The following is a 115,343-nucleotide window of genomic DNA, read 5'->3' on the forward strand; positions in this document are numbered from 1 at the left end:
ATCGATTTTATATAAAATTTGGATCATTTAAATTTATAAATTAACAAAGCCGTTTTTTAAAACATGTCATTATCCCTAACTACATTTAACTTGATGAAATGACTCGCCTTATTCTAAATGGAGCATTGTGTTCAAAGCGTTATTCCCGCACCATGCTTTAGGTTATTAAATACATTTTCCTCATATTTTTTTTGCATTCATTCATTTGAATCGTTCATATCATCCATATGAATTTATGTGCACTAACGGACCAATATTTTTTTATTTTTAAGGCACCCAGATAAAAATCATTATTATCAGCTATATAAATTCAAAAAATTATCATTTCGTCACTGTAATACCTGATAAGTAAGGAGAATGATTGATGTGCACTGAAGGCAGCAGAAGAAATTGTAAATATATTTACAATCAGTTGAACAAAATGCTACGGAATTGATATTTATTTAATGCGCTGTTTTCAAAAAAAACAACGCATTGGGGACGAGTTTGAAAAGATCAGACAGGAAGAGACATAAGCTGCTGTTCTTCCTGCGAGGCTCAGGCACTCTTGGCTAACGCAACGCCTTGTAACGCCTGATCACCGGCGTACAGACGACCGTTAAGGCCGCCAACGTAGAAACGGTCGCCGCGCTGAGGCGCGTTATTACCTTGGGTATCAGAAAGCACCACGGCCAGCGGTTCATCGTGCCAGCCTTCGGCTTGTACAATGAGCTGCCAGAAATGGCCACGCGGGCTGACTTCCAGTACTTTTACCGGCAACGGGCAGCGTGGTGTGCTGTGTGGCGTGATTTCCATTTCCCACGGACGCAGGAACAAATCCACCGCGCCCTGATGCAGTGGCGGGTTCTCCAGTGGCCAGTGATGCGCGCCGACATACAGCTGTGAGCCGCGAATTTCACCGCCGATTTTATTCACTTCACCCATGAATTCGAGCACGAAACGGGTTGCCGGTTCACGCCAGATTTCTTCCGGCGCACCCACCTGTTCAATATTGCCCTGACTCATGACGACCACGCGATCGGCGACCTCCATCGCTTCTTCCTGATCGTGGGTCACGAACACACTGGTGAATTTCAGTTCTTCATGCAACTGACGCAGCCAGCGGCGCAGCTCTTTACGCACCTGCGCATCCAGCGCACCGAAAGGCTCATCGAGCAGCAGAATCTGTGGTTCAACTGCCAGCGCACGGGCCAGCGCCACACGTTGTTTCTGACCGCCAGAAAGCTGTGCCGGATAACGATTTGCCAGATGGGCTAACTGCACCATATCCAGCAATTTGGTGACTTTCTGTTTAATCGCTTCGGCGTTCGGACGTTCGCGGCGCGGCAACACCGTCAGACCAAAAGCGATGTTGTCGAACACCGTCATATGACGGAACAGCGCGTAATGCTGGAATACAAAACCGACCTGACGATCGCGGGCATGCAGCCGCGTCACGTCTTTACCATGAAAACTCAGATGACCGGCACTCTGGTTTTCCAGCCCGGCGATAATGCGCAGCAGTGTGGTTTTACCCGAACCGGAAGGCCCGAGCAGCGCCACCATCTCTCCGGAAGCAATATCGAGCGAGATATCATTGAGCACTTTCGTGCGACCAAAATATTTGTTGATACCGTTAATTTCAATGCTCATGACTTTCCTCCCGCTCAAGACGGTCGTTGTGGCGTTTCAGACGCCATTGCAGGCCGCTTTTCAGAAACAGTGTGACAATCGCCATCAGGGTCAGCAGCGCGGCGGCAGTAAACGCGCCAGCGGTGTTGTAGTCCTGATGCAGTAATTCAACTTGTAATGGCAGCGTGTAAGTTTCGCCGCGGATAGAACCGGAAACGACGGATACTGCGCCGAATTCGCCAATCGCACGGGCGTTGGTCAGCACCACGCCATACAGCAACGCCCAGCGGATGTTCGGTAACGTCACGCGGCGGAACATCTGCCAGCCGGATGCACCGAGTAATACCGCGGCTTCATCTTCGTGACTGCCCTGGCTTAACATCACCGGCACCAGCTCACGGATAACAAACGGACAGGTGACAAATACTGTCACTATCACCATGCCCGGCCAGGCGAACATAAACTGAATATTATGCGCATCCAGCCAGCCGCCAATCGGGCCGTTGGTGCCGTAAAACAACAGATACAGCAGGCCTGCCACCACCGGTGACACGGCGAACGGAATATCAATCAGCGTCAGCAACACCTGGCGGCCAGGGAAATTAAAGCGCGCCACCAGCCAGGCCAACAGCGTGCCGAAAATCAGGTTTACCGGCACAGTAATCAGCGCCATCAGCACCGTCAGCCAGATGGAGTGCAACATGTCGGGATCCGACAAATTCTTCCACACCGCCACAATACCGTCGGAAAAGGCCAGCACAAAAATACTGATCATCGGGATAACCAGCAGCAGCACACAAATCAGTACACCCGTGCCGATAAGCGACCATTTCACCCAGTCAATAAGCTGGCGTTTTTCGCCTGCAAAAGCCGGAATATCAGACATTACTGGCCTCCCAGACGACGGCCATAACGGCTTTGTAAGGTGTTAATCGCGAACAGCAGCAGCAGCGAGGCGGCGAGAATAACCGATGCAATGGCGCTGGCCGCCGGATAGTCAAACTCCTGCAAGCGGATGAAAATCATCAGTGAGGTGACTTCGGTTTTCCAGGCAATGTTACCGGCGATGAAAATCACCGCACCGAATTCCCCCAGGCTGCGGGTGAAGGACAACGCCGTTCCCGCCAGCAGTGAAGGCATCACTTCCGGCAACACCACGCGGCGAAAACTCTGCCAGCGCGAAGCCCCCAGTGTTTCTGCCGCTTCCTCGTATTCCGGACCTAATTCTTCCAGCACCGGCTGCACAGTACGCACCACAAACGGGATACTGGTGAAGGCCATTGCCACTGCAATACCCAGCCAGGTGTAGGCGACTTTAATATCAAAATGCGCCAGCCACTGACCGTAAAAACCGGTGGTCGAAAACAGACCGGCCAGCGTCAGACCCGCGACCGCCGTCGGTAAAGCAAACGGCAAATCCATCAGCCCGTCGATCAGGCTTTTCCCCGGAAATTCATAACGGGTCAGGATCCACGCCATCAACATGCCGAAGAAGCAGTTGAAAAGACTCGCCACGCCCGCCGCCAGCAGCGTGACTTTGTACGCCGCGACAACCTGACCGTTGGTGATCACGTCCCAGTATTGCGCCAGCGTCATTTGCGACAACTGCATCACCAGCGCACTCAGCGGCAGAAGCAGCACGAGGCACACGAACAGCAAACTGCTGCCGAGGCTCAGGGTGAATCCGGGTAATACGCGTTTGCTCGACAACAACATTACTTGTGACCTTGCTCTAACAGTTTGTCCAGCTCACCGCCGGTACTGAAATGGGTTTCCATCACTTGTGGCCAGCCGCCAAACTGCTCTTCAACTTTGAACAATTTAGTCTCAGGGAACTGCCCCTTCGCCGCCGCCATCGCCGTTTTGTCATACACGCGGTAGTTAAAACTGGAGATGATTTTCTGCGCCTGCGGGCTCCACAAATAATTCAGGTAATCTTTTGCGGCTTTCTCAGTGCCATTTTTCTCGACGTTTTTGTCCACCCAGGCCACCGGGAACTCAGCCAGAATGTCCACCTTCGGCACAATCACTTCGTATTGATCGTCACCGTACTGTTTGCGGATGTTGTTTACTTCAGATTCGAAGCTAATCAGCACATCACCCAGTCCGCGTTCCACAAACGTGGTCGTCGCGCCACGGCCGCCTGTATCAAACACCTGGACGTTCTTCAGAAAGCTCGCCATTTTTTCACGGGTCTGCGTCTGGTTTTTATTGTCTTCCAGATTGAACGCGCCCCAGGCACCGAGATAGGTATAACGGCCATTGCCGGAGGTTTTCGGATTCGGGAACACCAGGCTCACGCCCGGACGCGCTAAATCGTCCCAGCTGTGAATATTCTTTGGATTGCCCTTGCGCACCAGAAACGCCATGGTGGAATAAAACGGCGAACTGTTGTTAGGCAGACGACTTTGCCAGTTGGCCGGGATCAGATTGCCGCGGTCATGCAAAATCTGCACATCGGTCACCTGATTATAAGTGACCACATCGGCTTTCAGACCCTGCAAAATCGCCAGCGCCTGCTTGGAAGATCCGGCATGCGACTGTTTGATATCGAGTTTGTCGCCGTTGTTTTGATCAGCCCATTGTTTCTGGAATGGCGGATTCAGTGCAGCAAAAAGTTCACGGGACACATCATAAGAGCTGTTAAGCAGTTCAGTCGCCGAAGCCGCTCCGCTGGCCAGCAACAATGCCGCCACGGAACCTTTCAGCACGCTGCCAGTAAATCCGAGTGTTTTCATGCTTAGCCTTAGGTGAGTGAACCGATATGCGACGCTGATAAATGCCGCTCAATATTACACAGTGTATTTATAACTGAGGCTAAGGCTGTAACGGTTTTATATACCATTTGGTGATTTTCAAGCATGAAAAGCTATAAGGCATTAACAACTGAAGGGGGAATGGCGGAAGGGAGAGATGCAGCGCGTCCGCGAAGGAACGCGCTTAGGAAATTTAGAGGGCTAAAAGGCGGGTCAGCGAGGGGGCGAAATAATAGCTGCCGGTCACCGGACGGGTGAAGCGCAGCATGGCGTCACGTTTGCCATCGAGATCGCCAAACATGCTCAGCAGTTGTTTCTCAATGTTCCACAAACGGGCGCAATAGCTGATGAAATACAAACCGTGCTCGCCGCTGGCTGTGCCATAAGGCAGGCTTTGGCGCAAAATTTTCAGGCCCTTGCCGTCTTCTTTCAGATCCACGCGACTGACGTGAGACGTGTCCGGACGGGTTTCTGGATCCAGCTCTTCATCGGTATCTTTAGTGCGTCCGATGACTTCTTCCTGCTGTTGCACGGAGAAACGGTCCCATTGCACCAGATTATGTTTCCAGCGCTGAACCATCACGTAACTGCCGCCGGCATCGACACTGCCTTCAGGAATAATCGCCACCTGAGCACGTGCTTCTGCTTTCGGGTTTTCAGTACCGTCGACAAAACCGCTCAGATCACGTTCTTCGACTGCGCGGAAACCATGCGTTTCTTCTTCAACCACAATCGAACTGCCGAACGCTTTCAGAGCCGCCTGTGCCAGCGCAAAATTCACGTCATGGCGCAGGGACTGAATATGCAGCAACATATCGCGCTGCGTCGCAGGTGCCAGACCTTTGCCCAGCGGTTCGAAAGATTTCAGTTCATCCGCGCCCTGATTGCCGGATAAATCACGCCACACATCGTTGCCAAAGGCCACGACCGCACCAAGATGTTCGGTGGGAAATTTTTTCTGCATGTCTTCCAGTACGGCCACAAATGCACGGCAGCCCTGCCGGAGCGCATCCAGGTCACCCTGAGCTTTCGCTTCAATGTAAATCGCGAAACGGCAATGTTCGGGCAAAATGCCGCTCTGAACCTGAGTCATCTTCTCATCCTCGTTAATTTGACCGGCGCCATCATACCGGATGTCAATAAAAATGCCTTGCGCGAAGGCAAGGCATTGAGGATTTTGTAAGCGGCGAAACGGCGTTTATTGAGCAGCTGAAGCCTGAACCGGATTAGCCCGCCAGATGATTTTACTGACCTTCCAGTCTTTCAGTGCATCGTCAGAAGGCATCAGCGATTCCGGGCCATGCCAGATCCCGCTGAAGACATACGTCACGTGAGCACTTTGCGGCGCTTTACATTCAACGTTCTGCGCATCATCACCCTCGCCTTTCACGCACACGTCAAAAGCTTTGCTGTAAAGACTGCTGAATGGCGTGCCGATTTTGACGCCCCATTCGCTTTCTACTTTAGGATCCACCACGTCAACGCGCTGGACGTTGCCCTTCGGCTCACCGCTGATGGACATTTTCACGTCTTTGCCATCCATCGCCTGGAAGAAGCTCAGCATTTTGCCGTCGCTCATCGACATGCCGCTGCGCAGCGTATAATCGCCGTCCAGTGCATCTTTAATGGCGTCTTCAGTCAGCGGCGTACTGGCCGTGATGCCGCCGACGCCTTTATCACTGACCGTGACACTGCTGCCAAACCAGTTAAGCGGATTCATGCTCGACCAGGACACGCTCGGCCACGACATGTGTGACATCGACGAACAGCCGGTCAGGATCAGTGGCAGCACCAGCAACAGAGGGCGAACCCGCAAGCGAACAGTCATTCCGTACTCCTTTTCTGCCCGTTCCCGTTGGCCGGCGCGGCCTGGCGGACAAACCGACAGTGAATTAATCATCAAAACATTATTGTTTAGCGCCAGTTCGAGTGCTTCTCCGGCAAAAAAGTTCAGCCCCCGGGGGAATAAGCTTCAGGCCAGACGGTGTGAGGCATCAAAACAGGCGCGCAGCCGGCGGCTTAGCAACCAGTAGGCCAGCGCGACAGCATCCAGTAAGGCCAGCACGATATCCACCCCGGAAATCATCTCAGTACTTTGCCATAGTCCCAATCCCTGCAAAGCAAAAGTGATAAACATCCCGGCAAGTAGCAACCAGTACCCGGCCTGCCAGATGCGCGGCCAGACATGACGACGACCACTGAGCAGAAACACCAGCGCGGGCGGCAGCCCCAGCAACATCCCGGACCAGAAACTTTGCTGATCGGGATAAAACAACGTCAGCAAATCACTCCCCTGCTGGCGGGAGGCACCCGCCATCACAAACAACAGCCAGGTTCGTGCCTGCAAAATTAAAATCGTCCAGAACCACAGCGGCAACCGCAACATGCCGTGGTCGTTATAGTCATCCGGGTTCATAAAAAGAACAACGTTCCTGCAAATAAGGTGAAATGTAACAAGCCCCAAGGACATACCCAAAATAATTCGAATTGCAGCCAACGCATCTGCAATTTGAAGTATGCCGGGTATGCGCTTAAGAAACTGTTAAGAACAGTCTGGTTTAATGGTCTCCAGCACGGCAAGACATCCTGAACGATGTCATAGTTGCCGGTACCCTGGAAACGTAAAATTAAGGACAACCTATTATGATGAAGAAGATCACTCTGGCAACCCTCATTGCACTTTGTTCAGCGACAGCATTTGCCCAGCAGACTGGCGGCTTTAATGGCCCGTCAGCGCAGGAAACGCAAACCCAGCCCGCAGCACAGGGCGGTTTCACCGGAACCACCGCGCTGAGCACGGTGAAAGACGCGCAAACCATGAAAGACGATCAATGGATCATGTTGGAAGGTTATCTGGATCAACGTATCGACCACGATAAATACATTTTCCGCGATAACACCGGCACCCTGAACGTGGAAATTGACGGTAAACGCTGGCAGGGACAGAACGTCTCACCAAAAGACAAAATCCGCATTGAAGGTAAAGTCGATAAAGACTGGAACTCTGTGGAAGTGGACGTGAAGAGCGTCAAAATCATCAAGTAACCGATGATAAAAAAGCCCCGCCGGTGATAAACCAGACGGGGCTTTTTTGTTCGTTAAAGCGAGGGATCAGTACTCCTGATCTTCGATCAGACGCTTACCCAGCAACAGGGTATCCGATATTTCATAGCCCAGCTTTTCGTACATGCTGACAACCGCGTCGTTTTCCGCACGCACCATTAAATTCATTTTCGGACAGCCGCGGGCAATCAGTTTTTTCTCCAGACGGTTCACCAGCGCGTTTGCGATGCCGCGTCCGCGATAATCCGGATGTACCCCGAGATAATTAGCCGAGCCGCGATGACCGTCGTAGCCGCCCATCAGGGTGCCCACAACTTCGCCACCCACTTCGGCCACCAGAAAAAACTCAGGGCTGTGATTAGTTTTACGTTCAATATCCAGCTCAGGATCGTTCCACGGACGCAGCAGATCGCAGCGCTCCCATAAGGTCAGTACTTCTTCGAAATCTTCTTGACGGTATACGCGAATTTCCATCACTGTTCGCCGCTGTTAATAGGGGTTTAATTAATTATCGCGTGATCTGTTTGATACGCAACATCAAAATCGCAGATTGTCTGCTTTATGAATGAATTTAAACCGCAAATCCAGTGCCGGAAGAAGAGACTCCCGCCTTTTTAACGGATATTTATTCGTCTCTAACTTCATCCGCGACACAATATTCATAAAAAGTAATAGTTCTCAGATCGAAACTATAAAAAAGATACTCTATAACATAGAGCATTCTGCCTTTTTTCTGACGGTAACGGACTGATGTTAAACCCCCTGAACAAATTTCTGCATTTCCAGCCGCTTCCTGCTGCTGCCACTCGCCGCCAGTTACTGCTTTCCGGACTCGGTTTAGCAATCGCCGCCTTTGGTTCGCGCTCTGCCAGTGCGGCCCAGCAGGAACACATCACGAAATCGGCCCCGGCCCCAAAACCACCGGGCGCGAAGAAACTGGTGATGATCGACCCCGGCCACGGCGGCATTGATTCCGGCGCTGTCGGTCATGAGGGTTCGGAAGAAAAACACGTGGTGCTGGAAATCGCCAACTACGTGCGGGAGTTTTTAGGTGAGCAAAGCCATATTGAAGTCAAACTGACCCGCGATTCCGACCATTTTATTCCGCTCTATCAGCGAGTTGAACTGGCACACCAGCATCAGGCTGACCTGTTCGTCTCCATTCACGCTGATGGTTACACCAGCCCGACCGCCTCCGGCGCTTCGGTTTTTGCACTCTCCAACCGCGGTGCCAGCAGCGCGATGGCGCGTTATATGTCGAAAAAAGAAAACGATGCCGATCTGGTCGCAGGGGCGAAATACGCCAAAGAAGACAACAATTACCTGCAACAGGTACTGTTTGATCTGGTGCAGACCGACACCATAAAAAACAGCCTGACGCTGGGACATCACGTGCTCGACAGGATCCGCCCTATTCACCATCTGCACAGCCAGCAAACTGAACAGGCAGCATTTGCCGTTCTGAAATCACCGTCAATCCCGTCGATTCTGGTGGAAACCTCATTTATCACTAATCATCAGGAAGAACAGCTGCTCAGCACCACGGCGTTCCGTCGTGAAATTGCGCAGGCAATCTCGCAGGGAATTGTGAACTTTTTCAGTTATTTCGACGCCAATGAGCGCAAGCCCCGATAACCTCTTCCCGGCACCAAAAGCAGCCGCCTTTGGTGACCCGCAGGATTTTGGGTATATAATAACGTCCATTTTTCTATCGTTCAGCGCCCGCAAGGCGCTGAATGTCTTTTCAGTCAACGTCTGCGAGTTAGCCTGTGAGCCAATCCATTCCCGACATCCAGCAAGTCAAAACTTTCCTGCTCAAGCTTCAGGACCACATTTGCCAGCAACTGGCCGCTGCCGATGGCAAAGGTCACTTCGCTGAAGATAAATGGGTTCGTGAAGAAGGCGGTGGCGGTCAGAGCCGGGTGATGACCCACGGCGCAGTGTTCGAACAGGCGGGCGTGAATTTCTCACATGTTTCCGGCGCCACCCTTCCGGCTTCCGCCACGGCACATCGCCCTGAACTGGCCGGACGCAGTTTTCAGGCCATGGGCGTCTCGCTGGTCATTCATCCTCTGAATCCTTACATCCCGACCAGCCACGCCAATGTGCGTTTCTTCATTGCCGAAAAACCCGGTGAAGCGCCGGTATGGTGGTTTGGCGGGGGCTTTGACCTCACGCCCTATTACGGTTTTGAAGAAGATGCCCGCCACTGGCATCTGACAGCGCAACAGCTTTGCCAGCCGTTTGGCGAAGATGTTTATCCGAAATACAAAAAATGGTGCGACGATTATTTCTTTATTAAGCACCGCCACGAAGCACGCGGGATCGGCGGTTTGTTCTTTGATGACCTGAACTCCCCGGACTTCGATACCTGTTTCAGCTTTATGCAGGCCGTCGGCAACGGCTTCACCGACGCCTATCTGCCTGTTGTGGAAAAACGTAAAGCCCTGCCCTGGGGCGAGCGCGAGCGCCAGTTCCAGCTTTACCGCCGTGGCCGCTATGTGGAATTCAATCTGGTGTGGGATCGCGGAACGCTGTTTGGTCTGCAAACCGGCGGGCGTACAGAATCTATTTTGATGTCGATGCCACCGCTGGTGCGCTGGGAATATGGCTACGAGCCGGAGGCTGGAAGCCCGGAAGCCGCGCTGTACAGTGATTTCCTGCCGGTTCGCGACTGGCTGGCTGAAAACGGCTTATCTGAAAACGGAGAGGCAAACTGATGCAAATCTGGGTTGATGCCGACGCCTGTCCGAATGTGATCAAGGAAGTGCTGTTCCGCGCCGCTGAGCGCACCGGCATGATGGTGACACTGGTGGCTAACCAAATCATCCGCACACCGCCGTCGAAATTCCTGCGTACTTTGCGCGTGGAAGCGGGTTTTGACGTCGCGGATAACGAAATCGTAAAACGCACCGAGCCAGGCGATCTGGTGATCACCGCTGATATTCCTCTCGCGGCGGAAGTGATTGAAAAAGGCGGTGTAGCGCTCAACCCTCGCGGCGAGCGTTACACTACTGAAACCATCAAAGAGCGCCTGAATATGCGTGATTTTATGGACACCATGCGCGCCAGCGGCGTGCAGACCGGCGGACCGCCTGTGCTTAATCAGCGTGACCGCCAGCAATTTGCCAACGAACTGGATAAATGGTTACAGCAGACTAAACGCTAAATCCAGTCAGACGGCCAAAACCGAAGTACCACTACATTAATTAAAGGAATAAGAAATGGTCAAAAAGATCATCCTTGATTGCGATCCGGGGCACGACGATGCTATCGCGATGTTACTGGCTCACGGTAACCCCGAAATCGAACTGCTGGCCGTCACCACAGTGGTCGGTAATCAGACACTGGAAAAAGTCACCCGCAACGCGCTGGCAGTCGCACGCGTGATTAATCTCACCGGCGTGCCGTTTGCCGCAGGGGCAACGCGTCCACTGGTACGTCAGATAGAAGTCGCTGACGAAATCCACGGTGAATCCGGCCTCGACGGCCCGGTGCTTCCGGAAGCCGCCATCTCGCTGGAGCCGGTTCACGCCATCGATCTGATCATTGATTTGATCATGTCTCACCCGCCAAAAACCATCACTCTGGTGCCCACCGGCGGGCTGACCAATATTGCGATGGCGGTACGTAAAGAGCCGCGCATTGCCGATCGCGTAAAAGAAGTGGTGCTGATGGGCGGCGGTTATCATGTCGGTAACTGGAGCGCGGTCGCTGAATTTAATATCAAAATTGACCCGGAAGCGGCCCATATCGTCTTCAACGAAAAATGGCCTCTGACCATGGTCGGGCTGGATCTCACCCATCAGGCACTTGCCACGCCGGAAGTCGCCGCGCGCATTGCTGCGGTCGGTACTCAGCCCGCCAAGTTTGTCGGCGAACTGCTCGATTTCTTCGGCCTGAGCTACAAAGATCGTCAGGGCTTTGATTCTCCTCCGGTTCATGACCCGTGCGCCGTGGCCTACGTCATTGACCCGAACGTCATGACGGTTAAAAAAGTGCCGGTGGATATTGAGCTGACCGGCACGCTGACACTGGGTATGACGGTCGCCGATTTCCGCGCCCCGCCGCCACCGGATTGCCATACGCAGGTCGCGGTAAAGCTCGATCATCAGCGTTTCTGGGATCTGATTGTCGATGCGCTGGAGCGCATCGGCGAAGTGAAATACTGAGCCCGCCATTTAAAAAATGGCGCCCGCAGCGGGCGCCCTTTCTGGTTTAACGGGGCAGCTTTAAAGAAGCAGATTTAAAGAGGCTCGGTTTGCGCCTCCACTACGGCTAATGCCACCATATTCACAATCCTGCGCACTGAGGCTATCGGCGTCAGAATATGCACCGGCTTCGATACCCCCATCAGCACCGGCCCGACAGTTACGCCTTCGGAGCACGATACGCGCAGCAGGTTGTAACTGATACGCGCCGATTCCATATTTGGCATAATCAGGATATTGGCAGAACCTTTCAGTGGGCTGTCCGGCATGATGTCCTGACGGATGCTTTCCATCAGCGCGGCATCGCCATGCATCTCACCGTCAATTTCCAGCTCAGGATCAAGCTCATTGACCAGCTCCAGCGTACGCCGCATTTTAAGCGCTGCCGGACTGTCTGAAGTGCCAAAACTCGAATGCGACAGCAGCGCAACTTTCGGCTCAATACCAAAACGACGCACCGTTTCTGCCGCCATCAGCGTGATTTCTGCCAGCTGCTCCGGCGTCGGGTCGTCATTGACGTAAGTGTCTGCAATAAACGTGTTCCCGCTTGGCAACAGCAACGCATTCATGGCACCGGCAACGTGGGCTCCTTCACGAAACCCAAACACCTTCTCCACAATATCGTAATGCTCATGATAGGTGCCGACCGTACCGCAAATCATTGCATCCGCTTCACCGCGCAGCAGCATGATGGCGGAAATCAGCGTCGGATTGCCGATCACCGCCCGCCGCGCCTGCTCCTGTGATACACCGCGCCGCTTCATCAACTCATAATATTCGCGCCAGTATTCATTAAAACGCGGATCAGATTCGTTATTCACCACTTCAAAATCCCGGCCAGCCTCCAGCTGCAATCCGAGTTTTTTGATGCGCATGGCGATAACGCTTGGACGCCCGACCAAAATAGGTTTGGCCAGTCCCAGGGAAATCAGCTCCTGAGTAGCCTGTAATACCCGCTCTTCTTCCCCTTCGGCCATCACTACCCGCCGGGGGTCTGTCTTCGCCTGAGAGAAGACAGGCTTCATAAACAGATTGGTTTTGTAGACAAATTCGGCCAGCTTCTCGACGTAAGCGTCAAAATCTTTAATCGGCCGCGTCGCCACGCCGGAATCCATGGCTGCTTTCGCCACGGCGGGGGCAATTTTCACAATCAGACGCGGGTCAAAAGGTTTAGGAATGATGTATTCCGGGCCGAAAGACAGCTCTTCTTCCCCGTAGGCGGATGCCACTACGTCACTTTGTTCGGCCATCGCCAGATCGGCAATCGCATGAACGCAGGCCAGCTTCATCTCTTCATTGATGGTGGTCGCGCCCACATCCAGCGCGCCACGGAATATGAACGGGAAACACAGCACATTATTGACCTGATTGGGATAATCCGAGCGACCGGTACAGATTATGGCATCAGGGCGAACCTCTTTTGCCAGCGGCGGCAAAATTTCCGGTTCGGGATTGGCGAGCGCCAGGATCAGCGGATTCTTCGCCATGGTTTTCACCATTTCCTGCGTCAGAACACCGGGGCCGGAACAGCCGAGGAAAATGTCCGCATCCGGAATGGCATCGCCCAGCGAGCGCTGTCCGTTATCGTCAATGGCATAGGCCGCTTTGGTTTCGGCCATATTCTCTTCACGGCCTTTATAAATGACACCTTTGGAATCACAGGCCGTAATGTTGTGGCGTTTAAGTCCGAGCGCGACCAGCAGATTCAGACAGGCAATGGCGGATGCTCCCGCACCGGACACCACCAGCCGCACATCCGAAATATTTTTACCGACCACGCGTAAACCGTTCAGCACCGCCGCGGTACAGATAATCGCGGTGCCGTGCTGATCGTCATGAAAGACCGGGATCTTCATGCGTTCACGCAGTTTTTTCTCGATGTAAAAACACTCCGGCGCTTTGATGTCCTCGAGGTTGATGCCACCGAATGTCGGCTCCAGCGCGGCGATCACGTCGATCAGTTTATCCGGATCGTTTTCATCGACTTCGATATCAAACACGTCAATTCCGGCGAATTTTTTAAACAGTACACCCTTCCCTTCCATCACGGGTTTACCAGCCAGTGCGCCGATGTTGCCCAGCCCGAGAACCGCGGTTCCGTTGGAAATCACCGCCACCAGATTGCCCCGCGCGGTGTATTTGTAAGCCGCCTGCGGATCTTTGGCAATTTCCAGACAAGGGGCGGCAACGCCGGGTGAATAGGCCAGCGCCAGATCACGTTGTGTGGCGAGGGGTTTGGTGGGCGAGACCTGTATTTTTCCGGGCACCGGAAACTCATGAAAATCGAGCGCACTTTGCTTGAGTTGTTCGTCCATCGTAGGGTCCTTTTCTTGTTTCTTATTTTTTTCAGAGACAGCGGGGTACGGGTAAACATCACTATCAGGTTTCCCGCTGACCAGTATAGATAATCCTGCCACGACAAAGGGTGAATAACGAACAAAAAACGACCGTTACATTGTTTGCTTTTCATTCATGGAAGACGTCTCGTAAAAATCAACTAAGCTTAAAGTTTGTCCTTGCGCTTTTCTCGCCAGACGCCCAGTTTGAGCAGCAACAAAGACTGCCATTGTTGAGACCCATTGCAGTAATCAGAAAAAGCGCATTCAGTTTGTTAACAGAATGATGCAGGGTAGGAGCCCTACGAACCCGAGTCAGACGACCTTATTGCTGTATCGTTTTTTCTCGCTAAGGAGCTAAGAGATGAACCAGTTAGACGCACTAAAAAAAATCACCACCGTCGTTGCCGACAGCGGTGACATTGAATCTATCCGTCATTTCGAGCCTCAGGATGCGACCACCAATCCCTCACTGATCCTCAAAGCAGCCGACCTGCCGCAGTACCAAAACCTGATTAAAGACGCGCTGGACTATGCCCGTAAACAAGGCGGCAGCAAAGAGACTCAGGTGGTGAATGCCACGGATAAACTGGCCGTCAATATCGGGGTGGAAATCCTGAAAAGCGTGCCGGGACGCATCTCGACAGAAGTCGATGCCCGCCTGTCATTCAACAGTGAATTATGTATCGAAAAAGCCCGTAAGCTGATTGGCCTGTATCAGGATCAGGGGATCGATAAATCCCGCATCCTGATCAAACTGGCGTCAACGTGGGAAGGGATTAAAGCCGCAGAGAAACTGGAAAAAGAAGGGATCAACTGCAACCTGACCCTGCTGTTCTCGTTCGCTCAGGCACGCGCTTGTGCAGAAGCCGGTGTTTATCTGATCTCTCCTTTCGTCGGCCGCATCTATGACTGGTACAAAGCCAAAGAGCCGAACGTGACTTATGACGTGGAAAAAGATCCGGGTGTGAAATCTGTCCGTGATATCTACGACTATTACAAATCCCACGATTACCCGACGGTCATCATGGGTGCCAGTTTCCGTAAAGTGGAACAAATTCTGGCGCTGGCAGGCTGCGACCGCCTGACAATTTCTCCAAACCTGCTGGAAGAACTGAAAGCCAGCAATGAGCCTGTTGAACGTAAATTGCAGCCTTCGGGCAAGGGTGAGAAAAAACCAGCAGCTCTGACGCAGGCTGAATTCCTCTGGGAACACCATCAGGACGCCATGGCCGTCGATAAACTGGCTGAGGGTATCCGCGCATTCGCCGTCGATCAGAAGAAACTCGAAGATATGCTTTCGGCAGAACTTTAGTTTCACTGGAGAACAGTTTCAACACTTAATCCTGACTGGGTCAGGTTGCAGAAAGGCGGCAACTCCGCACCTCTGTCACCTGGCTCATAAAAGTAATTAATCCGGAGAAAACTATGCCTTCTCGTAGAGAACTAGCGAATGCTATCCGTGCACTAAGCATGGACGCCGTCCAGAAAGCGAATTCCGGACACCCCGGCGCCCCGATGGGGATGGCCGATATCGCCGAAGTCCTGTGGCGCGATTACATGAATCACAACCCGGCGAACCCGAAATGGGCCGATCGCGACCGCTTCCTGATGTCCAACGGCCACGGTTCGATGCTGCAATACAGCCTGCTGCACCTGACCGGTTATGACCTGCCCATGACCGAACTGGAAAACTTCCGTCAGTTGCACTCCAAAACACCGGGGCATCCTGAATACGGCTATACGCCGGGTGTTGAAACCACCACCGGCCCGCTGGGTCAGGGGATGGCCAACGCTGTCGGCTTTGCTATTGCCGAGCGCACACTTGGTGCGCAATTTAACCGCGACAACCACGAAATCGTGAACCACCACACCTACGTTTTCCTGGGTGACGGTTGCATGATGGAAGGGATTTCCCACGAAGCCTGCTCGCTGGCCGGTACCCTGAAACTCGGCAAACTGACCGCGTTTTATGATGACAACGGCATCTCCATTGACGGCCACGTCGAAGGCTGGTTTACCGATGACACTGCCAAACGCTTTGAAGCTTACGGCTGGCATGTCATTCGCGGAATCGACGGACAAAGCTCCGACGCCGTCAAAGCGGCCATTGAAGAATCTCATAAAGTCACCGACCGCCCTTCCCTGCTGATGTGCAAAACGGTGATTGGTTTTGGTTCGCCACATAAAGCCGGAACCCACGAAGCACACGGTGCCGCACTGGGTGCCGATGAAGTCGCCGCCACCCGTAAGGCGCTGGGCTGGAACTACCCGGCCTTTGAAATCCCGCAGGATATCTATGCGGCGTGGGACGCCAAAGAAGTGGGCAAAGCCAAAGAAAAAGCCTGGAACGATAAATTTGCGGCTTACGCCAACGCCTATCCTGAACTGGCTGCCGAGTTTGACCGCCGCGTGAATGGCAAACTGCCTGCTGACTGGGAAACCCAATCACAGGCATTCATTGAAGGATTGCAGGCCAAACCTGCGAATATCGCCAGCCGTAAAGCCTCACAAAATACCCTGGAAGAGTTTGGCAAAATTTTGCCTGAATTCCTCGGCGGTTCTGCGGATCTTGCGCCAAGCAACCTGACGATGTGGTCTGGCTCAAAATCGCTGATAGATGACGTCGCGGGTAACTACATCCACTACGGCGTTCGTGAATTCGGCATGACGGCTATCTCCAACGGTCTTGCGCTGCACGGCGGTTTCCTGCCTTATTCTGCGACGTTCCTGATGTTCGTCGAATATGCCCGTAACGCTGTGCGTCTGGCGGCATTGATGAAAATCCGCAACGTCTTCGTCTATACCCACGATTCTATCGGTCTGGGGGAAGATGGTCCGACGCACCAGCCGGTTGAGCAAATGGCCAGTCTGCGTGTGACGCCAAACATGAGCCTGTGGCGTCCGGCTGATCAGGTGGAATCTGCTGTAGCCTGGAAATATGCCATCGAGCGTAACGACGGGCCGGTTGCGCTTATCTTCTCGCGCCAGAATCTGACCCAGCAACCGCGTACAGCGGAACAGCTGGCGAATGTGGCGCGCGGTGGGTATGTGTTAAAAGATTCTGAAGGCACACCGGAAGTGATTCTGATTGCCACCGGGTCTGAAGTCGGCATTACGGTAGAAGCCGCGGACAAACTGGCCGCAGCGGGTACCAAAGTGCGGGTAGTTTCACTGCCTTCGACTGACGTGTTCGACAAGCAGGACGAGGCTTACCGCGAATCTGTTCTGCCGAAAGCCGTGACCGCACGCGTGGCGGTGGAAGCCGGTATCGCTGATTACTGGTACAAATATGTTGGCCTGAACGGTGCGATTGTCGGCATGACCACCTTTGGGGAATCTGCGCCCGCTGAACAACTGTTCAAAGAGTTCGGTTTTACGGTTGATAATGTCGTCGCGAAAGCGCAGGCGCTGTTGAAGTAAATGAAATGAAATTAAGGTGTGGTCTGTAAAAACCCCTTCCGCCCCCCCTTCGCAGGGGAGGCGGAAGTACGCGAACAGTGGGGTTTTACAGCAAACACGTGAACAAAATCCTGCTTTGTGCCACCAAGAAAACCCCGGTTTTCATCTTGCTCAATCAGCCTCTCTCCGGTAAAGTCCCGTCCCTTCTTTGGCATGGGGAACAATGATGTTTATTGGATTTGACTACGGTACAGCGAATTGCTCAGTTGCAGTGATGCGCGATAATAACGCCCATCTTCTGGCGTTAGAAAATAACGATCCTTATTTACCCTCCATGCTTTGTGCGCCGACACGTGAAGCGGTCAGCGAATGGCTGAGCCGTCACGGACAGGTTCCGGCAGGCAGTGATGAAAATCTGGCACTGCTGCGCCGCAGCATCAGTTTTAACCGTGAAGAAGATATTCCGGTTAATGCCAACAGCGTGCATTTTGGTTTGCAGGCGCTTTCGACCTATATGGAAGATCCGGAAGAGGTGTATTTTGTCCGCTCTCCGAAATCCTTCCTGGGTGCAAACGGCCTGAAACCTCAACAGATTGCCCTGTTTGAGGATTTGGTCTGCGCCATGATGTACCACATCAAGCGTCAGGCTGAATCCGTCTTGCAGGAAAATATTGAACAGACCGTTATCGGCCGCCCGATTAACTTCCAGGGCATGGGCGGTGAGGAAGCGAATGCTCAGGCGCAGGGTATTTTACAACGTGCCGCAGAACGCGCCGGTTTCCGTGATATCGCTTTCCAGTTTGAGCCGGTTGCCGCAGGTCTGGATTTCGAAGCGACCCTGACGGAAGAGAAAACCGTGCTGGTTGTCGATATCGGCGGCGGAACCACTGACTGCTCGGTGTTACTGATGGGCCCGCAATGGCGCGATAAAGCAGAGCGTCAGAACAGCCTGCTTGGTCACAGCGGCTGCCGCGTTGGCGGGAACGATCTGGACATCATGACTGCGTTCAAACAGCTCACGCCGCAGTTTGGGATGGGCAGCGAAACGCAAAAAGGTATCGCTATTCCGGCACTCCCTTACTGGAATGCTGTAGCGACTAACGATGTTCCGGCGCAGCTGGATTTCTACAGCGTGGCTAATGGCCGAATGTTGCGTGATTTGATCCGCGACGCCGCGCAACCGGATCTGATCAAACGTCTGTTGAAAGTCCAGCAACAGCGTCTGAGCTACCGTCTGGTACGCGCCGCAGAAGAAAGCAAAATTGCACTTTCTGAACGTGAAAGCGTGACAGCTGCCATGGACTTCATTGAATCCGGTCTGGCAGAAACTATCAGCCAGCAGCAACTGAGCGACGCGATTTCTCAGCCGCTGGAACGCATTCAGGAACAGGTCAGCCTGGCGCTGGCCAGCAGCGAAATAAAACCTGACGTGATTTACCTGACCGGCGGCAGTGCGCGTTCGCCGTTGCTGCGTGCCGCATTACAGGCGCAGTTACCGGGTATTCCGCTGGTCGGGGGCAACGATTTTGGCTCCGTGACTGCCGGTCTGGCTCGCTGGGCACAAACGCTGTTCCGTTAAGATTTAAAGAGGCAGATAAACAAAAACCGCTTGAATATAAGCGGTTTTTTTATACCTCAGCTCAGGTCATTACCAGGCGCTGGCGTCGTTTAATGTCCTGATATCCGCCTCATCCAGTTTGAGTGTTGCGGCCTGCGCCAGTTCATTCAGCTGTTGCAAAGAGGTCGCGCTGACAATCGGTGAGGTAATGCCCGGACGGGCAATCTGCCAGGCCAGTGCCACTTGCCCCGGTTGTGCGCCATGCTTCTCTGCCACCTGATCCAGCCCCGCCAGCACTTTCAGACCACGCTCATTCAGGCAACGAGCGATCACGCTTTCACCGCGTTTACTTTTACCGGCATCAGCTTTGGTGCGGTATTTCCCGGTCAGGAATCCCGCCGCCAGCCCGTAGAAGTTAATTACGCCCAAGCCGTTGTCCGTCACCACTTTTTCCAGCGCTTCTTCATACACTTTGCGGTCGTACAAATTGTACTGCGGTTGCAGCGTTTCATAACGCGCCAGCCCGTTTTCCTGACTGACTTTCAGCGCTTGCGCCAGACGCGGCGCACTGTAGTTGGATGCCCCGATGGCACGCACTTTCCCTTCTTTGATCAACGCATCGAATGCTGCCATGGTCTCGGCCAGCGGCGTATCGGCGTCATCATCATGCGACTGATATAAATCGATATAATCCGTTTGCAGGCGTTTCAGTGAGGCTTCTACCGCTTCTTTAATATAGCGTGGCGATAAACCCACTTTGCCTTCACCCATCGGTTTGCCAACTTTGGTCGCCAGTATAATCTGGTCACGCTTACCGGTTTTCTTCAGCCAGTTGCCGATAATGGTTTCCGATTCGCCCCCTTTGTTGCCTTCAACCCAGCTCGAATACACATCTGCCGTGTCGATAAAATTCAGTTTATGATCCATTAAGGCATCAAGCAGGTTAAAGGAAGCTGCCTGATCGACCGTCCAGCCGAACACATTGCCGCCAAACGTCAGCAACGGCACCTGAATACCTGAACGACCCAGTTCTCTTTTGCTCATTATTCTCTCCCTTTCTTAAGGTCAGATTTAACTTACTTTGCATGCGAACGATTGGTGATCAAAGGTCAACCATAGCATTTTGATATAAAATGTCAGGCTGAAAGCTATTCTTTATTGTCAGAAGAATTGTCAAAAAATGGGAAAGACTCTCCTTATTTCCTCCATTTTCTGCTGAAACATTCTGGCTACACTGTGAGCCTGGTCTGAAGGTAGATCTCCGTCCTGAAATGCCGCGACAATGATTGTGCTGATGCGATAAACCATGAAATCTGAAAACACTGATACCTTACCACCTTCTGCTCCCCTGCCGCCTTCGGTGCGCTGGCAGCTGTGGATTGTCGCCTTTGGCTTTTTTATGCAGGCTCTCGACACCACCATCGTGAATACTGCGCTGCCTTCGATGGCCCGCAGTCTGGGTGAGAATCCGCTGCACATGCATTCTGTCGTCGTCGCCTATGTGCTGACGGTCGCTGTGATGCTGCCTGCCAGCGGCTGGCTGGCGGATAAAGTCGGTGTGAAATGGGTATTCTTTTCGGCCATTGTGCTGTTTACGCTTGGCTCTTTGCTGTGCGCGCAATCGGAAAGCCTGCGGGAACTGGTGTTGTCACGTATTGTTCAGGGGATCGGCGGAGCCATGATGGTGCCCGTCGGGCGGCTGACGGTGCTGAAAATCGTCCCGCGCAGTGAGTACATGGCGGCGATGACGATGGTCACTTTACCCGGTCAGGTCGGCCCGCTTCTGGGGCCTGCTCTGGGCGGTTTTCTGGTGCAATACGCCAGCTGGCACTGGATCTTCCTGATCAATCTGCCGGTCGGTCTGGCCGGATGTATCGCCACCTTAATGATTATGCCCAATTACAAAATGCAGACGCGGCGCTTTGATATCAGCGGGTTTGTGATGCTGGCCGTGTGCATGGCGACGCTGACTTTGGCGCTGGAAGGCAGCCGCAGTATGGGGCTGAGCGTGCTGGAAATTATCCTGCTGGTGGTGGTCGGCGGCGGCGCACTGGGCATTTACTGGATGCACGCGCGCGGCAATCTTTCAGCGCTGTTTTCCCTGCGCCTGTTCCATACCCCGACCTTTAAAATTGGTCTGATCGGCAGCCTGTTAGGACGTATCGGCAGCGGCATGTTGCCGTTTATGACGCCGGTGTTTCTGCAACTCGGCATGGGCTTTACGCCTTTCCACGCCGGACTGATGATGATCCCGATGGTGCTCGGCAGTATGGGGATGAAACGCGTGGTCGTCCGCCTGGTCAATCAGCTTGGCTACCGGAAAGCACTGGTCAGCGCCACGTTGCTGCTGGCACTGATCACCCTTATCTTCCCGCTGGTGGCGATTTACGGCGCAGTGTGGATGATCCCGATTGTGCTGTTCTTCCAGGGCATGGTGAACTCCCTGCGTTTTTCTTCCATGAATACGCTGACGCTGAAAGATTTACCGCCGCGCCTTGCCAGCAGCGGCAACAGTTTACTGTCGATGATCATGCAGTTGTCGATGAGTCTGGGCGTCAGTGTCGCCGGTTTACTGATTGGTTTGTTCGCCCATCAGCAAGCCATTACACCCGACAGCGCCACCCTGCACACCGCCTTCTTGTATTGCTATATGTCGATGGCCCTGGTGATCGCCCTGCCAGCTTGGGTATTCTCGAAAGTACCGCCTGATACGCAGAAAAATGCCATTATCGACCGTCGTCGTGCTGCGGCCGGCTCCCCTGACCCGATGAGAAAATCATGAAACCTGGTATTACCGCCAAGTTGTTTATGGCCATTTTTTGTACCTGCGCACTGGTGCTGATCACCATGAACTGGGGCGTGCGGATGAGCTTCGAGCGGGGCTTTATCGATTACATTCGCCAGAGTAACGAGCAGCGCGTCCAGTTGCTGGCTGACACGTTGCAGGATCAATATAAACAGCACGGTAACTGGGAGTTTCTGGAAACCAATGACCGGCTGATTTATCAGATAATGCGCTCGTTTGAGCAAAACAGCAGCCCGAGAATGCCGCCGCAGGGCTGGCGGACAAAGTTTTGGATCCTCGACAGTCACGACCGGCGGATCGGAGGTTACGATCAGCCGGTTCCACCTGATTTACAAGGCCCGCGCCGCATAATGACCGTTGACGGCGTGGTGATTGGTTCGGTGATTTCCACCCCTGCCGAGCGCCTCACCCGCGATGCGGACATCAATTTTGAGCGCCAGCAAAGCCGCACCAGCTGGATGATTGTCGCCTTCACCGCCCTGCTGGCCGCCGCCGTTACCTGGGTATTGTCGCGGGAAATGCTCGCGCCGGTCAAGCGGCTGGTGAACGGTACGCATCTTCTGGCGTCGGGGGATTTCAGCACCCGGGTGAAGGTCGACAGTGAAGATGAACTGGGCAAACTGGCGCAGGACTTCAACCAGCTGGCGATGACGCTGGAAAAAAATGAGCAGATGCGCCGGGCATTTATGGCGGATATTTCACATGAGTTGCGCACTCCGCTGGCGGTGCTGCGCGGCGAGCTGGAAGCCATGCAGGATGGCGTGCGTAAAATGAGCGTCAGCTCGCTGGAATCACTGCAATCTGAAGTCTCGATTCTGACCAAGCTGGTGGACGATTTGCATCAGCTTTCACTGTCCGATGCCGGTGCGCTGGCGTACAGAAAGGTGGACACCGACGTCGTGCATCTGGTGCAACTGGCGGAAGCCGGTTCGCGCGATCGTTTCCATGCCAAGCAGTTAACCCTGACCAGCCATCTGCCGGAAAGCGCGGAAGTATTTGGTGATCCGCAGCGTCTGTCGCAGTTGTTCAACAATCTGCTGGAAAACAGTCTGCGCTATACTGACCCGAATGGCGGGTTGGAGATCCTGGGCGAAATACGGGACAAATCGCTGTACCTGATGTTCCAGGACAGCGCACCGGGCATCAGCGATGAACAGCTTAGCCGTATTTTTGAACGTTTTTACCGCACCGAAGGCTCGCGCAACCGCGCCAGCGGCGGGTCGGGGTTAGGTCTGGCTATTTGCCAGAATATTGTCGAAGCCCATGGCGGGCAGATCAGCGCCAGCCACTCTCCGGCGGGTGGCGTTCGTATTACGATCGTCCTGCCGCTCTCTGTTACATCAGGCCCGAGAAACTGAATGAACGACTCTGTATTGTCCGGCCCGGCGCCGTTAAAAATTCTGATTGTGGAAGACGAGCCTAAACTTGCTCAGCTGTTAATCGACTATCTCGAAGCGGCGGGCTATGCCACGCAATGGCTGGCAGACGGACACGACGTTATCGCGCAGGTTAAAAGCCAGCCGCCGGCGCTGATTTTGTTAGACCTGATGCTGCCGGGCAGCAGCGGGTTGTCCATTTGCCGGGATATCCGCCAGTTTTCCGATGTGCCTGTCATGATGGTGACGGCAAAAACGGAAGAAATTGACCGCCTGCTCGGGCTGGAAATCGGTGCCGATGATTACATCTGCAAACCTTACAGCCCCCGTGAAGTCGTGGCCCGCGTGAAGGTTATTTTGCGCCGCTGCGTACGTCAGGACGACAATGCGCCCAGAGAGAACGGTCTGCATATTGATGAAGCGCGCTTTCAGGCTACGTTCCAGGGACATGAGCTGGAGCTGACACCGGCAGAATTCCGCCTGCTGAAAACCCTGTCAGTGAAACCAGGCTATGTGTTTACCCGCGAAGTACTGCTCAATAATCTCTATGATGACTACCGTGTTGTCACCGACCGCACCATCGACAGCCACATCAAAAATCTGCGCCGCAAACTCGAATCCCTGGACGGTGAAAAAGCCTTTATCCGCGCCGTCTATGGCGTGGGCTATCGCTGGGAAGCGGAACCCTGTCATTTGGCATAACGCCTGGCTGGCCGGCCATTCAGTTTTGTAAAGTTTCTGAAAGTCTGTCGGCCAGTTCACATTTCATGTCTTAAATCTTTCCTGCCGTCGCGAAACAGTTTCCATTAACTACACTTATCTCTGGAAAATAACCCCTCTGATGGAGATTACCTTTATGGCTAATGGTCACTATGATCTGAAAAAAGCGAAGAATGGACAGTTTCACTTTAACCTGAAGGCCGGGAACGGAGAGATTATTCTCACCAGTGAAATGTATGCCAGTAAAGCGTCGGCTGAAAACGGGATTTCATCGGTTCAGACCAACTCACCCGATGAAGCACAATACGAAGTCAAACCCTCGAAAGATGGCCAGTTTTACTTTGTGCTGAAAGCGAAAAATCATCAGGTGATTGGCGTCAGCGAAATGTACACCACAGAAAGTGCATCGAAAAAAGGTGTTCAGTCGGTGGTGAAAAACGGCGCAAGCACTGATATCCGCGATTTGACGCAGTAGTTCTCAATAATTTCTGTTTTTAGCTATTCAGGAGCGGAGAAGGAAATTGATCTGGCTCCTGAATAGTCTAATTAGCGCTGTAATACCCACACGAAATGGCTGCTTTTGATCAACTCAGACGTTACAATTCTGACCTTTCGTCGCCCCGCATCCGGGACGGCCCTGACTTGTGATCAGACTGAGATTGACTATGTTTACCCCCGATTCTTTTGTTCCGGAACTGCTTTCCCCCGCCGGCTCCCTGAAAAACATGCGTTACGCTTTCGCGTATGGTGCTGACGCGGTTTATGCCGGTCAGCCGCGTTACAGCCTGCGTGTACGTAATAACGAATTTAACCACCAGAATCTGGAGATCGGCATTAACGAAGCCCATGCTCTGGGGAAAAAATTCTATGTGGTGGTAAACATCGCACCGCATAACGCCAAGCTGAAAACGTTCATCCGTGACCTTCAGCCGGTTATCGACATGGGGCCCGATGCCCTGATCATGTCCGATCCGGGTCTAATCATGATGGTGCGCGAAGCGTTCCCGAAGATGGATATTCATCTTTCGGTGCAGGCTAACGCCGTGAACTGGGCGACGGTAAAATTCTGGAAACAAATGGGGCTGACGCGTGTGATTTTATCGCGCGAGTTGTCACTGGAAGAGATCGCCGAGATCCGCGCGCAGGTGCCGGACATGGAAATCGAAATCTTCGTTCACGGTGCGCTGTGTATGGCCTATTCCGGTCGCTGCCTGCTTTCCGGCTACATCAATAAACGTGACCCGAATCAGGGAACCTGTACCAATGCCTGTCGCTGGGAATATAAAGTGCAGGAAGGCAAAGAAGACGCCATCGGTAATATCGTGCATCAGTACGAACCGATCCCGGTTCAGCAGGTGGAAGCCGCAGAACCCACATTAGGTATCGGTCAGCCGACAGATAAAGTGTTTATGCTCGAAGAAGCCATGCGCCCCGGCGAATACATGAGTGCTTTTGAGGATGAACACGGCACTTATATTATGAATTCCAAAGACCTGCGCGCCATTCAGCATGTGGAAACTCTGACAAAAATGGGCGTGCATTCACTGAAAATCGAAGGGCGTACGAAATCCTTCTATTATTGCGCGCGTACCGCACAGGTTTATCGCCGGGCCATCGACGATGCCGTCGCCGGCAAGCCTTTCGACCCGACGCTGCTTTCCACCCTTGAAGGTCTGGCACATCGCGGATATACCGAAGGTTTCCTGCGTCGCCATACTCATGACGCACAACAGAACTACGAATATGGTTTCTCCGTCAGTGACCGTCAGCAATTTGTCGGCGAGTTCACGGGAAACCGGATGGATGGCTGGGCTGAAATCGATGTGAAGAATAAATTCAGCGTCGGTGACAGTGTGGAAATGATGACGCCGCAAGGTAACGTCCAGTTCAAACTGGAAGCGCTGCGCAATAAGAAAGGCCAGCCAACTGACGTCGCGCCGGGTAACGGCCACATGGTGTATGTTGCATTGCCGGAAGACGTGAATCTGGAATTCGCCATTCTGTTGCGCAATCTGGAAGAAACGGATACCCGTAATCCGCATTCGAAATAAGGTTTTGGTCGAAAACAAGAATTCGATCACATCTATTTCTGACCGGGCTCGCTAATATGCATTCGCAATTTACTTCGAATGCAAAATAAAGCACCGGACTATACCAGGAACCACCTCCTTGGCCAGCTCAATCTCCCTTGAGCTGGCTTTTCTTTTGTATTCATCTCACTCTTCATTTAACTAAAAATTCTCTTATTCAACTTAAAACTTTCGATTACTCTCATTAATAACGTGGCGTTCTGTTTTTTTAATAAATACGTTTCTGAAAAACAAACGTGCTTTTTAATAATGTCATTGCAATTATTTAACTCCAAAGTCAAATTTTCGCTGATTAATCCGATAGCCAAATACCGCCCCTATCATCTATTGTGGGCAGACGTAGATAAAAGGAGCGTACATGACCACAGCAATGCTGATTTTAAATGGAAAAGGCGCAGGCAATGAAGAGCTGCGGATAGCCATCGGTGCGCTACGTAAAGAGGGTGAAAATCTCTATGTGCGCGTCACCTGGGAGTACGGAGACGCCGCACGGTATGTGGAAGAAGCCATCGAACTGGGCTGTGAAACCGTGATTGCCGGGGGGGGAGACGGCACCATCAATGAAGTGGCGGGTGCGCTGGCACAATACGCAGGCCAGCAGCGTCCCGTGCTCGGCATCGTGCCGCTGGGCACCGCCAATGATTTCGCCACAGCCTGCAATATTCCCCTGCAACCGGAACAGGCGTTACAACTGGCAGTGAAAGGCCGTGCGGTGGATATCGATCTGGCCAACGTGAATAACCAGCATTTCTTTATCAACATGGCAACCGGCGGTTTCGGCACGCGTATCACCACCGAAACGCCGGAAAAACTCAAGGCCGCACTCGGTGGTGTGTCCTATTTCATCCACGGGCTTTTGCGCCTGGATACATTGAAAGCTGACCGCTGTGAAATTACCGGCCCGGATTTTCGCTGGGAAGGCGACGCGCTGGTCATCGGAATCGGCAATGGCCGTCAGGCCGGTGGTGGGCAACAAATTTGTCCGGATGCGCTGATTAACGACGGGTTGCTGCAATTGCGGCTACTGACGTCAGAGGAGTTGCTGCCCTCATTCCTGCGCAGTTTGCTCAATAACGAAGAGAACAAAAACATTATTTCCGCCAGCCTGCCCTGGCTGGAAATCACCGCGCCGCACGATATGACGTTCAATCTCGACGGCGAACCGCTGACCGGAAAACAGTTCAGAATTGAAGTTCTTCCTTCTGCTATTCAGTGCCGATTGCCTCCTCACTGCGAACTTTTAGGCTAACCCCCTCCTCTGCTGTTCATTCTCTGTACTGTGATCTGACTTACAGTACAGAGCAAACCTACCCTTATTTTTGTGATCTTCTCCGCTAAAACTTCATTCACATACTTGTATGGTAGTTGCGCATTACCTAATTTTACTTTGCCGATGTCGCTGAATAATTCCTTTATGAATTTTGGCGGGCACAAACGACACATTTCTTTTGACGACTCTTATTAATCCGGTGACGGAATGCAGGGGTAGTATGATTAATCATCATAAAGAAAGACCGATATCGGTGAAAAATATGCTCGCCTACGGCGGAGGAGATTTCTTCGGCGGCGGATGTTTTGCGGTATTAGGTCTGTGGATTATGTTTTTCTATACCACCTATGCCGGATTAAGCCCTGCAGAGGCCGGTGCCGTTATTGCCACCGCGCGTTTGCTGGACGCTTTTTTTGATCCGCTGATGGGATATGTCACGGATAATTTTTACCGCAATCCTCTCGGTAAGAAATATGGCCGTCGCGGTTTCTTCTTCTTATTTGGTGCTCCGCTGATTATGGTGACCTACATTATTATGTGGGTCAGCGGCATGGGATTCTGGTACTACCTGTTTACGTATATTTTATTTTATGCCGCTTATACGCTGGCCATTGTGCCCTATGAAACGCTCGCAGCGGAAATGACATCCAGCTTTAAAATGCGCACTAAACTGACCGGCGTCAGAATGTTTTTCTCAACCGGTGCCGCGATATTAGCTGCCTGGTTACCGGGACGGATCATTGCTTATCTCGGTGATGATTCCTCATCCTCTTTCCTGATTATGGGCGTGATTTTCGGCGTTCTGTTTGCCGTGGTGATCCTGATGCTTTACTTCTACACCTGGGAACGACCAATTCCGGTGGATGAGGCGGCGCCGAAGTTATCTTTTCGCCGCGATATGAAGCATCTGTTCAGGTCACTGGTCTCGACCATGAAAGTGCGCACTTTCCGCCAGCATGTCGGGATGTATCTGGGCGGTTATGTCGCGCTCGACGTCCTGGGCGCAGTGCTGGCTTATTATATTATTTTTGTTCTCGGCCAGAATGCCGTGACGGCTTCTAATGCCATGACATTAATGACGCTGGTGCAGTTCGTCTGCGTGGCGCTGTTTATTTTCCTGTGCATGAAATTAGGCAATGGCGCGTCATATCGCATTGCACAATTATTTATGCTGGCCAGTGTCGGGTTATTTTTATCCATACACCTGCTGCAATTACCGTTAAATATGTCGCTTATTTATCTGTCGGTTATTCTCATGGGCGTGGGACGTTCCGGTACCAGCTATGTTTGCTGGAATATTTACAGTTTTATTCCTGATGTGGATGAAATGCTGACAGGTAAACGACGCGAAGGAATTTTTGCCGGTGTCATGACCTTCGTGCGCAAAGCCGTTCAGGCGGTCGCATTATTTGGCGTCGGATTATTATTGCAACACTACGGATTCACCCCGAAAAGCAGTTCACAACCCGCCGAAGCGGTATATGGGATAACCTTGGTCTTTGGCGCGGGTTCGGTTGTTTTCCTGCTGGTGGGCTTATACAGCTCCATGAAATTCCGCCTCACCCGCCATAATCATGCCCTGCTGGTAAATGAAATCGAACGCCTGAAAGCCGGTGGCAGCAAATATGACGTCACGCCGGAAACGCGCCTCGTCACCGAGCAGCTTACCGGCTGGCCTTATGAAAAATTATGGGGCGATAACAATATTCTTAGTCAGACCGAAGATAATCTTCCTCTGAATTCCACCGAACTTTCAACCGGAGCCGACCATGCAAAGAATTGAATTCAGCCTGATGCAACAGACCATCCAGCGCGCCCTGCAAAAAGCGGGACTTGATGAAGGCGACGCGCGAACTTGCGCGCGCATCCATACTGAATCGAGCTGCGACGGTATTGCATCACATGGCCTGAACCGGGTGGCGCGTTTTGTCGATTATGTTCATAAGGGCTGGATAGATATTCACGCTAAACCGGAGCTGGAAAAATCTCTCGGCGCTATCGCCATCTACAACGGCCACCGTGGAATTGGCATCACCAATGCTCTGTTTGCCGTCGAAAAAGCGGCAGAGATGGCGAAGGAATACGGTGTGGGGATTGTGGCGCTGAAAAACAGCAGTCACTGGATGCGCGGCGGCAGTTATGGCTGGCACGCGGCACAACAGGGCATGGCGGCGATTTGCTGGACCAATACGGAATCCTGCATGCCCGCCTGGGGCGGAAAAAACACCCGCATCGGCAATAACCCGTTTGTGATGGCGGTGCCAAGACACAAAGGTCCGATCGTGCTGGACATGGCGATGTCGCAGTATTCCTACGGCAAATTACAGGTTACGCGGCTGAAAAACGAAAAACTGCCGTTCCCCGGTGGCTACGATAGAGACGGCAATCTCACGGACGATCCGGGCCCGATCGAAACCTCCATGCGCATTTTACCCACCGGCTACTGGAAAGGTTCCGGACTGGCGATTGTGCTCGACGCCATGGCTGCACTGTTATCCGCTGGTTCACCCACCAATGAGATCGACAAAATTGGCGAAGGCAGCTGCACCGGCGCCAGCCAGATTTTTATGGTATTTGATCCATCGCAGCTGGGCGGTGCCGAATTCACCGAACGCATGGCTGACAGCGTCGCGGACTATGTGAATCAGTCCGAACCTGCCGAAAACAGCCGCGACGTCCGTTATCCGGGGCAAACCGCTGCTGCCAACCGCGAGCAAAACCGCCGGCTCGGCATCCCGGTGGATGAAACGGTGTGGGATGAAGTGATGCGGCTCGCAGAATAAACCTCCCCCCCTCCTCAAAGCCCGCCTGTCACTGACAGGCGTTTTCGTTTTCCCCCCGGAAAATTCCTGCAGACAAAGTGTGATCCTTCCCAGCAAAAAACGATTTACATACTTGTATGGTAGTTCGCATATGGCGTATTTATAACCAAAGAAAATGCATCCTACTTTTACTGCAAAAGGTCGTAACCGATGAAAATCGTGAATGCTGAAGTCTTTGTCACCTGCCCGGGGCGCAACTTTGTTACGTTGAAAATCACCACTGACAGCGGGCTGACCGGCATCGGGGATGCCACGCTGAATGGCCGCGAATTACCGGTCGCCTCCTACCTCAAAGATCACGTTTGCCCGCAGCTGATTGGCCGCGACGCGCATCAGATTGAAGACATCTGGCAGTTCTTCTATAAGGGCGCTTACTGGCGTCGCGGGCCGGTCACTATGTCGGCCATTTCTGCCGTCGATATGGCGCTGTGGGACATCAAGGCTAAAGCCGCTAATATGCCGCTGTACCAGCTGCTTGGCGGCGCATCTCGCACCGGCGTGATGGTTTACTGCCACACAACCGGCCATTCTATTGATGAAGTGCTCGACGATTACGCCAAACACAAAGAGCTCGGGTTCAAGGCTATCCGCGCGCAATGCGGCGTGCCGGGCATGAAAACAACGTACGGCATGGCGAAAGGAAAAGGCCTGGCCTACGAACCGGCAACGAAAGGTAACTGGCCGGAAGAGCAATTGTGGTCGACCGAAAAATATCTCGACTTCACGCCAAAACTCTTCGAAGCCGTGCGTAATAAATTCGGTTTCGATGAACATCTTCTGCATGACATGCACCACCGCCTGACGCCAATTGAAGCGGCGCGTTTTGGCAAAAGCATCGAAGAATATCGTCTGTTCTGGATGGAAGATCCGACACCGGCTGAGAATCAGGAAAGCTTCCGTTTGATCCGCCAGCACACGGTGACGCCAATTGCGGTCGGCGAAGTGTTCAACAGCATCTGGGATTGCAAACAGCTGATCGAAGAACAGCTGATCGACTATATCCGCACCACGATCACTCACGCGGGCGGGATCACTGGCATGCGTCGTATTGCCGATTTTGCTTCGCTGTATCAGGTGCGTACCGGCTCGCACGGGCCTTCTGACCTTTCCCCCATCTGCATGGCGGCCGCCCTGCACTTTGACCTGTGGGTGCCAAACTTCGGCGTGCAGGAATACATGGGGTATTCCGAGCAGATGCTGGAAGTCTTCCCGCATAACTGGACGTTCGATAACGGCTACATGCATCCGGGCGAGAAACCTGGGCTGGGTATCGAGTTCGACGAGAAACTGGCAGCAAAATATCCGTATGAACCGGCCTATCTGCCGGTAGCCCGTCTGGAAGATGGTACTTTGTGGAACTGGTGAGGGAACAAACATGAACAGCGTCGTTATACAAGAACCCGGAAAATTAGTCATCGAGCAACGTGCTTTGCCGGTACCTGCCGCCGGCGAAGTACGAGTTCGGGTCAGTCACGCCGGTATCTGCGGGTCCGATGTGCATATCTATCACGGCCACAATCCCTTCGCGAAATACCCGCGGGTGATTGGCCATGAATTTTTCGGCCACATTGACAGCGTGGGTGAAGGCGTAGAAGCATCACGCATCGGCGAACGTGTCGTGGTCGATCCGGTGGTCAGCTGCGGGCATTGTTATCCCTGCTCCATTGGCCGCCCGAACGTGTGTGCCCAATTGCAGGTGATCGGCGTCCACCGTGATGGCGGGTTCAGTGATTACGCCTGCGCACCGGCGAAAAACGCCTACGTGGTCCCTGCCGCCATTCCGGACAAACTCGCCAGTATGGTCGAGCCGTTTACTATCGCCGCCAATATCACTGCCTTTTTGAAACCCGTCCCGCAGGACACTGCGCTTATCTACGGTGCGGGCCCGATGGGGCTCACCGTGATTCAGGTGCTGAAAGGCGTGTATGGTGTGCAGAAAGTGATTGTCGCCGACCGCATCGACGAACGGTTACAGATGGCGCTGGCCAGCGGCGCAGACTGGATAATCAACAACAGCGAGCGCAGTGTGGCTGATGAACTGGCCGCCGAAGGGGTATCCCCGACGCTTATTGTGGATGCCGCCTGCCATCCGGCCATTCTGCAGGAAGCCATTCTGCTGGCCTCACCGGCGGCGCGCATCGGCATGATGGGCTTTTCCGGTGAGCCAAGTTCAGTGACACAGCAAAGTATTACCAGCAAAGAAATTTCACTGTTTTCATCGCGACTGAACAGCCACCGGTTCCCGCAGGTGATTGAATGGATGGAGCAAGGAAAAATCGCGCCCGAAAAACTGGTGACGCACTGGATGCCTGCCAGTGAAGTTGAAGCCGCCCTGACGCTGTTTGAGAAAGATCAGCGTTCCTGCTGCAAGGTTTTACTGACGTTTTGATATTTGGCTATTTTTGAAAAAATAACGGGAGGATTTTAAATATCCTCCCGTCAGCAGTACCTCATATTCTACCTACAAAAACGCAACACTATTAAAACGACACCTACAAGTGGAGCACCTATGTTCAAGAACTTACGCTGGATTATCGTATTCCTGCTGTTCCTGGTTTACATGATCAATTACCTCGACCGCGTGGCGCTGTCGATTACTGTTCCGATGATAGAAAAAGAACTGACCATTAACCCCGAACAATTCGGCATGATATTTGGCAGTTTCTTCTTCGGTTACGCGATATTTAACTTTATCGGCGGACTGGCAGTGGATAAATTCGGTCCGACGCTGGTAATGGGATTAGCCGTCGGATTATGGTCGGTATTTTGCGGCATGACCGCTATCGCGACCGGCTTTTATTCCATGTTAATCCTGCGGGTATTATTCGGTATGGCCGAAGGACCGATTTGCGCCTCGGCAAATAAGATGATTAACGGGTGGTTCCCGAAGAAACAGGCGGCTACCGCGATGGGCTTGCTCAGCGCCGGTTCGCCTCTCGGCGGCGCTGTCGCAGGACCAATTGTCGGGTATCTGGCGATTTCCTTTGGCTGGCGGCCTGCCTTTATGGTGATCGCTTGCATCGGGATTATCTGGATGGCGGTGTGGTTCTTCACCGTCGCCGATAATCCGCTGAAAAGCAAACGTGTTTCACCGGAAGAGTTACGTTTAGTTGATCAGATGAAAAATGAAAATATCAGCGAAGAAGAAGATCTGGCGCAGGCCGCGCACGGTCTGGGCTATTATTTACGTCAGCCGATTATCCTGGTCACAGCCTTTGCCTTCTTCTGTTATAACTATATTTTATTCTTCTTCCTCAGCTGGTTCCCGGCTTATCTGGTGCAGGCGCATGGCCTGAATATTAAAGAAATGAGCCTGACAACCGTTATTCCGTGGATTGTCGGCTTTGTCGGACTGGCACTCGGTGGGTATATTTCCGATAAAATTTTCAATATCACCGGTCGCTTATTACTGTCGCGTAAAATTATATTAGTGGTCAGCCTGTTCGCCGCAGCAATTTGTGTCGCGCTTGCAGGGATCGTGACCAGCGTCGTTCCGGCGGTCATTCTTATGTCGGTGTCTATTTTCTTCCTGTACACCACCGGTGCTATTTACTGGGCAATTATTCAGGACGTGGTACATAAATCACGCGTCGGCGGTACCAGCGGGTTTATCCATCTGGTCGGCAGTGTGTCGGGCATTATTGGTCCGGTCGTGACCGGTTTCATCGTACAAAATACCGGTCGCTTCGACAGCGCCTTTATTCTGGCTGGCGGCGTTGCTGCGCTGGGCGCAATTCTGGTGTTCTTCGTGATTAAACCGCCCAAACACACGCCAGCCACAACCCTGTCTCACAACTGATATTCTGAATACAACGAAAAAATCCGGCTCTCACGCCGGATTTTTATTCAGAATCAGCAGGTTTAGATCTGATCCACCCACACCCGCATTTCACCTTCCCCGCGGTTTGCCCAGGTAAAGTAAGGCACAAACGTCATGGTTTGCGGTGTCATTTCCTCTGGCGGCGGATTGAAACTGTACAACGGTTTCTGACCGGCCTGAACCGATAACCGGCGCTCGCCTTGCGTCTGCAACAAGGTTTTACCGACAAACAATCCGCTGCCCGAAATCAGGCGAAATTGTGCATCCTGCGGCAGCCGCACATTATGCAGTTCACTGCCGTTGTCGGCCTGTTCAAGGCAATACACCAGCGGGCCGCGCTGTATCGCCACCTTTCCTGCAACGTGTCGCAACAGGGCATTACCCTTCACTCGCGTCACCGGCATCGGTAATGTCATTTCAATGCGATCGCCTTTCTGCCAGTCGTGCGTCAGACGTAAATATCCGTTGCGCGTCAGAGCGGACAATTCCAGCGGTTTACCATTAAACGTCACCTGCGGGCTGGCGCACCAGTCGGGTAAACGTAATCCCAGCGTGGCTTCCAGCGGTGCATCGGTATCGACTTCAATCAGCACATGTTCCGTCCACGGATAGCCGCCGGACTGTTTCAGCCGCAACGGTTTTCCGCTGACCATCGCCTGCACATCACTGCCGATATACAGGTTGATGTCCACGCCGTCAGGGCGCTGGGTATAGATGTAATGTCCCAGCGAAGCCAGCAGTCGCGCGATATTCGGCGGGCAGCAGGCACAGCCGAACCAGCGCTGACGCACCGGTTTTACGTGGTCATAAATATGATTGAACGGAATACTTTTCGGATGCACTTCCAGCGGATTCACGTAAAAGAAATGTTTACCGTCGAGCGCCATCCCGGCCAGCACGGTGTTATAAAGCGCCCGCTCCATGACATCGGCATAGCGACTGTCAGAGTCCATCTGCAACATGCGGTTGGCAAACATCATCAGCCCGATTGAGGCACAGGTTTCCGTATACGCCGTGTCATTTGGCAGATCGTAATCCGAAGAAAACGCTTCACCGCTGCTTTGTGAGCCGATTGAACCGGTAATGTACATCTGCCGCTGGGTCATGTTTTCCCACAACCGCTGGCAAACTTCGCGTTTTTCCTGATCCTGACTCAACCGTGCCAGATGAGCGACACCGGCATACAGATACACAAAGCGCACCGCATGGCCGATGGCCGTCGTTTGTAGTGCAACCGGCATATGCGCCTGACTGTAGGCTTTATCTTTGACCATCCACGCCGGACCGTAAGTATTCCAGTGCGATGTTTTACCCCGTTTTTCATATTCAATATCGTAGAAATGCGGCTCTGCGCCGCGTGGCTCAACAAAATAACGGGTCAGCTCGAGGTAACGGGTTTCACCGGTGGCTTCGTATAAACGCATCAGCGCCAGTTCAATTTCCGGATGACCGGGATAGCCGTGCAGCTGTTGATCTCCCGGTCCGAAGACATCCGCGATGTGATCGGCAAGCTTACAGACGATTTCCAGCAAACGCGTTTTCCCGGTTGCCTGAGCATAAGCCACACCGGCTTCGATAAGATGTCCTGCACAGTAAAGCTCGTGACATTCAGCCAGATTCGCCCATCGCTGTTGCGGCTCTTTCACGGTGAAATAGGTGTTCAGATAGCCGTCGGGTTGCTGCACCGCGCCCACCAGTTCGATCACCTTATCCGCCGTTTCCTCTAACGCAGGATCCGGCGTTTTTGCCAGCAAATATCCGACAGCTTCCAGCCACTTCGCCACATCGCTGTCCTGAAAGACCATACCGTAAAACTCCCCCTCACTTTGCCCGGCGGCGATACGGAAATTCTCAATAGCATGACTCGGTTCTGCATCTGCGACCTCATCATTCAGGGCTTTCCACTGATAAGGCACAACGACTTCTTTAACCAGCCGCTGATATTCCAGCCAGAACGCATCAGAAATATTGACTTTATCGAGCGGTACTTCTAAAGACTCAACCGGAGAAAACGACATACAACCTCCTGAATATAAAAAATAATTCTCAGACCTTCACGGCCAGATCATGCGACATCCGCGTCAGCAGTTTGTTATCGAGCTTGCAGAACATCAGCGTGCCCGCCAGCAGCACATGCATCACCGCAGGCAGCAGGGTTTCCAGCAAGGTGATCCCGCCCAGCGACGCCGCAGTCTGATGTTGTGCACCGGCCTGATACGAAACCAGAATGAACACCAGGCTGATAATCCCGGCGCTCGATGCCCAGGCTAATTTGATGAAAAACAGGTTGAAGGCGAAGTTCATGCCAGAGGAGCGGATACCGTTTTTCCAGTGCCCGTAATCGTCGGCGAAGGCCATCAGGGAGAAGTGCAGCGGCAGCGTGAAACCGAGGATCACGCAGTGAACAAAGATGATGCCCAGCCACAGCGTCTGATGCTGTTCGCCGGTGGGAACAAACCACAGCAGCAGAGAAAATACCGCCAGCACCAGATTAGTGATCATGTACAAACGCACACTGTCGATAAATTTGGTCAGCTGGTTGACGATCACTGCGCCAAGAATCGATGCCAGCGTGACCATACCGAAGAACAGTGAGGCGTAACCCGCGCCACCTTTCAGCACGTAAGTGATGAAATACATGTAGCCGCCACCGCGCAGGTTAAACACGTTGATCAGCAGGAAAGACATCAGCAATACCAGCAGCAATTGATCGTTTTTCAGCATCCCGCGGATGTGCTCTTTAACGCTGAACTGCCCGAGCAGCGCCAGCGGCAGGCGTTCCCGTACCGTGAAAAAGCACCACAAAAACATCACCACCGCAACGGCGCACAGCAAACCTACACCCTGCTGATACCCGACGGCAGCATTGCCTTTACCCAGCACCTGAACCAGCCACGGCAGCCCGACAGAAACCAGGAATCCCGCTACGCCACAGAGCACAAAGCGCCAGGACTGGCAGGAAATAACCTCGCGATGATCGGTCGTCATGGTGTTGATGAGTGCGCAATACGGCACGTTGATCGCCGTATAAGATACTGACAGCAGAAAATAGGTAAAAAAAGCGTAGGCGATTTTGGCGTCGCCACTCAGACCGGGAACAGTGAACGTCAGGAAACCCACCACGCCAATCGGCAACGCAATCCACAATTGCCACGGACGAAAACGCCCCCAGCGGCTTTGCGTGCGGTCAGCCAGAATGCCCATGAGAGGATCGGAAATCGCGTCTATCACGCGCAGGGAAATAAACAGCGTGCCGACGATTGCCGGCGTCAGACCGAAAACATCGGTATAAAAAAATGTCAGGAAACTGGTGATGAGGCAGGTAATTATCGTGCCACCAGCATCACCCAGTCCGTAACCTATTTTCTCACTCACAGAAAGTCTGGCATTGGCAGAAGCTATTCCGCCCTCACCAGTTACCGGCGATGCGCCGGTATTAATTGAATCCGTTGACATGTTTTTCCTCGCTTGTATATCGTTATTAATAAGCAACAGGAACAGGGTAAATAAGAATAATGACTCACATCAGCCCGAAGAATAAATAAGGTACGCTGCCAATCTGGCACACAGGCATCACGTCAACAAGAGGAGGATAAAGTAGTTAAACGGGATAATTCCGACTTAAAACTCTATTCTGTGAAGCAGATCAAAAGCTCCCGGCACGTTGCTGGCTGTTGATGCTTCCTGTGCTACTGTCAGGCTTCAACACCCCGTCAGGAGCCTGAAGCATGTCTGAATCTCTTGCTTTTCCAGTCAGCTATCCGGTTAAAGTTCAGAATGGTGGCTTATTCATTTCGAGAGGGATTGGCACACATCCGACCCGGAGACTCAGTTCGCATGAGTTAATATACGTGGTTTGCGGCACGCTTTCGTTACAGGAAGAAAATACGCGCTTTGATCTGCATGAAGGCGAAAGCTTATTATTATTTCCCGGACGTGAGCATAAAGGCATAACCACTTTCGATTCTGACTTAAAATTTTACTGGCTGCATTTTGATTTTGTGAAAGATATTGCAATAATTAAACCACAGCCAAATAATCCCTCTTTACAGCTGGATATTCCACAGCATTGCAAAGTCAAAGACAGAGAGACTATTCTGACTTTGTTCAGATTATTTTTATATGAGCAGGAGCGCGGCGGAAATTCCCTTGAGTTGTTTTTGATATTACTTTTACAGGAAGTCTCCCGCGCATGGCCGGAAAACGTCGAACCCGATGGTCCCGGCGTGGCGCTGGCGTATAAAGCCCGACAGCTGATCACAACACAATTTCACTTGCCTCTGGGGGCTACGGAACTGGCGCAACGGTTGCATTGCAACGCAGATTATCTCGGGCGGGTGTTCCGTCTGACGTTCCAGATGACGCTGACCGATGCGCTGCATAAGCAACGGGTAACGGCGGCTGAAAAGCTTTTACTGGCCAATACCGGAAACGTTGCAGATGTGGCGCGCCTGACCGGCTTTAATGATGTGGCGTATTTCCGGCGGGTATTTCGCAAACTGTTGGGGATCACGCCCGCAGCCTACAAAAAACTGTATTGTCGTGAACATATCAATTCACAGTAATTCTTGCGCTAACAATCTCAAGATCCTGAGAAAACTCATGTTAGTATTATGGCTTCCCGACTATAAAGACAACTTTTGCCATGACAGACGCCTTTGAATTTCTCAGTAATGTGCCGGTTAATCAGCAGATTTACCGCACCTTGCGTCAGGACATCGTCACCTGTGCCATTGCGCCGGGAGCATTTCTGTCGGAAAAAGAAATTTCCACCCGTTTTAACGTGTCCCGCCAGCCAGTTCGCGAGGCCTTTATCAAACTGGCTGAAGCCGGACTGGTTCAGGTTTTACCACAGCGCGGTACCTACGTGATGAAGATTTCCTCCAAGCGGGTAGCCGACGGACGGTTCATTCGTGAAGCCGTTGAAACTGCAGTGGTGCGCCGTGCGGCAATGGTTGCGACAGATAAAGATCTGGCACTGCTCGAACATAATCTGGAACGCCAGACGCTGGCAGCAAAAAGCCAGCAGACGCAGGAATTCCTGCTGCTCGATGATGATTTCCATCGCACAATTGCACAAATCATTGATTGCAAACTGGCGTGGGAAACGGTCGAGCATATTAAAGCGACGATGGATCGCGTGCGCTTTTTAACGCTGAGTAAAGTGTCACCGCCGGAAAGTCTGATTGCACAGCACTATGCCATCTTTGACGGCCTAAAAGCCCGCGACCCGGATGCCGCAGAAAAAGCTATACGCATTCATTTACAGGAAATGATTTCCACCATCACGCCTATTGCCGAGCAAAACAGCGACTGGTTTGATGCAGAGTAAATTATTACTTCCCGCGTTCTGTCTTTCATCCAACGCGGGAATATTCCCAGATTAGCGCTGTTTTTTCCGCGACTTACGTGGATGGTAAAAAGCTTCTGGCGGCCCATTCAGCACACCGCCAATCTCATTATCTTTCACATCATCTTTATGTTTCTCATCACAGTACCTCAGAAATCCGACGACCAGCTCCACCAGCTCGATCTGACGTGGTGACAAGTGACTGAGTTTATCCATATCCAAATCCATTTAATCCTCCTGTCAAATAGACTTACCATAAAATAAACATCACCATTACTAAGCTCTTCCGTTAATTAACTTACTTGTCATGTATTCACGTAACAGAAAGTAATTAGACTCACATTCCATTTTTCCAGCAACTGGAAATAGCGGAGCTGAGGAAATATAAAACCTCATAACATCATCATTGACAACATCTTTAATGATAAATCTTACTTTTTCCTTTTCCAGCACTTTATTTGCATCAAGAACATCGGCATAAATAACCATCACACACAGGCTGTAATAAAGCATGTTTCTTTTTAATGGATGTCCTTCTGTCTTGCGATAGAAGTTCTCCAGTGCATTGATTTCCAAGAAACCGGTAAGAATCCTGTGCGATTTCATCAAGAAAGCGGCGCGCTCCTGCTGTGGGTTGTTTAGACAAAACACGCAGGCAGTCTGCGCCCCCCCCCAATCCTGCGGTTTGTTTTTACGATACTGATTAAATAACCATTTCCAGTTAAGCTAATTCTTTTCCGGTTGCAATAAATTACGTCGGGCACGACGTTACTGCCAGATAACATTACTACGACGAACACCCCTTACAATAAGAGGAACATCTAATTGCATCAAAGCAGAATTCATTGTTGCGACAGTCTCATTGATGACATTTTCATGTGACGTCATATATTCCATTTTATTCCTACGCATAAAAATAATTTCGCAAGAATAATCTTCGTGCAGACATTCACAATGCCGGAGAGTATTTTTATCGAGACACCTCGAAAAATTTCATTATTCCCATGGCTCTTTCAGAAAAACTTTACGACGCAGGCAGTTCGCGCAATATGCAAATTTTGCGGGTTAGCCCTAAAATCTGTATGACAACTTGGTGTAAGCTGTAAACCACATCAACACCGTGGATAATTTTATGCCAGCTGCTGCCCCCCTTAAAAAAAGCTATTACAGTGCCGATCAGTCACTGTCTCTCTCCCAACTCGATAACGAGAAAATCACGCAAATCGTCCGGGATCTGGACGTGGCTGAAAGTGAAAAAGAACATTACGTGATGGGCTGGATGGGCCTGAACAGCGTGGTGGTGGTGAGAAATTATCAGGATAAACGCGGTACTTCGAATGGTCTGGTGTTATCCCGGGGCAACCGTTACAAGCTTACCGTTCAGGCAATTACCTTTCGCATTCCCAAATTTTTGCTGTGGGTGACCTTCCGCCGCAGGCCCCGTACTATGACCGTCATTGCCTATAACAAACTGGGCGAACAGGCGACCGGCCTGCAACAATTTATTCATGTGCAGGATCCTGAATTACGGGAAAGGCTGGAAAACGACTGGCGCGAACTGAATGACTATCTGGGCCTGGCCTGCTGGCAGATGGACAACAACCGCCCGTTGTGGCGTCAGTTGCATCAGGAAATCTCACCGCAGGCACTGTTGACACTGGCGGAATCACCGTGGTTCAGCGGTAAAAAGCTGCAAAAAGACGGCGAACTTGAAGGCCTGTGGTCGCACGAACAATTTATAGGCCGCCGCAGTGGCGAGCATGCGGCATTACTGCTTTCGTGGAAAGACGAAGAAAACGAGGATATCGCCAGTTATCTGTTTGAAAGGGTTTCAGCGAATAAAATCCGCATCATGCTGCGCCCGCGTAAAGAAGAGAAATTCTATCCGCTGAACCCGTTTGATGCAGAGCATCTGCAACAGGCTCTGGCGAAATTTCATCAGGCTGAACAGGCGCTGAGCGATACCCAGCGCCGCGCTTAACCGGCTGTTACCACCAGCGGTGAAAGTGATGGACCGGCCCGATGCCGTGGCCGACTTCCAGAGAATCGGCCTGCATCAGCGCCTGCTGCAAATATTCCTTGGCTTCGCGCACGGTATCAGCCCAGTTGTGAAGACGCGGCCGCAAAGCCGCCAGCGCCGCAGATAACGTACATCCCGTGCCATGAGTATGGCGGGTGTGTACGCGCGGCGCGGTAAAGCGCTCACGCGAGCCGGACATGAACAACCAGTCCGGACTCTCCTCATCGCTCAGATGGCCGCCCTTCATCAGCACCGCACCACATCCCATCGCCAGTAACGCTTCTCCCTGTTCGCGCATTTCGGTTTCATTGGTGGCTACTGCGCATTCCAGTAATGCAGCTGCTTCCGGCAGATTAGGTGTAATGATGGATACCTGCGGGATCAGCAAACGGCGCACGGCATCCACGGCTTCCGGCAGTAACAACGGATCGCCACTTTTCGCCAGCATAACGGTATCCAGCACCACAAAAGGCAACTGATAATGTCTGAGCCGCTGCGCAACCACTTGCACAATCTGACTGTTTGCCAGCATGCCGATTTTCGCGCTGTCGATACGAACGTCGCTTAGTACGCTATCCAGCTGCGCCGAAACAAAGTCCGACTCAATATTATAAACCGACTGCACGCCACGCGTATTCTGCGCCACCAGCGCGGTGATCACGCTGGTGCCGTACGCACCCAGCGCCGAAAAGGCTTTTAAATCTGCCTGGATCCCCGCTCCGCCGCTCGGGTCGGTGCCTGCAATCGTCAGCGCATTGACTCGTTTCATTGCATCCCCTTCCCGTTCAGCCATTCTTCGCTGATTAAATACAAGTTATCGAGGAATTGTGGGGTAAAGCTGCCCGGACCTTTAGCCCCTTCACAGGCGCGTTCTCCGGCGCAGGACATCACGCGACAGGCTGCGGCGACGTTATCCAGCCGCTCGCCCGGTAAAACCACAAAAGCAGCAACCACGGCAGACAGCGCGCATCCGGTGCCCACCACGCGGGTCATCATCGGATGTCCGCCCGCTACAGCCCAACGGTGTTCACCATCGGTGACGTAATCCGTTTCACCGGTGACGGCAACAACCGCGCCGGTTTTACGCGCCAGTTGCTGTGCGGCGGGTAAGGCTGAGAGGGAATCATCGCCGCTGTCCACACCTCGACCGGATGCACTGAGTCCGCTGAGCGCAAGAATTTCAGATGCGTTGCCCCGTATCGCAGCCGGTTTGAGTTTGATGAGTTCAAGGCAAAATTCTGTGCGCCAGCTCAGGCCACCGACAGCCACCGGATCCAGCACCCAGGGTTTTCCAGCCTGATTCGCCGCGTTAATGGCCGCCAGCATCGCATCAGCATGAGGGCGTGTCAGCGTGCCTACATTCACCAGTAACGCATCGGCGATGGCACTGAACTGCGCGGCTTCGGTGGAGTCAACCACCATCGCCGGAGACGCACCCAGCGCAAGCAGGACATTGGCGGTAAAAGATTGCACTACGTCGTTGGTCAGGCAGTGAACCAGCGGTGCAGAAAGGCGGAATTGTTGCAAAGAAGTGGCGACTAACGCGCCGGGAATGATAATAGGTCGGGTATTCATAAGTCTCCCCACCGGCACTCAGGAAGGCGGTATCGGGAGAGATACCTGACTTCCCTACGCTGGCATTATCCAGATCAGGTGGTACGGGTATTTCTCAGCCTTCACAAAGAAGGGCACCCCGAGTCATTTAAATCAAAATCAACTACTTGCGATTAACGTCCCGTTAATCCCTGATCAGGATAATGCCAGCGGGAAGTCAAAGACACAACCCCATAAAAACACAATGTGTCCCAGCTTGTGGCCCACATTGTGACTCATAACGGTAATCTCCAAATACAAAAAAGGCCGGGTAGCCCCAGCCTAATTTTCAGAGGTTGTGCTCATTTGTTTTCGTATCGATAGCTGCAAGGTCTCATTGGTTACGGACCATGAAGCATGGACAAACTCAGTAATTCCATACCTACAGCCAAGGGGCAAGCATGAAGGAACTGACGGGTAATGTTGAGATTATCGAATACACCTTGAATTAGTGAAAATTTTCATAACAACGCGATTATTCGAATAAACAATCACTTTTAACATAGAAATCAAAAAGTAATATTAAATGGCTCATATGCGAACCAACTCACTTTTTTTTCACATATTTGGAAATATATTGATGAAAAAAGGAAGGATTGGTTATGATTCAACGAACTCAGCAAATCCAACAAATAGTGAAAGAACGTAAGATAGCCTGCCTTCTGCATTTTACCCGTGTTGAGAACTTAGAAGGCATCATGTCACGTGGGATAATACCTATAGCCACGTCGAGACAATATCAAATACCAGTGTTGAGCAATGATGCATTCCGCTGGGATGGACGCACCACCGCCTCCTGTCTGTCAATTACATTCCCAAATTCATTGATGTTTTTTAAATGTCGGCAAGCTGACACACAAGCTAACTGGGTAGTGCTTGGCATACAACCGGCTGTGCTATGGGAAAAAAATTGTGCATTTTGCAAGCGTAATGCTGCAACCAGAGAAATCAGCGGCCAATCATTGGCAAGCCTACAATCACCAGCAGCGTTTGCAGGAATGTTTGATGAAATCGAAGAGTTTGACAGCCGCCAAACCATGAGTTTAAAACCCAGCCACACTACAGATGTGCAGGCTGAAGTGTTAGTATTTGATATCATTGAGCCGCGATACGTCATTGGTGGAGTGTTCAACAAACCTGACATCAAGGCTACTTACGAGAGATTCTTAGAAGGCAAGGAATCCCACTTGCAAGGGTTTAATAGTGGATTCTTTTACCGCCGTTAAAGGCTAATTTTATGGCACAAAGACCCGTATACATCCCGACAGGTGAAAAAACACACTTCGTTAAAACCGAATTTGTAGATTTCACGTGGTTTCCGGGAATGTCAGTCTCACAAAAGCAGAAATCAATTGACTCGCTCCATGAAGCAGCAAAGACAAGCCTGCCTAATGTAGACAAGATACTTGAGATTTCCAGCAAGTCCCGTGACACTCTCGGCGTTGCGTTAAGCGCTTTTAATCTTTCGTTCACTACTCTGAAACAACAGCGAACGTTAACTATCGAATGTGCATTTCAAGGTAGTAAAGTCTTCCAGCGTGGCGGACCTTATATAGACATGTTTGAGATGACTCCCCGCGAAGCCAAAAAAGACAAACGTCTGTTGACCTCTGGCAGACTGACCGGATTTAAGTTTTTCGGTAAAGAATGGGAACTGGAGCCACGGACAGCATTTTACGACTGGCTTTACATTAGTGCATTGAATAAACGAACAGAACTTGCTGAGCAGATTATTGAATATTCAGCATTTACTGATATCGAATTCAACCCAGAGCGCTCGATCAATTGCCAAGCATACTCTGCGGCACTTTACGTATCCTTATTCAAACAGGGCATTCTTGATGAAGCCATTGCAACCAAGGAAAGTTTCTTGGAAACGATTAAAAGTGCATCCATCAGCAATGCTCTCCAAGATGAAACCACCCAATCAGGTTTTGGATTCTGAAACAAAAGAGAAGCCCCCAAAAAAACCGGGCGGTTTCCCGTCCGGCTTAATGTGTGGCGTTGTTGCTGATATTAGCGTTGCAGGCTGCTAAAAACGCGGCTGCATCTTTCTCTGGCATTGTGGCGAGCACATCCCGCTGCTTTTTGAGTGTAGTGTAATGCAGGATCGCAGCTTCAAGGCCAACGCTGGCAACTTTGCTTAGAAACGTACTCCGTTTCACATCCAACTTTCTGCAAACGGCTGACCAATTTATTAACCCTGCATCGCCATCCAGATCCAGATTTTTAATGCGGGCGGAAAGTAAGGGCCGATTCCCAACTCCCAGAATCTTCAATTGCATAGATTTACCTCTCCAGAATGACGGAGGGGCCACTATTGGCCCCCAAAACCGTTTGGCTATTACCTCGCCTGATTACGAAGCATCATTGGTGATGGCGGTCACCAGATCCGGTCGGTAGCAAATCGGCAACAGGCTGAACTCACTGGAAAGCGTGATGTTCTTATACGCATCGGTGCTGCTATAGATGCGGAAGTCCACCACGCCAGCAAAGGCAAGCTCAAGGTTGCGGCTTGTTGGGCCGACCAGGTTAGTAAATGGTGATGCCTGATCAGCACTCAACGGCTTCTCGAAGACCGGAACCATGAAGCCCTGATCTGCACCAATGCCGTAGAATTCGGTATCGGACATCTCGACTACAGTCACGTTATCCAGGACGTAATAGCTGAATGCCGGGTTGATCTCTTTATTGAATACCAGACCATCAGGATCAAGCACACCATACTGTACAAGCTGGCGAACCGAGGGGTTAAAGCGCAGCTTCTTGAACAGGTTGGAACCCGCGAACAGGTAGATGCCTTTCAGCAGGGAAGCAAGGCCACCCATGCGGCGCTTCATGGCGCTGACCTCATCGGACAGGGATTCTAACGGATCAGCAGCAACCCCCGTGTAGATGGTTCCGGTGCTCTGGTCATAGCCAAATTCCTCTGACCAATCCAGGATCGGGCCATCAGCGGTGTATTCCATATCGGTGACACGATGGCGGAACAGGCTTTCAGCAAACATGCGTTCACGGCTTGCCGCAAAGCGTTCATAGTGAGCCAGGCTTTTAGCAGTAACAGCGTCCAGGACGTTGGCCTGTAGCGAAGAGCCAATCTTACGGTACGGCTGCACATCAGCAGCAGTGATCACATCCTGCGTAGGGAACAGAGGAAGCTCGATCAGATGATTAGCTGCTTTTGGCTTCGGTGTGCTTCCCCATTCGCTGGAAAATCGATTTGCTGCCGGTGCGATGGTGTCAGCCTGAGCGTTCAAGATGTCCAGACTGGTTTTAAACTGGTCAGTAACGTCACGCTGGAAAATGTTCAGGTTGGTTAAGATACGGTTGCGGGCCGGAACGTTCGCAAATGTCGAACTGTAATCGACGTATGAAAAATCTTTTGTAAGAGCCATGTTGTGATGTCCTTATCGGTAAAATTATTGAGCGTCAGCCTGAGCTACGCGGATATTGCCGGATGCAGTCAGAGCAGCAATTGCAGCAGCGCCTACCGTCTCCCCCATAACGGAGATCACTGTTTCCGGGCGGATGTATACGCCACGGTCAGCAACGATGATGTTTGCATATGTGCCAGCGCGGTGATGACTTAGAACCAGTAACGCATCATTGCCGGAGGTAAATGCGGTGCCGTCGGCCTTAATGACCGAACCGGGCTGCACTTCGACGGCCAGGTTTGGGATGTTGACTGTTTTCACTGCAAAATTAGCGTCGGCCTGGTAGGTCACGACATCATTAAAGGTGCGTTGGGATTCGCCCATTTTCATAAAGGTCACTCCATAAAGTTGTTGTTCGGTTGGCCTGTAAGCCGTGGGCTTCTGGGCCATATCGTCATTATTGACGGTGTGCAGGTGAAAAAATGCCGTCCCATTGGACGGCATCTCTTTACTGGGTCAGAAAAAAGTAAGGCGGTATCAACCGCCCCGGAGGACAAGGAGAATGTGCATCTTTTGTTTTTCTGATCTGGGAAAGGGTGAGCGGCGGCACATCCATTGAAGGGCAAGGAGTCCCAAACGTGACGCGCTCAATGCCAGTTTGCATCATGGCAAGATGGCCCACTGAGGAGAGGGACGTAGTGCGGTTTTTAGACCGCTGGCAAACCCCATCACGGCAGGATTATCTTTTGCAGCGCCCTTTAGGGGCGTTAGCTTTCCTAACCCGGCAAAAACGGGCTGGGATTGAATAGCGGCGCTGGGAAGCAAAGATGGCCCGTGCAAGGTATCCAGGAGCCAGCACCTGAGAGGAGATTAAATTACGCTCAATTGGCAGTAGTACGCAGCAGACTCTTTCGAATCCATTAATCACCTTATGTTAGTATTTTACCATGAATCGTCAAATTGCACAACAAATATGTTGACACACTTGTTTATTTGTGCACCGGAAGTAACTCCCCCCTCTCAGGCACGTAGCGGTGCTGATTCGATGATATGCGAATAGCGGTCTGGGTCTGAGGCGACTAATTGGCGACATTTAGCACGAGCACGTTCGAGTGCCGCCTCATCCACAATGTGCGGTGTAAAGGTTCCAGCTCCTACACCCAGGCTTTTCATGATGCGTTTAGATTTCTGCTTGCTGTCTCTCACTGGCGCAGCTTTCGGCGCTGGCTTCGTTGACGGCTTCCAATCAGGGTGGCGGGTCAGGTAGTCATCAACGGCGGCATTTACAGCGTCCTGCCGCTGTTCGGTTTCCATCTGTTCGATGGTGCGCCCGTTCATGGCTGCGGCTATGGAATCGCGAACGGTTTTGAGTAAGTTTTTCATTTTTGTTTTTATTCCTTAATAGGATAACCAGCCCATCCAGGACGCAGCGAAACGCCAGCCAGATGATGGGCAGGTAAGGTAAAATGTCTATGAGGTTCAATGCTGGAGTTATTCCCCGAGGCCGCTATAGCGGTGCATCTTTGATGCATTCCCCTGTCTGTAACACGCCATCGGTAGGCGTGGACAGGGAAACTATTCCCCGGTGCCGAGGATGTCAGGCTGTAGCTGTCGTGCCTGGGTCTGCCCTGCGGCTGCGGCGAACCGGTTGATCTTGATCGGCCTACGCTTCGGTGAAGCCTCATGGCGTGCCAGCGTCTTACGATATTCAACCATCAGCGGAGCTGTTTCTGCGGGCAGATATTGACTCAACACGGAAAGACTCACGCCCTCAGCGGTCAGCATCTTGATAACAGAAAATAGTGGTCGATCTGTGATCCGGCAAATTTCAGCGAGCGGAGCACCTGTCCCAAAACACTGGAGCGCCAGTTTTTGGCATGTCCAAGCATTGGCGGGAGTCACCTTCCGGCAGGTCGGATTCCATGAGCTATTATAGAGGTCGAGCACTACAGCCGGGTCTAACCTGAGTCTGCAAGCAACCTCGTTTGGCCCGATACCGGACACCAACATTTTTTTAGCAGTGGAGATTATGGAGTCGGTACGGCTGCGCAATTTTCTCTGACGGGTCAAATCGGGTAGGTCGATCTTTGCTGGTTGTTCTGGTTTTTGTTCTGGTTCGGTGCAGCCCGCTTTACGCGGGTTAACTTCGTTAACGTCACCTGGTGACGCTGGTTTGTTCTGGTCTGTGTTCTGGGTGGCGGTCAGCGCCGTGGGGTTCTCAATCAATTTACCCTCTGCAATTTAAAGTTTTTTTCAGCTTCCGCTTCTCTGGTTTTGAGATGTTTACCAATTAGACTATCAAGGTCATCGCCTGATACACCCCACATTACGCCGTATTCGTCCATGCCCTCGCCGTTTCCAAGGTCGAACCAGCAGAGAAGATCATCCAACGAGGCCATAACCCGGCCTGCGGTTTCCTCTGGCTCTGGTTTCTCAGGTGGAAAAGGCGGGTCATATTCCTGCGCTTCCTGGCTCACTGCATTATTACCATCTGTGCGATCATCGCTGCTGCGGTCATCGTTACATGCCACGCTATCGCGCTGTCCAGCAACAACCGGGGCAGGCTCAGGGGCCAGGTTAGCACTCTGAACAGCGGGTGTGTCTGCGGGCGCATCAGTGGATGGTGTAGCAGTGGCTGCTGCCTGTTCTGTCTGCTGTTCTGTAACCTCTGTAGCCTCTTCATGACCATTGTCATTCCCCTGTTTCTCATCGGGTTTTTTGGTCGCTTTCCGTTTCCCAGGCTTCGACGGGGTGATACCCAGTGCAACAACTGAGGCAGGCGGGATCGCCACGTAATTGCTGGAGTAGACGTTTCCCCTCACTTTGACAGTCTTTTTTATCACCACCTGTGCCGCATCCAGCGCTTTGAGCGCATCAATCACCGCCTTTTCAGATACACCCATTTCCCAGGCGATAACGTCGGTATTGGTATGAATCGGATCATCATTGCCCCTGTTCTTATTCCCCTGGAATGTCCAGATGTACGAGTAGATCAGTTTCATCAGAGAAGTGAATTTAATATCCCCGCCTGGGGTGTGGAGCTTTGTCATCCGACGAACGTCGGTAGGAACCACGTCGTAATTTTTAGTTTTTGCTGCTGCGCTCATTGTTGTTTTCTCCATGTTTCCCCGTGCCGGGTATTGTCAATCGGTGTGATGTCAGTTGATGTATTGTGCCGCCGTTGTCGAACAGGTTCGCAGCCGCTGCCAACACCTCACGCGTCAGAGCGGGAACCGTTGTTCCCCTGCGTTTCGCCTCGGCTAACAGCCCGGCGTAAACGTGTTCAGGTAGTTTGATGCTCAATGCCATATCGGTTTATCTCCTCGGTTTAATCGGGCGTCACCATATCCGGGCCTGGTTCGCCTGTGAGTTTCTCCAGTTCGCCCGCCACCTCGATCATTTTGAGGATTAACACCTGATCGTTCATCAGCCCGATTCCCTGCTTCGCGTAAAACAGACGCCACGCGGTGAGCACGGGCTGGATGATGTCCAGAACGTCACGCTGTTTCGCCAGTTCGGCGTTATATGGAGAGAGGATTTTTTTGATGTTTTTAGCGCCGCGATTCTGTGATTTCAGACGCTTTAGGATGTTCAGCGCCTTGCGGGTCTCTGGGTAGAGTTTATCGGATTTAGTGGCTCCCCCCATGCGGGAGCGGAATGCGTGTAAATTTTGAGCGGTTGTAATTCCAGCGTCGATGGCCTCGACGATCTCGTTTGCGGTTGCGCTGGTAAAATCCAGCAGTGCAGGTTTCCCCATGTATTTCCCCTATGCATGTGATGGTTATTAAGGCTGGGACTATCCCAAACCTACAATAGACAGTTTACAGTATATGAGTTAATTTGTCAATTTGTTTTCTCATTTACTTTATAAAAATATAGGTAATGTATTCAGTCAATATATTGATATGCACACCGATTGTCAAGAGTCAATGACAAAAAATGCCACATCCCAGCCCGCCACGCAGAAACGCTCTGTAGCGCTATCTGACGCGTTCTGATTCCTACCCGCTACCATCGTATTATGTGAGGCGTTTTAATCGCTCTACGGCCTTCCTGCAAAGCCTGCGGTGTGGTTAATACGGTAAAGTTGGCACGGATGTTGCTTAATGGGCTTTGCTTATCAGTCCAGACTTTCGCCCGGCCCACCCCCTCGCGCCCATCGTGACTCTCGACCTACGGTCTCGTGACAGTGTTTCCAAATTACTGCGCGGGCTGTCGCCCTTGCTGCCCAAAAGGTGGCTGGCCTCTCCCGGTCAGGGAGAGATTAGCCGGACACTGCATGGGCGATGCATATCGCGAAGCGTCGAGCGTAGCGACTGAACAAGATTAGAAAGAAAGAGCCATCACAATGGCGATCTAAAACGATGTGTGGGTGTTGACCTCACATGTAAGGTCTTCACGGCCAGGGAAGACCGCATAAGGTTTTAATGATCTAGTCAAAGGTTTTGCTAATCTATTAAACTGATCTTAGTATGCTGAACTTTATTCAGTGGTTACCACTTACTTTTATCCAGTGGCAATAGCGAATTTACCACTCACCTTTATTCAGTGGTCGCTATATGGAGACATCCCAGGAAATGGATATATAACCGCTGAAGTTTCTTCAGTGGTAGATTCTATTAGTAAAGGATCTTAACTAACGAACGTACCAAGGACACCATGCTGTCTCTACCCTGGTGAAAATCACCTGAGTTACGCCTGCCCATCACCCCGCCACCTGACGATCTTTTTTTCAAAATAAATAGCCTGATAATAATGATCAAATACAATTAAATGACCAAAACCTACCTTATCTCGACCCATCCGGGCGACTCTCCACGCGTGGTTGTGGTAACAAAGCGATCCTCGCTATGGTGTTGAGTAGATAACATTCAGGTCTGAACGCTACGCCAATTGCGGGTTCGTCAATTCTGTCTGCGAGTAATCACGACCTGGGTGTTCATCTCGTGCTAAACCAGACTCACTCACAACGCCCCATTTCGCTGAAAAAAAAATTCCTTCACCAAAAAATCAGAGAAGTTGAGAATCGCGCAGCTTTCAGCCAGATTTTCAGGCACATGGGACGCGTTCTGGAAGGCGCGATGATTGTGGTAATCGTGATTCAGATCGCGACGGCAAACGCCGCTAAGGGCTTCTGATGAAGCGTGGGAAGGTTCTACGGGACAGCTTACGCTGTTGTGGATTTCAGGCATTAAAAAACCCCGCAGAAGCGAGGTCAAAGAGAGGATGTTTGGTGGTCGATCAGGCTTCGGCCTTAATGTTCATTACTGTCCTAGTGCTCACGTTGTGGCTTTGTGCGATTGCACGAATGGTTTTACCTGCTGCGAGTTCTGCTTTAATGGCCTCACGGTCAATAGCGCGACCTTTACCACGTCCGGTGATGCGTCCTGCTGTTTTTGCAGCTTCATATCCCTCGCGCTGACGTTCCAACATCGTCTCACGTTCCATCTGGGCCACTGCTGCCAGCACGGTTAACATCATGTTACCCGCTGGAGAATTCTTTCCGGTCTTGAAATCCTCTTTGTAAAACTGAACAACAACACCACGCGCTGTTAATTGCTCAACCGTTGCCAGCAAGTCAGCAGTATTACGGCAAAGACGATCAATACTATGAACATGCAGAACATCACCTTCACGGATGTAGTTCATCATGGCCTCAAACTGAGGTCGCTGGGTGTTCTTACCCGAAGCCTTATCTTCGAAGATCTTATCAAGCGTTACGCCAGCAAGTTGGCGATCTGTATGCTGCTGTGTGGTTGATACCCTCATGTAACCAATGTTCGCCATTCCATCCTCTCTCGTTGTAAAATACTTCACGCAATCAAATTACAACAGCGTATTACTTTAGATCAAGGCTTTTTACTACAAAAAGGCAGCGTTTCGCCTGTTGTAATAAAGCGAGGCAAACTACAACGCAATGAAATAAATGTAACGCAGTTGTATCCATGGGATATTCGGTAAAGATCCGGTAAAATAGTTAGCGTTCTAATGGTTTACTTAGCCGATCTCTTATAGCTCTGGGATATTTCTAGGCTCAGGATGTAAACTAGAGAAAGTGAGAAGCGGGCCACCCACGGGTGCGGGTTGGACGAACAAAATTAGCGCTCAAGTATGAAGGATGACAAATATATGCTCAGGTTCGGAATTTACGGTTACGAATGTACAAAACAAATCACCTATGCTAATGTCAAAATAATTCCTTTATATACAACTTTCAAGGAGGCAAATACATTATCGAAAGATAACAACGCATATAATCTTACCGCTTTCCTTGAAATTTCCAAAAATAATAATACTGAGATGACACTGACAGAAACAAGAGAAGTCATTCACAAATTAGAAGCTGTCCTTTCTTTTATTGATCATCGAGATGTTATAATATCCAATCAATTACGCCACAACGAGACATATAACAATCTTGAGGATGACTATCCCAGAAAGATTGAGACTCACGTTAGGAAAAATGGCGGTGGCTGCGTCATAATCAATGACACATTCTGCCCAAAATCTCGTGAATTATTTATAGAAAAAACTATGACGCTGTTACTTTCAGAAGACACACCTGTAACAGAAGCATTCAGAAAGGCATTTTTTAAAACAATTGAAGTTTTCAGAGCTAAAGAAAGTTTTGTAGATATTTCATATTACTTATTGTTTTCTGCTTTAGAATCATTATGCCGTGCCATAGAAAATGATTACACCTCCAAATGTGTTGCAACCCCAATAAAAAATGTACTTATAAATTATGGATTCGACATTAAGCAAGATAATCCACAAAACCCTCAAAAATCTGTAATGACGTATGTCCATCTCAGAAATGCACTATTCCATAATGGAAGTTTAACTGCTACGACAAAGGCAGGTATTGTTTTCAAGATGAAAGATTACTATGCACCTCTACACCGTTTATTACCCTTGGTGCTAATAAAGTACACTGGGTTTGATGATGGAAAAATAAACTGGAACTCATGGTTAGATCGAATACCATTCATATCAAAATGATTTTGGGTAATAGAAGCCATAAAGCCCCCTTGGTAGTAAGACAACAAGCGGGGCCTTTGGGTGGCCTCATCGAGGTTAAGTCAAACAACAATCATTTATCAGGATAATCGTGTATCCACAAGGGAGCGTGGTGAGACGCTGGGAGAGTTTGCATATGGTCTACAAGCTCCAATTTAAGCGTAGCCTTATGGCTCACCGCCAACATCTGCAATTCTCTTTGCAATCATCCACAGATTTATCAATGATACCAACAGCGATGGCTGTACTTGCTAACATTCCAGACTTTACTATTTCTTTAAGCTGTAGTTAATGTCACAAAATGATTTATTTTTGTAGTTTCTTGGAATGCAATATACCTCTAGCATCCCAGTATTCATTTAACTTAAAGCGCGTGTGATGTATCAAAGTAAGAATATCATTGAGGGAATCAATGCTAAACTGAATATATTCTTGGTTAATACCCTCTTTGGTAACTTTCACTCCTAAATAAGTATAACCTTCAAGATCCGTGTTATTCCAATCTGCATGTACAGTAATATTTCGTAACCTGCCACACTCTCTTAAATCTTTTATCAAAGAGTCATATTTTTCATAGGATCCTTGCAAAGCAATATGTAAGAGGTCAGAGTATCTTTTGAAAAGATCGATCTTCGCTGAGTAGTTCATCCCGCCTATCACAATGATACCAAGTTGATCAGAGCGGTCGCTGAAACTTTCATAAATTAAACTATCCAAATCTTTTTCTAATGCGTTGAAATACATGACGATCTGACCAATTAATGGGAAGGCTGCCTCTAGGTATGCCTCTTCCAAATCGCCATTTAGCTCTTCTATGTCATGCATCAAAAATTGGTCAAACGGCTTTCTCTTAATTTTCATACAGTTATCCATTACCGCTTTTGCTTAACACTATTTTTCTAGGTAATAATACCCATTTAGCGCCTTGTTGGGTACACCAACATAAAGCGCCGAAGGCGTAGAATGTTTAGGCGTTTAACCGCTACTCTCATCGAGTAGCAATCATTCATGGCTCAGTGATCACCACGGCAGAGCCTGACCTTTGTCAGGATTCTCTGGTCAATTATCGGGGCCGTATCAATCGTCTGAGAGTCGACAAAAACAACACCTTCGGATCAGAGTGCGACGATTACCAATTAATTGTTAAAGGTTGGCCACCTCAACACTTACGCCTCCCCGCTCATACCGTAAAACGAAACGGAAAACCCTATCGCAAATGACATTCGCCGTTGTTCCAAAGAACCATCGCGTTTCAACGCTATCGATCCGCTCACACTCATAACCCGCATGTTGAATTTCGCTCTGAATCTTTTCTGCGACTTCACCTGACACACTGCCATCATCGCCAAGCGCTGCACATGAGCTTAAAGATAAGCATATCATTATGATTTTAATCACTAATCACCTTCCTCGTTTGAAAGTTGATTGCCCGACACCTCGCTATCGGACACCTCAATCAATCGATTAAACAGATCAATATTTATATATTGATCGTTAAAAGTGATCAAGTTAATGATTAGTAGTTTTGCAACTAATGTGAAAAAACTTAGCTGCTCAGCATGAAGATAACCACACCGCAGTTATGGTTCATCCATTACAGGGTTGGCATTTGAACATGACAGAAGCAACAGTTTGGGAGAGTGACGGAGAAAAGAATGGCTATAGCGGAAACAGCATTACCCCGATGGTGAAAATCGCTAATTGTGAAGCGAAGTCCATCATCAGAATATTATTACCCCACCAACTTGACGGGTGATCTTGAAGGCAGAAAATTAATACCAGCATAATCCGTCGATCACATAGCAAACCGCAGATAGCGGAAACGTATGTAAATAGCGTCTGGTGATCCCCGTCCCGCTTTTCTCATGACCGACAACCTGTTGCAAGTGCGCCAAGTTTCCAACCCATCCAGCCAGACAGGTCGAGATCATTGTGTGCCGGAAACTATGCACCAGCCGCCGCTGTCCATAATCATCAAGGTACGGGATACCAAGCTGATCGCGGATATCAGCTAAAACCTTGCCAATCTTCGGCATATTCTTACCTGCCACTGGAGAAAATATTTTCTCTTTCCACTGACGATTCACAAAATCGATGAAGCCCCACTCGATCAAACTGGGATGGATCGCTACTTGTCGTGTAGCATTTTCTGTTTTTCCCTGTCCGCCTTCGGCAATCAGAAGGTAATAACGCTGGCTGTCTTCATCGTATTTGATTTGCGTTTTTTCCAGCTTGGCTATCTCACCTCTCCTTGCTCCAGTGTAAGCCAATAATAATGTGATCCACTTCTGCCAGCCGTCAGGCTGCTTGAGCGCCCAACCCACAAATTTTCTCATCTCCGTTGCGCTGTACGCACCAAACCTTGTTTTCGATGGTGCCGCCACTACGCCATCAGTCGGCGATTTATCCAGGATCTCTTTGCTATCAGTAAGAAAGGTCTTGAACAATGATTTATAAATTTTGAGATGTTTATGAATTGCCTCGGCCCCCACCAGATCATCTGGTGGAACATCATCACATTCGATCAGTTGCTGAATAGTCATTGAGCGATACGGCTGAACAACACGCTTAGGCAGGTTTTCTACAACTTCCATCACCTGCTTAATATCTTGCCTGGTGACTGCCTTTACGTCCGTTGATGCACCCAAAACTACGAGCAGTACTTCCATAAAACGCTCATTGGCTTGGGCGATTGCTTTAGTCCAGCTACGCCCCTTCTCGCTTCTGTACATGTTCCATGCGCCAGCTAGAGTTAAAGCGTTTTCTGGCTCAGTTAGCTCTTTTTGCTCCGCAACTACAGCAGGAGCTACAGCATCTCGATTTTCATGCGCTGTTATCGGCTGAGTTTGGACTTCACACCGCTCATCATTGAGGAATTGTTGTGCTAACCAGTGGTCAGCTTGTTGTTTCAAGCGACTGGTGATCGCAGAAAGGCGAGCGGAAAACTGCTCGGGCTTGATAGCCCCGCATTGCACTAAGTGAATGGCAGGAGAGGCAAAAGACATTACCGAGTGCGCTTGGGCGTAGCTGTCTGTTTCCAGCGACTTACGGAAATATTTTATGCCGGACAGACGAAAGCGAACGTAGTAGATCCCGTTACGTCTAGTGGTATGACGAATGGTTTTGTGTCCCATTTGATGAGCCTCAATGTGTTACGGCTGAACAAAACAGGACGAAAAATAGAAGTAATTGTTTGATTTTTATCAGAATAATTGCCATGGCTACGCTGGCATAATCCAGATCAGGTAATACGGGTAAAATCTCAGCCACGCTTTGTCAGCAGGCACCCCGATTCAAGAAAGCATTATTGGCGGCAAAGGGCAGAAGATCAATCAACAATTGGTAAGCCGGTAATACACATGTCCGCGCTCTGCCGGCAAAACCAAATTGAACTTAACCAATGCCACTGGCAGTATCAGTCATGGATTGCGCACTTCGGACAGCAATCATCTGCAGTCTTAATGGAGGCTTATTCTTTGCCATCGACCCTTAATGTCCGCCCTTATGATGAGGCCGACCGTCCTTTTTTACGCACGCTTTATCTGGCTTCCCGAAAACATACCTGGACCTGGCTGGAAGACGATTTTCAGCTCGAAGATTTTGATCGTGCGGTTATCGGCGAAAAGATACTGGTCGCCGAACGCGACGGGCATCTGCTGGGATTTGCCTCTATTTTTACGCAAGAGAATTTCCTGCATAACCTGTTTGTCGATCCGCAGTTTCAGGGAAGCGGCGCAGGCTCAGCTTTGCTTCATGCTGCCGAAGCCACTTTTACCCGCAGAGGTTCTCTGAAATGTTTAGTGAAGAGTAAAAATTCGGTCGGATTTTACTTATCAAAAGGTTGGATTATCCTTTCGAGGGGAGACAGCCCTAAGGGCGAGTATTACTTGTTTCATTCACCCGAAAAATGACTAGAAACTGAATTATTAGCAGGTATTGGCATATTTTCGCGATTCTGACTCATATCAATTTTTCTTTGTTGTTAAGAGGTTAAATTCCCTAGCAGTGCTATACATACTTTGTCTTCCTTAAAATTTTTCGAGGGTACGAATGAAAAAAATAAAACTGATGCAGGTTGCTGCTGTCGCCGGTGTGTTATTTTTGGCCGGTTGTACCAACCATGTCACACAAGCGGATAAATTCTCCGGTTTCCTTGGGGACTATTCAGGCCTTAAGGAAGTGAAAACTGCAAGCGGCAATCCGGTTCTTCGCTGGATCGACCCTTCATTCAAAAAAGCCAACTACTCCTACATTAAATACGAGCCAATCAAGTTCTATCCGGAACCGCAGCCAACTCAACAAATCAGTAAAGACACCCTTCAGGGGGTTCTGGATTATGCCAACAGCCGTATGAAACCGGCGCTTGCTGAACGCCTGCCGCTGACCGATCATGCTGGCCCGCGTACCTTGATCTTTAAAGGTGCGATTACTGGTGTGAATACTTCAGCTGAAGGTCTGCAGTTCTATGAAGTGATTCCGGTCGCCCTGGTGGTTGCGGGTACAGAAACTGCGACCGGTCACCGTACACGTGATACCGAAGTGTATTTCGAAGGTGAGCTGGTTGATGCGAGCACAGGTAAGACGGTCATTAAAGTTGTCCGTAAAGGGTTTGGGAAACAGGTTTCCAACGATACCCAGAAAGTCACAGCCAATGACCTGAAAAGCGTTGTAGATAGTTTGGCAAACGACACTAAGCTGTTCAGCGAGTGATAGTTCGCTAAGCATGACAATGAGGCAGCCAGAGGGCTGCCTTTTTTATTGCGCTCTTTCTCAAACCACACTTTTGATATCAAATAATGATATCATCATGTTTTGGCGGCAGCAACTTTCGAAGGATCGATAAACAATGAAGATGCTCAATGCCGCGCACCTGAAAACATTACATCTCATTTTCGCTTTACCCACGCCTTCGGCGCTCGAATGGCGGAAAATAGAGGCTTTATTTATCGCTTTAGGTGCCAAAGTCAGTGAAGGCAAAGGATCGCGGGTTCGCTTTGAACTTAATCATGTTGTTGCCTCATTTCACCGGCCACATCCGGAGAAAGAAGCGAAAATTTATCAGTAAGAGATGCCAGAACATTTCTGGAAGCGACAGGAGTAAAGCCATGAGTACCATGACCTATCTGGGATACGCAGCCAGGATAGAATATAGCGATGAGGATCAGTGTCTGGTCGGACATATCGCCGGTATTCAGGACGTAATAGGTTTTCATGCGGATAACGTCACAGATCTCAGAACCGTTTTTGAAGAAGCAGTTGATGATTACCTCAGTTATTGCGCTGAGCAAGGGAGAGCGCCCCAGCGACCGGCAAGCGGTAAAATCAGCCTGCGCATTCAGCCTGAAGTCCATGCAGCAATTAACGTTGCAGCAGAAATATCTGGTAAAAGCGTGAATCAGTGGATTAACGATATGTTGATTCAGGCTGTTCACAATTAGCGAGCGTACACCCTTATTGTATTTTCCGCCGTCGACGGTTCGAAAATCTCACCGGCTGCCAGCGCCTGTCTCAGCAGTTCACGTAATTCATCTGCGCGCTTATCAGAATGGCACGCAAAATGGCGGCGATTACGATATTCCTTCATTGACGCTAAAAACGGAAATCACACCGGAGATAAACGGGTTTTCGGCGCATGTGAAATAATACGTTAAAAAGATTTCATGCATAAAAAAACGCCAGTGGATCTTGCGATCACACTGGCGTTTTATGGGGTTCAGGCTTCAGCTTTCGCTAAATCTTATTCCCACTCAATCGTCGCCGGTGGCTTACCGGAGATGTCATACACCACGCGGGAAATGCCGTTGACTTCGTTGATGATGCGGTTGGAGCAACGGCCAAGGAAATCGTACGGCAGATGCGCCCAGTGTGCAGTCATAAAGTCGATGGTTTCTACTGCGCGCAGGGAAACCACCCAGTCGTATTTACGGCCATCGCCCATCACGCCTACGGAACGCACTGGCAGGAAGACGGTAAACGCCTGGCTGACTTTGTTGTACAGGTCGGCTTTATGCAGTTCTTCGATGAAGATCGCATCGGCGCGACGCAACAGGTCACAGTATTCTTTCTTCACTTCGCCCAGCACGCGAACGCCTAAACCTGGACCCGGGAACGGGTGACGGTAAAGCATGTCGTATGGCAGGCCGAGTTCCAGACCGATTTTACGCACTTCGTCTTTGAACAGCTCTTTCAGCGGTTCAACCAGACCCAGTTTCATTTCTTTCGGTAGACCGCCCACGTTGTGGTGTGATTTGATCACGTGCGCTTTGCCGGTAGCAGAGGCCGCAGATTCGATCACGTCTGGGTAGATGGTGCCCTGCGCCAGCCATTTCACCGCATCTTGCTTACAGGCTTCTTCATCGAAGACTTCAACGAAGACACGGCCAATGATTTTACGTTTAGCTTCCGGCTCATCCACACCGGCCAGCGCAGACAGGAAACGCTCTTCGGCAGCGACGTGAACGATGTTCAGACCGAAACGGTCACCGAACATTTCCAGAACCTGATCCGCTTCATTCAGACGCAGCAGGCCGTTGTCCACAAATACGCAGGTCAGACGATCGCCGATGGCGCGGTGCAGCAGCATGGCGGTCACGGAGGAGTCAACGCCACCGGACAGGCCAAGGATTACGTGGTCATCGCCAATCTGCACACGCAGACGCTCAACGGCGTCTTCGATGATTTTCGCTGGCGTCCACAGTGCTTCGCACTCGCAGATGTCCATGATGAAACGCTCAAGCATGCGCAGGCCCTGACGGGTATGCGTCACTTCCGGGTGGAACTGCACACCGTAAAAGCGTTTTTCTTCGTTGGCAATAATGGCAAACGGGCAAGTCTCGGTGCTGGCTACGGTCACGAAATCGGACGGGATAGCCGTTACTTTATCGCCGTGGCTCATCCAGACGTCGAGCAGCGGTTTGTTGTTCTCGCTCAGGGCGTCCTGAATGTCGCGGATTAACGCGCTTTCAGTCTGAATTTCAACCTGCGCATAACCAAATTCGCGCTCGTTAGAACCTTCAACATGGCCGCCTAACTGCATCGCCATGGTCTGCATGCCATAGCAAACGCCAAGAACCGGCACACCGGCTTCGAAGACGTAATCAGGGGCGCGCGGGCTGTCATGCTCGGTAGTACTTTCCGGGCCGCCGGACAGGATAATCCCGTTCGGATTGAATTCGCGGATTTGGGCTTCGGTTACGTCCCAGGCCCAGAGTTCGCAATAGACGCCAAGTTCACGCACGCGGCGCGCAACAAGTTGGGTGTACTGGGAGCCGAAATCGAGGATCAGGATACGGTGCTTGTGAATATTTTCGCTCATGAGGGGGCGTTTTCCAGAAAGCAATAAAAGCGTTAAAACAACAGGTTAAATTTTCTAACAATCTTAAAAGCAGACAGCGAGCCTTTAGCTCGCTGTCTTTAGGGTCAGGATCCCATGCGGTAGTTCGGTGACTCTTTGGTAATCGTCACGTCATGCACGTGGCTTTCCTGGATCCCTGCACCGCTGATGCGGACAAACTCAGCCTTGGTGCGCAGGTCGTCGATGGTAGCACAACCGGTCAGCCCCATACAGGAGCGCAGACCCCCCATTTGCTGATGGATGATCTCCTTCAGACGGCCTTTGTACGCCACGCGACCTTCGATACCTTCCGGTACCAGTTTGTCAGCGGCGTTATCCGTCTGGAAGTAACGGTCAGAAGACCCTTTGGACATCGCGCCCAGAGAACCCATACCGCGGTAGGATTTGTACGAACGGCCCTGGAACAGTTCGATTTCGCCCGGAGATTCTTCAGTGCCCGCCAGCATTCCGCCGACCATCACGCAGCTTGCGCCAGCAGCGATAGCTTTTGCGATGTCGCCGGAGAAGCGGATACCGCCGTCAGCGATAACCGGAATACCGGTGCCTTCCAGCGCTTCAACCGCGTCAGAAACGGCGGTAATTTGCGGAACACCAACGCCGGTCACGATACGGGTTGTACAAATTGAGCCGGGGCCGATACCGACTTTCACTGCGCTCACACCTGCTTTCGCCAGTGCCAGAGCACCTGCGCCAGTCGCGACGTTACCGCCAATGATTTGCAGATCCGGGTATTTAGCGCGGGTAGCGCGGATACGTTCCAGAACGCCTTCGGAGTGGCCGTGTGAGGAGTCAATCAGCAGAACGTCTACACCAGCAGCAACCAGTGCATCGATACGTTCTTCGTTGCCCGCACCTGCGCCAACCGCAGCACCGACGCGCAGGCTGCCCTGCTCATCTTTACAGGCGTTTGGTTTACGTTCGGCTTTCTGGAAGTCTTTAACGGTGATCATACCGAGAAGATGGAAGTGCGCGTCAACAACCAGCGCTTTTTCTACGCGTTTTTCGTGCATTTTTTGCAGTACGACTTCGCGGGCTTCGCCTTCTTTGACGGTGACCAGGCGCTCTTTCGGCGTCATGACCGCAGTCACAGGCTGTTCCAGATCGGTCACGAAGCGCACGTCACGACCGGTAATGATACCGACCAGTTCGTTGCCTTCAGTCACCACCGGGTAACCGGCAAAACCGTTAATTTCGGTGAGTTCTTTAACCTGACGCAGAGTGGTCGCAGGTGTGACCGTTTTCGGGTCAGCAACAACACCGCTTTCATGCTTTTTCACGCGACGGACTTCATCCGCCTGACGCTCAATAGACATGTTCTTGTGGATGAATCCGAGGCCGCCTTCCTGCGCCAGAGCAATCGCCAGATTCGCTTCAGTCACGGTATCCATAGCTGCGGACAGCATAGGGATATTCAGACGGATTTTAGCGGTCAGTTGAGTACCGAGGTCGGCAGTGTTGGGCAGAACTGTGGAGTGGGCTGGAACAAGGAGAACGTCGTCGAACGTTAGTGCTTCTTTTGCGATACGTAGCATGGGCAATATCTCACCAAGGTGGATGCGGAAAAGATAAAATATTGCAGCGGGAGTATACAGGTGAGTAGGCATTCCGACCAGAACTATTTCAAAAACTTCTTGATTACCATTCTCTGGCATGTAGTATCGACCGATTAAGTCTCTGTTTTTGAATTTGATCTGGATCACATGTCGATACCTTCTTCGCCTCCAATTTTTACCGTAAGCCGCCTGAATCAGACGGTCAGACAGTTGCTGGAAAACGAAATGGGTCAGGTCTGGCTCTCCGGCGAGATTTCAAATTTCTCCCAGCCGTCTTCCGGTCACTGGTATTTCACCCTCAAAGATGACCGCGCGCAGGTCAAATGTGCGATGTTCCGCAACACCAATCGCCGCACGACTTTCCGTCCGCAAAACGGTCAGCAGGTGTTGGTTCGCGCGACCATTACTTTGTATGAACCGCGTGGCGATTATCAGCTGATTGCCGAAAGCATGCAGGAAGCCGGTGACGGCCTGTTGCAGCAAAAATTCGATTTACTCAAACAACAACTGGCCGCCGAAGGTCTGTTTGATGCTCAGTTCAAACAGCCACTGCCCTCACCTGCTAAATGCGTCGGCGTGATCACCTCCGCCAGCGGCGCTGCGCTGCATGACGTCTTAAATGTCTTAAAACGTCGCGACCCGTCGTTACCCGTCATTATCTATCCAACCTCCGTTCAGGGCGTGGATGCACCGGCGCAAATTGTCCGTGCCATCCAACTGGCAAATACCCGTGAAGAAGTGGATGTGTTGATTGTCGGGCGCGGTGGCGGTTCGCTGGAAGATTTGTGGAGTTTTAATGATGAGCGTGTGGCGCGGGCAATTTTTGCCAGCCGCATTCCTGTTGTCAGCGCCGTCGGCCACGAAACCGATGTCACCATTGCCGATTTTGTTGCGGATTTGCGTGCGCCAACGCCTTCCGCCGCCGCAGAACTCATCAGCCGCAATCAGCTTGAACTGCTGCGCCAGATCCAGTCGCAGCAACAGCGCCTTGAGATGGCGATGGATTATTACCTCGCGCAGCTGACTCAGCGCTTCACGCGTCTGAATCATCGCCTGCAACAGCAACATCCGCATTTACGACTGGCACGCCAGCAAACGGCGCTGTTCAAATTGCGTCGTCGGCTGGATGAAGCGATGCAAAACCATTTGCGCCAGATGCTGCGCCGTACCGACCGTTTACAGCAACGCCTGACGCAACAGCAGCCGCAACCGCGTATTCACCGCGCCCAGCAGCGGGTTCAGCAGTTGCAATACCGGCTGCAACAGGCGATGTCATCACAGCTGACCGAAAGCCGTCAGCGTTTTGGTACCGCCTGCACACAGCTTGAGAGCGTCAGCCCGCTGGCGACTCTCGCCCGTGGTTACAGCGTGACGACGACACCGCAGGGCGCATTGCTGAAGAAAACGACGCAGACTAAAGCGGGCGAAACGCTGAAAACACGTCTGGCCGATGGCTGGATTGAAAGTGAAGTGAAATCGGTTGTCGTTGAGAAGAAAGCGCGGAAACGTGCGGTTAAATAAGCTTTGGGTTTAACCCCCTCCCTGCCTCCCCCTTCGCAGGGGGAGGTGATTGAAATAATTAAAGATTATAGCTGTTTGTTCTCACGCCATTCACCCAGACTTCGCGCGCTTCACCTTGCGGCAGCACGATGCTCAGCGCGTTCCAGCCCGGTTTGAAATCCCCGCGCTGCGTCAGCGTGATGTTGATTCGCTGATCGTCACTCGAGATATCCCAGTTCAGCCACAGTGCATGATTCTGGTCCCAGCGATGGCTTTCGCCGTCGTCCTCAAACAACATGCCTGACGATTTAGCCTGACCTGGTGCCGGATATACGTGCAATTCACGTAATGTATCTTTGCTGGCATCAACATGCGCCAGACGGCAGGATTGCGGCAGCGCAGCGCCCGCGCGAACCAGCAGTGGCAGACGATCCAAAGGTGCATTCAGTGTGACTGTCTGACCGCCAGCAAACCATTCGCCGGTATAGAAATCGCACCAGCCGGTGCCGTTATCAGGCAGATAAACGTCACGCTCACGCTGACCTTCATCCACCACGCTGGCGACCAGCAAATCACGGCCCATCAGGAAATCGTCGGTTTCCGCGAAGGTATTTTGGTCGTGCTCGTGATCGAGGAATGTCGGGCGCAGCATCGGCTCGTCATCCGCATGAGCCTGCCATAACAAGGTGTAAAAATACGGCAGCAAACGGTAGCGCAGACGGATAGCGTCGCGGATAAGCGGCGTCACCTGCGGGTACATCCACGGCTCATTCACTGTGTGATCGTCATTCCATGAATGGATGGTAAAACGCGGATGCATCACGCCGTTTTGCACCCAGCGGACGAACAGTTCTGCATCCGGCTTATCGCCGGAAAATCCGCCGACATCGTGCCCGACGTTATACAAACCGGATAAACTCATGCCGATGCCCATGCGGGTGTTGTAACGCAGCGTCTGCCAGTTAGTGCGGTTATCGCCGCTCCACGTTTGCACATAACGCTGCATACCCGCACAACCGGAACGTGAAATCAGATACGGGCGGGTTTCCGGTGCAAAACTTTGCTGCGCTTCAAAAGATGCCCGCATCATCAGCAGCGGCATCACCGGCCGGATATGTTTGATGGCGATGGATTTGCCGAAGCCGTGGCAGCGCGCATCGCTGTCCCAGACTTCATATTCGTTATTGTCGTTCCACGTCGACCCGATGCCTTTTTGCAGCAACTGCTGGGTCACGCCCTTCTGCCACCAGCGGACGGCGGAAGGATGGGTGAAATCGAGATGCGAGCCTTCGTCGTCCCAGAATACAGAGCGTTCCGGTACATTGTTTTCGCTGTCGCGGATAAACAGCCCCTGCTCCGCGACCTGCCCGTACTGCGGGTGATCCTGCAACAGGCAAGGTTTGATATTGGCAGCCAGACGGATACCGGCGTCGAGAAACGCCTTTGACATCACTTCCGGCTCCGGCACTTTGTCGTAGTTCCAGTTGAAGACGTAACGCTTATTGCCAATCGACGTATAACCCGATGAAAGCTGGAACGAATCGCACGGAATTTCATGCTGCTGGCACAGAGTGATGAATTTCATCAGTTGCTGCTGGGCATCCGGCGCATCGGTGTAATACATGGTCGAGCCGCTGTAACCGAGGCTCCATTTCGGGCCAAAGGTGGTTTTACCGGTCAGACGGACCAGTTTTTTGGTAACGTCGAGAGTCGTTGGCCCGATGAAAAGGTAATAATCCAGATCGCCCGCTTCGGCGCTGAAACGACGATAAGGCAGATGGTAATTATCCAGTTCATTACCGAGATCTAACCAGACATTGCTGAGATTGTCGTAGAACACGCCAAAACTCACCTCATTACGGCGCGTCAGGGTGAACGGAATATGTTTGTACAACGGATCGGTGCTTGCGGCGTTGTAGCCCATCGCATCCAGATTGCGCATTTCAAAACGGCGACCACTGCGGTTGAGATCGCCGGCTTTTTCGCCCAGCCCGTACACGCCATCCCGCGCCTCGCGCAGCTGATAGTGCGCCGACGCATCGTTCTTAACGCCGAGCATGTACGCGCCGGTTTTACGGTCTTTCACCAGCGGCAGCCACGCGCCGTCCTCATTCTTATATTCCCACTCGAGCCACAACGGCTGATGCACCGTAACGCGCAGCGCGTCAGTGGTCAGCGTCAGGCCGTCTTCGCGTTGCTCCAGCTGGTAGCCGGGCAGTGAGAAGCCTTCGCTGCTCAGGCGGTCACGTCCTTCCCAGGGCACATCATTTTGTGGCGCAATGCTCCAGGTACGATCCAGCGCAAGTTCGCCATTGCGCTGAATAAATACGCGGATTAATCCCTGCTCCAGCACACGCAGGGAAAACAGATGCTTACCGTCAACCTGTAAATCAACGCCTGCGTCGTGTTGCCCGGCAAGCTCCCAGTGTTTTAACGTCTTCATACACTCTCCCTTTTTGCCGGATTGCGGCGTTCAGCGATCAGGGCAATCAGGAAGACTGCGCCGATCAAATCAAAGAATCCCATGGCGATAAACAGCGGATTGAAGCCCATTTTGTCGGCAACAGCGCCGATCAGAAGTGAAAACAGGAAGCTGGCGATCCATGCAGAAGATCCGCGCATACCATTCACCGTCGCCACCTGATTTTTATCAAATGTCTCGACCACTACGGCGCTCAGCATGCAGGAGATCACCTGATGGCCGAATCCGCCAATGGAGATCAGCGCGATGGCGGCGTACGGGCTTTGTGTCACGGCAACCAGCGCCAGAGACAGCATCATAAATGCGCCGGTGACGGAGCTGGCGACGATGGAGTTAATGCGGGTGCAGCCAAACACTTTGCGATACAGCGTGGTGAGATAGCCACTGGCAATACTGCCCAAATCGGCGGCCAGGAACGGCAGCCAGGCGAACATCACGATGTGTTTTAAATCCATCCCGCGTTCGTTGGCGAGGTACAGCGGCACCCAGAAACTGAACACGGCCCATGCGGGTTCAGCCAGAAATGCCGGAATGGCGATACCGTAGAATTTTTTGTTTTTGCAGACCACTTTCAGCGACTGGATAAACGGCAGACGCGTTTGTTGCGGCTCATTATCGGAGCGGATCAGCGCCAGTTCGTCTTTGCTTAAGTTCGGGTGTGTTTCCGGTGAATGGTAGAACTTCCACCACAGCAAAACCCAGAACATCGACAACACGCCGCAAAACAGGAAAGCCCCGCGCCAGCCAAATGACAGATGAGCAACCAGGATAATCGGCGGAGCCAGCATGGCGCCAATCGAGAAACCGACACCCGCCCAGCCTGCGGCGACCGGACGTTCCTTACGCGGGAACCAGTCGGAAATCGCTTTGGCATTGGCCGGCGTCGCCGCCGCCTCTGCGCTGCCCATAAAGAAGCGCAACACCGCCAGCTGGATCCAGCTGCCCGCACCGGCGTGCAGCATACAAACGACGGCCCAGATTGAAGCGCAAATCAGGAAACCCAGTTTTAATCCAATTACGTCAATCAGCCAGCCGCACAGCGGCTGGAAGATAGTATAAGCCGCCTGAAACGCCGCCACGATGTAGGAATATTGTTCGGTGGTCATGTTCAGGCTGGTTTTCAGTTCAGCCGCCAGCAGACCCAGAGAATTTCGCGTGACGTAGTTCACCGTCACGCCAAGCAGGAACAGCGCCAGCATCCACCAGCGTAAAGCTTTTATTTTTCGACGTCCGGCAACAGCGGTCGTTTCGGTGTTGATCTGAATTGTCATGTCCGTTCTCCCACCCGTCGGCTCGGCCGCAGATGATGTGTTATATGAGGTACTTCTGCAGAGTAGGCAGACGGATTTGTGAGCGAAACGTGATTTTTTGCAAAAGCTTTCACGCTATAACTGCTGGGCGAATTCAGGACGGATAAAAGCTTATGTGTTCCCGACCTTCTCAGGTGAAAAATTTTGCACGGACGATTTTGAAGGAGATCACAGTTTGAAAGGAAAGTTAAATATCCAGCAAATTGCCGACCAAACAGGGCTGTCCATCAGCACGGTTTCACGGGTTCTGGCGGGAAAAAATAATACCAGCAGCAAAGCTCGCGACTGCGTACTGGAGTGTGCGAAAGCTCAGGGAGTGTTCAGCGGGCTTTCCACCGGCAGGCTGATGCTCAATAACATCATGATTTTCGCCCCGGCCCGGGCTTTTGATGTGCGCAGCGATATTTTTTACTACAAGGCAATCCAGGGCATTCTGGCAGCCACCGCCAATCATGAAGTGCGTGTCCGCTACTGTGCGATGGAAGAAGAAAACGCCGACGCGGCGCTGTTTATCGCCAAAATGACGGACCCGATAACCGAAGCCGGGCTGCTGGTTGGCATTGACGATCCGCATATTCACCAGCTTGCCTCCGAGATGGGGAAACCTTGCGTGCTGGTTAACTGCTATGACCGCTTTATGCACCATGACAGCGTGAGCCCCGACCATCAGACGATGGGCGATTTTGCCTGCGATTATCTTTTTTCGCAGGGCCATAAGCACATCGTGACCGTGCAGTGTCTGCGCCGCCATACGATGGAACTGCGACTGACCGGCATCAAACAGGCGTTTGCGCGGCATCATCAGACCTTCTGTGACAAGCAACATTTGATTAATACTTCCGGATTTGGCGCACAGGAAAGTGAACAGGCACTGCTGGAATATCTGGATTCGTTGTCACCGGAACAGCCTGTTCCCACCGCCATTCTGGCCGGCGGCGATTTTATGGCGTCGGGCATCGTGTCGGCCTTGTCAAAACGCGGTTTGTCCGTACCGGGTGATATCAGTATTATCAGCACCGACGGGTTTAATCTGGCGGAGATCCACGACGTTCCACTGACCTCTGTCCATGTGCCGCGTGATGAACTGGGCGCAGAGGCGATTGCGTTACTTCAGCGCCGCATGCTTCGCCCTGATGCACCGCATACCACGCAGCTGTTACAAGGCAAACTGGTGGTGCGGGATTCGGTCAGAAAAGCCTCCGGACGCGCCGTAACATCACATCCGCATAAATTGTATGATCTGCAGCCGGACAGATAATTCTCATCTTTAGCTGACGTGACGCTTCACAGGCCTATACTGACGGTGATGGCGAATCATTAGCCGCACTTCAGTATCCGATGGTCAGAACACCTTTCTTTCACCTGCGGGTGAGCCTTGATAAGGAGATTCACGATGAATCACAGTTCAGAGAAGCGTTACAACAGTGTTATCCCTCCGTACATGCTTAACCGTATTATCGAACACGGATCAGAACCCCAGCGCCGGTGCGCGAAACAAACGCTGGTACACGTCAATACGCTGATGGCACAACCTTATGCGAAGCCGCAGAAGATTGTGACCGCCAAAGCCGGTCAGGTTGAGCGTGATATTTATGACGCTAAAAACACCACGCAACTGCCGGGCGAGTCAGTCCGTAAAGAAGGTCAGGCCAGTAATGGCGATGTGGCGGTTGATGAGGCCTTTGATTATCTCGGCGTCACTTATGATTTCTTCTGGCAGGCGTACAAACGCAACTCGCTCGATGGCAAAGGGCTGGCGCTGCTTGGCACCGTTCACTACGACAAAGGCTATCAGAATGCATTCTGGAACGGTCAGCAGATGGTCTTTGGTGACGGCGACGGAGAAATCTTCAACCGTTTCACTATCGCCATTGATGTGGTTGGGCATGAGCTTTCCCACGGTGTGACGGAATCTGAAGCCGGTCTGGACTATAACGGGCAATCGGGTGCGCTGAATGAATCGCTGTCGGATGTGTTTGGCTCGCTGGTGAAACAGTTCCATCTGAAACAAACCGCCGACAAAGCCGACTGGATTATCGGTGAAGGGCTGCTGGCAAAAGGCATTCACGGCACCGGCCTGCGTTCGATGTCCCATCCCGGCACCGCCTATGACGATCCGTTACTTGGCAAAGATCCGCAGCCTGCCGACATGAAAGGTTATGTGAACACCCGTGACGATAACGGCGGCGTACATATCAATTCAGGGATCCCTAACCGCGCATTTTATCTGGCGGCCACTAAACTGGGTGGGAACGCCTGGGAGCGTGCAGGTTATGTCTGGTATGACACGGTATGCGATAAATCCCTGGCGAAAGATGCTGACTTTGTTGCCTTCGCTCAGTTGACGGTCAAAAACGCGGACAAACGCTTTGACGATACCGTCGCACAAGCGGTGCGTGAAGCCTGGGAGCAGGTTGGAGTGATGTAAATGAAACCTTTAGATTCGCTGGAAAGTAATACGGTAATTGAAATCTACCGTGAGGGAGGGGTCGCATTTATCCCCAAACTCAGCGGACCGCGACGGGTCGAGCTTTCGGGCATGAGCGATGATAAACGGCGTGAAATTTGCCAGCTGATCAATAAAGCTTTGCCCTATGCTCAGGAAAAAGAAAACGCCGGTCGGGGTGACCAGCGTTATTTCCGTCTCGAGATTTACTACGCGTCGGCAGAGCATTCCGCCAGTCTGGTGGTGATTATTCCCGAAACCGAGACACCCGAAGAACTGGTCGATTTATGGAAGCAGGCTCTGCCCGACGATCACTCATCCGAATAAGGTGAATACGTAAACGTTACCCTTTTTTTAGAAATCATCCCATGCCCGTTTTGGCAGAAGTAATCTACCGCTCCGCAGGCTTTCAGTTCCTGCAACGGTTGCTGGCAATCCGGGCATAACGCCGTTTGCTTATAATTGGTATGGCACGTGTCACAGTGGAAGTGACCGCTTACCCAGCTCATCGGCTGACCGCAAACAGGACAGAGCGCATCCATCGTGTATCCCCTCTAAATGACGCCCAGCGTCCGCAGTAAATACAGACCCAGTGCAGTTGTGAAAAATGATCCCAGCGTCGTGACGGCAATAATGTTGGCCGCCAGCGTGGCATTACCGCCCATCGCGCGGGTCATAACGTAGCTGCCCGCCGCAGTCGGTGTACAGGAAAAGAGAAATATAACGCCGAGTGCCGCGTCGCGAAAGCCAAACAGCCATGCACCAAAGGTCATCAAAGCAGGCACAAATATCACACGCGAAGCAGAAGACCAGGCCGCCACGTTTGAACTGCGGAACATCGCTTTCCAGTCGAGGCTTGCTCCGGCACACAGCATCGCCAGCGGCAGCGCCATACCTGAAATAAAATCACCGGTACTGGCAATTGTCGGCAGCATCGGTAAATGGCTGTGCTGAAACGCCAGTCCGAGCAGCAGACCGATGATCAGCGGATTCGTCACAATCCCATGCAAAACAGGCTTTAGCCCGATACGTTTCCCCTGCCCGCCTTTCAGGCTGCGGGTCAGCGTAATCACGGACAGCACGTTGAAAAGAATCACCGTCACCGCCAGGTACATCGACCCCAGCGCAATGCCCTCGCTGCCAAATGCCAGCGACGCATAGGCCAGCCCGGCGATACCGGTATTCGCGCGAAATCCGCCCTGCACGAAAATGCCGCGCTCACGGGGATCTTTTACCAGCTTAATTGCCACCAGTTCCAGCAGCAGGAAGGTCACGACGGTACCAAGGCCACCATAAATGGCGAGCGGAAGATTAGAACCGGAAGAGTCGTGCCCTTGCGCCACGCTGAAAAACAGCAGACAAGGCAGCGCGATATTGAACACCAGACGGCTGGCTTTCTCGTTAAAACTGTCGTCCATCAGACCGGTGCGGCGTAAAACCATACCAAGCAAGAGGATCAATAAATTGGGAACCGTAACACCAAACGCAAAACTCCAGGTCTGCCAGAACATCCAGCCAGCTCCTTGCGTGAAAATGAAGACAAAAAAACGGGGTACATTTTCATGCACCCCGTCATTTTAGGATTTATTTTTCAGGTGCTGCATCAGACGTCGGCGCTTACGCTGCTGGTGCGGAGAAAGCGAGTTTTTCTTGCCTTCATAAGGGTTCTCACCCTCTTTGAACTGAATACGGATTGGCGTACCCATCACTTTCAATGAACGACGGAAATAGTTCATCAGATAGCGTTTGTAGGAATCAGCCAGATCTTTCACCTGGTTACCATGGATAACCACGATTGGCGGGTTATAGCCCCCGGCGTGAGCATATTTCAGCTTAACGCGACGACCGTTAACCAGCGGTGGCTGGTGATCGTCAGCGGCCATCTGCATGATACGGGTCAGTAAGGAAGTGCTTACACGCGTGGTTGCGCAGGTATAGGCTTCGTTGACTGATTCAAACAGGTTGCCGACGCCGCTGCCGTGCAGGGCAGAGATGAAGTGGATACGCGCGAAATCGACGAAACCGAGGCGCAGTTCCAGCTGATCTTTCACCTGCGCACGCGCTTCTTCGTTCATGCCGTCCCACTTGTTGACGACAATCACCAGTGAGCGCCCGCTGTTCAGAATGAAGCCTAACAGTGAGAGATCCTGATCGGAAATGCCTTCACGGGCATCGATGACCAGCATCACCACGTTGGCATCTTCGATCGCCTGAAGGGTTTTGATTACCGAGAATTTCTCCACGGTTTCCGTCACTTTACCGCGCTTACGCACACCGGCGGTGTCAATCAGAACGTATTCACGTTCGTCACGCACCATCGGGATATAAATACTGTCACGCGTGGTGCCCGGCATGTCGTATACCACGACGCGCTCTTCGCCCAGAATACGGTTAGTCAGTGTGGACTTACCTACGTTCGGACGTCCTACGATAGCCAGTTTGATTGGCAGAGACTGCGGGTCGAAATCGTCTTCCACGTCTTCAGGGATTTCATCGCCGGTGCCTTCCTGCTCAGCCCAGTAAGCGGCGTTAGCCTCTTCTTCGGTGAGTTCGACTTCTACCGGTTTTTCACCCACGAACGGGATCAGAACGTGTTCGATAAGCTGCGTAACGCCACGACCGTGGGAAGCGGCGATAGCATAAACTTCGCCCAGACCCAGCGAGTAGAAATCGCCTGCGGCGCTGTCAGGATCCAGACCGTCAGTTTTGTTCGCGACCAGGAAAGTGGCTTTTTCACGGCTGCGCAGATGCTGGGCAATACCCTGATCGGCAGGCATCAGGCCCGCACGTGCATCGACCATGAACAGCACAATATCCGCTTCTTCGATAGCGAGCAGAGACTGCCCCGCCATGCGGGTTTCAACGCCGTCTTCGGTACCGTCGATACCACCGGTATCCACGATGATGAATTCATTACCCTCAATTTCGGCACGACCATACTTGCGGTCACGCGTAAGACCCGGGAAATCCGCAACCAGCGCGTCACGCGTTTTGGTTAAACGGTTAAATAAAGTGGATTTCCCCACATTCGGGCGCCCTACAAGCGCAACGACAGGTATCATTTTGAAGCCTCAGTTTTTTAATATGGTGCAAAACGCAAATAGCTGGCCTGCAGAATTTCAATACAAACCACTATAATTCAAATTGTTACAACGCAACCACTCAAAGCCAGTTACGCAGATTTCAGAATACGAAACGGCCCCTGAGCAATTCAGGAGCCGTTTTAAAGCCTGAGATCAACCGATCTCAGAGCCAGACGCAGGTCGCGATATTAGCGGGTGAAGGAGTAAACTTCGCCACCTTTCGCCTGCACGACCAGCTTGTCACTGGCCACAATCGGTCCGCTCAGGAAGCCGTCACTGTCGACTTTCTGCTGAGCCACAAAACGACCGTCTGTGGTGTTAATCCAGTGCAGATAACCTTCGGAATCACCGACTACGATGTAACCATTATACAGCACCGGGGCTGTCAGGTTACGGTGCAATAATTCACTCTGACGCCACACGCTGACACCGCCCTGGGTATCAAGTGCCATCACGCGGTCATCCTGGTCAACCATATAGATGCGGCCGCCATCGACGATGATGTCGTTGACTGAGCCCACATCACGTTTCCACATGATCTGACCAGAACGAAGATCCATCGCCACCAGGCTGCCATTATAAGCCAGCGCATACACCGTGCCATCAACGATCACCGGCGTGGTGTCTACATCGCTCAGACGGTCAATTTCAGTGGTACCGGTCGTCTGGGAGATACGTTGTTGCCAGATCAGCTGACCTTCTTTCATCAGCACTGCGCTGACGCGGCCGTTGTCACCACCGACGATAGCCGCACCAAACGCCACGGCTGGAGCCGATTCGCCACGCAGGGAAAGCGTTGGCATATCGAGGTTAGCTGTCCACTGGATAGTACCATCGGATTCGCTCAGACCCTGCAACATACCGTTGCCGGTGTGTACCAGAACGAGGCCATCGCTGACAACCGGACGGGACAATGCTTCACCCGCAACTTTGGTCTGCCATGCCACGGTGCCGTCAGTGGTGTTCAATGCATACACCACCGCTTTTTCGCTGCCGACATACACATGACTACCCGATACGGTCAGGCCGCCAGAAAGCTGTGCGGAAATGTTCCGGGAGAGGAAGCCGGTCTTTTCAGACAGGTTAACGCTCCATTTTTCTTTACCGCTGTCGGCGTCGAGTGCTTTAACCACACCAAAACGATCAGCCGCATAGATAGTGCTGTCCTGCCAGGCCGGACGCAGGTTGGAATAGAAGTCGCCTACACCATCCCCTACGGATTTGCTCCAGACTTTGGTCGGAGTAAATTGATTCTCAACTTTTGGCAGCGGAGACATTTTTACCACGTCTTCTTCGCTGTTAAACAATGAACAGCCACTCAGCAGGGCAACAGAAACCCATCCTACCAAGAGTGTTTTACGCAATTGCATCGGGGTTCCCCTTAGCTGGCTAAGTTGTTCAATTTCATACGCAGCACAGTTTGCAGCGTTTGAGAGGGTTTAGAATCGAGTCCTTTGCTGTAGGCTTCACGTGCGCCTTTTGCATCGCCTTTCGCAAGCAGAACATCACCACGGATGCCTTGCTGCATAGCCGCCCAGCCTTCACCCTTCACGCCATCTAACGTTTTGAGTGCATCATCAAATTTGCCTTGTTGCATCTGGATACGAGCCAGACGTAAATTCACCAGCGAGCGTAAATTATCTTCTTTAGCCTGACCTTGCGCCTGAACTAACTGCTTTTCAGCATTCGCGAAATCTTTGGTCTCAACGAAATGATCAGCCAGTTGCAGGGCAGCAAACACCCCGTAATTATTGTCATTGCTCTGAGCAAACTTCTCAAGACTGGCCACGCCCTGCGCATTATTGCCAGTCATCGACTGATTCGCTTTCTGGAAAGACGCAGAAGCTTCCGTCAGGGCTGAGTCGTGGTGACTCTGCCAGAAACGCCAGCCGCCCAGGGCTGCAATACCCAGAACAACGCCGATGGCCAGCGCTTTACCATTTTCGGCAAAGAAGCGACGTACAGCATCAACCTGTTCATTCTCAGTGGTATAGACTTCCACAGTGTCCTTCTCCTTAACCCAACATCGAGGCCAGACGCGCGGCGATTTCGCTCTGCGCCAGCGTTTCTTGCGTTCCACTCTGCAGGTCTTTTACCACAACCTGCTGATTAGCAACTTCATCTTCGCCTAATACCAGGGCAATGCGTGCACCCCATTTATCAGCACGGGCGAATTGCTTTTTGAAGTTACCACCACCGTAGTTAGTCATTAATTTCAGTTCAGGCAATGCATCACGCAATTTTTCAGCCAGTTGCATGGCCGCGCTTTGCGTACCGGCGCCGGAAGAAATCACGTAGGCGTCGACAGTTGACGGCGCTTTGAATTCCGGGTTTACGGCCTGAACCAGTAATACCAGACGCTCAAGGCCCATAGCAAAACCGACTGCAGGCGTTGCACGGCCACCCAGTTGTTCGACCAGACCGTCGTAACGGCCACCGGCACATACGGTACCTTGTGAGCCTAAACTGTTAGTTACCCATTCGAACACGGTGCGGTTGTAATAATCCAAACCGCGCACAAGTCGCTGATTAACCGTATATGGGATGCCAGACTGCTCTAAAAGTTCACACAGGCCTGCAAAGTGTTCTCTTGATTCTTCATCAAGATAATCACCCAGCTCCGGCGCATCATTTAATAATGCCTGGATATCCGGATTTTTAGAATCCAGAACGCGCAGCGGATTGCTGTACATGCGACGTTTGCAGTCTTCATCCAGCTTGTCTTTGTGCTGCTCAAGGAAAGCCACCAGCGCGTCACGATAGTTGGCGCGGGCTTCCAGTGAACCGATAGAGTTCAGTTCCAGTGCAACGTGTTCAGAAATTCCCAGCGCACGCCACCAGCGGGCAGTCAGCAGAATTAATTCCGCATCAACGTCAGGGCCTTGCAAGCCAAAGACTTCCACACCCAGCTGATTAAACTGACGATAGCGACCTTTTTGCGGGCGCTCGTAGCGGAACATCGGACCGATGTACCACAGACGCTGTTCCTGATTGTACAGCAGACCATGTTCAATTCCGGCGCGCACGCAGCCCGCCGTACCTTCCGGACGCAGCGTCAGGCTTTCGCCGTTGCGGTCTTCAAAGGTATACATTTCTTTTTCCACGACATCGGTCACTTCACCGATAGCGCGTTTAAACAATGGGGTCTGCTCTACAATCGGCATACGAATTTCGCTGTAGCCGTAGCTGCCGAGCACTTGTTTCAACGAACCTTCAATACGCTGCCACAGTGCTGTGTCTTCTGGCAGGTAGTCGTTCATGCCGCGAATGGCCTGGATATTCTTTGCCACGTCAGTTCTCTATCGTTTTATAAAAAATGAACCCGATTATAGGGGTTTTGTGTCCTGTGGTTCAACGCACAGTCTCAATCACCCCAGTCGGGTTCAATATAATAATGCAGGTATACCCGTCATTCTTCGAGTCGCAGATGCGTTGGCTGCCCTCACTCATCCGAACCACTTACCCGGATAAGCTCATCAGGATTCGTTTGATTGCCGCCTTCCTGCAACTCGAATTATTTGGGTGTAAGTATGACCCGCAACCGATGTTACTTTTCAAGATGATTGATAACGATACGTTTACTCTCATCCATAATCGCTGCTTTGGCGCGAATTTTTGCTTCTAACTGATCGATCATATCGGTGTTATCAAAGCGTTCTTTTTGACGGACACCGTCTTCATAAAAACCGCTTTTATTATGACCGCCGGTCACGCCGATGGTAGAAACCAGCGCTTCGCCCGGACCATTCACCACACAACCAATGATCGAAACGTCCATTGGCGTGATGAGGTCTTCAAGACGCTGCTCTAACGCATTGACCGTGCCGATGACATCAAACTCCTGACGTGAACAGGTCGGACAGGCAATGAAGTTGATACCACGGGAGCGGATGCGCAGTGATTTGAGGATATCGAAGCCAACCTTCACTTCTTCAACCGGATCAGCCGCCAGTGAAATACGCAGCGTATCGCCGATACCTTCAGATAACAGCAAGCCGAGGCCGATGGCCGATTTAACCGAGCCTGCACGCAGGCCACCCGCTTCGGTGATCCCCAGATGCAATGGCTGAACAATTTGTTTGGCCAGCAGACGGTATGACTCAACGGCCAGGAACACGTCAGACGCTTTTACGCTGACTTTAAACTGATCAAAGTTGAGACGGTCAAGAATATCGACATGGCGCATCGCTGATTCCAGCAACGCCTGCGGCGTAGGTTCACCGTACTTTTCCTGGATATCTTTTTCCAGAGAACCGCCGTTCACACCGATACGGATAGGAATATTTTTGTCGCGTGCGCAATCCACCACAGAGCGGATGCGGGATTCGTTACCGATGTTACCCGGGTTAATACGCAGGCAATCTACGCCGTATTCTGCAACCTGCAGGGCGATGCGGTAATCGAAATGAATATCAGCGACCAGCGGGACGTTAACCTGCTGTTTGATAAGTTTGAATGCTTCAGCCGCATCCATTGTGGGCACAGAAACGCGAACAATATCGACACCGACGCGTTCCAGTGATTTGATCTGTGCGACTGTCGCCGCGACATCTGTGGTGCGGGTGTTGGTCATCGATTGCACTGCAATCGGTGCTCCGTCACCTACAGGCACCTTGCCGACATAAATCCGGGTTGATTTGCGACGGGTAATGGGTGCTTGGTTATGCATTACTTCACTCTCCATCGTTGCAATCGTCTGACAAACTGCCGATTACTCGGCAGCTAAGGTCAGGCGCGCAACACGGCTTGATTTTACAAAACGACTTAAATCAACCGGCTTGCCCTGGAACTGGATATCAACCGCACCCGGCGCACCGATTTTCAGTTTATACGGCGCAGTGCCCTTCACGCTGAAGGTTTCACCGCCTTTCTTCATGCCGCTGAACAGCGTTTTACCTGACGCGTCATCAATCTGGAACCAGCAATCCGCTTTAAAAGTAAAAGTGACCGCTTGCGGATCCGCACCCGCTGCCGCAGCAGTTTGTGCATCACCGGTTGGCAGACCGTTTTCAGCGGTGGCTGGCTGGCTGGTAGAAACGGCAGCAGGTGCCTGTTCTGTTGGCGCAGTCGTCGCTGGCGCACTGTTGGCTGTCGCCGCAGGTGCTGTGTTTAACGCAATGCTGTTCTGCGCTTGCGGTGCATTGGCATCAGTTGCTGGCGCAGAAGAAGTATCGTCTGTGGTCGGTGCTGAATTCGCATTATCGCCCAGAGGAATAGTCTGCCCCTGGCCGTTATCCTGATTCAGCTGTGCCGATGACTGATCGGCCATGGTAGCGATTTCCTGCTGTTGCGCCTGATGATTTTGCCACCACCACGCACCCGTCAGACCAATCACGACAAACACCACCAGCCAGGTAAAGCCCATCAACCAGCCATCGCGTTTTTTGCGAGACTTACCGAGAGAGAACCCTTGCATTGATGCCACTTTAGGCACTTTGATTGGCGCTTGCTTACCGATCAGACCTAATAATTCTTCTTCAGGTACATGAACCAGCTTGGCATAAGAACGCAGATAACCACGCAGGAAAGTCGGCGCAAGATCGGCCGGCGTCGTTTCTTCTTCGATTTGGCGAATAGTTGAGACTTTCAGACACAGGCGTTCTGCAACAGCCTGATGGCTAAGACCTAACTCTTCACGAGCCTGACGCAGACGTTCGCCTGTGGTCAGTTTTGCATTATTTTCTTGGGAGGCTTCAGTATTCATTGGCTAAGAACTGCTGGTACTGTTTAGATTGTGGGTAACTACGCGCAAGTTGCTTACCGTAGCGTTGAACGCTATCCGGTTTGCCCGCTAACGCAGCGAATCGAATTTGTAACATGATGCTGTCAGCAGTGGCTGGCAGAACATGTTGATATACATCCAGTAAAAGTTTCGCCTGAGCGCGGTTCCCTTTCCCAAATTCATTGGTTGCCTCAGTCAGCAGGGGTGCACCTTTATCGGGATCCACTTTCAATGCCCGGCTTAGTAACACTCGCGCCTCCTCATTCTGATTGGCCTTCAGAAAACAGTAGCCTGCATTTTCCAGACTGTCAGCAGCCTGACCGTAATCAGGCGCATTAGCCGCTGCGCTAAACTGCTGTTGTGCCGGTACATACTGCCCTAAACTACACAAAAACGCACCGTAATTATTTAAGACAGTCCCATTTTGCGGCGCCAGCTGCAGCGCTTGCTGGTAGCGGCTTTCTGCGGCTTTCTGATTGCCGTTTTTTTGCTCGTAAAGCGCCATGCCCAGTTGCGTCCGATAATCCTGCGGCGCACCGTCAACGGCTTTCTGCAAATTTTGTTTTGCTGCGTCCATGTTCCCTTGATTCAGGTACGCCATACCCAACTCGAGGCGCGTTTGTGCTGCGCCACTGGCCGGTTGCGACTCTTTAGGTGAACTGGAACAGCCCGCCAGCAAAGCCACAGACATGCCTGCAGCTATCAACATTTTTACACTGCCCTTCATTGTCATGCTTAATTCCCTTTACCCTGCCACCGACAACAAAACGGCGGGCTTCACGTCAACGCAAAGTCCCGCACTCACCTTCTGGCGATTAAACGGCTTTAACAGAAATCTGCTGCTCGCCAGCCATTTTTTTCTTCAGCGTACGTTTGGTACGATCGATTACATCACCGGCTAACTGACCGCACGCGGCATCAATGTCATCGCCACGGGTTTTGCGCACGATAACCGTAAAGCCATAATCCATCAGGACTTTAGAGAAACGATCGATACGACTGTTCGAGCTGCGGCCATACGGCGCGCCCGGGAACGGGTTCCATGGGATCAGGTTAATCTTGCATGGCGTATTTTTCAGACGCTCTGCCAGTTCGTGTGCATGCTCGGTGCCATCATTGATGTGATCCAGCATAACGTACTCAATCGTCACACGACCCTGGTTGGCATTGGATTTGCCAATATAGCGTTCAACCGCAGCCAGGAACATGTCGATATTATATTTGCGGTTAATCGGCACGATTTCGTCACGAATGGTGTCGTTCGGTGCATGCAGGGAAATCGCCAGTGCGACGTCAATCATATCGCCCAGTTTATCCAGTGCAGGCACGACACCTGATGTGGAAAGCGTTACGCGACGTTTTGACAGACCAAAACCGAAATCATCCAGCATGATTTCCATCGCCGGAACCACGTTATTGAGGTTCAGCAACGGCTCGCCCATGCCCATCATCACCACGTTGGTGATAGGACGCGTACCCGCCACTTTTGCAGCGCCGATAATTTTTGCCGCACGCCATACCTGACCGATAATTTCGGACACGCGCAGATTACGGTTAAAGCCCTGTTGCGCCGTGGAGCAGAAGGTACATTCCAGCGCACAGCCTACCTGAGAAGAAACGCAAAGCGTCGCACGGTCGCCGTCCGGGATATACACGGTTTCGACCAGCTGTCCGCCTACCTGAATAGCCCATTTAATGGTGCCGTCAGTGGAACGTTGTTCTGAAGCGACTTCCGGTGCACGAATTTCGGCAACGCGGGCCAGCTTTTCACGCAGCACTTTGTTGATATCGGTCATTTGCTCGAAATCATCGCTGCAGTAGTGATACATCCACTTCATGACCTGATCAGCACGGAACGGTTTTTCGCCCATGTTGATGAAGAACTCACGCATTTGTTTGCGGTTAAGGTCAAGAAGGTTAATTTTTGCGGCAGCAGGCGCAACAACGGCGACGGCTTCTGCGGAAGTTTGGGTAGTCTCAGACAAGGTTTGCTCGGGCGTGTTGAATTCTGACATGAAAAAATGGCCTCGTTGTTACACGTTATGGCGTATTGGAAGTGCAGAGCCGGTTGTTTTTTATAAACACCACAAACACATGGCCTGCAAATAAATTGCGCCCCGAAGAGGCTGGCTCATTCGGGGCGCAACATTGTACAAATTTTAGGGCACGGTTGCCATGTTTGGAAAGTGACTGTTACAAAATTCTTGCGAATTTGCGGCACATCTTCCAGCAAAGCTTACCCAAAAATCTTAACGCGGGCAGATTTCGCTTTCGGTGAAGAAGTAAGCGATTTCGCGTTGTGCAGATTCTACAGCGTCAGAACCGTGAACAGCGTTAGCAGTGAAGCTGTCAGCGAAGTCTGCACGCAGGGTACCTGCCAGAGCGTTGTCCGGGTTAGTTGCGCCCATGATGTCACGGTTACGCTGAACAGCGTTTTCGCCTTCCAGAACCTGAACCATGATCGGGCCAGAGGTCATGAACTCAACCAGACCGTCAAAGAAAGGACGGCCTTTGTGTTCTGCGTAGAAACCTTCAGCTTGTTCTTTAGTCAGTTTCAGCATTTTAGACGCGATGATGGTGAAACCCGCGCGTTCGAAGCGTGCGTAGATAGCACCGATGTCGTTGTTAGCTACGGAGTTTGGCTTGATGATGGAGAAAGTGCGTTCGATAGTCATGAAAAAACCTCTGTCTGACTTTTATAGGTAGGGCCGGTTAATTTAATGTTATACCTGCCGTAAAATGGCGGTGATTATAGGGAGCGAAGTTAAGATTGCCTACCCGAATCACAACATTTAATTAAAAAAATGTGTGATTGATTCACTATCGAACCTAAACCGCACATTTCTCTTAAACAAAACAAGGGCAAAACGGCGTTCTGCCCCTGATTTTATGCCTGACCTGACGACGGAATAATGTTCCGCAGCCAACTGCCCCATTTGCGCTGATAGAATGGCTGGGTGTGGCTTATCAGATAATGGCTGATACCGCGTTCCTTTTCAGAAACGATACAGAAATCCACCGGACGATCATCTGGAGACGTTTCGCTCGCCACATTGCCCGCCTCGCGGATCAGCGCGTCGATTTCCTGCTCATCGCCATCCGCTTCCACACCAATCAGCAGGTTCGGCTGGTCGTCTGCGGCTTTATCGTGGATCAGCGCCATAAACGCGCGGCGCACCGGCTTCTTCTGTGTGAACAGCGTGGTCAGTGCGTCGATCATCGCAGACGGATATTCCTCCGGCTTGCCAATCAGCAGCTGGCTCTCTTTATCCAGCACCAGCTCCGACGGCGCATGCAGCCCGCCATTGCTCAGCAACAACGTGACTTCGTTCGGGGTGAATTCCTTGCCGTATTCCGACTTCGGATTCAGAAACAATTCTTCCCCTTGTGTCATTTCAAACAACACGCGGGCGGGCAGCGCGACAAACGCCTGCTCATCCGGACTTTCACCGGCGCTGGCTTTTTCCAGGACATCTACCGAAGAAAAGAAAGGAATGATTGAACTGCCGTCCTGCTTTTCCCAGTGCAAAATATTCAGTTCACTGCCTGCGGTGATCGCCACACTGCCCTGCTTTTCAGCGTCATCCTGCCCCGCATCACCCAGCACAAAAACGGTGGATTCCAGCAAGGTTTGATAAAACGCCGGACGCCAGGCCGGTGCGGTGACAGACAGGCGAAGCAGGCGCTCCAGCTCGTTTTCACCGTCGGTCGCCGCCGCGCCAGCAGGAAGATGATCGTGTGGGACACTCATGATTCTTGACTCCGGTAATGGTATAAAACGGGGCGCCATTAAGCGCCCCGTTGTACAAACAATGACTTATACCCAAAAAATTCGAGTTGCAGGCATGCGGCAAGCGAATGAATCCCGATGAGCTTACTCAGGTAAGTGTTTCGGGTGAGTAAACGCAGCCAACGCATCTGTAACTCGAAGTATGACGGATATTTATTTCGCTTTGGCTAACAATAAGTTGGCCACGGTACGCACGCCTAAACCGGTCGCACCGGCAGACCACTGGTCAGCCGCGCTTTTACGGTAAGTGGCGGAGCAGTCGATGTGCAGCCAGCCTTTCTTATATTCAGTCACGAAATGAGACAGGAACGCCGCTGCCGTGCTCGCGCCCGCAGTGTGAGCAGGACCCGCAATGTTGTTCAGCTCAGCAAAGTTAGACGGCAGATGCGAACGGTGGAACTCTTCCAGCGGCAGACGCCAGAAAGGTTCGTTTTCGGCCTTCGCGCTTTCCAGCAGTTCGCCGGCCAGTGCGTCGTCAAAACTGAACAGCGCGTGGTAATCGTTGCCCAGTGCCGTTTTTGCCGCACCCGTGAGCGTTGCCGCATCGATGATAAGTTCCGGGTTTTGCGCAGACGCATCGATCAGGCCATCAGCCAGTACCAGACGGCCTTCGGCGTCGGTGTTCATCACTTCAACGGTTTTGCCATTGCGATAACGGATGATATCGCCGAGTTTCAGCGCATTGCCGCTGACCATGTTGTCCGCGCAGCACAGGTACAGTTTTACGCGTTTATTCAGGCCGTTAGCCGCTGCCAGTGCCAGTGCGCCGGTCAGAGTCGCGGCTCCCCCCATATCGGCTTTCATGGAGTCCATAGAAGCGCTTGGCTTGAGGCTGTAACCGCCGGTGTCGAAGGTAATACCTTTGCCGACCAGGCAGGCGTAAACCGGAGCATCACCGTCGCCGCTCGGGTTGTAATCGAGTGCCAGCAATACCGGCTGACGGTCAGAACCACGGCCGACAGTGTGGATGCCCATGTAACTTTGCTGACGCAGATCGTCACCTTTGGTGATGCGGTAGCTGACTTTCTCGTTGCCAAATTCACACATCAGATCAACGGCGCGGGTGGCCAGCTGTTCAGGGGATAAATCTTCCGCCGGGGTATTAATCGTGTTACGCACCCAGTCGATGATCTTCAGGCGTTGTTTCAGCGTGTTCGCGTCATCTTCAGACAGTTCAGCCCATTCAACATTGCGCGTGCCTTTCGGACCACGGAAGCCCTGCCAGAATGCCCAGCTATTTTCGAGGCTCCAGCCTTCACCCGCCAGTTTGACGTTTTTCACGCCCTGACCGTCGATGCGGCGTGCCGCGCGGGAGATAGCCGTCAGCGCGTCGCCGTCTTTCAGGTGAATGGTCATACCGGCGGCATCCGTGCTCAGTGTTGCCTTTTCGCCCCAGCGTGCATCCGCTGGCTCAGAGGAAAGGAAAACGGACATCGCTTCATTGGTCGTTACTTCGGAACTCATAACAGGACTCCTGATTGTTTTTATCTTCAATGAATATTCATTATCAATGACAGGCAAATCACCCGTTCAGCGGGTGGCACTTCATTTCGTATAAACAGGGGGCAATTCACGCAGGCGGCCCACTGATTTCACCACCAGCGCAATCGCGTAATCAATTTCTTCTTCCGTGGTCCAGCGTCCGAGAGAAAAACGGATGGAGCCGTGCGCCAGTTCCTCGCTTAATCCCAGCGCACACAGCACATAAGAGGGTTCAAGACTGGCGGAAGTACAGGCTGAACCGGACGACACGGCCAGATCTTTGAGCGCCATAATCAGGGATTCCCCTTCAACATCGGCAAAACTGACGTTGAGAATATTTGGCGCGGCATGTTTCGGCGTGCCGTTAAGAAACACCTGATCAAGCTGCTGAATACCTTTCCACAAACGATCGCGCAGTGCGCTCAGACGTGCCACTTCGGCAGTCATTTCTTCTCTGGCAATGCGATATGCTTCGCCCATTCCGACAATCTGATGCACCGGCAACGTCCCGGAACGCATACCGCGCTCATGGCCACCGCCGTGAATTTGCGCGTCAATCCGCACTTTCGGTTTGCGGCTGACATACAGCGCGCCAATGCCTTTCGGGCCGTAAATCTTGTGCGCAGAAAATGACATCAGATCCACTTTCAGTTGACTGACATCAATCGCAATTTTGCCCACACTTTGGGTCGCATCTACATGGAACAAAATACCGCGACTGCGGCACAGTTCGCCGATTGCCGCAATATCCTGCACCACGCCGGTTTCATTATTCACCTGCATGACTGACACCAGAATCGTGTCCGGGCGCAGTGCCGCTACAATCATAGCAGGAGGAATAATACCGTCAGCCTGCGGAGCTAAATAAGTGACGTCGAAGCCTTCGGTTTCCAGTTGAGTACAGGTGTCTAACACCGCTTTGTGTTCCGTCTGGCTGGTGATGATATGTCTGCCTTTCTCACGCTGCGCGTGGGCGGCACCTTTAATCGCCAGGTTGTCAGATTCTGTCGCGCCCGATGTGAAAACAATTTCACGCGGATCAGCATTAATCAGCTCAGCAATCTGGTTGCGCGCGACATCCACCGCCTCCTCGGCCTGCCAGCCAAACCGGTGAGAGCGGGAAGCCGGGTTACCGAAAGTACCGTCGAGTGTTAAACACTGCATCATCATCTTCGCCACTCGCGGATCAACCGGCGTGGTGGCAGAATAATCGAGATAAATAGGTAATTTCATGGCAGGTAAGCTCCGGACTGCGCGTTCGGCTTCGAACGAAAGAATGAAAAAAACGACATCCAGTTTAAAACGGGTTCGCAGATTCTTAAAAGGGAAATGACACTTTGCGGGCACTAATCGGTAAGAATTGACGTCTTAAAATCAAAAGCCCGCGAAAATTTGCATTTCCGCGGGCTTTAAGAACATACCTATACCGGTGCATCCCTGAACCATTTGAGTTGTATCAAGGCGGCAACTGAGTGAGTCTCCGGGAGCATACAATAGTATGTGACCGGGGTTCGCGAAGGCAGCAACGCAGAGACAGCTCAAAGGATGACGGGCAATTACGCTCGTAAATTCACGTTGATAGTTTCCATCTGGCGTCCGTTAGGCTGACGACGGACTTCACCATTTTGACGGTCGGCAACTTCCAGGATTTCCTGATTGTTGACCAGCTCCGCCAATGTAATGTTGTTCAGGAAGCCGCTGATGCGCTCGCTCAGATCACGCCATAAGGTATGCGTCAGGCAGCGTTCGCCATTCTGGCAGCCTTCTTTGCCCTGGCAACGGGTGGCATCGACAGATTCGTCAACGGCTGTGATCACAGCACCTACCGCGATATCGCCAGCATCTTTACCTAACAAATAACCACCGCCGGGACCACGAACACTGGCAACCAGACCATTTTTGCGTAAGCGCGAGAAAAGCTGCTCCAGGTAGGAAAGGGAAATACCCTGACGCTCAGAAATGTCAGCCAGTGGTACTGGTCCTTCCTGTGAATGCAGTGCAACGTCGAGCATAGCGGTCACGGCATAACGGCCTTTGGATGTCAGTCTCATAGCATGGTTACCTGTTTAAAATGACTTAAAAATTCAATAGTGCGGAACATGCAAACGAGTCTGCCATTCCCGAGTAAAACAGTCAACTATTTAACCTAGTGTTTTACTCAAGTATTACATACCCGGCTATTCCGCACTCTTTTCGTCATTCAATGAAAACGCGTAACCTTTTGATTAAAGGAACCAAAGAGGCTCTTTATAATCAAATTCTGACGCTTATTCTTTGTTGCTATGAGTCTTTTCAATCGACGTCAGGATGCCACGCAGGATGTTTAATTCCTGAGATTCAGGTCGCGCACGGGTAAACAGACGGCGTAATTTGCTCATAACCTGACCCGGATGCGCCTGGCGAATAAAGCCGGTTTCCAGCAAGGTTTTTTCCAGATGCTGATAGAAACGCTCGAGATCGTCGACCAGCGGGTACGGCGTTTCTTCGTATTCAATCTGCGGTTTTTCGGCTTCCAGCAACGCCAGATGCGCGACACGCACTTCGTAGGCAATAATCTGCACGGCCATCGCCAGATTCAGCGAGCTGTATTCAGGGTTCGCCGGAATACATACGTGGTAATTACATTTTTGCAGTTCTTCGTTGGTCAGCCCGACGCGTTCACGGCCAAACACCAGCGCGACCGGCGCGGTTTGTGCCGCTTTCGCACTGTGTTCGCCGCACTCACGCGGTTCAAGCATCGGCCACGGCAGTGTGCGGGAACGCGCACTGGTGCCGATCACCAGACTACAGCCGGCCAGTGCTTCGTCGAGGGTATCAACAATCGTCGCATTACCGATGACATCACTGGCACCGGCAGACAAAGAGATAGCCTGAGAATCAGGTTTTACCAGCGGATTTACCAGATAAAGGCTGGATAAACCCATGGTTTTCATGGCACGGGCGGTTGAGCCCATATTGCCAGTGTGGGACGTTTCTACTAATACAATGCGGATATTGGGCAGCATAGGGACTCTTAGCCAGACGGAATATCACAACAGCTTAACACAACGGTAGTTAATTTTCAGAACCCCTGCTATACTGCGCGCCGTTTCCCGTATTCCCGTTCTTTAACATCCTAGTTGGAAGATATCCATGCATCCGATGCTCACCATCGCCGTGCGCGCTGCGCGCAAGGCCGGTAACCTGATTGCCAAACATTACGAAACGCCAGACTCTGTAGAATCTACACAAAAAGGTACCAACGATTTTGTTACCAACGTAGACCGCGATGCAGAACACATGATTATCGATGTTATTCGCAAATCCTATCCAAAACACACCATCATCAGTGAAGAGTGTGGCGAACTGGAAGGCGAAGACAAAGACGTACAATGGATTATCGACCCGCTGGATGGCACCACCAACTTCGTTAAGCGCTTCCCACATTTCGCTGTTTCTATCGCCGTGCGCATCAAAGGCCGCACTGAAGTTGCGGTAGTTTATGACCCAATGCGTAACGAACTGTTCACCGCGACCCGCGGTCAGGGCGCACAGCTGAACGGTTACCGTCTGCGCGGTACTAACGCGAAAGATCTCGACGGCACCATTCTGGCGACCGGTTTCCCATTCAAAGCAAAACAACACGCAGCCAGCTACATGAAAGTCGTTGGCAAACTGTTCACCGAATGTGCTGACTTCCGTCGCACCGGTTCTGCTGCGCTGGATCTGGCTTACGTGGCTGCTGGCCGCGTTGACGGTTTCTTCGAAATCGCCCTCAAGCCATGGGATTTCGCCGGTGGCGAACTGCTGGTTCGTGAATCAGGCGGCGTTGTGACTGACTTCGTTGGCGGCCATAACCACTTCTCGTCTGGCAACATTGTTGCAGGCAACCCACGCGTCGTTAAAGGTATTCTGATGACCATGCGTGATGAACTGAGCGAAGCGCTGAAGCGTTAATCCCGCCGGTTCCTGATACCAAGAAAAACGGACGTCCTTGCGGGCGTCCGTTTTTTTATACCTGCTGTTTATGCCCTGTAAGGTTATCCCCTGAAGGGCCCGCCGGTGATTGGCGAAACGTCTCCGCCGCCGGTGCTGTAGAGCAATATTCCCGCCAACAGCAGCACAATTCCGCCGGTCAGCGCCAGTAATGACCAGGTGATCCGCTGCCAGGCCGCAGGGGTGCGCGTTGCGCTCAGTTTCACCGCCAGCGCGCGGCTGTAAAACACCAGCACACCCATCAGCGAAACGGTCAGTGATGTACCGATAGCCATCGTGATAGCGGAAATCACACCCCAGCTGTACACGCCGATGACTTTAGAGAAGAGCAACACCATGATCGCACCGGAGCACGGTCGCAATCCCATCGCCAGCACTATCGCTATCTGCGTGCGCAAATCCCCACCTGCCTGAAGCTGCTGATCACTCGGTACATGCTGATGCCCGCAACCGCAATGTTCATCGTGGACATGTGTTTCACTGCCCAGTGGCGACAGACTGTGGATTTTCATTGCCGGTGCCGGATGCAAACTTTTGATCGTCTGCCACACCTTTTTTAGCGCGCGCCAGCACAGCAGCAGCCCCAGCAACATCACCAGAATGAAACTGCCGCGCTCCATCCAGAAACTGCTCTCATGCAGCTGACGCGAAGACAGTTGCAGCACGCCAAGCACCACGCTGACCAGCAATATCGCCACCAGCCCCTGAACAATCGCCGACGCAAGCGTCAGTTTCAGGCTGCTTTTCAGCCTTGAGGGATGCGTCGCCAGATAGGTAGTGATGACGATTTTACCGTGCCCCGGTCCGATAGCGTGGATCACGCCGTATATCAGGCTGAAACCGGCCAGCGTCATCCCTGCCTGCAGCGGATTTTCTTTCACCTGACGCAACAGCCCGGCCAGTTCCTGATGTAATTCCCTCTGCCAGATAATGCTGCTAAGCAAAATCCGCGGCCAGAAATGGATGAGGAGAAAAACGCCGCCCGCCAGCAGCAGCAAAAATATCGCCAGCGGCCAGAGATCGCGCTAGGACAGCGTTTTTGACGGTGTGGAGATTAATGACATTCCAGCGTGACCTTCTGAGCAAATTGCTGGCCAAGATCCATGTCTTCCGGCGGGGCATCGGCCTTATCGAGAGACAGTGCGTAGTTTTGCAGCGAGGCATCGGGTTTCGGCGTAAACAACGCCAGCGAGCAGCGTTTTTCCAGCTCCGGCGGCAGATGCAGTGCGGTTTTGTCCTTAAACGTCATGTCGACAAAATACGAAGGATCGAAAGTCGAGAATTCCATCGGTTTGCCGGTCAGCGTCTGAGGCTTCGCCAGCGGCAACACGAATTCCAGCACGGCCTGGTCGCCTTTACGGGACAACTGATACTCGCTGGGTAAATCGAGGTATTTCACCGGTTTGCCTTCACGGTAAAAGTCAGTGAAATAATGCTGGCTGAGCACCCGGGCCATCACTTCGGCCGCCAGTTTTTTCCAGATATCTGAACCGGGTTTGGCATTCTGCGCGTCGTAGAGCAAATCGGCGGAAGTAATCTCATCCATCGTCCACACCATTTTCAGCCCGGTCAGCGAGGTTTCATTCGCCACCAGCGTAGTCTGCATATCGATGAAACTGTGCGGATGCGCCACAACCGTGGCGGGCAGGCAAAAAAGCGCGAATCCCAGCCATTTGGCATGACGGAATGCATAACGAAAAAGGGGCCGGTTCCTGTTCGGATTCAAAGTCACATCCCTATAAAGTGCCATGTTATTGTTACTTAGTAACACTATTTTGCTGTGCAATTAAGCAGTCGTCAAAAATATCTGTGATCTGAGTTGTAAGCCGGAGTAAAACCCAATCCCGCGGCCTTAATGCGGGCATCCGCTTTGCTATGCTTGACTAATAATTTCAGGCGATATCTTTTCGGTAGGTGATATGAATCCAGAAAAACAGCCCTCCCCTGCGCTTTCCGCTACGCAACGCCGCTGCCACGTGTTGCTGATGCTGTACGCGCCGCTGACGGCGGTTCAGCTGGAGATCATCAGTGAAATCAACGGCGTCGGGTTAACGACGACGTGGGAAGATCTGGCGGAAGTGACCTGCGAAATTCAGCGCATCCATCAGCTCGATGTGCTGCAGTACAGCGAAAAAGAGTGCCGTATTCAGGGCGACAGCCTCGCCCAGCGCCTGTGCTTATTTCAGGGCTTACGCCGCACCTTGCGAATTTCGCCGGATTTCGTCTCCCGCCACTTTATTCCCTGGCTGCACATCGCGTTTGAAGGCCAGACCTGCCCGAAGGCCGCGTTACGCACCGATATTCTGGGCATGATCCTGGAAGATTGCGGCACGCTGTTACCCAAACCGCTCAGCGGGCACGACCGCCAGCTGATGCTGATTTGCCTGCAATACTGCTTATGGCAAAACAATGACCAGACCGGCTTACGGTTCACCGAACAACAGCGACGCTGGTTGCGCGAAAAACCCGAATTTTCAGCCGCCCGTGAACTGTTTGTTCAGTTACAGGAACTCAGCAACGGCCTGCTGGATGACTGTGAATGCGAGTTTTTCACCCTGATGTTGCGGATGCTGAAAAACCACAGTTATCAGAGTTCCGGCTCGACGGAAGATCAGCGTCTGCTATTAGAAATTGAAAATATGGTGGCGCGATTTCAGGACATCGCCGGGATGAAATTCAGCAGCTACGAAGGTCTGGTTGGTCAGCTTTTCGCCCATCTTGGTCCGGCGATTGAACGCTGTCATTTCGGGATTGGCATCGACAATCTGATGCAGGAAGAAGTCAACCGCATGTATCCGCGGCTGGTGCGTACCACCCGCGAGGCGTTAGCGGGGTTTGAGCACGAATACCTGATTACTTTGTCGGAAGATGAAATCGGGCTGGTGGCGATTACTTTCGGTGCCTGGCTGATGCAGGGTAATGCCTTGCAGGAAAAACAGATTTTATTGCTGACGCATGACAATCCCGAACTGGAAGAAGCGGTTGAACAGCAGATCCGCGAAGCGACGCTGCTGCCGCTGAATATCAAATACCAGACACTGGCGGATTTTTATAAGTTCGGTGCGCCGAGTGGCGTAGCGATGATTGTTACACCCTACGCCACCCGCAGCACCGACGCCGATCCGCTGGTGATCCACACGCAACTGCCACTGGCGAAAGAGCAGCGAAAACGTATCCGTTCGCTGCTCGAAGCACCCTAGCTGGCTGTCACCTTCGGCGCTGACGGCGTGACCTGCGGACGCAGGAAAATCGCCGGCACCGCCAGCAGCGCCATCACCCAGAACAATCCCGCATGCAGATGTTCAAACAGGAAGCCGGACACCATCGTCATCACCGCCACGCCGCCGCCCATCGCCAGCGCGGAATACACCGATTGCAGACGAATGACCTGATCACGCGGGCGCGCCGCGATAAACCGCATCCCCGCCAGATGGCAAACCGTGAACGTGCCGCAGTGCAAAATCTGCATCACAATCAGCCACGGCAGCGCGGTAAAGGCGCCCATCATTCCCCAGCGCACCACGCCACAGAATGCCGAAAGCAGCAGCAGATCCCGCGCCGACCAGCGGCTGAAAAGCTGTTTGCTGAAGGTAAAGACCAGCACTTCCGCCACCACGCCCAGCGACCATAAATAGCCGATGGTCGTCGAAGAATACCCGACGTCCTGCCAGTAAATCGCGCTGAAACCGTAGTAAGCCGCATGTGCGCCCTGTAAGAGCGTCACGCATAACAGAAAACGCCAGACCGGTTTTTCACCGAGCAGTGCTTTCCACGAAATGCCCGGCGCACCGTTTTCACGCGGCTCTCCTGCCGGTTTCACGCTCGGTCGCAGCAACATTCCCAGCAGCATTGCCGCCACGCCTGCGGTCAGGGTGTAGAGGATCGCGTTATGTCCGTAAACTTCGACCAGTTTACCGGTGACCGCCGAGCCAATCACAAAGGCAATCGAGCCCCAGACGCGTACCTTGCCGTAATCCATATTGATCTGGCGTTGCAGCGTGCCCGCCAGCGCATCGGTCAGCGGCACCAGAGGACCAAAGAACAAACTGAAACCGGCGATGTTGATCATCAGCCACGCCCAGCCGTTGCCAAACCAGAACCCGACGGCAAACGCCAGCGTGAGCAACGCGAGGATGCGCAATCCAGTGATGAGATGCGAAGGGTCTTTGATGGAGGGAGAAATGATTAACGTGCCGAGAAAACGGGCGACTAAACCGGCGCCAAGCAACAGGCCGATGCTTTCGGAGGAAATACCCTCGCCTTTAAGCCACAAGCCCCAGAAGGGAAGGAAAATACCGTAACTGAAAAAATAGGTGAAATAACTGAGTGCAAGCCAGCGCGTGGAACGCAATTCCATAAATCCTCCGGTGTGAGGCCAATACTTTGACAAAGCTCACAATCGCTAGCAATCCGCAGACGCTTTCATACTCCAGTAATGTCTGCCAGCTCACAAATTCTGATACATGCCCATAAAAAAACCCGCCGGAGCGGGTTTTAGCAGCTTTACGGCTTCGCAGATATTACGCGTAAACCGGGAAGCGTGCACAGATGTCGAGAACTTTCTGTTTAACGCGTTCGATAGTGGCTTCGTCGTTCACGTTGTCCAGCACGTCGCAGATCCAGCCAGCCAGTTCACGCGCTTCAGCTTCTTTAAAGCCACGACGGGTGATAGCCGGAGTACCGATACGCACGCCGGAAGTGACGAACGGGCTCTTCGGATCGTTAGGGACGCTGTTTTTGTTCACGGTGATGTTAGCGCGACCCAGTGCAGCATCGGCTTCTTTACCGGTCAGGTTTTTATCGACCAGATCCATCAGGAACAGGTGGTTGTGCGTGCCGCCGGAAACCACTTTGTAGCCACGTTCCAGAACCACAGCCACCATCGCCTGGGCGTTTTTAGCCACTTGCTGCTGGTAGGTTTTGAACTCAGGTTCCATCGCTTCTTTCAGTGCGACCGCTTTACCGGCAATCACGTGCATCAGCGGGCCGCCCTGACCACCAGGGAAAACAGCGGAGTTCAGTTTTTTGTAGAACTCTTCGTCACCGCCTTTCGCCAGAATCAGACCGCCGCGTGGGCCAGCCAGAGTTTTGTGCGTGGTCGTGGTGACGATGTGCGCGTGCGGAACCGGGTTCGGGTAAACGCCTGCCGCAATCAGACCGGCAACGTGTGCCATGTCGACGAAGAAGTAAGCGCCAACGCTGTCGGCGATTTCACGCATTTTTGCCCAGTCAACGATACCGGAGAATGCGGAGAAGCCGCCGATGATCATTTTAGGTTTGTGCGCTTCGGCCTGACGTTTCACGTCTTCGTAATCAATGTCGCCGCTTTCGTTGATGCCGTAAGGCACCACGTTGTACAGCTTACCGGACAAGTTAACCGGTGAACCGTGAGTCAGGTGACCGCCATGACCGAGGTTCATCCCCAGAATGGTGTCGCCCGGTTGCAGCAGTGCGGTGTACACCGCGAAGTTTGCCTGTGAGCCGGAGTGTGGCTGAACGTTAGCAAAATCTGCACCGAACAATTCTTTTGCACGGTCGATAGCCAGTTGTTCAACGATGTCGACGTACTCACAACCACCGTAATAGCGTTTGCCCGGATAGCCTTCGGCATATTTGTTGGTCAGTTGCGAACCCTGAGCCTGCATAACACGCGGGCTGGTATAGTTTTCTGACGCAATCAGCTCGATATGTTCTTCCTGGCGAACAACTTCTTTTTCCATTGCTGCCCACAGCTCAGCATCATAATCGGCAATGTTCATTTCACGCTTTAACATCCGCATCTCCTGACTCAACAAACTAAAAATAAACGCCCCTTACGGGTTCTGCGCAACAGTGTAAATGTTTAAGCGCCCTTCGGATAGGGTCAGTTTCAGGTTTTTAGGCAAACGATTGGCTTCAGATACAGCAAGGCTTTGATCTGCGAACCTCTGCCCATAATCAAGGGATAAATATTCAACTGAACATGTACAAATTTCAGCTTTGTGACTCAGCCCCCATCGTATTCATCACCGAAAAAAGCCCTTACCCCTTTAGTGGGTGTTTACAGAAATTGTGGATTTATATAAGATGCATTTAAAATACATGTTTAATGAAATCTACAAAGACACGGAGTTCACTATGCTTGATTCAGCCACTATCGCTACCGTTAAATCTACTATTCCTTTGCTCGCCGCGACCGGTCCGAAGCTGACCGCGCACTTCTATGACCGCATGTTCGAACACAATCCTGAGCTGAAAGACATCTTTAATATGAGCAACCAGCGCAACGGCGATCAGCGTCAGGCGCTGTTCGATGCCATCTGCGCTTATGCGGCGAATATTGAAAATCTCGCGGCGCTGCTGCCTGCGGTGGAACGCATCGCGCAAAAACATACCAGCTTCACCATCAGACCGGAGCAATACGATATTGTCGGCGGTCATCTGCTGGCGACGCTGGATGAAATGTTCAGCCCGGGTCAGGAAGTGCTGGATGCGTGGGGCAAAGCCTACGGCGTGCTGGCGGGGGTATTTATCAACCGTGAAGCCGAAATTTATCAGGACAGCGCAGAAAAAACCGGTGGCTGGCGCGGCACGCGTGAATTCCGTATCGCCGAAAAACAACTACAAAGTGAACTGATTACCTCTTTCCTGCTGGAACCTGTCGATGGATTGCCGGTAGTGGATTTCCAGCCGGGACAATATCTGGCGGTGTATATCCGCGATGCGTCGCTGGAAAATCAGGAAATCCGTCAGTATTCCCTGACCCAGGCACCGAACGGCAAAACCTACCGCATCGCGGTAAAACGCGAAGGCCAGGGCGCAGTCTCCAACTTCCTGCATAATGTGGCGCAGCCGGGCGACATCGTTCATCTTGCCGCGCCGCACGGCGATTTCTTCATGGATATCAGCAATACCACACCGGTTGCGCTGATCTCCGCCGGTGTCGGTCAGACGCCAATGTTAGGCATGCTCAACACGCTGGCAGAATGCGGACATCATGCGCCAGTACACTGGCTGCACGCGGCTGAAAACGGCGCAGTGCATGCGTTTGCCGGTGAAGTGAAAAGTGCCCAGGCTCGTCTGGAACAGCTGGAAAGCCATGTCTGGTATAACCAGCCACAGGCGAATGATTTACCGGGAGAGGATTTCCAGTATCAGGGGTTGATGGATTTGAGCAAAGTCAGCGAACAGCTGAGCAATCCTGAGATGCATTTCTATCTGTGCGGCCCGGTCGGCTTTATGCAGTTCGCAGCAAAACAGTTGCTGGCAATGAACATCAGCGAAGCGAACATTCACTACGAATGCTTCGGCCCGCATAAAGTGATTTAATCCCAGCCCGAAAAGAAAAAGGCTGACACAGAATGTCAGCCTTTTTTATTGCGACGTCAGAACAAATTAATGACGGCGGCGACGTATAAAGAACAGCGCAATCAGCAGGATAACAATCAGCCCTGCGATACCCATTCCCCAGTGCGCCAGCTCCAGCAGCGGCGAAGGTTTACCACCCGCGCGCAATTCTTTCACCCGCTGCGGCGTCACACTCGCCTGATCGTTACCGAACTGCTTCAGCAACTGATTACTCAGCGTGGCCACCTGCGTATCCGACAGCAAATGGTCAAACGCCGGCATCGCCACATCTTTGCTTTGCGCACCGCGCTGTACGCCATGCAAAATCGCCATCACCAGATTGTCGCTGTTCAGATGCCCCAGCGCGGTGTTGTTGATAAGCGACGGTAAGCCGCCGTCCTTGCTGCCACGCCCGTCGGGCTGATGACAGCTGGCGCAATAGCCGTCATAGACCTGCCAGCCAGTCATTTTGTCGGCATCGGACGGACGCGGAACGCCACGAAGATTATCGACATAATTTGCCGGTGACCCGAACTGATCCGCCGCTTTCGCCTGCCCTTCCTGACTGACCGGCGCAGTTTGTTTCAACCACACGGCAATCGCCTGCAAATCGCTGTCGCTCAGATGGCTCAGGCTGTGATCAATCGCTTCCGCCATCGGCCCCGCTGCCTGCGCTTTGCCGGGCGCATGACCGGTTTTCAGGTAACCGGCGATTTCATCGGTGCTCCAGTTACCTATTCCGCTGACGGCATCTGACGTGATGTTCGGCGCAAACCAGGTACCCAGACTGCTGCCGCCCAGCGCTTTATCGCCCTGCTCGGCCATCAGCGCATTACGCGGTGTGTGACAGGTGCTGCAGTGCGCCAGCGCCTCGCCAAGATACGCGCCGCGATTGACCTGATCGCTTTTCGACGGTTCGGCTTTAAACGCGCCTTTTTCGAGGAACAGCAGATTCCAGCCCGCCATCGATAAACGCACGTTGAACGGGAACGGCAGCGCAGTAGGCGTTGACGGCGTATCGACCGGCTGCACGCCCTGCATGAAGTAGGCGTACAGCGCTTGCATGTCGTCATCGCTGATTTTGGCATACGAGGTGTACGGCATAGCCGGGTAGAGATTTGCCCCGTCGCCGCGCACGCCGTCACGCACCGCGTGTTCAAACTGCTCCAGCGTGTAATTACCGATGCCGTCTTTTTTCGACGGTGTGATATTGCTCGAATAGATGGTACCGAGCGGAGTCGCCAGCCCGAGACCACCGGCAAACGGCTTGCCGCCTTCGGTGGAGTGACAGGCCACGCAGTCACCCGCCACGGCGACATATTCGCCCTTCTTAATCAGCGCATCCTGTTCCGGCGATAACGCGGCGTAAGCTGCACCTGCACTCAGGCTCAGGCCAAAGGCCAGCAATGCGCCCGTCAGACGTTTTTGAGATAAACGATTCAGAGTCATTTCAGTCAGCCTATAGCGCAGTTTTGGCAAGATGATCAGCAGTACGTAACGCCAGCGCGACCGCCGTCAGCGTGGAGTTAACCGTGGCCGAGGTCGGCATCACGCCGGTGCTGGTGATGAACAGATTTTCATGGTCATGGGTGCGTCCGAACGCGTCCACCACGGAATCTTTCGGGTCATGGCCCATGCTCATCGTGCCGGTAATGTGCTGGTTGTTGCCGTAAACGCCCGGCTTACTGAAACGCAAATTGGTGCCGCCCATCAGTCTGGCAATCTCGGTGTACTCCTTCACCGCGCGCGCCATACCGCGATGCACGTAATCGTCCATGTGGTAAATCGCCGCCGGTTTCGGGATGCCCAGTTTGTCTTTCTTGTCACTGAGAATGATGCGGTTGTCGTAATTTGGCAGCTGTTCCATCACGTTCTTCAGGCTAGTCTGATGCGACGCACGACGACGGATTTCGTTATCCAGGCTGATGCCGTAAACACCTTCCGCCAGCAGGTCCTGCGTGACTGACTGCACCTGTGAGGAGTTGGCGATATCGATACGGAACGAGGCGTAATCTTTGCGGAAATCGCCGTCACGCAGGCTGTTGATAGACGCCGGACTCATCGGCCCGCGGCCTGCCCACAGCGGCTCTTCGGTTTCAAATGTCAGCGAGTTGCTCGGGTGATCCATCAGGTGACGCCCGACGGTGCCGGAACTGTTGGCCAGTCCGTCCGGGTATTTATCGCTGGCGGAAATCATCAGCAGTTTCGGGCTTTCGATGCCGTTGGCGGCCAGAACGAAGTTTTTCGCCGTAACTTTATGCTCCCCTTTATCCGGATCGTAATAATGCGCGGCGACAATGCGGCCTTTCTCGTCATGCTCGAGGCGGTAAACCACGGCGCTGGTAATGAGTTTTGCACCCGCCGCTTCAGCTGCCTGCGCGGCAATGCCGCCGTGATATTGCGCGTCAATCGGGCAAATCGGCATGCAGTTGTTGTTACCACAACAGGCCGGACGCCCGTCATAGTTGCGGCTGTTACGCGCGGTGGTGTTGACGATCACGTCATAACCGCCCGGCGCCAGACGCTCACGAAAACGCTGTTGCAGCCAGGATTCCGCCACCGGTTCCATCGGGAACGGCTGACTGCGCGGTGAACCGTTATTTGGTGCGCCGGACACGCCCATTTTCACTTCCGCTTCGTAATAAAACGGCTCCAGCTCTTCGTACGACAGCGGCCAGTCGCGCCCGACGCCGTACAGCGTTTTGATCTTCATATCATTTGGCAGAACGCGCCATGCCTGCGCCGCCCAGTGCCAGGTGGTGCCGCCCATAATGCGGATGTATTCCGCCGGGAACGGATAGGGCCCCTGCTGTTGCAGATAATCATTGTCTTCGGGCTTATACACCGGATGCGGCGACCAGTCCGAGTACGGATACGGCGACATAAAGTCTTTTTTGCGCGGTGAATTACGGAAGTTTTCAGTCAACGTACCGCGATCAATACGCGGGCCGGATTCAAGAATAATGACCGAGATGCCCTGTTTTGCCAGACGCTGTGCGACCAGCGAGCCGCAGATCCCTGAGCCGATGACGACGACGTCAGCGGAAAGTTGTTCACTCATTGCTTAACCCTTTTTGAACGTTATTTTCAGACAGGCTGTTTTGCCCAGGTACCGTAAGCGCCGTAGGCGTAGCTCGGCGGATTGAGGTGATCACGAACCGCAACATTCATCAGCGCATTTTCATACGCCAGACAAACCGCCTGTTTGCCATCACCGACCACCCCGAGATACCACGCCTGAAGGATGCTGCGCGGCAGTTTCGCCAGTGCAGGCTGCTGTGCATCCAGCGTCTTTTGCAGGTCAGCGGCATCAATATGATTCGCCGTGATAAACGCCTGTAATGCCTGAACCTGCGAGGTAAATTCCGGGTAAAGTGCCAGCATCGTCTGGTAATAACGTTCAGAAAGGGCCGGATCCAACTGGTCATGACCGGTCAGATACAGCGAGAGTTGTGTGAAATCCTGTTTTGCCTGAGACAGGCCCGCAACCGGCGCGGCGTAAACCGGGCTGAGAAGAAGCTTGTTCATCAGCGGAACGGAAAGCGCCGCCAGTGCGCCCCCTAAAAATACGCGACGGGAAATGCGTATGGGTTTTTCTGGTTGTGACATTGCAAAGCCTTTTGAATAGGTGTGAAAACCACGATCAACGGAGATCAATCCACACCAGTTCCTGCCGCCCGATACTTTCACCCTGAATTGTTTTAGTCGGTGATTACAACGTATCTGACAGGTTTCTCGAACTGGTATAACAACAAACGTGATTTTACTCTCACTTTTTCAATGAAGTCACAATAAAAACCCAACTAACTTCACACAAAACTAACAAATAGCATTTTTTGTGGTTATTCACAGAAAGGGATTTTGGGGGAATGCGAGCGAAATGCAAATGTTTATACCGGATAAACAGAAGGTTAGGAATGAAATAGGTTAGAAATTGATTGGTATAACAAGATGAAGTGAACAACGAAGATATCGGGGAGAAAACTCAGGGCCGGTAATAGTGCACTACCCGCCCTGATGAAACATTAAATCGCTTCTTCGTCCTGCTCGCCGGTACGGATACGCACTACGCGTGCAACGTCGAACACGAAGATTTTGCCGTCGCCGATTTTACCGGTTTGCGCAGTGGTCATAATGGTTTCCACACAGGTGTCCACGATGTCATCCGCTACCACGATTTCGATTTTCACTTTTGGCAGGAAATCGACCATGTATTCCGCACCACGGTACAATTCAGTGTGACCTTTCTGACGGCCAAAGCCTTTTACTTCGGTCACGGTCATCCCGGTAATCCCAACTTCAGCCAGAGCTTCACGGACGTCGTCGAGTTTGAATGGCTTGATAATCGCATCAATCTTTTTCATGGCGGACCCTTATAATCATTCGTTTGCTCTCCGCCTTCCTGAGCGGCAGCATGGTTCACAATCTGATTTCGGATGCCAGAGGCATACGAAGGCGCTAAAGGTATCATAGTTCAGCGGCTGGAATGTACCTCAAGCCTCTGAAAGTAAATTCCCGTTACTCTTTAAAATCGGTCGCTTCCAGCTCATGGCGTGACAGCAACTTGTAAAACTCGGTGCGGTTACGCCCGGCAATACGGGCAGCCTGCGTCACATTGCCTTTGGTAATTTGCAAAAGCTTGCGCAGATAATTCAGTTCGAACTGATTACGCGCATCGGCAAAGGTCGGCAGTGCGGTGTTTTCGCCTTCCAGCGCCTGCTGAACCAGCGCTTCGCTGATGACCGGCGCCGAAGTCAGCGCCACGCATTGTTCAATCACGTTCACTAACTGGCGCACATTGCCCGGCCAGCTGGCGGCCATCAGGCGTTTGAGTGCATCGATCGAAAAGCTGCGCACAAAAGGTTTATGCCGCTGCGCCGCGACGCGCAGCAGATGATTGGCCAGCAGCGGGATATCTTCTGCTCTTTCACTCAGCGTCGGCAGTTTCAGGCCGACGACGTTAAGACGATAAAACAGGTCTTCGCGGAACTCGCCCTTTTCCATCGCTTTCGGCAAATCACGGTGCGTCGCAGAGATAATGCGTACATCGACATCCACATCCTGATTACTGCCCAGCGGGCGCACTTTGCGCTCCTGCAATACACGCAGCAATTTCACCTGCAAGGACAGCGGCATATCGCCGATTTCATCAAGGAATAATGTTCCGCCGGTCGCCGCCTGAAACAGTCCCTCGCGGCTGCTCACTGCACCGGTGAACGCGCCTTTGGCGTGACCAAATAGTTCGGACTCCAGCAACTGTTCCGGCAGCGCGCCGCAGTTAATGGCGATAAACGCCTTCTTGCCGCGCGGGCTGGCACCATGAATGGCCTGCGCCAGCACTTCTTTACCGGTGCCGCTTTGGCCGTTAATCAGTACGCTGACGTCAGACTGCGCCACCATATTGGCCTGCTCGAGCAGACGCAGCATCAGCGGACTGCGCGTAACAATCGATTCGCGCCAGCTTTCATCGGCAGAAGGGCTGGACTGCGCCAGCGCTTCATCGATGGCTTTATACAGCGCATCGCGATCAACGGGCTTGGTGAGAAAACCAAACACGCCCTGCTGGGTTGCCGCTACCGCATCGGGAATGGAGCCGTGCGCCGTCAGGATAATCACCGGCATCCCGGGCTGGAATTTCTGGATTTCTGCGAACAGCGCCATGCCGTCCATTTCATCCATGCGCAGATCGCTCAGCACCAGATCGATACGTTCACGGTGCAGCACGCGCAGCGCTTCCGCCCCGCTTTCAGCGGTGGTGACACGAAAACCTTCGCTGGTCAGACGCATTCCTAATAACTTTAATAAGCTGGGATCGTCATCGACCAGCAATAAACTGGCTGCTTTACGTAACGTCATTTTGCGTTCGGATCCTTAGCCGGTGGCGTGTAAGTCTCGGCCGGTTTTACCGGATTGCCGGGAACAGCTCTGGCAGGCACGGCGGCGTCATTGTCCGGTAAATCCCCCTGGATTTGTTTACGCGAAGAGAGCTGACGCTCAATGTCCGTGAGGTTCTCCAGCTTACGGCGGGTATCGGCGAGATTGCTTTCCATAACCTGTTGCTGCTGAGTCATCGCCTGAAGTTTTTCTTCACTCACCGCCAGCTGGCGGGCATTGCGGGCCTTTTCATCCCCCAGCACGACCTGCAAATTCTGACGTTCGCGCCATAACTGCACCAGCGGGCGGATTTGTCCCGGCATCTGACCGCGATACGCGCTGACTTTCGCCAGCAATGCACGGCGCTGCTGCTGATCCGGCTCTGCGCCGGACAACAAAATACTTTGCTTAAACACCTGATCCCAGGTGGTCGCAGGTATCTGCTGCGCCTGGAAACGCGCCTGAGCATCGTTCATGCGATCGGCGCAATCCATCGCCCGCAGCCAGTACAGCGAGTTGGTTACGGCTTCGTTGTCATCCAGCGTCCAGAGGGTTTCGCAGGGCGCGATACGAAAGTCGATAACCTTACTGTCAGGGACGACCTGATCAGACACCTGCTGGTAATAGCGGTTGTCGGGGGAATGCGGTACACAGGCCGCCAGCGCCAGTGGCGCAGTGAGTAAAAGCACCCGGCTGCGCAGCACTGCGCGCAGCAGACGGGATGTGATAGGGGTGATAAAAGACAATGCGCTCATCAGACGCACCAGCCAGCAAATAGCATCATTATTATTTCTTCTCAGCCGTCAGGGGTAATTCAATACGGAAACAAACGTCCGCATCTTCAACGGCAACCAGTTGCAGCTCTCCATGCATGCGGCGAATACAGTCCTGGGCGATACTCAGCCCCAGACCGCTGCCTTTCACAGCCCCTTTTCGTTGCTGGCTACCCTGGTAAAAAGGTTCAAATATCATCGCGCGTTCAGCCTGCGGGATCGGGGTTCCGGTGTTTACCACCTCGATAATCACCCGGCCGTGTAATTCCCGGCTGCGGACCCAAATAGTACCGGATTCAGCCCCGTAGTGCACCGCATTGGAATAGAGATTATCCACCACCCGCCGCAATAATGTCGGCTCAGCCAGACAGGTCGGCGCATCCATCGTGACCTCACTGCGGATCTTCTTGGCGCGTGCCGGCAGGCTGTTAGCCGTCACCACATCATTCACCAGCGATTTCAGGTCAACGTCTACGCTGAGCGTCGGCGCATCGGCCAGTTTGCGGTTGTAATCGAGCAGTTGTTCGATAAGCGTCTGCAAATGGCGGCTGCTGCTATCGAGGATAGCCACCACTTCTTTTTGATCCGACGTCAGCGGACCGGCGACCTCATCGGCCAGCAGTTCAGTGCCTTCGCGCATACTGGCAAGCGGGGTTTTCAGCTCATGGGAAATATGGCGCAGGAATTCGTGACGCTGTGATTCCAGCCACGCCAGACGCTCGCTCAGCCAGACAATGCGCTGCACCAGAGAACGGATTTCACGCGGGCCTTTAAAGAGGGTGACATCCCCCAGATTGCGCCCTTCTCCCAGCCGGTTAATCATCCTCTCGACGCCTTTCACCGGCCCGATAATCATGCGGGTGAACAGCAGCACCAGCGCACCGCTAAGCAGGAAAAGCACCAGCGCCTGCCAGCCAAAAAACTGACCGCGTTCAGCAATTGCGCGCTGAAGTTGCTGTCCGCGGGAAAACACGACTTCGCGCGTCGCCTGCACCATTTCGGCATTGGTGCGCGAGAAATTCTCAAGTCGCGCAGAGGAGTCTTTATCCGGGGAGTTATTCAGGCAGGTCGGTTCTGTCAGCTGGGTCAGCAAGGTACGCAGCGTCTGGTAATAACGTAAATCCGGCAGCACCGAGGCATGCGCCTCCAGCAACTGGGCGTATTGTTTATGCTGATTCTGATAAAGGCGGAAAAGCGTCGGATCGTCGAGAACACAATACTGGCGGTAGCTGCGCTCCATTTCCAGCGCAATACTGGACATCGATTCGCTGCGGCGGGCGTCACTGAGCGTGGTGCGATTGATGCGCGCCGCCTGACGGCTCAGCTGATTCAGACTGTCATACGCCTGATAAGCCAGCACCAGCAAGGGCAACAGCACCAGCAGGAAAGCCATCAGGACCAGCTGACGTAACGAACCGGGGAATAAACGTCCTCTTTTCAACGCATTCATCTCATTTACCACAGATAAAGTCATGCTAGCGGACAACGGTTTAAACAGCCAGTGTCAGAGAGAAAGTGGAAGAAAATCAGGAAACAATATAGAGGGACTTCGAAGGGGGTGGCCTGCTGAATGTTTTTGAGAAAATTCAGCAGGCCGGAAGAGGTGGTGCCTCACTCAACGTGTCGTTCGATGCTTGATAACGTGCTTGCGCAACGATTATCGGTCGGGTGAACGATAGGCACCGTTTCTTTGGCGTCATTCGGGCATTATGAGTATATCAACGCTTTCGCGTGAACCCGTCATAATCAGGTGAATGAGCAACTGCGCTAATCTAGCACGTTACGTGCCAATGTTTAAAACTATTTTTCATCTGACTGTATTTAAAGGGTATTTAAAAATCGTTATTTTTCAGGCATCGGTAAAAGCCCCGTTAAGCTGATGAATAAACAGCCTTAGTGTCGCCAAAAACCAACACAATACCGCAACAATAAAAAATCATTTTAATATCATGAAATTAAGTGTCGCCAAATAGAGACAAGCCAGTAACGCGTTGTCGCCATTTTATGACAACTGACGGTCAGCGACGGCCAGAAGCCGTAAATACAGCGTCTGCGACTTTTTCAGACCTCCCCGGCAGGAGAAATCTGTAAAGTCGCAATCGTCATATTTAAGCCAAATTAATGTTCGCTAAAGCCCAGGGAATTGGGTGTCGGAACCGGTTGTTCGCAGTCCGCCGGGTTATCGACTTTTGCCGGGTCGCACGTCGTCGCCTGTGGCGGCAGGAAGATATGGTCGAGGATCGCACGCGCTGTCGGTCCGGCCACCACGCCCTCACCGCCGCCATTCTCTAATATCAGCGCCATCACCACGGACGGATGTTTATAAGGCGCAAACGCCGTGTAGAAAATATGGTCACGCAAACGCACCGGGGTCATTTTGGCGTTATAAACCTGATTCTCACGCAGGCTGAATACCTGCGAAGTCCCTGATTTCGCTGCAATCTGATAAGGCGCGGTGTGGAATAATTTATAGCCGGTACCATTCGGGAAATTCGCCATGCCATACATACCGTTTTTCACGATACCCCAGATCGGCGATTTCGGATCCGCTATTTGCTCCGTCGGTGGCATTTTATAAGGGGTAATAACTTTGCCGCTTTTTGATGAATAAAGCAGATGCGGTGTTTCCAGCTTTCCATTATTAACCAGCGCAGCGAGCGCACGTACCATCTGAATAGGTGTCGCGACCCAATAACCCTGACCAATACCGACTGAAACCGTATCCCCCTGATACCAAACCTTTTTATGGACTTTCATTTTCCATTCCCGACTTGGCAATACGCCACTATATTGCTCGTCGAGATCAATCCCGCTCGACTTGCCGTAGCCAAATTTGCTCAGCCAGGTATGAATGCGGTCGATGCCCATTTCATAAGCCACCTGATAGAAGAACGTATCAGCAGATTCTTCAATGGCTTTGGTCACATTCAGCAAACCGTGGCCGGTTTTCAGCCAGTCACGGTAATGACGTTCGGTACCCGGCAATGTCCACGTTGGCGCACCAAAGAAGGTGGTTTGTGGTGTGATCACTCCTTCAAACAGCGCCGACGTGGCCATAAAAGGTTTGACGGTGGAAGCTGGCGGATAAAGGCCCTGTGTAACACGGTTGATCAACGGCAGGTCGGGGTTTTTCAGTAACGCGCTGTATTGCTTACTGGAAATCCCGTTCACAAACGGATTCGGATCATAACTCGGGCTGGAGACCATCGCCCTGATGCCGCCATCACGGGGATCCATCACCACCACTGCCGCACGCTGACCTTTCAGAACTTTTTCGATGTACTGCTGCAGATCCAAGTCCAGCGTCAGATAGATGTTTTGTCCGGCCTGCGGCGGAACCTCTTTGAGCAGGCGCACCACGTGGCCGTGGTTATCGACTTCCACTTCCTGATAGCCGGTGCGGCCATGCAGGATACTTTCATAATACTTTTCAACGCCCTGTTTGCCGATGTCGTGGTCAGCGGCGTAATTCTCCGAGATACCTTCAGCATCCAGACGTTTGACATCTTTATCATTAATTTTAGAAACGTACCCGACGACGTGCGCCAGTTCCGCGCCGTACGGATAACGACGCTGCTGATACGTGCTGATGGAAACGCCAGGGAAATCAAACTGATTGACGGAAAAACGGGCGACCTCCACATCGGTCAGCGCCAGCTTTAACGGGATCTGCGCAAAGCGGCGGCCGTGGATCATGGAATCGTGAAAACTGTCCAGATCGTCTTGCGTCAGATCGACAATGGGCTTCAACGCATCCAGGGTGGCTTTCAGATCCGGCACTTTGCCCGGGATCACTTCAATCTGATAGAGGGTAATATTTTGCGCCAGCACCACGCCGTTTCTATCCATAATCAGCCCGCGACTGGGGGCGATCGGCAGCATTTTAATGTCATTCTGATTCGAACGGGTCTGGTAAAAATCGTGCATACCCACCTGAAGGTGGTACAGATTGAACACCAGCGCAGAAGACAGCAGGATCACGACTAAAAATGCAATCACGGCACGACGAACGAAAAGGACGGACTCGGCAGTATGGTCGCGAATTTCGTCGTTAAGTAAGGCCATAAGCGGGCAAATACCTTTTTTGTCTGCTTCTTGAAGCGGGCGAAAATGAATAGGCGGAGGCTGGAAAAGTGCGAAAGGATAGCCCTTCATGCAACGGACGACTATAAGAAGTGTGCTAATGAAGTGGCAGGAGTGTTTCTAATTATTGCAGGGCAATATGGCAGGACGCTGAGAACAGGCTCAACGCCCCTGAATCAAAAAATGCGGGACACAAGATTTTTACTTCGCAGTGTTCACTTTGCAATCGCCGTAGACATAGCCTTCTGTTTGGGTCGCCACGACAAAACTATCTTTCATATGAATATACATCAGGTTATCTTGAGCACCGGCTTTCATCGGCTGATTGTCTTTTCCGATGATATCTGTCAGTTCAGGACTGGTGACCATTTTGCTGCCATCAGGTGAGAAACTGAAAGTATTCCCCGCATCATAAACCTGCGCATTTTTGTTCACGACTTCCGAAACATCATTCCCATCATCAGACTGCGTATGATGAGTTAACACGCACTGATACTGCGTGACAGCCGATGCTGAAAACGACGCCAGCGCCAAAATCACCGCCACACAACCGCCTAACCTGACCATCAGATAAACCCATAAAGTGAGCAAGAGGTCCATGCTATCACTTGTCCGGCTGATAGAAAGAGGCTGCAAAAGAAATATTCGCGGGCTAAATGCTTTAAGCCAAATTATTGAATAAGCAGCGGTAAGCTGCCGATTATTTAGGCAAAATGAACGAACTTTGTGCAGGCTTACGCTCTGCGTTTGTTTACTCATTTTTTGTACTGCCGGTACGGAATATTCTGCCTATAATCCGCAGATTGTACTTAAGCCGTTAGTAAAGGATTGAGATGAAATCGTTCAAATTACCCGGTACACAAATGCATTTACGCTTCCACGAATTGTCCGGGCTGGGTGTTCCGCTGGTCTTTATTCACGGCCTGGGATGTGCGTCTTCTTGTGATTTTCCGCGCGTAGCGACCGATGCGTCATTGCGCCCGCGTCGCTCGTTGTTACTCGATTTAGCCGGTTCGGGCTACAGCGATAAGCCCGATGACTTCAGCTACAGCTTGCAGGCGCATGTGGATTGCGTGATTGCGTGGCTCGAAAGCCTTGGCGTGCCGCAGGTCAACCTGATCGGCCATAGCATGGGCGGCAGTATCGCCATTATGGTTGCGGCGCAGCGTCCTGATTTGATCCAGCGTCTGATTGTTGCCGAGCCAAATCTGGATGCCGGTGGTGGGGTATTCAGCCGCGCTGTTGCTCAATATTCTGAAGAAGATTATCTGCGCGAAGGCCATGCACATCTGATTAAGGTCGCGGTTCGCGGGAATGATCATATCTGGGCGGGATGCATGGGTATCGCTTCGCCACTGGCTATTCACCGTCAGGCAGTCGGGCTGGTGAACGGTGAAGCGGTATCATGGCGCGAACAACTCTATCAGTTGGAAATGCCTGCAACCGTTTTGTTTGGCGAATTTTCACTGCCGGAACCGGATGTCGCCGTTCTGCCGCAACACGGGATCCATACCGCCATAGTACCTCAGGCCGGTCATTCAATGATGTGGGAAAACCCGACGGGCGTCGCAGCCGCAATTAATGCGGCGCTGAATGCCGAAGCGTTGTAGATCAAAACGATGAATTTGTGATGTCTTCCTGATACCCGAGCAAGTGCGCAAACTCGCGGATTTGTTTGGGCGCAGCAGCAGAACGCAGTTGCAGCGCCAGGTTAATGTTTTCCAATATCTCAGCGCTTTCCACCAGCGCATCGCTGGCTGTAAGACGACCTTCGCTGATCAGCCACCTCGCGACGTCTTTCCAGCGCCAGAGAGGTGAAGTACCTTTGAGGCGCTGAACAGGATTGGGGAAATTACGCGGCCCTCTTGCTCCCTCTTTCAGTAACGCCACCGACTGACGGGTCAGCCCCGCCAGTCCGGCAATGTCACTTAGTCCGACTAAAACAGAATCTACGGACTCCACACGGGCATTCAGGCCTGCTGATTCAATATCCTGTATTGCTGTCATGACTGCTGTCGTCAGGGAATCACTTTCCCGGTCAAATTCGAGATAGACCGAGGTGCCATAAAAAGCAATCAGGGCATCGTCACAACCGCCCTCATAGAGCGCGTCTTCCAGTTTTTCAGTATCAGAGGTGACACCGGAAAGTGTCAGGGTGAAGTTATAAAGTGGCAAAGAATTTCCTTATTCCGGGGGCAGAAAAAGGCGGTTTCCCGCCTCGAAATTATGGCTTATCGGGAAAGCAAGTTTCTACCCTTCTGATAATCTGCGCGGCATGGTTTTCCTGATTGCGGGGAGTAGACCAGATACTCATCATGTGTTCACGATGAGCGGGTATCCCGCACCGGATACGAGTTGACACTCGTCAACACCAGCATGCACACGTCCTCATACACGCCGCAAGTGTATCCCCGCAACAAAGACTAATACCTTGAAAAAAAGACATCTTGAAAAATAAATATTTCGGCTTTTATTCTGTTCAAAACTTCCCGGTCAGAATCCTTCCGATGTACCAAAAATCACAACGAAGCCTGCTTAACAAAATTTGTCGCCGGGTCTGAAAAAACTAAATGAAGGATTAGTGATCCAGATCAACTAAAACCCGCGCCCCGCAAGGGCTGCAGCGGTGTTTTAAGTCCAATTCTGGGGTGTTTTTAGCCTGAAAATGGCGACTCATACCGTCATGGATGCATTTCATTCCGCAACTCATGCATCTCACTCCGCAAATGCGCCGCCCCACTTCGCCAGACTTATCATAGCGGCAGTTAATTGAATCTACTGCGCTCGGGAGAACCCACTATGAGTGACAAATCTGGCATGCAAAATTACAACCGCACACGCGTGCTGACTTTAATCGGCACCATCATGACTCAGCTTGCGCTGGGTTCCGTTTATACCTGGAGCCTGTTTAACGGTCAGCTGTCTGAGAAACTGGGTGAACCGGTGAGCCGCGTGGCACTGACCTTTGGGATCCTCAGCCTGTGCCTGGCACTGGCCTCTTCCGTCGCCGGTAAACTTCAGGAACGTTTTGGCGTACGTACCGTGACCATCGCCGCAGGTTTACTGATGGCCGCCGGTTTTGCACTGACTGCGCATTCTGACAACGTTCTGATGCTTTACATCAGCGCCGGTGTGCTGGTCGGTCTGGCGGACGGTGCTGGTTATCTGCTGACCCTTACCAACTGCGTGAAATGGTTCCCTGAGCGCAAAGGCCTGATTTCCGCCTGTTCTATCGGCGCTTACGGTCTGGGCAGTCTGTTATTTAAATTCGTTTGCGGCCATCTGCTGGCCACCGAAGGCCTGCAAAATACTTTCATGATCTGGGGTGGTATTGCGATGGTGATGGTGATTGCCGGCGCGATGATGATGAAAGATGCGCCGAAACAGGAAACTGCAGACGTCACTCGTGAAGAAAACAGCCTTAATGACAACACCAATGACACCCGCGATTTCACACTGGCGGAAGCCATTCGCGCCCCGCAATACTGGATGCTGGCGCTGATGTTCCTGACTGCCTGCATGAGCGGTTTGTATGTGATTGGTGTGGCGAAGGATATCGGCCAGAGCCTGGTAAGACTGGACGCCCTGACCGCCGCCAACGCCGTCACCGTGATTGCGATTGCCAACCTGAGCGGGCGTCTGGTGCTGGGTGTGTTGTCTGACAAAATTCAGCGTATCCGCGTTATCTCTATCGCACAGATTGTTTCGCTGGCGGGGATGAGTGTGATGTTATTCACCCAGATGAACGAGATGATGTTCTTCCTCTCCGTCGCCTGCGTGGCCTTCAGCTTCGGCGGTACCATCACCGTTTACCCATCGCTGGTCAGCGACTTCTTTGGCCTGAACAACATGACCAAAAACTACGGCCTGCTGTATCTGGGCTTCGGTATCGGCAGTATCTTCGCTTCTCTGGTAGCTTCCTTGTTCGGTGGCTTCGCAGTGACCTTCAGCATCATCACTGTATTATTGATTGTGTCATTGGTTCTTTCTGCCACGATTCGCTTACCGAATAAATCAGAAGCAGGTCATAGTACGCTCCAGCACGTGTAAAACAGCAGCTGAGCGCATCATAAATGATGAACGGGAGCACAATTTGCTCCCGTTTCTTATGAATAAAGCAGTTAAAATCGGCCGCTAAATCACACAACCCTATGACAAAATGTGAACAGACCGGACACCCGTAAAATGAAACGCACCACCCTCGCTCTTTTCAGCCTGATGATCGCCATGACTACCTTTAACAGCTTCGCCGCACTCCATCCTTCCAGCTCTCAGGAAGTGGCTTCGGAGCTGAACCGCAAAGCCAGCGAAAGCGGTACCCGTCCTTCTACGACCATCGATGCCAGTGCGCACAACAAACTGACCGCCAGCAGCGATTACCTGAAATAAATCCTCCGCCGCGAAGTTTTGCTATTGCCCGACGTTCGCGGACAAACTTCCCGCCCTGAATCAGAACTGCCCCGCACTTCATGAGTTTTTTCTGACTAAGTGATCAAATTTAGAGCAGATATATACCCCCATAACTTTTATGTTTGATATAATTTCTGCGGTAAATTGATTTTCTGAATGATCAAACCAACACAAGGAGTGTGAAATGAAGGCAACTGCATTTTGGTTAATTATGGCCGGAGGCTCTGTCGGGATCGGTTACATGATGGCATTGATGATGGAGTTTCTCTGATCTTGCAACGTTGTGTGCAATGGAAAAATAAGGATATTACATGGAATTCTACAGCCCAAAACGCATAATTCTCTACACCGTCGCTGCGATTACAGTCCTGGTCATCATCGGTCTGGTCACACATTTCACCGTCCGCCACCTTGCCGCATAACGCTTTTTCTTCCGTTTTCCGTTTTGCTTCGTGGCGATACAACCGGTATCGCCGGATAATGCTGCCATTGATAAGTTAAAGCGGAAGGATTGAAACATGACATACAAAGGATTAATGATCGTTGCCGTCGTCATTGTGCTGGCAAGCATCGGTTCTGAATCGTTGATTCAGAAAGGAATTGCGCTGGCGGACGCCAAAATCGATCAATTCATCTCGCACTACGCCGACAAATAAGCCTTACATCTGTTGGATTAACCTTACCGGGCGATGACAAAACCATACACAGGGTTTGATATCTTAAATCCATCAAATGTTGTGTGATGTCCCTGTGTAATACCCCTGTAGAACCCTGTTATTTTGCCCGCCGCGTGCGGGCTTTTTTTTGCCTGTTTTCCGGCAAAGGCGTCAATGGGGATTTAATAGAATGCTTATTCACGAATAATTCGAGTTACAGGAAGTATAGGAAGGGAATTCCCGCAAGCCTTTGCGGTTGAATCAAGGCGGCAACTGAGCGAGTCCCCGGGAGCATATATCAGTATGTGACTAGGGTGAACGAAGGAAGCCAATGCAGACTCAGCCCAAAGGATAAAGGGAATTCCCGCAAGCCTTTGCGGTTGAATCAAGGCGGCAACTGAGCGAGTCCCCGGGAGCACACATCAGTATGTGACTGGGGTGAGCGAAGGAAGCCAACGCAGAGTCAGCCCAAAGGATAAAGGGAATTTGCCGGTGCTTTCCCGGCCGTCATATTATGGTGCAAGCGTCCATCGTACACTCCGACATTGCACGGCCTGAGCACGGCCTTGTCACAACAGAAAAATCGACTGGTGGCGAAATAATTCAACCGGCTTTTCTGTTGTGGCTCCTGTAAATAAATTCAGAAGCTTTTAAATAATAAACCCCGGCGTTGGCCAGGGCTTATTTTTATCATTTAGAATGTCGATATTGAAATAATTATTCTGTCTGCTCCGGGTTTAACCCATCTTCGCTATTGCAGAGTGCTAACTTCAATATCTGGCGACATTACAGAACGACAACGTTACCCGCTGAAGGGCCTTTCTGACCTTGTTCGATGGTGAACTCAACGTTCTGACCTTCGTCCAGGGTTTTGAAATCATTGCTCTGGATTGCAGAGAAGTGAACGAACACGTCTTTGCTGCCGTCTGCAGGGCTGATGAAACCGAAACCTTTACCAGCGTCAAACCATTTTACTAAACCAGTCATTTTATTAGACATAGGAAATACCTTCTTCGTTTTTATTTTATGATGCCATAGGGCAAGACAGGTCTGTTTTTATTTGAAATACTTATGGATGCATCAGAGAAGGAAATTCGTCGGAGAAAGGATTTGCTATATCACTTGAACCAGGAACTGCTTTACTAAAATGTCTTACATAAATAGGTCTTAACCACAAACCGTTGACGCTATTTACACACAGTGAGATTTATTAAGCAAGCGTTAATTTCATCGGGATTATATCCGCGCTGTTTTTATTTCTGCGCAAAATAACGCGCAGGCCGCCGCTGACGGAGGCTGTAGCCTGATAAGAAAAATATTAAGCCTGCCAATATCAGGCAGGCTTTAAAAATCTTTACCTTACGTCAGCTGGCGTTAGCGCGTTTTACACAATCCGCACGGCGTCCGTCCACCCGTTTGGCGAACCAGGCGGTGGTCAGCTTGCGGGTAATCTTCGGACTTTCCAGCGTAATACCCGGCAGCATTTCACGCGGCTGACGTTTACCTGTGGTTTTATCCGCTAGGGCGTAAACCTGCTTATAGAGCGTCGTGTCTTCGAACTCCAACTGCTCGCCCTTCTCCAGTGCTTTACGGATTGCGCTGTTGCTGATATCCAGACGCTGACTCAGCGTGCGTACTGCCAGCTCAGTGTTGCCCGGTTTTTCAGTACCGTAATTTATAAGATCACCATCCAGCGCCAGCGGAATGCCCGACACTTTGCTGACGGCACTCTGGAACGCGGCGTTGCGGCTGGCGTACCAGCCGGCATTGAAATCGGCAAAGCGGTAAAGCGACTGCGTGTAATGGGTCGGATAGCCCAGCAGATGTTTCACGCCGAACCACACCCCACCGCGGCGGCTGAAAACTTCGTTACGAATTGAGCCGTCAATCTTGTACGGGTATCCCTTAGCATTTTGCTCGGCGAACGCGATGCTGACCTGCATCGGACCGCCGGTATGCACCGGATTCAGGTTGCCAAACAGTTTCTGCCCCATCGGCACCATATCAATAAAGTCATCGAAAATGGCGCTGAGCTGTTTCTCGGTTTTTACGTTATCCAGCCGCTCGCTGTAAGATTTACCGTTCGGCGATTTTAACAGCAGCGCGGTGTGCACCAGGAAATTCGGCACATGAACCGCATCGGCGCGACGGTCTATTTCTTTCCATGCAATCTTGCCTAAGCCGGGTACAGGTGCATCCGGATTAAAATTGGATTCCTGCTGCGCAACCGCCAGCACCGAACAGATGTTCTCTGTGGTTGCCGGAATATTCTGCGTGGTTAATGCGGCGGTAATGTCCGTCGCCCAGCCTTTTTTGTCCGGCGCGCTGGCAGGCATCAGCCGCACGATATCCGCTTTCACGTCATGCGGATTTTGCGCCGGAGCTTCACTCTTTTTCGTGGATGTACAACCGGCGAGCACCACCATCGCCAGTACCGGAGCAAAACGTCGTATTGAAAATAGCTTACGGATCAAAATCATCCTTTCCCTGAAATAGTTACCCTGAAGTTGACGTTAACGAAGATAGCCATGCTGATCTAGCAAAAATTTATCTTTATGCGTTAAGGTGAGAACTCTGATGATGGAGATAAAGGAACAAGGAAATGATGCATTCTGCGACCCGTACAACAACCTTACCCCGCGCTTTTTTGCAGCCTTTTATGCTGTTACTGATGATATTTGCCATCAGCGGTTGTGGCGATAAAGAGCCTGCACAGCGAAAAGCATTCATCGATTTTCTTCAGACCCGCATTCTGGATAAACAGGTTCTGGCTGTGCCGCAGCTGAGTGAGGCGCAGCAAAAAGAGTTTGGCGATTACAGTAAAGATTACGCCATCATTACCGGATTTCATCATCAGATGAACATTGAACTCGATTCCTCGCTGGTGCCTGTTTTTGCAGGAATGAACGGCGTGAACAGCGTCAATAACCTGCTTGAACAGCGTGATGATTTGAAGAAAATGGCGGACAGCAGCGAAAGATGGAAAGAAAAAATCACGATGCTGAAAACGCAGGCCGACACACAACACGCGGCGCTGAAACAGCCGGATGACCTGAAAAAAGTCTACGATCAGGCTTACGATAAAACCATCGTTCAGCCTTCGGCGGTCACTGAACAGGTTTTCGACTTACTGCCGCAGGTACTGAACCTGATTGTTGAGAAAGCCGATTTCATCAAAAGTCAGGGTAAAAATGTCACTATCACCGGCAACCGTCTGCAATTTGCCAACCAGACGCAGCTGGATAAATACAACGCTATCCAGCAAAAGCTGGTGCCGCTCAATGCACAACTGATGCAGCTTAGCCGACAGATGCAGCAAATGGTGCGTTAAACCCGCAGCCAGTGAACAGACCGCCGCAAGGCGGTTTTTTCATGGCGAGGCTTTTGTTATGGTGTGCGGCAATTAAATAAGGAGACACCTATGAATGACGATACCCTGAATAAGCGCGTTGACCAGCTCGAGCGCGTAAACCGTGAACTTCTGGTGCAGATTTCTGCCATGCGCCTGCTGTTTGGCAGCGTTGGCAATGTGCTCAATGCCAGCCAGGAAAACGCGTTCACTATCGCGGTGAATCAGGCATTAGAAGCCAACCGCGCTGACGTCGCGAATCAGGCAGACCTGGATGAAGCTTCCCGCAAATTCCGCGAAGATGTCTTTAAGTGCACAGAATCTTTGTTGCCGGGCAGCCGTTAAAAGACAAAAAAGGCCCGGGCAATTCGCCTGAGCCTTTTGATTTTCGCAAAAACTCCAGTATCCCCCTCAGAAATCACCACATTCCTGATTCCGGATAGGCAAAGTGTCACCGGCCACGCTGTTCGGCAGGCGTAAAACCGAAAGACAGTATTAATTAGGACACGTGAGCGCCAGCTCAGCATTTTCAGGAAACACCCGCTCGCTGAGAAAGTCGATCAGTACCCGAAGTTTGGGTGTCATATAACCGCCCGACGGCCACAAAATATAGAAGTCGGCACTGCGCCGGACATACCCTTCCAGCACTTTCACCAGTTGTCCGCGAGCCAGCTCTTTACGGATACTAAAATCCGGCAAACAGGCAATACCCAGACCCTGCATAGCAAAACAATGACGCGTTTCTATATTATTGCAAACCATTGAAACGGGCAGCGTTAAATCCTGATAGCCGGGCAGCGGCCACTGCTCGAGTTTTCCGCTATTCGGAAAGCGGAAATGCAGACAGCGGTGTTGCGGCAAATCTGCCGGTTCTGCGGGCGCGCCGTACTGTTCAATATAAGCGGGCGACGCCACCAGCAGATGATGAAACGTGCCCAGCTTTCGCATCGACAGGCGTGAATCAGCCATCTGGCCGG

At 51.9% G+C, this 115,343-nt stretch carries 107 protein-coding genes and 1 riboswitch (1 of these 108 running past the window's edge); of the genes, 42 read left to right on the forward strand and 65 right to left on the reverse strand.

The genetic code is table 11. From position 1 onward, the window contains the following. Positions 1 to 537 precede the first annotated feature (537 nt). The 7 genes from cysA to D6C13_RS04735 form a co-directional block, all read right to left on the reverse strand. On the reverse strand, positions 538 to 1,632 hold the full coding sequence (gene cysA / locus D6C13_RS04705; protein WP_120131676.1) for a sulfate/thiosulfate ABC transporter ATP-binding protein CysA: 1,095 nt from the start codon (positions 1,630 to 1,632) through the stop codon (positions 538 to 540). Next, complete coding sequence (gene cysW / locus D6C13_RS04710; protein ID WP_120131677.1) at positions 1,622 to 2,497, reverse strand: sulfate/thiosulfate ABC transporter permease CysW; 876 nt, start codon at positions 2,495 to 2,497, stop codon at positions 1,622 to 1,624. Before cysW ends, cysA begins: the two co-directional genes overlap by 11 nt. After that, positions 2,497 to 3,327, reverse strand: a complete 831-nt coding sequence (gene cysT, locus D6C13_RS04715; protein WP_120131678.1) for a sulfate/thiosulfate ABC transporter permease CysT — start codon at positions 3,325 to 3,327, stop codon at positions 2,497 to 2,499. Before cysT ends, cysW begins: the two co-directional genes overlap by 1 nt. Next, positions 3,327 to 4,349 (reverse strand): thiosulfate ABC transporter substrate-binding protein CysP, encoded by a 1,023-nt coding sequence (gene cysP / locus D6C13_RS04720; RefSeq protein ID WP_120131679.1) that lies wholly within the window; start codon positions 4,347 to 4,349, stop codon positions 3,327 to 3,329. The genes cysT and cysP overlap by 1 nt, the downstream gene beginning before the upstream one ends. 211 nt (positions 4,350 to 4,560) lie before the next feature. Continuing rightward, positions 4,561 to 5,460: a Dyp-type peroxidase gene (locus tag D6C13_RS04725; RefSeq protein WP_120131680.1), complete on the reverse strand. Its 900-nt coding sequence runs from the start codon at positions 5,458 to 5,460 to the stop codon at positions 4,561 to 4,563. A 105-nt stretch (positions 5,461 to 5,565) separates the two neighbouring features. Next, positions 5,566 to 6,195: an RpoE-regulated lipoprotein gene (locus D6C13_RS04730; RefSeq protein ID WP_120131681.1), complete on the reverse strand. Its 630-nt coding sequence runs from the start codon at positions 6,193 to 6,195 to the stop codon at positions 5,566 to 5,568. A 144-nt stretch (positions 6,196 to 6,339) separates the two neighbouring features. Further along, positions 6,340 to 6,783 (reverse strand): DUF2919 domain-containing protein, encoded by a 444-nt coding sequence (locus D6C13_RS04735; RefSeq protein WP_120131682.1) that lies wholly within the window; start codon positions 6,781 to 6,783, stop codon positions 6,340 to 6,342. A gap of 230 nt (positions 6,784 to 7,013) precedes the next feature. On the opposite strand from D6C13_RS04735, the gene D6C13_RS04740 reads away from it, so the two are divergent. Further along, the gene (locus D6C13_RS04740; protein ID WP_208642863.1) at positions 7,014 to 7,412 is read left to right on the forward strand and encodes a YgiW/YdeI family stress tolerance OB fold protein; all 399 of its coding nucleotides are present in this window, start codon (positions 7,014 to 7,016) and stop codon (positions 7,410 to 7,412) included. A gap of 66 nt (positions 7,413 to 7,478) precedes the next feature. Here the strand turns inward: D6C13_RS04740 and D6C13_RS04745 are convergent, their stop codons facing one another. Continuing rightward, complete coding sequence (locus D6C13_RS04745) at positions 7,479 to 7,904, reverse strand: GNAT family acetyltransferase (RefSeq protein ID WP_120131684.1); 426 nt, start codon at positions 7,902 to 7,904, stop codon at positions 7,479 to 7,481. 276 nt (positions 7,905 to 8,180) lie between these two features. Here D6C13_RS04745 and amiA point away from each other — a divergent pair, with 276 nt between their 5' ends. The 4 genes from amiA (at position 8,181) to uriH (ending at position 11,602) form a co-directional block, all read left to right on the forward strand. After that, positions 8,181 to 9,065 (forward strand): N-acetylmuramoyl-L-alanine amidase AmiA, encoded by an 885-nt coding sequence (gene amiA / locus D6C13_RS04750; RefSeq protein ID WP_120131685.1) that lies wholly within the window; start codon positions 8,181 to 8,183, stop codon positions 9,063 to 9,065. Positions 9,066 to 9,199: 134 nt separating this feature from the next. Continuing rightward, complete coding sequence (hemF, locus tag D6C13_RS04755) at positions 9,200 to 10,150, forward strand: oxygen-dependent coproporphyrinogen oxidase (RefSeq protein ID WP_120131686.1); 951 nt, start codon at positions 9,200 to 9,202, stop codon at positions 10,148 to 10,150. Continuing rightward, positions 10,150 to 10,599 carry a YaiI/YqxD family protein gene (locus D6C13_RS04760; RefSeq protein WP_120131687.1) on the forward strand — a complete coding sequence of 150 codons (450 nt, stop codon included), beginning with the start codon at positions 10,150 to 10,152 and terminating at the stop codon, positions 10,597 to 10,599. The genes hemF and D6C13_RS04760 overlap by 1 nt, the downstream gene beginning before the upstream one ends. Before the next feature lie 55 nt (positions 10,600 to 10,654). After that, a complete protein-coding gene (gene uriH / locus D6C13_RS04765; RefSeq protein ID WP_120131688.1) occupies positions 10,655 to 11,602 on the forward strand; it encodes a uridine-preferring nucleoside hydrolase UriH in 948 nt (315 codons plus the stop codon). Between the two features lie 74 nt (positions 11,603 to 11,676). On the opposite strand, the gene maeB is transcribed toward uriH, so the two are convergent. Next, positions 11,677 to 13,956 carry an NADP-dependent oxaloacetate-decarboxylating malate dehydrogenase gene (maeB, locus tag D6C13_RS04770; protein WP_120131689.1) on the reverse strand — a complete coding sequence of 760 codons (2,280 nt, stop codon included), beginning with the start codon at positions 13,954 to 13,956 and terminating at the stop codon, positions 11,677 to 11,679. A 385-nt stretch (positions 13,957 to 14,341) separates the two neighbouring features. Here maeB and tal point away from each other — a divergent pair, with 385 nt between their 5' ends. The 3 genes from tal (at position 14,342) to yegD (ending at position 18,958) form a co-directional block, all read left to right on the forward strand. Then, positions 14,342 to 15,292 carry a transaldolase gene (tal, locus tag D6C13_RS04775; protein WP_120131690.1) on the forward strand — a complete coding sequence of 317 codons (951 nt, stop codon included), beginning with the start codon at positions 14,342 to 14,344 and terminating at the stop codon, positions 15,290 to 15,292. A 113-nt stretch (positions 15,293 to 15,405) separates the two neighbouring features. Next, positions 15,406 to 17,400 (forward strand): transketolase, encoded by a 1,995-nt coding sequence (tkt, locus tag D6C13_RS04780; RefSeq protein ID WP_120131691.1) that lies wholly within the window; start codon positions 15,406 to 15,408, stop codon positions 17,398 to 17,400. 205 nt (positions 17,401 to 17,605) lie between these two features. Then, positions 17,606 to 18,958 carry a molecular chaperone gene (gene yegD, locus D6C13_RS04785; RefSeq protein WP_120131692.1) on the forward strand — a complete coding sequence of 451 codons (1,353 nt, stop codon included), beginning with the start codon at positions 17,606 to 17,608 and terminating at the stop codon, positions 18,956 to 18,958. Between the two features lie 69 nt (positions 18,959 to 19,027). Here yegD and D6C13_RS04790 read toward each other — a convergent pair whose 3' ends face one another. Next, the gene (locus D6C13_RS04790; RefSeq protein ID WP_120131693.1) at positions 19,028 to 19,981 is read right to left on the reverse strand and encodes an aldo/keto reductase; all 954 of its coding nucleotides are present in this window, start codon (positions 19,979 to 19,981) and stop codon (positions 19,028 to 19,030) included. Positions 19,982 to 20,243: 262 nt separating this feature from the next. On the opposite strand from D6C13_RS04790, the gene mdtD reads away from it, so the two are divergent. The 11 genes from mdtD (at position 20,244) to D6C13_RS04845 (ending at position 33,820) form a co-directional block, all read left to right on the forward strand. Continuing rightward, a complete protein-coding gene (gene mdtD / locus D6C13_RS04795; protein ID WP_120131694.1) occupies positions 20,244 to 21,719 on the forward strand; it encodes a multidrug transporter subunit MdtD in 1,476 nt (491 codons plus the stop codon). Next, positions 21,716 to 23,101 (forward strand): envelope stress sensor histidine kinase BaeS, encoded by a 1,386-nt coding sequence (gene baeS, locus D6C13_RS04800; protein ID WP_120131695.1) that lies wholly within the window; start codon positions 21,716 to 21,718, stop codon positions 23,099 to 23,101. Before mdtD ends, baeS begins: the two co-directional genes overlap by 4 nt. After that, positions 23,102 to 23,821, forward strand: coding sequence for an envelope stress response regulator BaeR (baeR, locus tag D6C13_RS04805; protein WP_120131696.1), 720 nt, complete (start codon positions 23,102 to 23,104; stop codon positions 23,819 to 23,821). A gap of 154 nt (positions 23,822 to 23,975) precedes the next feature. Then, positions 23,976 to 24,314: a YegP family protein gene (locus D6C13_RS04810; protein ID WP_120131857.1), complete on the forward strand. Its 339-nt coding sequence runs from the start codon at positions 23,976 to 23,978 to the stop codon at positions 24,312 to 24,314. Positions 24,315 to 24,504: 190 nt separating this feature from the next. Then, complete coding sequence (gene trhP / locus D6C13_RS04815) at positions 24,505 to 25,890, forward strand: prephenate-dependent tRNA uridine(34) hydroxylase TrhP (protein WP_120131697.1); 1,386 nt, start codon at positions 24,505 to 24,507, stop codon at positions 25,888 to 25,890. Between the two features lie 397 nt (positions 25,891 to 26,287). Further along, positions 26,288 to 27,178, forward strand: coding sequence for a lipid kinase YegS (yegS, locus tag D6C13_RS04820; protein WP_120131698.1), 891 nt, complete (start codon positions 26,288 to 26,290; stop codon positions 27,176 to 27,178). A 241-nt stretch (positions 27,179 to 27,419) separates the two neighbouring features. Beyond that, the gene (locus tag D6C13_RS04825) at positions 27,420 to 28,982 is read left to right on the forward strand and encodes an MFS transporter (protein ID WP_120131699.1); all 1,563 of its coding nucleotides are present in this window, start codon (positions 27,420 to 27,422) and stop codon (positions 28,980 to 28,982) included. Continuing rightward, complete coding sequence (yiaK, locus tag D6C13_RS04830) at positions 28,969 to 29,982, forward strand: 3-dehydro-L-gulonate 2-dehydrogenase (protein WP_120131700.1); 1,014 nt, start codon at positions 28,969 to 28,971, stop codon at positions 29,980 to 29,982. Before D6C13_RS04825 ends, yiaK begins: the two co-directional genes overlap by 14 nt. A 189-nt stretch (positions 29,983 to 30,171) precedes the next feature. Then, the gene (gene manD / locus D6C13_RS04835; RefSeq protein ID WP_112288901.1) at positions 30,172 to 31,386 is read left to right on the forward strand and encodes a D-mannonate dehydratase ManD; all 1,215 of its coding nucleotides are present in this window, start codon (positions 30,172 to 30,174) and stop codon (positions 31,384 to 31,386) included. Positions 31,387 to 31,396: 10 nt separating this feature from the next. Continuing rightward, a complete protein-coding gene (locus tag D6C13_RS04840) occupies positions 31,397 to 32,410 on the forward strand; it encodes a Zn-dependent oxidoreductase (RefSeq protein WP_120131701.1) in 1,014 nt (337 codons plus the stop codon). Between the two features lie 120 nt (positions 32,411 to 32,530). Continuing rightward, positions 32,531 to 33,820 carry an MFS transporter gene (locus tag D6C13_RS04845; RefSeq protein WP_120131702.1) on the forward strand — a complete coding sequence of 430 codons (1,290 nt, stop codon included), beginning with the start codon at positions 32,531 to 32,533 and terminating at the stop codon, positions 33,818 to 33,820. Positions 33,821 to 33,882: 62 nt separating this feature from the next. On the opposite strand, the gene D6C13_RS04850 is transcribed toward D6C13_RS04845, so the two are convergent. Together D6C13_RS04850 and D6C13_RS04855 are read right to left on the reverse strand one after the other, a co-directional pair. Then, positions 33,883 to 35,859: a glycoside hydrolase family 127 protein gene (locus D6C13_RS04850; protein ID WP_120131703.1), complete on the reverse strand. Its 1,977-nt coding sequence runs from the start codon at positions 35,857 to 35,859 to the stop codon at positions 33,883 to 33,885. A 28-nt stretch (positions 35,860 to 35,887) separates the two neighbouring features. Further along, positions 35,888 to 37,297, reverse strand: coding sequence for an MFS transporter (locus D6C13_RS04855; protein ID WP_120131704.1), 1,410 nt, complete (start codon positions 37,295 to 37,297; stop codon positions 35,888 to 35,890). A 272-nt stretch (positions 37,298 to 37,569) separates the two neighbouring features. Here D6C13_RS04855 and D6C13_RS04860 point away from each other — a divergent pair, with 272 nt between their 5' ends. After that, positions 37,570 to 38,406, forward strand: coding sequence for an AraC family transcriptional regulator (locus D6C13_RS04860; protein ID WP_120131705.1), 837 nt, complete (start codon positions 37,570 to 37,572; stop codon positions 38,404 to 38,406). An 80-nt stretch (positions 38,407 to 38,486) separates the two neighbouring features. Then, entirely contained in the window at positions 38,487 to 39,173 is a 687-nt protein-coding gene (locus D6C13_RS04865; protein WP_120131706.1) for a GntR family transcriptional regulator, read from the forward strand. A gap of 51 nt (positions 39,174 to 39,224) precedes the next feature. On the opposite strand, the gene D6C13_RS04870 is transcribed toward D6C13_RS04865, so the two are convergent. Then, complete coding sequence (locus D6C13_RS04870; protein ID WP_120131707.1) at positions 39,225 to 39,419, reverse strand: hypothetical protein; 195 nt, start codon at positions 39,417 to 39,419, stop codon at positions 39,225 to 39,227. A gap of 48 nt (positions 39,420 to 39,467) precedes the next feature. After that, positions 39,468 to 39,800: a hypothetical protein gene (locus D6C13_RS04875; RefSeq protein WP_147408168.1), complete on the reverse strand. Its 333-nt coding sequence runs from the start codon at positions 39,798 to 39,800 to the stop codon at positions 39,468 to 39,470. A gap of 523 nt (positions 39,801 to 40,323) precedes the next feature. On the opposite strand from D6C13_RS04875, the gene D6C13_RS04880 reads away from it, so the two are divergent. Further along, a complete protein-coding gene (locus D6C13_RS04880; protein WP_120131709.1) occupies positions 40,324 to 41,172 on the forward strand; it encodes a hypothetical protein in 849 nt (282 codons plus the stop codon). 7 nt (positions 41,173 to 41,179) lie between these two features. Here D6C13_RS04880 and thiD read toward each other — a convergent pair whose 3' ends face one another. Both thiD and thiM read right to left on the reverse strand, forming a co-directional pair. Then, positions 41,180 to 41,980: a bifunctional hydroxymethylpyrimidine kinase/phosphomethylpyrimidine kinase gene (gene thiD / locus D6C13_RS04885; protein WP_120131710.1), complete on the reverse strand. Its 801-nt coding sequence runs from the start codon at positions 41,978 to 41,980 to the stop codon at positions 41,180 to 41,182. Further along, positions 41,977 to 42,786: a hydroxyethylthiazole kinase gene (gene thiM / locus D6C13_RS04890; protein ID WP_120131711.1), complete on the reverse strand. Its 810-nt coding sequence runs from the start codon at positions 42,784 to 42,786 to the stop codon at positions 41,977 to 41,979. Before thiM ends, thiD begins: the two co-directional genes overlap by 4 nt. A 34-nt stretch (positions 42,787 to 42,820) precedes the next feature. Then, positions 42,821 to 42,917, reverse strand: a riboswitch (TPP riboswitch). Between the two features lie 489 nt (positions 42,918 to 43,406). Between thiM and D6C13_RS04895 the strand changes: the two genes are divergently transcribed. Beyond that, on the forward strand, positions 43,407 to 44,030 hold the full coding sequence (locus D6C13_RS04895) for a DarT ssDNA thymidine ADP-ribosyltransferase family protein (RefSeq protein WP_120131712.1): 624 nt from the start codon (positions 43,407 to 43,409) through the stop codon (positions 44,028 to 44,030). An 11-nt stretch (positions 44,031 to 44,041) separates the two neighbouring features. Then, on the forward strand, positions 44,042 to 44,749 hold the full coding sequence (locus D6C13_RS04900) for a DarT1-associated NADAR antitoxin family protein (protein WP_120131713.1): 708 nt from the start codon (positions 44,042 to 44,044) through the stop codon (positions 44,747 to 44,749). Between the two features lie 46 nt (positions 44,750 to 44,795). On the opposite strand, the gene D6C13_RS04905 is transcribed toward D6C13_RS04900, so the two are convergent. The 10 genes from D6C13_RS04905 to D6C13_RS04950 form a co-directional block, all read right to left on the reverse strand. Continuing rightward, a complete protein-coding gene (locus D6C13_RS04905) occupies positions 44,796 to 45,089 on the reverse strand; it encodes a hypothetical protein (protein ID WP_120131714.1) in 294 nt (97 codons plus the stop codon). 72 nt (positions 45,090 to 45,161) lie between these two features. After that, positions 45,162 to 46,199 (reverse strand): major capsid protein, encoded by a 1,038-nt coding sequence (locus D6C13_RS04910; protein WP_120131715.1) that lies wholly within the window; start codon positions 46,197 to 46,199, stop codon positions 45,162 to 45,164. Between the two features lie 24 nt (positions 46,200 to 46,223). Further along, positions 46,224 to 46,568: a hypothetical protein gene (locus D6C13_RS04915; RefSeq protein ID WP_120131716.1), complete on the reverse strand. Its 345-nt coding sequence runs from the start codon at positions 46,566 to 46,568 to the stop codon at positions 46,224 to 46,226. Positions 46,569 to 47,198: 630 nt separating this feature from the next. Next, entirely contained in the window at positions 47,199 to 47,561 is a 363-nt protein-coding gene (locus tag D6C13_RS04920) for a hypothetical protein (RefSeq protein WP_120131717.1), read from the reverse strand. Positions 47,562 to 47,753: 192 nt separating this feature from the next. Next, positions 47,754 to 48,404 (reverse strand): hypothetical protein, encoded by a 651-nt coding sequence (locus D6C13_RS04925; protein WP_120131718.1) that lies wholly within the window; start codon positions 48,402 to 48,404, stop codon positions 47,754 to 47,756. After that, the gene (locus D6C13_RS04930) at positions 48,401 to 49,285 is read right to left on the reverse strand and encodes a hypothetical protein (protein ID WP_120131719.1); all 885 of its coding nucleotides are present in this window, start codon (positions 49,283 to 49,285) and stop codon (positions 48,401 to 48,403) included. The genes D6C13_RS04925 and D6C13_RS04930 overlap by 4 nt, the downstream gene beginning before the upstream one ends. Further along, on the reverse strand, positions 49,263 to 49,487 hold the full coding sequence (locus tag D6C13_RS04935; RefSeq protein ID WP_120131720.1) for a hypothetical protein: 225 nt from the start codon (positions 49,485 to 49,487) through the stop codon (positions 49,263 to 49,265). Before D6C13_RS04935 ends, D6C13_RS04930 begins: the two co-directional genes overlap by 23 nt. 19 nt (positions 49,488 to 49,506) lie before the next feature. Beyond that, positions 49,507 to 49,935: a hypothetical protein gene (locus tag D6C13_RS04940; RefSeq protein ID WP_120131721.1), complete on the reverse strand. Its 429-nt coding sequence runs from the start codon at positions 49,933 to 49,935 to the stop codon at positions 49,507 to 49,509. Positions 49,936 to 51,142: 1,207 nt separating this feature from the next. Next, a complete protein-coding gene (locus D6C13_RS25455; protein WP_147408169.1) occupies positions 51,143 to 51,370 on the reverse strand; it encodes a hypothetical protein in 228 nt (75 codons plus the stop codon). Positions 51,371 to 51,419: 49 nt separating this feature from the next. Further along, on the reverse strand, positions 51,420 to 51,965 hold the full coding sequence (locus D6C13_RS04950) for a recombinase family protein (RefSeq protein WP_120131723.1): 546 nt from the start codon (positions 51,963 to 51,965) through the stop codon (positions 51,420 to 51,422). A 342-nt stretch (positions 51,966 to 52,307) separates the two neighbouring features. Between D6C13_RS04950 and D6C13_RS04955 the strand changes: the two genes are divergently transcribed. Next, positions 52,308 to 53,180, forward strand: coding sequence for a hypothetical protein (locus tag D6C13_RS04955; RefSeq protein WP_120131724.1), 873 nt, complete (start codon positions 52,308 to 52,310; stop codon positions 53,178 to 53,180). Positions 53,181 to 53,504: 324 nt separating this feature from the next. Here the strand turns inward: D6C13_RS04955 and D6C13_RS04960 are convergent, their stop codons facing one another. Together D6C13_RS04960 and D6C13_RS04970 are read right to left on the reverse strand one after the other, a co-directional pair. Further along, positions 53,505 to 54,059, reverse strand: coding sequence for a hypothetical protein (locus tag D6C13_RS04960; RefSeq protein ID WP_147408170.1), 555 nt, complete (start codon positions 54,057 to 54,059; stop codon positions 53,505 to 53,507). Between the two features lie 911 nt (positions 54,060 to 54,970). Further along, complete coding sequence (locus tag D6C13_RS04970; protein WP_120131727.1) at positions 54,971 to 56,332, reverse strand: site-specific integrase; 1,362 nt, start codon at positions 56,330 to 56,332, stop codon at positions 54,971 to 54,973. A gap of 342 nt (positions 56,333 to 56,674) precedes the next feature. Between D6C13_RS04970 and D6C13_RS04975 the strand changes: the two genes are divergently transcribed. The 4 genes from D6C13_RS04975 to D6C13_RS04990 all read left to right on the forward strand — a co-directional run bounded on the left by D6C13_RS04975 (position 56,675) and on the right by D6C13_RS04990 (position 58,636). Continuing rightward, positions 56,675 to 57,109, forward strand: coding sequence for a GNAT family N-acetyltransferase (locus D6C13_RS04975; RefSeq protein ID WP_120131858.1), 435 nt, complete (start codon positions 56,675 to 56,677; stop codon positions 57,107 to 57,109). Positions 57,110 to 57,248: 139 nt separating this feature from the next. Next, positions 57,249 to 57,908: a DUF3313 domain-containing protein gene (locus D6C13_RS04980; protein ID WP_120131728.1), complete on the forward strand. Its 660-nt coding sequence runs from the start codon at positions 57,249 to 57,251 to the stop codon at positions 57,906 to 57,908. A 136-nt stretch (positions 57,909 to 58,044) separates the two neighbouring features. After that, a complete protein-coding gene (locus tag D6C13_RS04985; protein ID WP_244212634.1) occupies positions 58,045 to 58,263 on the forward strand; it encodes a type II toxin-antitoxin system HicA family toxin in 219 nt (72 codons plus the stop codon). 40 nt (positions 58,264 to 58,303) lie between these two features. Next, positions 58,304 to 58,636 carry a type II toxin-antitoxin system HicB family antitoxin gene (locus D6C13_RS04990; RefSeq protein ID WP_120131729.1) on the forward strand — a complete coding sequence of 111 codons (333 nt, stop codon included), beginning with the start codon at positions 58,304 to 58,306 and terminating at the stop codon, positions 58,634 to 58,636. A 299-nt stretch (positions 58,637 to 58,935) separates the two neighbouring features. On the opposite strand, the gene guaA is transcribed toward D6C13_RS04990, so the two are convergent. Together guaA and guaB are read right to left on the reverse strand one after the other, a co-directional pair. Continuing rightward, the gene (guaA, locus tag D6C13_RS05000; protein WP_120131730.1) at positions 58,936 to 60,513 is read right to left on the reverse strand and encodes a glutamine-hydrolyzing GMP synthase; all 1,578 of its coding nucleotides are present in this window, start codon (positions 60,511 to 60,513) and stop codon (positions 58,936 to 58,938) included. A gap of 104 nt (positions 60,514 to 60,617) precedes the next feature. Continuing rightward, positions 60,618 to 62,084 (reverse strand): IMP dehydrogenase, encoded by a 1,467-nt coding sequence (guaB, locus tag D6C13_RS05005; RefSeq protein WP_147408171.1) that lies wholly within the window; start codon positions 62,082 to 62,084, stop codon positions 60,618 to 60,620. A gap of 168 nt (positions 62,085 to 62,252) precedes the next feature. On the opposite strand from guaB, the gene xseA reads away from it, so the two are divergent. Further along, entirely contained in the window at positions 62,253 to 63,626 is a 1,374-nt protein-coding gene (xseA, locus tag D6C13_RS05010; RefSeq protein WP_120131732.1) for an exodeoxyribonuclease VII large subunit, read from the forward strand. Between the two features lie 58 nt (positions 63,627 to 63,684). Here xseA and D6C13_RS05015 read toward each other — a convergent pair whose 3' ends face one another. Together D6C13_RS05015 and D6C13_RS05020 are read right to left on the reverse strand one after the other, a co-directional pair. Further along, on the reverse strand, positions 63,685 to 66,048 hold the full coding sequence (locus tag D6C13_RS05015; protein WP_120131733.1) for a glycoside hydrolase family 31 protein: 2,364 nt from the start codon (positions 66,046 to 66,048) through the stop codon (positions 63,685 to 63,687). Continuing rightward, entirely contained in the window at positions 66,045 to 67,358 is a 1,314-nt protein-coding gene (locus D6C13_RS05020; RefSeq protein WP_120131734.1) for an MFS transporter, read from the reverse strand. Before D6C13_RS05020 ends, D6C13_RS05015 begins: the two co-directional genes overlap by 4 nt. A 214-nt stretch (positions 67,359 to 67,572) precedes the next feature. Here D6C13_RS05020 and D6C13_RS05025 point away from each other — a divergent pair, with 214 nt between their 5' ends. The 3 genes from D6C13_RS05025 (at position 67,573) to D6C13_RS05035 (ending at position 70,170) form a co-directional block, all read left to right on the forward strand. Next, positions 67,573 to 68,655, forward strand: a complete 1,083-nt coding sequence (locus tag D6C13_RS05025; protein ID WP_120131859.1) for a LacI family DNA-binding transcriptional regulator — start codon at positions 67,573 to 67,575, stop codon at positions 68,653 to 68,655. A 135-nt stretch (positions 68,656 to 68,790) separates the two neighbouring features. Next, a complete protein-coding gene (locus D6C13_RS05030; RefSeq protein ID WP_120131735.1) occupies positions 68,791 to 69,825 on the forward strand; it encodes a M4 family metallopeptidase in 1,035 nt (344 codons plus the stop codon). Continuing rightward, positions 69,826 to 70,170, forward strand: a complete 345-nt coding sequence (locus tag D6C13_RS05035; RefSeq protein WP_120131736.1) for a protealysin inhibitor emfourin — start codon at positions 69,826 to 69,828, stop codon at positions 70,168 to 70,170. It abuts the gene before it with no gap. On the opposite strand, the gene D6C13_RS05040 is transcribed toward D6C13_RS05035, so the two are convergent. From D6C13_RS05040 to trmJ, 16 genes are all read right to left on the reverse strand, one after another. Next, complete coding sequence (locus D6C13_RS05040; protein WP_120131737.1) at positions 70,155 to 70,385, reverse strand: zinc ribbon domain-containing protein; 231 nt, start codon at positions 70,383 to 70,385, stop codon at positions 70,155 to 70,157. The two genes, D6C13_RS05035 and D6C13_RS05040, sit on opposite strands and share 16 nt — an antisense overlap. A gap of 12 nt (positions 70,386 to 70,397) precedes the next feature. Further along, entirely contained in the window at positions 70,398 to 71,354 is a 957-nt protein-coding gene (locus D6C13_RS05045) for an AEC family transporter (protein ID WP_120131738.1), read from the reverse strand. Between the two features lie 66 nt (positions 71,355 to 71,420). Continuing rightward, on the reverse strand, positions 71,421 to 72,905 hold the full coding sequence (gene der / locus D6C13_RS05050) for a ribosome biogenesis GTPase Der (RefSeq protein WP_120131739.1): 1,485 nt from the start codon (positions 72,903 to 72,905) through the stop codon (positions 71,421 to 71,423). A 209-nt stretch (positions 72,906 to 73,114) separates the two neighbouring features. Beyond that, entirely contained in the window at positions 73,115 to 74,296 is a 1,182-nt protein-coding gene (gene bamB, locus D6C13_RS05055; protein WP_120131740.1) for an outer membrane protein assembly factor BamB, read from the reverse strand. An 11-nt stretch (positions 74,297 to 74,307) separates the two neighbouring features. Further along, positions 74,308 to 74,928, reverse strand: a complete 621-nt coding sequence (locus D6C13_RS05060) for a YfgM family protein (RefSeq protein ID WP_120131741.1) — start codon at positions 74,926 to 74,928, stop codon at positions 74,308 to 74,310. Between the two features lie 13 nt (positions 74,929 to 74,941). Then, the gene (gene hisS, locus D6C13_RS05065; protein WP_120131742.1) at positions 74,942 to 76,216 is read right to left on the reverse strand and encodes a histidine--tRNA ligase; all 1,275 of its coding nucleotides are present in this window, start codon (positions 76,214 to 76,216) and stop codon (positions 74,942 to 74,944) included. A gap of 257 nt (positions 76,217 to 76,473) precedes the next feature. Beyond that, entirely contained in the window at positions 76,474 to 77,595 is a 1,122-nt protein-coding gene (gene ispG / locus D6C13_RS05070; RefSeq protein WP_120131743.1) for a flavodoxin-dependent (E)-4-hydroxy-3-methylbut-2-enyl-diphosphate synthase, read from the reverse strand. Between the two features lie 42 nt (positions 77,596 to 77,637). Then, on the reverse strand, positions 77,638 to 78,630 hold the full coding sequence (rodZ, locus tag D6C13_RS05075; protein WP_120131744.1) for a cytoskeleton protein RodZ: 993 nt from the start codon (positions 78,628 to 78,630) through the stop codon (positions 77,638 to 77,640). After that, positions 78,620 to 79,357 carry a type IV pilus biogenesis/stability protein PilW gene (pilW, locus tag D6C13_RS05080; RefSeq protein WP_208642860.1) on the reverse strand — a complete coding sequence of 246 codons (738 nt, stop codon included), beginning with the start codon at positions 79,355 to 79,357 and terminating at the stop codon, positions 78,620 to 78,622. Before pilW ends, rodZ begins: the two co-directional genes overlap by 11 nt. Positions 79,358 to 79,463: 106 nt before the next feature. Then, positions 79,464 to 80,663 carry a dual-specificity RNA methyltransferase RlmN gene (gene rlmN, locus D6C13_RS05085; protein WP_279630046.1) on the reverse strand — a complete coding sequence of 400 codons (1,200 nt, stop codon included), beginning with the start codon at positions 80,661 to 80,663 and terminating at the stop codon, positions 79,464 to 79,466. 234 nt (positions 80,664 to 80,897) lie between these two features. Next, complete coding sequence (gene ndk / locus D6C13_RS05090) at positions 80,898 to 81,323, reverse strand: nucleoside-diphosphate kinase (protein ID WP_013574367.1); 426 nt, start codon at positions 81,321 to 81,323, stop codon at positions 80,898 to 80,900. Between the two features lie 212 nt (positions 81,324 to 81,535). Continuing rightward, positions 81,536 to 82,399 (reverse strand): enhanced serine sensitivity protein SseB, encoded by an 864-nt coding sequence (sseB, locus tag D6C13_RS05095; protein ID WP_120131746.1) that lies wholly within the window; start codon positions 82,397 to 82,399, stop codon positions 81,536 to 81,538. A gap of 192 nt (positions 82,400 to 82,591) precedes the next feature. Then, positions 82,592 to 83,902, reverse strand: a complete 1,311-nt coding sequence (pepB, locus tag D6C13_RS05100; protein ID WP_167457986.1) for an aminopeptidase PepB — start codon at positions 83,900 to 83,902, stop codon at positions 82,592 to 82,594. Between the two features lie 81 nt (positions 83,903 to 83,983). Continuing rightward, complete coding sequence (locus D6C13_RS05105; protein WP_120131747.1) at positions 83,984 to 85,153, reverse strand: IscS subfamily cysteine desulfurase; 1,170 nt, start codon at positions 85,151 to 85,153, stop codon at positions 83,984 to 83,986. A gap of 323 nt (positions 85,154 to 85,476) precedes the next feature. Further along, a complete protein-coding gene (gene iscR, locus D6C13_RS05110) occupies positions 85,477 to 85,971 on the reverse strand; it encodes a Fe-S cluster assembly transcriptional regulator IscR (protein WP_120131748.1) in 495 nt (164 codons plus the stop codon). A gap of 216 nt (positions 85,972 to 86,187) precedes the next feature. Then, the gene (gene trmJ, locus D6C13_RS05115; RefSeq protein ID WP_120131749.1) at positions 86,188 to 86,925 is read right to left on the reverse strand and encodes a tRNA (cytosine(32)/uridine(32)-2'-O)-methyltransferase TrmJ; all 738 of its coding nucleotides are present in this window, start codon (positions 86,923 to 86,925) and stop codon (positions 86,188 to 86,190) included. A gap of 127 nt (positions 86,926 to 87,052) precedes the next feature. Here trmJ and suhB point away from each other — a divergent pair, with 127 nt between their 5' ends. Then, the gene (gene suhB, locus D6C13_RS05120; RefSeq protein WP_120131750.1) at positions 87,053 to 87,856 is read left to right on the forward strand and encodes an inositol-1-monophosphatase; all 804 of its coding nucleotides are present in this window, start codon (positions 87,053 to 87,055) and stop codon (positions 87,854 to 87,856) included. Between the two features lie 83 nt (positions 87,857 to 87,939). On the opposite strand, the gene D6C13_RS05125 is transcribed toward suhB, so the two are convergent. Next, entirely contained in the window at positions 87,940 to 88,905 is a 966-nt protein-coding gene (locus D6C13_RS05125) for a nickel/cobalt transporter (RefSeq protein WP_167457989.1), read from the reverse strand. 44 nt (positions 88,906 to 88,949) lie between these two features. After that, positions 88,950 to 89,645 carry a DUF1007 family protein gene (locus D6C13_RS05130; RefSeq protein ID WP_120131751.1) on the reverse strand — a complete coding sequence of 232 codons (696 nt, stop codon included), beginning with the start codon at positions 89,643 to 89,645 and terminating at the stop codon, positions 88,950 to 88,952. Between the two features lie 169 nt (positions 89,646 to 89,814). On the opposite strand from D6C13_RS05130, the gene csiE reads away from it, so the two are divergent. Further along, entirely contained in the window at positions 89,815 to 91,095 is a 1,281-nt protein-coding gene (gene csiE / locus D6C13_RS05135; protein ID WP_120131752.1) for a stationary phase inducible protein CsiE, read from the forward strand. On the opposite strand, the gene D6C13_RS05140 is transcribed toward csiE, so the two are convergent. Beyond that, positions 91,092 to 92,252, reverse strand: coding sequence for a 3-phenylpropionate MFS transporter (locus D6C13_RS05140; protein ID WP_120131753.1), 1,161 nt, complete (start codon positions 92,250 to 92,252; stop codon positions 91,092 to 91,094). The two genes, csiE and D6C13_RS05140, sit on opposite strands and share 4 nt — an antisense overlap. Positions 92,253 to 92,415: 163 nt before the next feature. Beyond that, the gene (glyA, locus tag D6C13_RS05145; RefSeq protein ID WP_120131754.1) at positions 92,416 to 93,669 is read right to left on the reverse strand and encodes a serine hydroxymethyltransferase; all 1,254 of its coding nucleotides are present in this window, start codon (positions 93,667 to 93,669) and stop codon (positions 92,416 to 92,418) included. Positions 93,670 to 94,012: 343 nt separating this feature from the next. On the opposite strand from glyA, the gene hmpA reads away from it, so the two are divergent. Next, on the forward strand, positions 94,013 to 95,203 hold the full coding sequence (hmpA, locus tag D6C13_RS05150; protein ID WP_120131862.1) for an NO-inducible flavohemoprotein: 1,191 nt from the start codon (positions 94,013 to 94,015) through the stop codon (positions 95,201 to 95,203). A gap of 66 nt (positions 95,204 to 95,269) precedes the next feature. On the opposite strand, the gene D6C13_RS05155 is transcribed toward hmpA, so the two are convergent. From D6C13_RS05155 to D6C13_RS05195, 9 genes are all read right to left on the reverse strand, one after another. Beyond that, the gene (locus tag D6C13_RS05155) at positions 95,270 to 96,670 is read right to left on the reverse strand and encodes a c-type cytochrome (RefSeq protein ID WP_120131755.1); all 1,401 of its coding nucleotides are present in this window, start codon (positions 96,668 to 96,670) and stop codon (positions 95,270 to 95,272) included. A 10-nt stretch (positions 96,671 to 96,680) separates the two neighbouring features. Continuing rightward, on the reverse strand, positions 96,681 to 98,282 hold the full coding sequence (locus D6C13_RS05160) for a GMC family oxidoreductase (RefSeq protein WP_120131756.1): 1,602 nt from the start codon (positions 98,280 to 98,282) through the stop codon (positions 96,681 to 96,683). Positions 98,283 to 98,308: 26 nt separating this feature from the next. Continuing rightward, entirely contained in the window at positions 98,309 to 98,830 is a 522-nt protein-coding gene (locus D6C13_RS05165) for a sorbitol dehydrogenase family protein (protein ID WP_120131863.1), read from the reverse strand. Positions 98,831 to 99,246: 416 nt separating this feature from the next. After that, positions 99,247 to 99,585, reverse strand: a complete 339-nt coding sequence (gene glnB / locus D6C13_RS05170) for a nitrogen regulatory protein P-II (protein ID WP_013574351.1) — start codon at positions 99,583 to 99,585, stop codon at positions 99,247 to 99,249. Positions 99,586 to 99,739: 154 nt separating this feature from the next. Further along, positions 99,740 to 101,077 (reverse strand): two-component system response regulator GlrR, encoded by a 1,338-nt coding sequence (glrR, locus tag D6C13_RS05175; protein ID WP_120131757.1) that lies wholly within the window; start codon positions 101,075 to 101,077, stop codon positions 99,740 to 99,742. After that, the gene (gene qseG, locus D6C13_RS05180) at positions 101,074 to 101,850 is read right to left on the reverse strand and encodes a two-component system QseEF-associated lipoprotein QseG (RefSeq protein WP_120131758.1); all 777 of its coding nucleotides are present in this window, start codon (positions 101,848 to 101,850) and stop codon (positions 101,074 to 101,076) included. The genes glrR and qseG overlap by 4 nt, the downstream gene beginning before the upstream one ends. Positions 101,851 to 101,881: 31 nt before the next feature. Beyond that, positions 101,882 to 103,318: a sensor histidine kinase gene (locus D6C13_RS05185; protein ID WP_120131759.1), complete on the reverse strand. Its 1,437-nt coding sequence runs from the start codon at positions 103,316 to 103,318 to the stop codon at positions 101,882 to 101,884. A gap of 668 nt (positions 103,319 to 103,986) precedes the next feature. Then, entirely contained in the window at positions 103,987 to 105,933 is a 1,947-nt protein-coding gene (mrdA, locus tag D6C13_RS05190) for a penicillin-binding protein 2 (RefSeq protein WP_120131760.1), read from the reverse strand. A 219-nt stretch (positions 105,934 to 106,152) separates the two neighbouring features. Then, positions 106,153 to 106,710, reverse strand: coding sequence for a hypothetical protein (locus D6C13_RS05195; protein WP_244212635.1), 558 nt, complete (start codon positions 106,708 to 106,710; stop codon positions 106,153 to 106,155). 74 nt (positions 106,711 to 106,784) lie between these two features. Here D6C13_RS05195 and D6C13_RS05200 point away from each other — a divergent pair, with 74 nt between their 5' ends. Then, a complete protein-coding gene (locus D6C13_RS05200; RefSeq protein ID WP_120131761.1) occupies positions 106,785 to 107,561 on the forward strand; it encodes an alpha/beta fold hydrolase in 777 nt (258 codons plus the stop codon). A gap of 1 nt (position 107,562) precedes the next feature. Here D6C13_RS05200 and D6C13_RS05205 read toward each other — a convergent pair whose 3' ends face one another. Then, positions 107,563 to 108,126 (reverse strand): DNA-binding protein, encoded by a 564-nt coding sequence (locus tag D6C13_RS05205; protein ID WP_120131762.1) that lies wholly within the window; start codon positions 108,124 to 108,126, stop codon positions 107,563 to 107,565. 624 nt (positions 108,127 to 108,750) lie between these two features. Here D6C13_RS05205 and D6C13_RS05210 point away from each other — a divergent pair. The 3 genes from D6C13_RS05210 to D6C13_RS25585 all read left to right on the forward strand — a co-directional run bounded on the left by D6C13_RS05210 (position 108,751) and on the right by D6C13_RS25585 (position 111,017). After that, positions 108,751 to 110,001 carry an L-lactate MFS transporter gene (locus D6C13_RS05210; RefSeq protein WP_120131763.1) on the forward strand — a complete coding sequence of 417 codons (1,251 nt, stop codon included), beginning with the start codon at positions 108,751 to 108,753 and terminating at the stop codon, positions 109,999 to 110,001. 135 nt (positions 110,002 to 110,136) lie between these two features. Further along, entirely contained in the window at positions 110,137 to 110,340 is a 204-nt protein-coding gene (locus D6C13_RS05215; protein WP_120131764.1) for a hypothetical protein, read from the forward strand. Positions 110,341 to 110,879: 539 nt separating this feature from the next. Continuing rightward, complete coding sequence (locus D6C13_RS25585) at positions 110,880 to 111,017, forward strand: hypothetical protein (protein WP_167457987.1); 138 nt, start codon at positions 110,880 to 110,882, stop codon at positions 111,015 to 111,017. A gap of 786 nt (positions 111,018 to 111,803) precedes the next feature. On the opposite strand, the gene cspE is transcribed toward D6C13_RS25585, so the two are convergent. Next, on the reverse strand, positions 111,804 to 112,016 hold the full coding sequence (gene cspE, locus D6C13_RS05225; RefSeq protein WP_056781364.1) for a transcription antiterminator/RNA stability regulator CspE: 213 nt from the start codon (positions 112,014 to 112,016) through the stop codon (positions 111,804 to 111,806). A gap of 365 nt (positions 112,017 to 112,381) precedes the next feature. Continuing rightward, positions 112,382 to 113,497 carry a DUF1615 domain-containing protein gene (locus D6C13_RS05230; protein ID WP_167457988.1) on the reverse strand — a complete coding sequence of 372 codons (1,116 nt, stop codon included), beginning with the start codon at positions 113,495 to 113,497 and terminating at the stop codon, positions 112,382 to 112,384. A 122-nt stretch (positions 113,498 to 113,619) separates the two neighbouring features. On the opposite strand from D6C13_RS05230, the gene D6C13_RS05235 reads away from it, so the two are divergent. Both D6C13_RS05235 and D6C13_RS05240 read left to right on the forward strand, forming a co-directional pair. Then, positions 113,620 to 114,348 (forward strand): DUF3053 domain-containing protein, encoded by a 729-nt coding sequence (locus D6C13_RS05235; protein ID WP_120131766.1) that lies wholly within the window; start codon positions 113,620 to 113,622, stop codon positions 114,346 to 114,348. 90 nt (positions 114,349 to 114,438) lie between these two features. Then, on the forward strand, positions 114,439 to 114,711 hold the full coding sequence (locus D6C13_RS05240) for a hypothetical protein (protein ID WP_113875950.1): 273 nt from the start codon (positions 114,439 to 114,441) through the stop codon (positions 114,709 to 114,711). 150 nt (positions 114,712 to 114,861) lie between these two features. On the opposite strand, the gene D6C13_RS05245 is transcribed toward D6C13_RS05240, so the two are convergent. Further along, positions 114,862 to 115,343, reverse strand: the 3' portion of a protein-coding gene (locus tag D6C13_RS05245; RefSeq protein WP_120131866.1) for a LysR family transcriptional regulator. It continues 427 nt past the right edge of the window; 482 of the gene's 909 nt are visible here — the last part of the coding sequence; its start codon lies off the right edge, out of view — the gene reads right to left on this strand; it ends in the stop codon at positions 114,862 to 114,864.

Origin of the sequence: Rahnella woolbedingensis (assembly GCF_003602095.1) — a bacterium.
In the GTDB taxonomy this organism is placed as follows: domain Bacteria; phylum Pseudomonadota; class Gammaproteobacteria; order Enterobacterales; family Enterobacteriaceae; genus Rahnella; species Rahnella woolbedingensis.

Bases quoted from the DNA above. Each gene is read 5' to 3' on its own strand.
- D6C13_RS04870 (WP_120131707.1), bottom strand. From the start codon at position 39,419: ATGGATTTGGATATGGATAAACTCAGTCACTTGTCACCACGTCAGATC.
- thiM (WP_120131711.1), bottom strand. From the start codon at position 42,786: ATGAATACCCGACCTATTATCATTCCCGGCGCGTTAGTCGCCACTTCT.
- D6C13_RS05230 (WP_167457988.1), bottom strand. From the start codon at position 113,497: ATGATTTTGATCCGTAAGCTATTTTCAATACGACGTTTTGCTCCGGTA.
- D6C13_RS05240 (WP_113875950.1), top strand. From the start codon at position 114,439: ATGAATGACGATACCCTGAATAAGCGCGTTGACCAGCTCGAGCGCGTA.
- D6C13_RS04960 (WP_147408170.1), bottom strand. From the start codon at position 54,059: ATGAAAATTAAGAGAAAGCCGTTTGACCAATTTTTGATGCATGACATA.
- D6C13_RS04900 (WP_120131713.1), top strand. From the start codon at position 44,042: ATGGCACAAAGACCCGTATACATCCCGACAGGTGAAAAAACACACTTC.
- D6C13_RS05215 (WP_120131764.1), top strand. From the start codon at position 110,137: ATGAAACGCACCACCCTCGCTCTTTTCAGCCTGATGATCGCCATGACT.
- mrdA (WP_120131760.1), bottom strand. From the start codon at position 105,933: ATGGCCTTACTTAACGACGAAATTCGCGACCATACTGCCGAGTCCGTC.
- D6C13_RS05165 (WP_120131863.1), bottom strand. From the start codon at position 98,830: ATGTCACAACCAGAAAAACCCATACGCATTTCCCGTCGCGTATTTTTA.
- xseA (WP_120131732.1), top strand. From the start codon at position 62,253: ATGTCGATACCTTCTTCGCCTCCAATTTTTACCGTAAGCCGCCTGAAT.
- trmJ (WP_120131749.1), bottom strand. From the start codon at position 86,925: ATGCTGCCCAATATCCGCATTGTATTAGTAGAAACGTCCCACACTGGC.
- D6C13_RS05140 (WP_120131753.1), bottom strand. From the start codon at position 92,252: ATGGAATTGCGTTCCACGCGCTGGCTTGCACTCAGTTATTTCACCTAT.
- D6C13_RS04955 (WP_120131724.1), top strand. From the start codon at position 52,308: ATGCTCAGGTTCGGAATTTACGGTTACGAATGTACAAAACAAATCACC.
- D6C13_RS05015 (WP_120131733.1), bottom strand. From the start codon at position 66,048: ATGAAGACGTTAAAACACTGGGAGCTTGCCGGGCAACACGACGCAGGC.
- D6C13_RS04940 (WP_120131721.1), bottom strand. From the start codon at position 49,935: ATGGGGAAACCTGCACTGCTGGATTTTACCAGCGCAACCGCAAACGAG.
- baeS (WP_120131695.1), top strand. From the start codon at position 21,716: ATGAAACCTGGTATTACCGCCAAGTTGTTTATGGCCATTTTTTGTACC.
- D6C13_RS04905 (WP_120131714.1), bottom strand. From the start codon at position 45,089: ATGCAATTGAAGATTCTGGGAGTTGGGAATCGGCCCTTACTTTCCGCC.
- bamB (WP_120131740.1), bottom strand. From the start codon at position 74,296: ATGCAATTGCGTAAAACACTCTTGGTAGGATGGGTTTCTGTTGCCCTG.
- D6C13_RS05195 (WP_244212635.1), bottom strand. From the start codon at position 106,710: ATGAGTAAACAAACGCAGAGCGTAAGCCTGCACAAAGTTCGTTCATTT.
- D6C13_RS04990 (WP_120131729.1), top strand. From the start codon at position 58,304: ATGAGTACCATGACCTATCTGGGATACGCAGCCAGGATAGAATATAGC.
- D6C13_RS05160 (WP_120131756.1), bottom strand. From the start codon at position 98,282: ATGAGTGAACAACTTTCCGCTGACGTCGTCGTCATCGGCTCAGGGATC.
- iscR (WP_120131748.1), bottom strand. From the start codon at position 85,971: ATGAGACTGACATCCAAAGGCCGTTATGCCGTGACCGCTATGCTCGAC.
- D6C13_RS04860 (WP_120131705.1), top strand. From the start codon at position 37,570: ATGTCTGAATCTCTTGCTTTTCCAGTCAGCTATCCGGTTAAAGTTCAG.
- D6C13_RS05045 (WP_120131738.1), bottom strand. From the start codon at position 71,354: ATGTTCTGGCAGACCTGGAGTTTTGCGTTTGGTGTTACGGTTCCCAAT.
- D6C13_RS04810 (WP_120131857.1), top strand. From the start codon at position 23,976: ATGGCTAATGGTCACTATGATCTGAAAAAAGCGAAGAATGGACAGTTT.
- D6C13_RS05200 (WP_120131761.1), top strand. From the start codon at position 106,785: ATGAAATCGTTCAAATTACCCGGTACACAAATGCATTTACGCTTCCAC.
- D6C13_RS05040 (WP_120131737.1), bottom strand. From the start codon at position 70,385: ATGGATGCGCTCTGTCCTGTTTGCGGTCAGCCGATGAGCTGGGTAAGC.
- D6C13_RS05105 (WP_120131747.1), bottom strand. From the start codon at position 85,153: ATGAAATTACCTATTTATCTCGATTATTCTGCCACCACGCCGGTTGAT.
- cysP (WP_120131679.1), bottom strand. From the start codon at position 4,349: ATGAAAACACTCGGATTTACTGGCAGCGTGCTGAAAGGTTCCGTGGCG.
- thiD (WP_120131710.1), bottom strand. From the start codon at position 41,980: ATGAAACGAGTCAATGCGCTGACGATTGCAGGCACCGACCCGAGCGGC.
- ispG (WP_120131743.1), bottom strand. From the start codon at position 77,595: ATGCATAACCAAGCACCCATTACCCGTCGCAAATCAACCCGGATTTAT.
- baeR (WP_120131696.1), top strand. From the start codon at position 23,102: ATGAACGACTCTGTATTGTCCGGCCCGGCGCCGTTAAAAATTCTGATT.
- cysA (WP_120131676.1), bottom strand. From the start codon at position 1,632: ATGAGCATTGAAATTAACGGTATCAACAAATATTTTGGTCGCACGAAA.
- D6C13_RS25455 (WP_147408169.1), bottom strand. From the start codon at position 51,370: ATGCCTGAAATCCACAACAGCGTAAGCTGTCCCGTAGAACCTTCCCAC.
- manD (WP_112288901.1), top strand. From the start codon at position 30,172: ATGAAAATCGTGAATGCTGAAGTCTTTGTCACCTGCCCGGGGCGCAAC.
- pepB (WP_167457986.1), bottom strand. From the start codon at position 83,902: ATGAGTTCCGAAGTAACGACCAATGAAGCGATGTCCGTTTTCCTTTCC.
- D6C13_RS04985 (WP_244212634.1), top strand. From the start codon at position 58,045: ATGAAGATGCTCAATGCCGCGCACCTGAAAACATTACATCTCATTTTC.
- D6C13_RS04895 (WP_120131712.1), top strand. From the start codon at position 43,407: ATGATTCAACGAACTCAGCAAATCCAACAAATAGTGAAAGAACGTAAG.
- qseG (WP_120131758.1), bottom strand. From the start codon at position 101,850: ATGAGCGCATTGTCTTTTATCACCCCTATCACATCCCGTCTGCTGCGC.
- D6C13_RS05185 (WP_120131759.1), bottom strand. From the start codon at position 103,318: ATGAATGCGTTGAAAAGAGGACGTTTATTCCCCGGTTCGTTACGTCAG.
- D6C13_RS05030 (WP_120131735.1), top strand. From the start codon at position 68,791: ATGAATCACAGTTCAGAGAAGCGTTACAACAGTGTTATCCCTCCGTAC.
- D6C13_RS04790 (WP_120131693.1), bottom strand. From the start codon at position 19,981: ATGAGCAAAAGAGAACTGGGTCGTTCAGGTATTCAGGTGCCGTTGCTG.
- pilW (WP_208642860.1), bottom strand. From the start codon at position 79,357: ATGTTGATAGCTGCAGGCATGTCTGTGGCTTTGCTGGCGGGCTGTTCC.
- cspE (WP_056781364.1), bottom strand. From the start codon at position 112,016: ATGTCTAATAAAATGACTGGTTTAGTAAAATGGTTTGACGCTGGTAAA.
- yegS (WP_120131698.1), top strand. From the start codon at position 26,288: ATGACCACAGCAATGCTGATTTTAAATGGAAAAGGCGCAGGCAATGAA.
- D6C13_RS04735 (WP_120131682.1), bottom strand. From the start codon at position 6,783: ATGAACCCGGATGACTATAACGACCACGGCATGTTGCGGTTGCCGCTG.
- maeB (WP_120131689.1), bottom strand. From the start codon at position 13,956: ATGGACGAACAACTCAAGCAAAGTGCGCTCGATTTTCATGAGTTTCCG.
- der (WP_120131739.1), bottom strand. From the start codon at position 72,905: ATGATACCTGTCGTTGCGCTTGTAGGGCGCCCGAATGTGGGGAAATCC.
- cysW (WP_120131677.1), bottom strand. From the start codon at position 2,497: ATGTCTGATATTCCGGCTTTTGCAGGCGAAAAACGCCAGCTTATTGAC.
- rodZ (WP_120131744.1), bottom strand. From the start codon at position 78,630: ATGAATACTGAAGCCTCCCAAGAAAATAATGCAAAACTGACCACAGGC.
- D6C13_RS04880 (WP_120131709.1), top strand. From the start codon at position 40,324: ATGCCAGCTGCTGCCCCCCTTAAAAAAAGCTATTACAGTGCCGATCAG.
- glnB (WP_013574351.1), bottom strand. From the start codon at position 99,585: ATGAAAAAGATTGATGCGATTATCAAGCCATTCAAACTCGACGACGTC.
- D6C13_RS04920 (WP_120131717.1), bottom strand. From the start codon at position 47,561: ATGAAAAACTTACTCAAAACCGTTCGCGATTCCATAGCCGCAGCCATG.
- D6C13_RS04745 (WP_120131684.1), bottom strand. From the start codon at position 7,904: ATGGAAATTCGCGTATACCGTCAAGAAGATTTCGAAGAAGTACTGACC.
- glrR (WP_120131757.1), bottom strand. From the start codon at position 101,077: ATGACGTTACGTAAAGCAGCCAGTTTATTGCTGGTCGATGACGATCCC.
- D6C13_RS05035 (WP_120131736.1), top strand. From the start codon at position 69,826: ATGAAACCTTTAGATTCGCTGGAAAGTAATACGGTAATTGAAATCTAC.
- D6C13_RS04845 (WP_120131702.1), top strand. From the start codon at position 32,531: ATGTTCAAGAACTTACGCTGGATTATCGTATTCCTGCTGTTCCTGGTT.
- ndk (WP_013574367.1), bottom strand. From the start codon at position 81,323: ATGACTATCGAACGCACTTTCTCCATCATCAAGCCAAACTCCGTAGCT.
- glyA (WP_120131754.1), bottom strand. From the start codon at position 93,669: ATGTTAAAGCGTGAAATGAACATTGCCGATTATGATGCTGAGCTGTGG.
- D6C13_RS04930 (WP_120131719.1), bottom strand. From the start codon at position 49,285: ATGAGCGCAGCAGCAAAAACTAAAAATTACGACGTGGTTCCTACCGAC.
- cysT (WP_120131678.1), bottom strand. From the start codon at position 3,327: ATGTTGTTGTCGAGCAAACGCGTATTACCCGGATTCACCCTGAGCCTC.
- D6C13_RS04970 (WP_120131727.1), bottom strand. From the start codon at position 56,332: ATGGGACACAAAACCATTCGTCATACCACTAGACGTAACGGGATCTAC.
- D6C13_RS04910 (WP_120131715.1), bottom strand. From the start codon at position 46,199: ATGGCTCTTACAAAAGATTTTTCATACGTCGATTACAGTTCGACATTT.
- D6C13_RS04865 (WP_120131706.1), top strand. From the start codon at position 38,487: ATGACAGACGCCTTTGAATTTCTCAGTAATGTGCCGGTTAATCAGCAG.
- uriH (WP_120131688.1), top strand. From the start codon at position 10,655: ATGGTCAAAAAGATCATCCTTGATTGCGATCCGGGGCACGACGATGCT.
- hmpA (WP_120131862.1), top strand. From the start codon at position 94,013: ATGCTTGATTCAGCCACTATCGCTACCGTTAAATCTACTATTCCTTTG.
- amiA (WP_120131685.1), top strand. From the start codon at position 8,181: ATGTTAAACCCCCTGAACAAATTTCTGCATTTCCAGCCGCTTCCTGCT.
- D6C13_RS04740 (WP_208642863.1), top strand. From the start codon at position 7,014: ATGAAGAAGATCACTCTGGCAACCCTCATTGCACTTTGTTCAGCGACA.
- yegD (WP_120131692.1), top strand. From the start codon at position 17,606: ATGTTTATTGGATTTGACTACGGTACAGCGAATTGCTCAGTTGCAGTG.
- D6C13_RS05020 (WP_120131734.1), bottom strand. From the start codon at position 67,358: ATGACAATTCAGATCAACACCGAAACGACCGCTGTTGCCGGACGTCGA.
- D6C13_RS04725 (WP_120131680.1), bottom strand. From the start codon at position 5,460: ATGACTCAGGTTCAGAGCGGCATTTTGCCCGAACATTGCCGTTTCGCG.
- csiE (WP_120131752.1), top strand. From the start codon at position 89,815: ATGAATCCAGAAAAACAGCCCTCCCCTGCGCTTTCCGCTACGCAACGC.
- tkt (WP_120131691.1), top strand. From the start codon at position 15,406: ATGCCTTCTCGTAGAGAACTAGCGAATGCTATCCGTGCACTAAGCATG.
- D6C13_RS04850 (WP_120131703.1), bottom strand. From the start codon at position 35,859: ATGTCGTTTTCTCCGGTTGAGTCTTTAGAAGTACCGCTCGATAAAGTC.
- D6C13_RS04840 (WP_120131701.1), top strand. From the start codon at position 31,397: ATGAACAGCGTCGTTATACAAGAACCCGGAAAATTAGTCATCGAGCAA.
- D6C13_RS04980 (WP_120131728.1), top strand. From the start codon at position 57,249: ATGAAAAAAATAAAACTGATGCAGGTTGCTGCTGTCGCCGGTGTGTTA.
- rlmN (WP_279630046.1), bottom strand. From the start codon at position 80,663: ATGTCAGAATTCAACACGCCCGAGCAAACCTTGTCTGAGACTACCCAA.
- D6C13_RS25585 (WP_167457987.1), top strand. From the start codon at position 110,880: ATGACATACAAAGGATTAATGATCGTTGCCGTCGTCATTGTGCTGGCA.
- D6C13_RS04760 (WP_120131687.1), top strand. From the start codon at position 10,150: ATGCAAATCTGGGTTGATGCCGACGCCTGTCCGAATGTGATCAAGGAA.
- D6C13_RS05155 (WP_120131755.1), bottom strand. From the start codon at position 96,670: ATGACTCTGAATCGTTTATCTCAAAAACGTCTGACGGGCGCATTGCTG.
- D6C13_RS05210 (WP_120131763.1), top strand. From the start codon at position 108,751: ATGAGTGACAAATCTGGCATGCAAAATTACAACCGCACACGCGTGCTG.
- tal (WP_120131690.1), top strand. From the start codon at position 14,342: ATGAACCAGTTAGACGCACTAAAAAAAATCACCACCGTCGTTGCCGAC.
- D6C13_RS04950 (WP_120131723.1), bottom strand. From the start codon at position 51,965: ATGGCGAACATTGGTTACATGAGGGTATCAACCACACAGCAGCATACA.
- guaA (WP_120131730.1), bottom strand. From the start codon at position 60,513: ATGAGCGAAAATATTCACAAGCACCGTATCCTGATCCTCGATTTCGGC.
- D6C13_RS04730 (WP_120131681.1), bottom strand. From the start codon at position 6,195: ATGACTGTTCGCTTGCGGGTTCGCCCTCTGTTGCTGGTGCTGCCACTG.
- D6C13_RS04855 (WP_120131704.1), bottom strand. From the start codon at position 37,297: ATGTCAACGGATTCAATTAATACCGGCGCATCGCCGGTAACTGGTGAG.
- D6C13_RS04915 (WP_120131716.1), bottom strand. From the start codon at position 46,568: ATGAAAATGGGCGAATCCCAACGCACCTTTAATGATGTCGTGACCTAC.
- mdtD (WP_120131694.1), top strand. From the start codon at position 20,244: ATGAAATCTGAAAACACTGATACCTTACCACCTTCTGCTCCCCTGCCG.
- guaB (WP_147408171.1), bottom strand. From the start codon at position 62,084: ATGCTACGTATCGCAAAAGAAGCACTAACGTTCGACGACGTTCTCCTT.
- yiaK (WP_120131700.1), top strand. From the start codon at position 28,969: ATGCAAAGAATTGAATTCAGCCTGATGCAACAGACCATCCAGCGCGCC.
- D6C13_RS04935 (WP_120131720.1), bottom strand. From the start codon at position 49,487: ATGGCATTGAGCATCAAACTACCTGAACACGTTTACGCCGGGCTGTTA.
- trhP (WP_120131697.1), top strand. From the start codon at position 24,505: ATGTTTACCCCCGATTCTTTTGTTCCGGAACTGCTTTCCCCCGCCGGC.
- sseB (WP_120131746.1), bottom strand. From the start codon at position 82,399: ATGAGTGTCCCACACGATCATCTTCCTGCTGGCGCGGCGGCGACCGAC.
- D6C13_RS04825 (WP_120131699.1), top strand. From the start codon at position 27,420: ATGATTAATCATCATAAAGAAAGACCGATATCGGTGAAAAATATGCTC.
- D6C13_RS05130 (WP_120131751.1), bottom strand. From the start codon at position 89,645: ATGGCACTTTATAGGGATGTGACTTTGAATCCGAACAGGAACCGGCCC.
- suhB (WP_120131750.1), top strand. From the start codon at position 87,053: ATGCATCCGATGCTCACCATCGCCGTGCGCGCTGCGCGCAAGGCCGGT.
- D6C13_RS05235 (WP_120131766.1), top strand. From the start codon at position 113,620: ATGATGCATTCTGCGACCCGTACAACAACCTTACCCCGCGCTTTTTTG.